The following is an 88,698-nucleotide window of genomic DNA, read 5'->3' as shown; positions in this document are numbered from 1 at the left end:
CGCCAAAAAGGCCGCCTGGGGCCTGAAGTACACCCGCTCGATCTCCGATCCGAAGTTCGAAACCGGCACCGTCGACACCGACAAAGAGCTGCTGCGCAACCTGGTCGCCTACTACTGCGTGCTGGAAGGCATCTTCTTCTACTGCGGCTTCACCCAGATCCTGTCCATGGGTCGCCGCAACAAAATGACCGGCGTGGCCGAGCAGTTCCAGTACATCCTGCGCGATGAGTCGATGCACCTGAACTTCGGTATCGACGTGATCAACCAGATCAAAATCGAAAACCCGCACTTGTGGGATGCCGAGATGAAAGAAGAAGCGACCCAGATGATCCTGCAAGGTACGCAGCTGGAGATCGAATATGCGCGGGATACCATGCCTCGTGGGGTGTTGGGCATGAATGCGGCGATGATGGAGGATTACCTCAAGTTCATCGCTAACCGTCGCCTGTCGCAGATCGGCTTGAAGGAAGAGTACCCAGGCACGACTAACCCGTTCCCGTGGATGAGCGAGATCATGGACTTGAAGAAAGAGAAGAACTTCTTCGAGACCCGTGTGATCGAGTATCAGACCGGCGGCGCGCTGAGCTGGGATTGATCCGGACTAAGCACTAAAGGAAGCCCTGGCATGTTCAGGGCTTTTTTTTCGTCGGTAAAAAAGGAATTTGCTATTTCTTGAAGTCCATCACGTCAAGCACCTAGCCCAGAAGGGTTCGGATCGCATCACCAATGCTGTAGCCTTGTGCCCGATTGCCATCAGCGTTGTCATCGGTCGAGTGGTCGGGAGGCTTTTAGCGAAAGGCTTTACGCCAAGATCGGAGGACTGGCACGGGAGTAGGCTCCTGTTGTCGTAGCTGATGCATGCTTAATACTATTAGATAGGACCTAGGCCAACCCGTGTACCCAGACATGCTCGAAGCCGAACCTAAGGCCTGAGTACTCTCTGCCTCCGACAAGCCCACACTCTCTTTTTTCGTTCAAAACCAGCGCCTGACCTCCCACTTCACCGGAAGTGCAAATCCGTGAGCCAATATGCCGAAAAAGGCAATCCACTCGATGATGGGATATTGAATAATAAAATCAGTCCTAATCCCAAAAAAAGGAAACTCGCCATACTTAATCACCTCAATATAGGACACGACAAAAAAACCGTTAAATATCACACATAAAAATAACTTCAAGGTATTAAGACCTTCCCCCGAAAGCCTAGCCCTTAAGGCATACGCACCGACCACACCAAAAACCACAAAAACAAGAGCATAGAACACAATCAATCTACCACCCCCTGATACACCTGCTTCCCTGTCTCATAATCAATATAAACCTCAACACCTAATGGAAACATCCCCATTCTTTTGTAAGCCCTCTCCTTATCTGACCTTATATATCTGAACAAACGCCAAGCATCCGGTTTCAATACAAGCCTACGTAGACTATAAAAAGACATAATCATATCCGTGCCACCATAGGCTAAATCACCTCCACTTTCGCCATACCCGAGGGACTGTGCTGCGCCGCGATATCCAGTTCTGACCGGTCCAACTGTATCGGAATGCCCCTCAAGCATATTCCTACCATTTTCTGTTATTAGCGCCGTGCGCCATAATCGGGATGCCCGCCAGCAAACACAGCGTACCGACTGAGGCGTAGCAAATTCCTGCCCCCGTCGCAAACTGAAGTGCGCCTGCGATAACCCCGATGCCTTTCCTCCCCACCTCCAGGGATTGGTTTAGGAGGCTTTCTTGTTCGTGCTTTATTTCTTTCAATCCCTGATCAACAGTTTTTCTGCCGTCCTCAACTTCCCTAACAATACTCCGAGCGTAATAAGCCACCTCACGATTGAATTGCAGCCGAACAATCCCATCATTAATATTCCGAGCACTTATCGTACAAGCCTGGTTAGTCAGATACGCCGCAGCCTGACTAACCACCCAAAGGTCTTGAAAGGTAGGCTTCCGTTCTTCATTTATGTTCACCGGCCTGTCTCCCAAGTACTGAAGCCACTTGTTCCCGCCTGATGATGAGTCCAGATTACTTCACGATATTTAAGCGCAACATGCTCTTGTGCCTCTGCATCAATATGCAAAACAGAATGCGGTACGTCGACAGTGAGGTCGGTGATGATGCAGCCTCGAATATCGACGCTGTAGTATTTTTCATGCCAGCCCGATTGGGCGATCCGATAAAAATTGATGACGCAGTTGAGCTCTTCCCTGTTGGAGAGCGCTACCGCCAGCAAGGGTGACGATTTATCGATATTTTTGGTAATGGCAATCGGCCCATGACTCGACGCCCTGACGTTGCCCCTGTTGGCCATATTATGGTGGAAGGACAGCACCATTATCTCTCGCAGTGCCCCTCCTGCCACTTGTTGCCGATAGAGTCTTGAGTCGAACACTTTGCAGAAATCAGACCTTGGGATTCGCCGCTGATGGTCATGTAGCCGTGGTTTGCCATAGGGTTAACGCCTTGTTGTTTTTGGCATTTACCATACGAAAAAATAGCAAATAGGAAATATCGGAAAGTTCGCTTTAAGTGGTGCGAGTGGTATGTAGGAAATTTAACCCACACTCCAATCAGTCGGCCAAAACACTTGTAAGACCTAACTGCACTCGCTCTCGAATGAGCGTGCCGGAACCTCGGAAGCCCCACTCCTGGCTCAGGGGTAGTAAACTCGTATCGCCATAAACGCATGGACCGTCGCACGCACACAAAAGAGCGCAGAGGCTGACCCGCAGCGACCAGGCTGAACCGTCAACCTGAACCCCGGCAGGCAAGCGCCAGTCACAACGCTATGAAACCGCCCTACCTGATAAGGACCACCCGTGAACCCAGACATGCTCGAAGCCGGCCCCGCAGACGCCAAAGTACTTTCCGTCTTTGACTTCGACGGCACCCTCACCCACCACGACAGTTTCGTGCCCTTCCTCAAGTTTGCCTTTGGCCCCGGTGAGTTTTATGGCCGGATGGTCAAGCTGGCGGTGCCGGGGCTGCGGTTTTTGGTGCGGCAGATCAGCCGGGATGAGCTGAAGGCGCAGTTGATTCGCACCTTTATGACCGGGGTGGAGAAGGCTTGGGTTGAGCAGCAAGCGCAGGAATATTGCCAGGCGCGCTGGAGCAAGCTGATGCGCCCGAGCGGTTTGCAGTCGGTGGCGGATGAGGTGAAGTCCGGGGCGGTGGTGACGCTGTGTTCGGCGTCGCCGGCGTTGGTGTTGCAGCCGTTTGCCGACCGGCTTGGCATCCGCTTGATCGGCACTGAGCTTGAGGTGGTGGATGGGGTGCTGACCGGCAAGCTCACTGGGAATAATTGCCGTTGTGAGAATAAGGTGCTGCGGCTTGAGGCGGTGTATGGCGACCTGGGGGAGTATCGGCTCAGGGCCTGGGGCGATACGCGCGGGGATCGAGAGTTGCTGGCTGCGGCGCAGGATGCGCATTTTCGGCATTTTCATGCGAAGAAGAAAAAGCGAGCTCGGTTGCAGCGGTGATGCGGGGGTGAGGTTGGCGGGGAGACCGAGGCGATCCCATCGCAGCCTCGCTCGGGCTCGACAGCTCCCACATTTGATCTGCGTAGCTCGGGAGAGCTATGTCGTAGCTTTGAGGTCCACGCTCAAGGCTGTGGCGAAGGCTTTGACCATCGGGCTCCGTGGCGCGTTGTGGCGCAGGATCAGGTTGAACGCGGTGCTTAAATGAACCTGCTCTGGGCACAGTGCGCGCAGGCGCCCTTCCCTTACCAGTGGCGTGGCGTAGTGTTCTGGCAGGAAGCCCAGGAAGCGGCCGGTCAGGATCAGGATGGCGACGGCTTCCACTTGTGAGGCCGAGGCGGACTGGCTGTCGTGGTTGACGAAGTTGGCCTTGTCGCGATGGATCGCATACCGATGGTTCACCACTTCGTATTGGCGAAGCGCATCGGGGGTGATGTCGCTCGCAGTGAACAAGGGATGCCCTACGGCGCAGTAGGCGTGGGCCTTTTCTTCGTAGAGCGGGAAGTAGTCGAATTCTTCACGGCGTTGGTACACCGGGACGATGCCGGCGACCAGGCGCCCCTCCACTACTCCACGCTCAACTTCGTCCAATTGCGAGGCATGTAGGCGCAATCTTATTTTTGGCGATTGGCGATGTAAGTTGCCCAGGGCGGTAATCAGCGGGGAGTTAACGTCGGAGACGGTGTTATCGATAACGCCCACACTCAGGTCGCCGATCAGTTCGTTTTGCGCCGAACTAAGTTTGTCGCGAAAACTGTCCACTGAGGTAAATAACTCGATGGATGCTTGATACACCAACTTGCCTTCTTCGGTCAGCCCGAACCCTTCGCGGCCCCGTGTGCACAGGCGCATGCCGATGCGAATCTTCAGGTCGGAGATCTGTTTGCTGATGGCCGCCAGGCCCACGTTCAGCTCGTTTTGCGCAGCACTGAAGCCGCCGGCTTCGACCACGGCCATAAATACCCGCAGCAATTTGAAGTCCAGCCCACTCAGTTGCAGCGGTGCTCGTGTGCCGGGTTTTGGCGGCAGGTTTCCAGAAGTGGAAAGTGGGGTTTCCATAATGCGCGTTGACCTCGAGTGCCATATTCAACAGGCTTGAACCCAATCCTTGAACATAGCCAGGCGGCGATAATGAACATAAACATCCGCCCTTGGCAACCTTGAATACGGCGCGTCAGATGCCGGTTCTACACCGATAAACGTCTGTTGAAACTGCCTCCGACTCTTCTAAAAACAAGCGTGAGGAATACCCATGTCCCAGCCCACCGACCGCTTTTGGGGCGCTCGTTTCAAGACCGGTCCGTCTGCGGCGTTGGCCGCGTTGTCGCGTTGCCCTGAGCGCTATTTTCGCCTGACGCCCTACGACCTGGCCGGCTCCTGCGCCCATGCCCGTGAGTTGCAGCGCGCTGGGTTGCTGGATGAGTCGGAGACTTTGCGTACCCTCGAGGCCCTGGACCGCATCGGTGAGGATTTTGCCGCCGGGCGCCTGCATCCCACCCTGGATGACGAGGACGTACACACCTTTATCGAACGCGTATTGACCGAGCGCCTGGGCGCCCTGGGCGGCAAGTTGCGTGCCGGACGCTCGCGCAATGACCAGACGGCCAATGATCTGCGCCTGTTCCTGCGCGACCATGCGCGCACCATCGCCAACGAGGTGCTGGGTTTGCAGCAGGCGCTGGTTGAGCAGGCCGAGCAACATGTGCAGAGCATCTGCCCGGGCTTCACCCATTTGCAGCAGGCGCAACCCATTGTGTTTGCCCATCACTTGCTGGCCCACGCGCAGTCGATGCTGCGCGATGTGCAGCGCCTGGTGGATTGGGATGCGCGTACGGCCCTGTCGCCGTTGGGCGCGGCCGCCATGGCAGGTTCGGCGATAGCGCGTCAGCCAGAGCACTCGGCCAGGGAAATGGGTTACACCGGGCCATGCGAAAACTCCATAGACGCCGTCGCCAGCCGTGACCATGTGGCGGAGTTCCTGTTTGTGGCCGGCATGCTCGGGGTGAATATTTCGCGGCTGTCGGAGGAGTTTTGCCTGTGGTCGTCGCGCCAGTTTCGCTGGGTAGTGCTGGACGATGCCTACGCCACCGGCAGTTCGATCATGCCGCAGAAAAAGAACCCGGACATTGCCGAATTGGCGCGGGGCAAGGCCGGGCGTTTGATCGGCAACCTGACCGGGCTGATGTCGACGCTCAAGTCGTTGCCGCTGTCGTACAACCGCGATTTGAGTGAAGACAAGCACTGCGTGTTGGATAGCGTGGACACCTTGCTGCTGGTATTGCCGGCGATGGCCGGCATGGTGGCGACCATGAAGGTGCAGGTAGAGGAGTTGCGGCGCCAGGCGCCAATGGGCTTTACCTTGGCGACTGAGGTGGCGGACTGGCTGGCCACCCGTGGTGTGCCGTTCAAGGAGGCCCACGAGATTACTGGCGCGCTGGTGCAGGCCTGTGAGCAGCATGAGATTGAGTTGTGGCAAGCCTCACCGGCGATGTTGGCCGAGGTGGATGGGCGACTCACCCCGGACGTGCGCGACTGCCTGACCCTGGAGGCGGCGATTGCGGCGCGTAGTGGGTGGGGTGGGACGGCGCCGGAGCGGGTGAAGGAGCAGATTGGACGGTTGAAGATGGCGTTGGCGGCTCAGCAAAAGTGGACTGAAAGTTATCAAGGATTTCGGATTTAAGCCGGTGACGATCGTTCCCACGCACTGCGTGGGAATGCATCCCGTGACGCTCCGCGTCGTCACGTTACGCGCCAACGGCGGGACGCGGAGCGTCCGAGGCGGCGTTCCCACGCGGAGCGTGGGAACGATCACGCATCAAGAATAAATTTTGGAGTAGCAGCATGAACCAAACCCCGGCCGAGCGCTTGGAAGCCGAGCGCAAGTTGTCCGAAAACCAGTTCGATATCACCCAGTACGAGCACGTGCCGCGGCGCTATTACGGGCGGATGTTTTTTGCCACCCTGATCGTGATTGTGTTGGCGGCGCTGTTGCGCGCGTTTGCCAATGGCCAGATCGAATGGTCCTACATTGGCCAGTTCCTTACGTCGCAAGCCATCCTCTGGGGCCTGGTGAACACCATCGTCATGTCGATCCTGGCGATGGCATTGGGCGTAGTGATCGGAGTGATCACGGCGATCATGCGCATGTCGGCCAACCCGATCCTGCGTTACGTGGCCATCACCTATACCTGGTTGTTTCGCGGTACACCGCTGATTTTGCAGCTGCTGCTGTGGTTCAACCTGGCGTTGATCTTCCCGGTGATCACGATTCCGGGCCTGTTCAGCATCGACACCGTGGACCTGATGACGCCATTCGTGGCCGCCCTGCTCGGCTTGAGCATCAACCAGGGCGCCTACACCGCTGAAGTGGTGCGTGCCGGCTTGCTGTCGGTGGACACCGGCCAATACGAGGCGGCCAAGTCCATCGGCATGCCGAGCCTGCAGGCGCTGCGCAGGATCATTCTGCCGCAGGCGATGCGCGTGATCATCCCGCCCGTAGGCAACGAGTTCATCAGCATGGTGAAAATGACCAGCCTGGCCAGTGTGATCCAGTACTCGGAACTGCTGCACAACGCGCAAAACATCTACTACGCCAACGCCCGGGTGATGGAGCTGCTGATTGTGGCGGGCATCTGGTACCTGGCGGTGGTGACTGTTCTTTCATTTGGTCAAAGCCGCCTCGAGCGTCGTTTTGCCCGCGGCGCCGGCAAGCGTTCGTAAGCCTGGGTTGAGGAGATTTGCCCCATGAGAAGCATCGTCAAGGCTGTCAACCTGAACAAGTATTACGACCAGTATCACGCCTTGCGTGACATCAATATCGAGGTCGAGCAAGGCGAAGTAATGTGCATCATCGGCCCGTCCGGCTCGGGCAAAAGTACCCTGCTGCGTTGCGTCAATCAGTTGGAAAAGATCGACAAGGGCGGCCTGTGGGTCGATGGCGAATTGGTTGGTTATCGAGTGGTCGGCAACAAGCTGCACGAGATGAACGAAGCGCAGATCGCCCGCCAGCGCCTGGCCACCGGCATGGTGTTCCAGCGGTTCAATTTGTTCCCACACATGACTGTGTTGCAAAACATCATCGAAGGCCCGTGCCAGGTGCTCAAGCGCTCGCCCAAGGAAGCCATCGAAGATGCGCTGGAACTGCTGGCCCGCGTTGGCCTGGCGGACAAGCGCAATGCCTACCCGGTGGAATTGTCCGGCGGCCAGCAACAACGTGTGGCAATTGCCCGGGCCTTGGCGATGCGCCCCAAGTTGATGCTGTTTGACGAACCCACCTCAGCCCTCGACCCGGAGCTGGTAGGCGAAGTGCTGTCGGTGATGCGCGATTTGGCCACCACCGGCATGACCATGATCGTGGTCACCCATGAATTGGGCTTCGCTCGCGAAGTGTCCAACCGCATGGTGTTTATGGACGCCGGCCAGATTGTGGAAGCCGGCAGCCCGGAAGACATTTTAATAAGCCCACAAAACCCGCGTACCCAAAGCTTTATTTCTGCCGTTCGCACTTAACTAAAAAACTAACGAGAACGCCCCCATGAAGAAGATATTTATCCCTACCTTGCTTGCAGGCCTGATGGCCTCCTCGTGTGTATTCGCGGCCTTGCCGCAAGCCATCAAGGACAAGGGTGAGATCAGCGCGGCCATCGTGCCGAACTACCCGCCGATGGACTTCAAGGACCCGGCCACCAACAAACTCACCGGTTTCGATTTCGACCTGGGCAACGCCCTGGCCGAGCGACTGGGCGTGAAGATCAAATGGCAGGAAACCGGCTTCGAACAGATGCTCAGCGGCCTGACCACCAAGCGCGTGGACATCGTGCTGTCGGGCATGACCGATACCGCCGAGCGCCAGAAAGCCGTGACCTTCATCGACTACTTCACCAGCGGCCCGCAGCTCTACACTTTAGCCAAGCGCGAAGAGATCAAGGAATTGACCGACCTGTGCGGTAAAAAAGTCGGCACCAGCCGCCGCACCACCTGGCCGTCTGAAATTACCGCCTGGAGCAAGGCAAACTGCGAAGCGGCGGGTAAGCCGGCAATCGTGGTGATCGGCACCGAAGGCTCGGCAGATGCCCGGGCGCAGTTGCAGCAGAACCGCCTGGATGCGGCGATGCAGGGCAGCGAGACCATTCCTTATTTGATGTCGCTGGACAAAGGCAAGTACAAGCCGGTGGGCCTGGCGATTTCCAAGCAATTCACCGGGCTTGGGATTGAGAAGAGCAATACCGAGTTGGTCACGGCGATCAGTGAGGCATTGCAGGGCATGATTGATGACGGGACTTACGGCAAGATCTTGAAAAAGTGGGATCTGGAACAAGGTGCGGTAAAAAAAATCACCATCAACTCTGGCCAATAACGCCATCGAATGTGGGAGCTGGCTTGCCTGCGATAACGGTGGGTCAGCTAAAACAATGTTGGCTGTTACTCCGCTATCGCAGGCAAGCCAGCTCCCACACTCAATCTGCGTTCGCTGGTGATCTGAGTCGTGTAGGTAAGAATCACAAGGAGCCCACCCCACCGTGGCCACCTACTCCCTGGTAATCCGTCGCCTGATGATCTGCTCGGTGACCATCGTGGTCAGCCGTGCCATGACCAGCCCGTTGCTGGCCCTCTGGCTGAGCACACGCCTGGGCCTCAACCAGCAGGACATCGGCCTGCTGATGGGGGTCGCCGTGTTCATCGCCACGCTCCTGGGTTTGTACGGCGGCTACATCATCGACCGTCTGGAAAAGCGCAAGCTGTTGATCCTGGCCATGCTCTCCAGCTCCATCGGTTTTTTGTTGCTGACCTTTGCCAGCAACCTCTACCTCACCACGCTGACCCTTGTTGTGACTGAAGCCGCGTCGGCGCTGTTCCTGATCGGCTCCAAGGCGATCATCAGCGAAAACCTGCCGGTGGGTGAGCGCGCCAAGGTGTTTTCCCTGCGCTACACCCTGACCAATGTCGGCTATGCCACGGGCCCGATGTTGGGCGTAGTGATTGCCGGCCAATTGCCGTGGGCACCGTTTTTGATCGCCAGCGCCATTGCCTTTGGCAGCTTGTTCCTGATGATCGGCATTGCGCCGACCCAGCGCGACGACAGTCATAAGCCTCAGAGTTTCCTCAGCACCCTGCGCATCTTGCGCAGCGACCGCACGCTGATCCTCTTCACCAGCGGCAGCCTGTTGAGCACCATCGTCCATGGGCGCTACACCCTTTATCTGTCGCAGTTTTTGCTGGTGGCCTACACACCCGACCAGGCACTGAAAATTCTGTCTGCGGTGCTCGCCTGCAACGCCATCACCGTGATTTTGATGCAGTACCAAATCGGCCGATTTCTCAAGCGCGAGCAACTGCGCCATTGGATCGTGCTGGGCACCCTGCTGTTTATTGCCGGGTTGGTCGGCTTCAGCCAGGCGCACAGTCTGCTGACCTGGTGCCTGGCAATGTTCGTGTTCACCCTGGGCGAGATGATCATCTACCCCTCGGAGTTTCTGTTTATCGACACCATCGCGCCGGATGCACTACGCGGCAGTTATTACGGCGCACAGAACCTGGCCGCGTTTGGCGGGGCCATGAGCCCGGTGATTTGTGGCTATCTGCTGATCAATGCGGCGCCCACCAGCATGTTCTTTGCCCTGGCCGCACTCACGGCCATGGGTGGCACCCTGTGTTTCTTGAGCGGGCGACGCGTGGCAGGTTCTTGCTGATATTTACGCAAGATCCGGCTATTAATAGCCAAACCTCTGACGGACCCGAGCCCCATGAAATTCGACACGGCCTACAGCCTGAGTCTCGACGACAAGCTGTCAATCTACGACGTGCGAGATCTGAATTTCGATGAAACTACCGCCTTCGATTCCGACAAAGACAGCTTCCTGTGCCCCAACGACGCCTGCCGTGCGGCGTTCGATAGCGCCAATGCGTTGAGTACCTTCAACGCCAAGAACGTCAACTACCAGCGCACGCCGCACTTCAAGAACAAACCCGGCACGCGGCATATCGACGGCTGCCGCTATGCCGGCAGCCATAAACCTGCGACGGGTGAAAATGACGACGAGCGTGAGGAAAATTTCCCATCGGAATTTGTGCTGACGCGGCGACTGTACGAGCTTAGAACGCCGGTAGTCGGCACCGCTGGGAGCGTCCTGCAGGAGCCGACGAAAGTGCCCGCAAACCGCGCTACCACCTCTTCTGGCAGCAATGACTCGATCCCGGACAAAACCAGCGTATTCGCACACCCGGTGGAGTGCTACGTGTCCAACATCGATGACAAGGACAAGCTCAAGGCCATGCCCTTGAAGATCGGTGAGCACACGGCGACCTACTGGGCATTCTTCAAGAAGATCGAATACCTGCAAGACAACCAGGGTTTGATTTACTGGGGCAAGATCAAGACCATCAAGGACTACACCAGCAGCTTTCGCATCGACTTCGAAAAGAAGGTGTGGCTCGACAAGAAGCCCTATTCGGTAAATGTCTACCTGAGCAAAAAGCTTATCGAAAACTACCGCAAGCGCACGGCATTCCTGGAACAGATCAAGGCGGCGGCCAGCAGCGAACGGCCGCTGTATTGCTTTTTCTACGGGGTCACGCCGCAGCTTGTGCAGGTGCCCAGCCAGAAAAAACCCGAGCAGACGTTCGGGGTATTCAGCGCCAGGATCGAAAACCTGGATCACCTGATTATTCGCGAGGCGCCGGGGCTGGAATCATAAGGGGTTGCAACGCCAATGGATGAGCGGTAGAAACAACTGTACAAAAACACAGTATAGTTGCGCCTCCCCTGTCGAACCTGGAGAAACCCCATGTCCTCTCTGGCAATGAGTTCTTTCGTAGAACAACAGATCGTCTTGCATCAATTCACCACCAAACACTGCGCGCAGGCGCGCGTGATGCTGGGCTGGAGCCGCGAAGAGCTGGCTCGCCAGGCTGGCGTGGCGGTGCAAGCAATTGAGAAACTGGAAGGCCACGGCGACGTGGACGATGAAACTCGTTTGATCCTGGCGTTTCGCCTGGAGGCCGAAGGGCTGGTATTTTTCCCGGGGTTCGCGCCGGGGTGGGGGATGAGTGCGCGGCGGTTTGATACCGCCGCAGCGCAACCTTCTGCGCAAGGCCTCATTTCCCGGTTGATGGGTTCAACCACCGCAACCATTGACTCACAAACGCCTCAACCCAATGGTGCGTAGAGCCCAGGTGTTTCTCCGGGCGCTTCAATAGTTTCAAATGCACCCGTGGCGGTCGATTGAACCCTGGCACAACCTCTGCGAGGCAGCCGTCTGCAGAGGCTGATTCAAACTCAAGTGTCAGTAGTCTCAACCACGTCCTCTGTACTGGCAGGTGTCGGTGTGAAGGGAGCACCTGGGAGAAAAGCCGGTTTTTGAATGGCCTGTGAGGCTTGTTCATAACCATAGGCGACTGACAGCAAGGTCGCTTCACTGTTGGCGGAGCCATACACGTAAAGTGCCGTGGGCATGCCATCTTCATCCATGCCTGACGGAACGGATATGCCTGGGTACCCGGCCGCAGCGCTGAAAAAATAATTGTGGGACTGGAAGTTCGACACCATGGCGTCGAGCTTGTGCTCCTTCATGGGGTCATCAATGGTGTTCTGAAATATAGGAAGAATGGCTTTCCACAGCGCATCGCGATCTTCCTGGTTGGTCTGCACCCCATTGATCATTTCCAGCAGTTTCTGGTCAGGCTCACCAGGTTTCTGGGTGCGGTTGATAAAAGCAATCAGCTCAGAGAGTGATTTGACCGGCAAACCTTCTCGCCCAGCCAGGTAGCCTTCCAGCGCTTGCTTGACCTCCGAGAAAAGCGCGTTGTTATAATCGACATAGGTTTGTTCGGGGACGCCAGCATCCAACCGCGCCATCGGCACCAGAATCGCCCCTTGGGCCTTCATCACGTCGAGCGCCGCCTCATAATGCTTGCGGTCTGCTCGCTTGGCCGGGTCCTTGGCCTCCTCAGCGGACAACTCGGGTAAAGGGGTATAGCCAATTCGCTTGTCCTTCAAGGCGTCGGACTGCAGGCCCTTGGTGTAGGCAGTGGTCTCGGTCATTGCGTTAAGCGCTTCGGCCGCATCACAGATATTGCGGGTAAAAGTCCCCACCGCGTCCATGCGAGTGCTGGTCATGACGCCTTCGGTACTGACCAGGCCCGTCGTTGTTTTCAGGCCAAACACACCGTTGTAGGCGGCGGGGCTGATGATCGATCCGTTGGTTTCCAACCCCAGTGCCACAGGCACATGCCCTTGGGCGACCGCCACTGCCGAACCTGAACTCGACCCAGCCACCGGCCCTCCGAGTCGATGAGGGTTCAGCGTCTGGCCACCTCGGGAGCTCCAGCCATCCACAGGTAATAGTGACCGAAAGTTGGACAGCTCACTCATATTGGTTTTCCCCACAATCACCACCCCGTGCTTCAACAAATTGTCGACAACCTTGGCGGTTTTAGTGGCCGGCGCGCCCACCAAGGCCTTCGAACCTGCACTGGTCTGCATGCGGTCGTTGGTTTCGAAGACATCCTTCAGCGCTATCGGCACGCCATGCAAGTGCTTGAGTACGCGGCCATTGGCACGTTCCTGGTCGCGGGCCTTCGCCTCCCTCATAGCATCCGGGTTGGTTTCCAAAAACGCATTGCCGCCCTGTAGCCCACGATCAATATTGGCAATCTGCTTGAGCGAGTCCCTCAACAGTGACTCTGAGGTAACGCCGCCACCTTGGCCCATCTCCAATGACATCTGGCAGGCACTCTTGAAACCTTGCACAGGGTTTGCAAGTTCCTGAAGCAGGCCTGTCGCCCATCCACTTACCGAAACTGGTCCGATCATGAAATTCCCCTCTGTCTAACTGGATGTGAGCGTTATCGGTCGATAACACCGCACCAGTCTAAGAGCCGACACCCCATCACTATTTCGGGCGAATCCTGCTGCTGCGTCCTACTCTTCCCAGCCCGACGTAGTCTTCAATAACGTCTATGGCCGTAGCTGGCGGTAAGCGCGTACCAGTGCCGCCAAACGATCACCTGCCCAGCGTGCACCGTAAAACCAGACTCTGGAGCCATCCTCCAGGGTTTCACACACCGTGGGGTACCCGCTTTTCGAGGCGTTATGAAAGGCGGCTTCTGGATCCTCCGACACCAAGGCATCCAGGCGAAGGCCTGCCACCCGCTCATCGATTTCACGACAGGCCTGCTGATTGTCGCCGCTGCGCTGCATGTCCACCGCTACCCATTGGACACCGGCCCTGCGCAGGGTGTCGAAGACTCGGTGCAAGGCCTCACTGTGTTCGACCCGTTCAACGTGATTGCCCTGCACATAGCGCTCGACATACCCGACCCGATAGCCCGTCAACGCCCGCGTGGCGGTGAACGTGGTGTTATTCAACACGAGCGGTACCTCTACCATCACCGGTTCGGTAGGGTCCTCGCCGCTGAGGGCGACAAGTGATAGCGCGGGGTCACGCACCGGCCGTAGATGGGGCGCCAGGGCGTTATACCCTGGGATGAGCATGGCGCCCGCAGCCTGTTCGGTGCCAAAGACAATAGAGGTGGGTGCAGCATGGGGGGGTGAAGCGGGTACGTCGGCGGCGTTCATTGGCGGGGGTAGCGGTTGGGCTGGGGCACAAGGCACCCCTATTTTCCAAAGCTTCTTACAGTGGCTGTCCATCGAAACATCCTCCCGGAAATAAAATTTCCGCGGGATCATCGCACTCTCATTTGGCCTTTGTCGCAGAGCAGAAATTCGCTGAAAAACTCTTTTCCAAGCGGGCCATCGGCTCAGCTTGCTGCGTGTTCGTTGACCGGTTGAGGCTCCACTTCCAGCCACCAGGCTTGCCCGCGCTCAGGCTGGTTCAAGCGAAAAGCCTGACCCATCGCCGGAGTGGTGATCGAGATATTGCGCTCCCAGGCCAGGGCCATGATGCGGTCGAAGGGCTCATGCCAGGCGTGGAAGGCCAGATCGAAGGTGCCGTTGTGAATCGGCAGAAGCCAGCGCCCTTTCAGATCGATATGCGCCTGCAGCGTTTGCTCCGGCTGCATGTGCACATGGGGCCAATCGACATTGTAAGCGCCGGTTTCCATCAGGGTCAGGTCGAACGGCCCGTACTGCTCGCCGATGCGTTTGAAACCGTCGAAATAGCCAGTATCACCACTGAAAAATATACGTCGCGTAGCGTCGATCATTACCCATGAGCACCACAGGGTCTGGTTGCCATCAAACAGGCCGCGCCCTGAAAAGTGCTGGGCCGGCGTGCAGACAAAACGAACGCCATCGACTTCGATGCCCTGCCACCACTCCAGCTGGCGCACTTTGCTGGCGTCTACGCCCCATTTGACCAGCGTGTCACCCACGCCCAGGGGCGCCAGGAAGTAGCGGGTCTTTTCGGCCAATTGGACCACCGCTTTACGGTCGAGATGGTCGTAATGATTATGGGAAAGGATCACCGCTTCCAGCGCTGGCAGCTCATCAAGACTGATGGGCGGCTGATGAAAACGCTTGGGGCCGGCCCAACTGAACGGCGAGGCGCGTTCGGCAAACACAGGGTCGGTGACCCAGAATTTACCACGCAGTTTCAGCAGCACGGTTGAATGGCCGAGGCGATACACGCTGTGATCAGGGGCGGCCAATAACTGCTCGCGGGTCAGTGGCTGTACCGGAATCTGCCCCACCGGCCGTGTCGTGCGCGGCTTGTTGAATAGCATGTTCCAGAAAATGCGCAGGGTCTTGCCCAAGCCACCGTGCTGCACCGGAGTGTCGTTGCTGAAGTGCCCCAGGCCCTGCTCGGCAGGCTTGGGCGCCGAGGGCGCCGGGTCGAGACGGGTTGAAATAGTGGCCATGACGATGTGACTCCGGCGGTCCGCTCAAGTATTACACTGCACAGTGTAGTTTCTAGATTGCAACAAAATCCGGAGCAAGTAAACTGCCCGGTGTAATTTCATTGTTGAGTCGAATGCCTTCCATGACTGCCCCCAAACGCCTCACCGAGCGTAAACGCGAAGCCATCGTGGCTGCGGCGATTGCCGAATTTCGCGAGAACGGCTTCGAGGTCACCAGCATGGACAAAATCGCCGCAACTGCTGGCGTTTCCAAGCGCACGGTGTACAACCATTTCCCCAGCAAGGAAGAACTGTTCGCCGAGATCCTCCACCAACTATGGGCCAGCAGCGTTGCCCAGCTGGACGTGATCTATACGAGCGACCGTCCGCTGCGCGACCAACTGCGCACGTTGCTGGAAGCGAAAATGCAGATGATGTCGGACGCCAACTTCCTCGACCTGGCACGCGTAGCCATTGCTGCCACCATTCATTCGCCGGAACGCGCTCAAGACATGGTCAACCGCCTCAGCGCACGAGAAGAAGGCTTTACCCAATGGGTGCGCGCCGCCCAGGAAGACGGCCGCCTCACCTGCACCGACCCGGGGTTCGCCGCCCACCAGATCCAAAGCCTGCTCAAGGCCTTTGCATTCTGGCCGCAGATTACCCTCGGCCAGCCCACCCTCGACCCCGCCGCCCAGGCAGGTGTTATCGAATCAGCCATCGACCTGTTCCTGGCCGGCTACGAAGTCAGCACTCCGCCCTCATACTAAGGCGCGTTATTGCAGAGCGTTTTGGCGTATTCCGCCCGTTGCGTGGCCGCCCATCCGGCCTGAGTTGTCTGATGACACCTCGTCTGAAACTTCATTCGCCGGCTTGCCGCAATAGCATAATGCCGCCATTGGTCGCCTGGTCAAAATAGTCCTGCCTGACGGGCGAACTTCCAGGTCGGTTGATCACTCTGACACCGTTGTTCTACCCCCCTCTGTCAGCATCAGGAAGCTGGCAATGAGCAAGTCAACCGTAAGGCCAGGGGCCCTACGGGGTCAGGCGCAAATACATGGACCCCGCATACGCTTGCATGCCCGAGCCCTCCACCATGCTATTCAACGCTCACAAGAAAACCATCAGTACCCTGCAACACAGCCTCGCCCAACAGACCAGCCTGCTGGACGCCATCGAACGCTCCATGGCCGTGATCGAATTCGACCTGCAAGGCACCGTGCTGCGCGCCAATGACAACTTCATCAAGACCATGGGCTACCGCGCCGAACAGATCCTGGGCCAGCCCCATCGGATGTTCTGTACCCCGGCGTTCGCCCGCAGCGCGGACTACAACCAGCTGTGGACGCACCTGCGAAACGGCCAATTCCAGTCGGGCACCTTTGAACGAGTAGGCGCCAACGGCGCCTCGGTGTGGCTGGAAGCCAGCTATAACCCGGTACGGGATGAGGCGGGGAATGTGATCAAAGTGGTGAAATACGCCATGGACGTCACCCCGCGTCTGCAAGCCGAAAGCGAAGCCAACGCCAAGCTCGAAGCCATCGACCGCGCCATGGCGATGATCGAGTTCAACCTCGACGGCACCATCATCACCGCAAACGACAATTTCCTGCAGCGCATGGGCTACAGCCTGGCGCAGATCCAGGGCAAGCATCACCGCCTGTTTTGCACACCCGAGCTGGCCAACAGTGCGGCCTACAGCGAGTTCTGGAAGCGCTTGAACCAGGGCGAGCTGTTCAATGGCCAGTTCGAGCGGGTGGACAAACACGGCCAGGTCGTGTGGCTGGAAGCCAACTACAACCCGGTGTACGACGCCAGCGGGCGCCTGTGCAAAGTGGTGAAGTTCGCCTCGGATGTCACCGCCCGCGTGCTACAGCATGCCGCTGACGCACAGAGCGCCGCCCAGGCTTACCACCTGTCGTTGAACACCCAGGAGATGGCGGAAAAAGGCGCCGAGGTGATTCAGAAAACCGCCAGCGGCATGCGCGAAATTGCCGTGGATATCGACACCTCTTCGCAACTGATCGCCAAACTCGGCGAACGCTCGCAACAGATCACCGCCATCGTCAATACCATTCGCGGCATCGCCGACCAGACCAATCTGCTCGCCCTCAACGCCGCCATTGAAGCCGCCCGCGCCGGCGAGCAGGGCCGTGGCTTTGCCGTGGTGGCCGATGAAGTGCGGCAACTGGCGGCGCGTACCAGCGGCTCCACCGCCGAAATCTCCGGCATGATCGCCATGATCCAGGACGAAACCCGCCAAGCCATCGACAGCATGGACGCCACCCGCGACCGCGCCGCCCAGGGTGTGGAACTGGCCAACCAGGCCGGCACGGTGATCCTGCAGATTCGCGAAGGCACCGGCGAAGCAGTACAAGCGGTAAGTGCGTTTGCCAATGAGCGGGGCAATCGCTGAGCCATTGGCGCTGGCTGTCTGCAGGTTAACTTCGCAGCCAGCGCACATGCCGCCCCAGTTCATCAAATAGCGTCACCACCGAGCGTAACGCCCGGCAATCAGGCCGCGTCAACAACCACAGCGCCGTATCGTGCCCTGCCAGCGCAGGGCCCAGCGGTTGCAGGCCATCGCCCATCAGAAACTCCGGCAGCGCCGCCACGCCCAACCCCGCGCGCACTAATTCGGTCACCGACTGCATGCTGTTGCACCGATAACGGGGACGCACGCCCGGCAAATGCTCACGGCGCCAGATGACGGTGGGGTGATCGGGTAAAAAATCGTCCGGCGCGATCCAGGCCAGGTCGGCCCACTCATGGTCTGGGTGCAGGCGCGCATAGTCGGCACTGGCACACACCTGGTAGGTCACCGCACCCAGGCAACGTCCGACAAGATGCGCTGGCGGCGTCTTGGTCAGGCGCAGGGCGATATCCGCATCGCGGCGGCTGAGGTTGGCGAAGTCATTGGAGGTGCTCAGTTCCAGGGTCAACGCCGGGTAGGCCGGCATGAACTGCGCGAGGGCCGGCAACAGCAAGCCTTGCAACACCGAGTCGGTGCAGGTCAGGCGCACGGTACCGCTGATCACTTCACCGCCCTGCTCCACGCCAATACGCGCCGCCTCCAGCGCCTGTTCGGCACGCTCGGCCTGTTGGGCCAGGTTGCTCGCCAGGCTGGTGGGCAAATAACCGGCACGGCTTTTTTCAAACAGGGTCTGGCCCAGCGCCGCCTCCAGCCGCCGCACCGCACGGAATACCGTGGACACATCGACCCGCAGCAGCGCCGCCGCCCGCGCCAGGGTACCGCCGCGCACCAGGGCCAGGATCAATGACAGGTCGGCGTAGTCGATTTGATAGTGCGTGACTGCATTGAACATATGGGCAAACGCCAATATTGATTGCGTGAGCGCCAATCTATAGTGGGTATCACCCCACCACAAGTCATGGACGTACATGATGCCAACCCCCGCGCTGCACCTTGCCCTGATCGGTGACTACAACCCCGATGTGACCGCCCACCAAGCCATTCCCATGGCCCTGCAACAGGCCGCCGACGCTCTGGGCCTAAACGTCCAAGTGCAATGGCTGGCCACCGACGCCCTCACCTCCACTTCTGCCCTGAGCGACTTCGACGGTTTCTGGTGCGTGCCCGGCAGCCCCTATCGCGATGTCGACGGCGCCTTACGGGCGATACGTTTTGCCCGCGAACAAGGTCGCCCTTTCCTCGGTACCTGCGGCGGTTTTCAACATGCCGTGCTGGAATATGCGCGCCATGTGCTCGGCTGGGCCGATGCCCAGCACGGCGAATTAATGCCGGATGCTGAACGCGCTGTCATCACGCCGCTGAACTGCTCCCTGGTGGAGGTGAGCGACACCGTGCGCCTGGCCCCGTACACACGCATTGCCCAGGCCTACGGCAGCCTGGACATCCACGAGGGTTACCGGTGCCGCTACGGCATCAACCCCACCTTTGCCGACGCCCTGCTGGACGCCAACCTGATTCCCACCGGCCACGATTCGGCGGGCGATCTGCGCGCGGTGGAACTGCTCGACCACCCGTTCTTCGTCGCCACCCTGTTCCAGCCCGAACGCGCCGCACTCAAGGGCATCACGCCGCCGCTGGCGATTGCGCTGCTCGAGGCCTGCCAGGAGGTATCGGTATGATCGCCAAGACACCCGCCCCACCTTATTACGCGGTAATTTTCAGCTCGCTGCGCACCGGCGCCGACCTGGGTTATGGCGAGGCCGCCACACGCATGCTGGAACTGGCCAGGCAACAACCGGGGTTCCTTGGGGTGGAATCGGCGCGGGAGGATGGACTGGGGATCACCGTGTCCTACTGGGCCAGTGAGGCGGCGATACTGGCCTGGAAACAGCAGGCCGAGCATCGGCAGGTGCGCGAGCAAGGGCGGGCCACCTGGTATGAGGCGTTTCACACACGGGTATGCAAGGTAGAGCGGGCCTACACCTTCTCCACTTGAATCACCGAACCCGGTGGGAGCTGGCTTGCCGGCGATGCAGACACCTCGGTGATGCAGTGAAACCGCAGTGATACTATCGCAGGCAAGCCAGCTCCCACATTTGCTCGTCATCGTTAGCAATCGCGGACGCTCAGCTCACCAAACTACGCAACGCGCTGATCTGCGGGATCTCTACCCGGCGCATATACACACGCAGCGGCTCGGTGATGTTGATGCGTTCGTCGATATTCTGGTCGAGCAACAACTGCAGGCGCGCTCGGCACAGGGTCATGGTGTGGTCGGCGGCCGGCAGCCAGACGAACTCGGCCGTGGGGATGATGCCGTCATCGGCCACGTCCATGCCGAATGAGTCTTCGCTGAATCGTACGATGTACTGGCCGGTCTTGCGGTTGAGGCCGACAAATCCCTGGAGTTGGTCGGCGGCCTGGCAGATAAGCTCGGAAGTGATGCGCATGGTAAACCTCACTGAAAAGTCCCACAGGGACTGGAAAGATGGTTTACACGCGTGGCAGAAAATACCGCCCTCTGGCGGGGCAGCTACCCGTAAGAATACTGCAACACCCTGCAAAAAAGTCGACAAAATTGGCCGGTGCGCACGTTAATGTCGGTTTGGTGATAGCGCCGTTCGCAATCAATTGTTAAAAAGGACACCTTCTCAAAGTTACCTCCACGAAAGGACTTCGCATATGCCTGTCACGTTTTCCAAAAGCGCCTTGCTGCTGGCGTTGATGCTCGGCCTTGGCCAGGCACAGGCTGCCGAGCCGGTCAGCCCGGCCGAATTGGCGACAAACGAAGGCATTCCCTACCCTGCCGTGATCGCTCACCGTGGTGCTTCCTACGATGCGCCTGAATCCACCGCCGCTGCCTACAAGGTTGCACGCGACCTGGGTGCCGACTACCTGGAACTGGACTTGCAACGCAGCAAGGACGGCGTACTGTTCGCCCTGCACGACAACAACCTGCAGCGCACCACCGACGTCGCCACCAAGTTCCCCGAGCGCAAAGACGCGCCTGCCAACGAATTCACCTGGAAAGAACTGCAAACCCTCGACGCCGGCAGCTGGTTCAACGCCGCCTACCCGGACCGCGCGCGCCCTGGTTTCGTTGGCCTGAAAATCCTGAGCCTGGACGACATCATCAAGATCGCCGAAGGCAACCCCTCGCACAAACCCGGCCTGTACATCGAGACCAAGGAGCCCAAGCAGTTCCCCGGTATCGAAGCCGACCTGAAAAACAAGCTGCTCGACAAAGGCTGGCTGAGCTCCGCCGGCTCCAAGCTGGGCAAGAGCAACACCGGTGTCGGCCAAGGCAAGGGCCGCGTGGTGCTGCAAACCTTCGAAACCGCCAGCCTTAAAGAGCTGCAGAAGGAAATGCCCAACACCCCGAAAATCCTGCTGTTGTGGGTAGGTGAAGGCAGCATCGAGCCCAAATCCAAAGTGACCTTCGCCGAGTCTGGCGAAGCCACCAAGGCCGCCTACTACGCCAAGCAAGAGCCCAAAGACGCCGCCGAATTCGAAAAGTGGGTCGATGAGGCCAAAAGCCTCGGCGCCATCGGAACCGGCCCGTCGGCTGAGCTGACCGACCACGGCGACCAGAGCTACACCGACCTGGTGAAGCCGGAAATGAACAAGCTGACCCACGACAAGGGCCTGCTAGTGCATGTGTATACCGTGGATGAGCCGGTGGACTTCGAGAAGGTCATGAAGGCCGGCGTCGATGGCATCTTTACCAACCGCGCCGCCGAGCTGTTGAAGTTCTACAAGCGCTGGCCGTCGTCCAGCGTGCAAGACCTGCTCAACGACCATAAGTACTAAAAGCGTTGGTGTCAGTGAGCCATTAAGGCTGAGTTAAGTTGCGCTGGTTAATCTGGCGCCACTTAAACAGCTCAACCTAAGAAGGACATACACCATGAAAACCTTGACCGCCCTGTTCGCCGCTACTGCCCTGACCTTGACCGCCGGCCTGGCCCAGGCTGATGTTCGTCCAGACCAGATTCCCAGCCTGCTCAAGACCGGTGAAGTGATGGCGTTCGAAAAGCTCAACGCCGCCGCCGTCGCCCAACATGCCGGCGCTACCATCAACGATACCGAGTTGGATCACGAAGCTGGCAAGCTGGTCTACGAAGTGGACCTGACCGACACCACCGGCAAGAAATGGGATGTGAAGCTCGACGCCAAGACCGGTGCCGTGCTGGAAAACAAGCAAGACACCTGAGTTGAACCTTGAAAAAACGCGCCACCTTCGGGTGGCGCGTTTTTTTATGCGCGCCTCAAACCGTCACATAACCGTCATACCACCTTGCAATGATTCGCTCAGGAACCTGTGAAACGTCCTACAGGCCCTTTCTCTGCGAGTCGCCATGAACCACAGCATCGACCACGGCCATCAAGATTCCGATCTGTTTGGCCTGCTTTACGGTTTTCGTTTTCGCCCCGGCGAGAAAGGCCAACAAATTGATTCCGCCACCGCCCTCGCCACCTTACAGCAACCGCCAGACCCGGACGAATTCCTGTGGCTGCACCTGAACCTGGCGCACGCCGCCTGCGAGCGCTGGATGCAGGCGCATCTGTCATTGCCAGAAGAGTTTTTTGAAGCCTTGCATGAAGGCTCACGCTCCACGCGCATCGAGCATGTGGACTCGGCCTTATTGGCCGTGGTCAACGATGTGGTGTTCAACTTCAGCAGCATGGTGTCGTCGGATATTTCCACGCTGTGGGTGTGCGCGCGCAGCCGCTTGCTGGTGAGCGCACGCCTGCAGCCGTTGCACTCGGTGGATAAATTGCGCTCGTCGGTGAAGGCCGGCGAACACTTTCGCTCCCCCTTGGAGCTGTTGGTGCACCTGCTGCGCGACCAGGGCGAAGTGCTGACGCAGATCGTGCGCAAGACCAGCATCAGCGTTGACCAAATCGAGGATCAGCTGTTGTCTTCGCGCCTGTCCACCAACCGTGCCGAACTGGGCGCCGCCCGCCGCGTGCTGGTGCGCCTGCAACGCCTGCTGGCTTTGGAGCCGGGCTCGCTGCTACGCCTGCTCAATCGCCCGCCGCAATGGCTGCAAAAGGAAGACGTGAAGGAATTGCGCAAATCCACCGAGGAGTTTGCGCTGATCATCAACGACCTGACCGCCCTGGGCGAACGCATCAAACTGTTGCAGGAAGAGATTGCCGCCAACCTCAATGAACAGAGCAACCGCACATTGTTTACCCTCACGGTGGTGACGGTGCTGGCGCTGCCGATCAACATCATTGCCGGTTTTTTTGGCATGAATGTGGGTGGGGTGCCCCTGTCCCAAGACCCGGAAGGCTTCTGGATACTGGTGGCCTTGGTCGCAACCTTCACCCTGATCGCTGGGCGGTGGGCATTCCGCAAATTCTCAAATTGAAATAAGCCCAAAGGTGGGAACTGGCTTGCCTGCGATTGCGGTGTATCAGCCAAGACAATGCAAGCAGACCCACCGCTATCGCAGGCAAGCCAGCTTCCACAGGGGTTAAGCGTATGTTCAGTGATTGAAGAGTCCCGTCATCGCTCTGAGCCGCTTCTTGTACAACCGCCGCGCCTCCAAAGCCTCCTCCAGACTCACCGCCACAAACCCCGCTCGCTGGTTGGGCTGCATTTGCCCGATCAAGTCCAGGTCGGCGCTGATCACCGTGCCAATCATCGCGTAGCCACCGCCCGACACCGCATCGCGGTGCAGCACAATCGGCTCCAGCCCCGCCGGTACTTGAATCGAGCCAATCGGGTAGCAACTGTCCACGATGTTGGAAGGATCGGAGCCGGCGCCAAACGGCTGTTCCCGCGGCTGGAAGCTCAACGCGCTGCCGCCCTTGAAGCGATAGCCAATGCGATCGGCCTCGGAGCCGACCGTCCACGGCTCGGCAAAAAAGCTGCTTTTGGCCTCCAAGCTCAAGCGTTCGTAATACAGCCCCGGCACCACCCGCAACGTCACATCGCCGCCGACCGAACGCCGCAACGCCATCGGCAAGCTGTTGCCCGCACGCCCGGTACCGCTGGCGCTACCGATCGGCAATTGATCGCCCTCCTGCAAGCGTCGGCCATTAAACCCGCCGAGGGCGCCGAGGGTGTAGGTGGAGCGGCTGCCGAGCACCAACGGCACGTCGATACCGCCGGCGACGGCGAGGTAGGTGCGTGCGCCGGCCTTGGGAAACTCGAACCGCAGCACCTGCCCGGCGCGTACGGCAAAGGCGGTGTCCTGATGCACCACTTCACCGTCCAGGCGCGGCGACATCAAGGCGCCGCTCAAGGCCACCAGCGCGTCCTGCTGGAACTCCAGCGCCGGCCCGATCAGCGTGCATTCCAGGCCCGCCGCGCCCACGGGATTGCCCACCAGGTGGTTGGCCGCACTCAACGCGTATTGGTCCAGCGCCCCCGATGGTGGGATGCCTAAATGGTAATAACCTTCGCGGCCCAGGTCCTGCACGGAGGTGGCGAGGCCGGGTTTGAGGACCTTGATCATGCCAGCGCCTCCTGCAGGGTTTTCGGATAGCCGATGGGGTCGGCGAGAAAGGCATCCAGGGAAAACTCCACCGGGCGAATGCGCAAGTCGAAACGCCCGGCGTCCACCTCGGCGACCGCCAGGTCATATGCCTCGCGGTCCATCGGCTTGAACTGCACGATATCGCCAGGGCGGAAGAACACCATGTGCTCCTTGAGGTACGCCAACTGCTGCGCCGGGTCGTAGATCGGTGCCGGGGTAACGCCGAACATCTGATAACCGCCCGCCCCTCGCACTGAGTAGATACAGCCAAAGCAACCGCCATGGCCCAGGGTCAGTTTCGGTGTGTCGGTGCGTGGCCGCAGGTATTTGGGCACCTGCAATTGCCGCTCGCGTTCGACCATCTGGAACATGAACGGCAAGCCCGCGACAAAGCCGACCATCGACACAAACCACGGCGCGCCACTGTGGGCGGCGATGAACGCGTCCACGTCGGCCAGGCCATTGATGCGTGCCGCGTATTCCAGGTCTGTGCCGCTGGGGTCTTGGTGGCGGTCACGAAAACGCATCAGGGTTTCGTGGGTCCAGGGGTCGTTATAGAGCACCGGGATTTCGATGATGCGCGTGCGCAAGGTGCGTTCGGCCACGGCCTGGGCTTCGGCGCTTTGCACGGCGTCGAGCAGCGCGTGAGGGGCGATGCGGTCAGGGTCGAAGCGAATCTGGAAGGATGCATTGGCCAGGCACACATCCAGTACGCCTTCCAGTGCCAGGCGCTCCACGGCGCGGGTCACCGCCATGCCCTTGAAAAAAGCCTCCAGGGACATGCTGTCGCTGACCTCGGCAAACAGATGTTCATCACCGCCGAAGCTATAGCGGATGGGGGACGTTTCAGCCATGTCTGTTCCTCTTGGAATCTTTGTAGAAAGGCAGGCAAAAAAGTAAGGGTTGGATCTTATCGGGGTGTTCTGACGTCGATACCCGCCTGGTCCAAGGCTTCACGGGTAGCCTCCACCAGATCCAGGGCGCCAGGGGTGTCGCTGTGCAGGCAGATGGAATCGAATTCGATCGCAAGGTCTTCGCCTTCGACGGTACGTACCAGGCCGGCCTGACACGCACGCAAGACCCGGGCGGCCACTGTGGCTGGGGCCAGCGCCCGCACATTGCGGGTAAACACGATGGAGCCGCTCAGGTCGTATTCACGGTCGGCATAGAACTCGCGCACCACCGGCTGCCCCAGTTCCTTGGCGATGCGCCAGATCACTGAGTTGGGCATGCAGTACAGCATCAGCGTGGGCTCAATGATTTGCAGGTTCTGCACCAACAGCCGGGCGGCCTCTTCATCACGGGCCAGGTGCATGTAAAGCGCGCCGTGAGGCTTGATATGTTGCAGGGTCACGCCTTGGGCACGAGCCATTTCACGCAGGGCACCGAGCTGGTAGAGCATGTCGTCCACCAGTTCCTGGGCCGGTGCGTTGATATGCCGGCGACCGAAACCCACCAGGTCACGAAAGCCTGGGTGCGCGCCGATGGCCACACCCAGTTGCTTGGCGCGCTCGACGGTGCGGCGCATGGTGCCCGGATCGCCAGCGTGAAAGCCGGTGGCGATATTGGCCGAGCTGATATAGCCCATCAGCTCTGCGTCGACGCCGTCGCCGATGGTCCAGGGGCCAAAGCTTTCGCCCATGTCTGAATTGAAATCCACTGCCTGCATCAGGGTCGCTCCGCCAAAGGTGATGCCCGCAAAGTAGGCCGGGGCTTGACCCCTTGGGAAGATCTATTATCAGATGGCCCATCTTCTGAAAATCAGATAGCTTTTTATCCTCGACCCCAGATCGTTCCCACGCTCTGCGTGGGAATGCAGCCATGGACGCTTTGCGTCCGCACTTGAGACCGGGACGCGGAGCGCCACAAGAGGTATTCCCACGCAGAGCATGGGAACGATCAATAAGCAGAGTGCGATATGTCTTTAACCTTGCGCCAGGTTCGCTACTTCGTCGCCACCGCCGAGATCGGCCAGATATCCCAGGCGGCGATTCACTTGAATATTTCCCAATCGGCGGTGACCACGGCGATCAAGGAGCTGGAAGCCATGCTCGGCGTGCAGTTGTTCGTGCGCTCGGCCCAAGGCATGAACCTCACCGACGCCGGGCGGCATTTTCTCAACCGTGCCTATGTGATTGTGCGCAGCGTGGAGGACGCCCTCAACAGCCCGTTGCCGGACTACCGCGCCAGCGGCGTGCTGCGGGTGGCGGCCAGTTACACCGTGCTGGGTTATTTCCTGCCGCACCATTTACAGCGCATGGAGCATTGGCATCCGGACGTAACCATCGAGGTGTTCGAACAGGAGCGCCAGGCCATCGAACAGGGCCTGCTCGACGGCCAGTTCGACATGGCCGTGGTGCTGACCGCCAACCTTACCCACGCGGATATCGTCTCGGAAATTCTGTTCAACTCCGAGCGCCGCTTGTGGCTGCCCAGCCATCACCCGTTGTGCGAACGCGGAGCCGTGAGCCTGGCCGACGTGGCCCAGGAACCCTACATTTTGCTCACCGTCGACGAAGCCGAACACAGCGCCATGCGCTACTGGGAACAGGCCGGGCAAACGCCCAAGGTGCGGCTGCGCACCAGCTCAGTGGAGGCGGTGCGCAGCATGGTTGCCAACGGCAGCGGCGTGGCGATCCTGTCAGACCTGGTGCACCGGCCCTGGTCCCTGGAAGGCAAACGCATCGAAACCCTGACCGTGACCGACCCGGTCACACCCATGAGCGTCGGCCTGGCCTGGCACCGCGAGCGCGCGTTTACCCCAGCGATGCAAGCGTTCCGGGATTACTTCCACGACGCGTTTCTGGCGCCCCAGCAGTTGTCGGCACGCCGTTAAAGATGAGCTTGCAGGGTGGCGGTCAACCAGTCCATGAACAGCCGCACTCGCAACGGCAGATGCCGCTGGCCGGCGTACAGCAACGACACATCCAAGGGCGGCGCTTGGTAGTCGGGCAGCACCGCCACCAACTCGCCGCTGGCCAATAAGTCGCGTATCCCGAGCTGCGGCACCTGGGTGATGCCAAACCCGCCCAGGCACGCCGATTGATAGGCGTCGGTGCTGTTGACCGTCACCCGGCCTGCCATCGGCAGCCGCTGCACCTTGTTGCCCACCATGTATTCGAACCCGGCCGAGCGTGCGCCCAGCGGCCGCACATAATGCACCAACTGGTGATGCGCCAGGTCTGCCAGGGTTTCGGGCACGCCATACCGTTGCAGGTACGCCGCGCTCGCGCAGTTGACCATCGGCATGCTGCACACCCGCCGCGCTACCACGGTTTGATCGGGCTGGGCGCCGACGCGCACCACGCAATCAAAACCTTCGGCGATCAGGTCCACCTGGCGGTCCGAACCGCTGATCTCCATGTCGATCAGAGGATGGCGCGCCATGAAGGTGGGCAGGTTCGGCAAGATCACGCTGCGTGCCATGACGTTAGGCATGTCTACTCGAATGCGCCCGGCCAGTTGGGTCTCATCCTGGCGAAACAGGCCCTCGAGCTCTTCCATATGCGCCAGCAGGTCCTTGCTGCGTTCATACAACACACGGCCATCCTGGGTCGCCTGCACCTTGCGCGTGGTGCGTTGCAACAGTCGCGCACCGAGCAGCTCTTCCAGGGCCTGCACATGCTCGGACACGGTGGAGCGCGGCAGGCCGAGGCTTTCACCGGCCTGGGTGAAACTCGACAATTCGGTCACCCGTACGAAGGTGCGCAGCAGCTCTAGCTTGTTCATGGATTGTTCGCCTTATCCGGCCAGTGATTCCGCTATAGCACTGTTTATCACGTTATAGGCGGACAAATACACTCACTCCCACTGACCCCCACTGAGGACTGCACCATGACCCGTAAAATCGCACTCATCACCGGCGCCAGTCGTGGCCTGGGCAAAAGCGCCGCCCTGCACCTGGCTGCGCAAGGCATCGACATCATCGGCACTTACCACAGCGCAGCGGCCGAAGCCCAAGCCGTGGTTGCCCAGGTAGAGGCCTTGGGCGGTCGCGCCGCCATGCTGCAATTGGACGTCAGCCAGAGCGCAACCTTCGATGCATTCGTTGGGCAGATCGGCACCCTGCTCAAGGATGTGTTCGCCCAGGAACATTTCAACTTCCTGATCAACAACGCCGGGGTTGGCACCTACGCAAGCTTTGCCGAAACCACCGAAGCCCAGTTCGACCAGTTGGTGGCGATCCATGTGAAGGCACCGTTTTTCCTCACGCAAAAACTGCTGCCGCTGATCAGCGATGGCGGGCGCATTATCAATGTCTCCAGCGGCCTGGCGCGCTTCAGCCTGCCGGGTTATGCCGCTTACGCGTCCATGAAAGGCGCGGTGGAAGTCTTGTCGCGCTACCAGGCTAAAGAGCTGGGCCCACGGGGTATTACCGTGAACACCCTGGCACCGGGCGCGATTGCCACTGACTTCGGCGGCGGCGCGGTACGCGATAACACCGATGTGAATGCGATGGTTGCCAATAACACCGCCCTGGGCCGCGCTGGCTTGCCGGACGATATTGGCGGGGCGATTTCGACCTTGCTGGCCGATGGCAGTCATTGGATCACCGGCCAGCGGATCGAGGCATCGGGCGGGATGTTCCTATGAGCGACGCACGCCTACGGGGTAACTGGGGTTTTACCGGCGAATTTCTCACGCAGCACGTCATAACCCCAGTGGTACACGTAGGTGTACGGCAGGAAGAACAGCAACACGCCAATGTCGAGGATGAAGGCTTCCAGCAGGCTGATCTTCATCAAGGCGGCAATCAACGGCACTGCCAAGAGAATCAGGCCGCCTTCAAACAACAGCGCGTGCAGCACACGGGTCCAACCACCGTTGGCCAGTTGCAGGCGGGTTTTAAGGCGGTCGAACAGGCTGTTGAACACCACGTTCCAGCTCAGTGCCAACAGGCTGATGCCCAGGGTCACTGCGCCCATTTCCAGCGCCGGCCGGCCGGTGATCCACACCAACAGCGGCGTGCAAATCAATAAGGCCAGCCCTTCGAAACCAAGGGCTTGAAACACGCGTTCAGTAAAGGATTTGGTAGGGGTCATGACCCGGCTCCGTGAGTGACGATGGTTGCCATGATCAGGCTTTGTATCGATACTTCATAACCAATAACCATCGATCAAGGCGATAGTCATGGCCTCCCATGAAGTGCTTCAGGCGTTTGTCCAGGCTGCCACCCAAGGCTCGTTTTCCGCGGCGGCGCGCAAGCTGGGCAAAAGCCAGTCCACCGTGAGCGCGGCAGTGGCCAGCCTTGAGATTGACCTGAACGTGTTGCTGTTTGACCGCAGCAGCCGCAAGCCGACCCTCACGCCGGCGGGGCAAGTGTTGCTGCAAAGGGCTGAGCAAGTGCTGGAAGCCAGTAGCCGCCTGGAGCTGGCAGCCAGTCAGTTATCGCAAGGCCTGGAGCCGAAGTTGAGTCTCGCCATGTCCGATACTTACCAATCCGATCGATTCGAGGTCGCCCTCACGGCCTTCGAGCAACGCTACCCGGACCTTGAGCTGGAATGCCTGATCGCGGAATGCGAAGACTTGATCGCACTGGTGCAAAGTGGCCGGGCGCAGATCGCGTTTATCGAGAAACAAGAAGCCTACCCGCCGGACCTTTCCTTCTCCACGGTGGAGGAGCGCACGGAGATCGCGCTGTTTGTCTCGCCTGGACACCCATTGGCGACCCTGGACAAGGTTCACCCGCACACCTTGCAACAACACCGGGAGTTGCGTTTGGCGAGCATCATCAGCCCCAATGAAAACCGCGGCACGCAGCGAGTATGGTCGGCGCCGAGTTACCTGATGCTGATGGAGATGGCACAGCTGGGGTTTGGCTGGGCACCGATTCCACGCTGGCTGGTGGAGCGCTTTGGCGGCAACCAGTTGGTTGAACTCAAGGTGCGCAGTTGGCCGCGTTCGGTGGCGGTGGATGCGCTGTGGTCCCGGCACCAGCCGCCGGGGCCTGCGGGGAGCTGGTTGCTGGGCAAGATGCTGGAATGAGCCTGTAGGAGCGAGCTTGCTCGCGAAGAACGTCAACGATAACGCGTGCTTCCTGAAGAAACGTGGCGTCTGTGAGTTTTTCGCGAGCAAGCTCGCTCCTACATTTGGATCGTCACTGCCTGGAGGAATTGAGTTCGGCGAGACGCCGCGTGATGAAGCGTTTTTCTGGCGCCTGTTGCGTCAGCGACAGCGCTTTTTCGTACGCGCTGCGGGCTTCGTCAAACCGCCCCAACTGCCGGCAAAACTCCCCACGCGCCGAATGCGCCAAGTGGTAGTCCTGCAACTCACCGCGCTGCAAAAGATTGTCTACCAGCACCAACCCCGCCAACGGCCCCTGCTCCATCGCCACCGCTACCGCACGGTTCAACTCGATCACCGGCGACGGCACAGACCTGAGCAATACATCGTAGAGCCCGACAATCTGCCGCCAATCGGTTTCCCCTGCGCTGGGCGCCTCGGCGTGCACGGCGGCAATCGCAGCCTGCAAGCAATACGGCCCAAAGCGCGGGGTAATCAGCGCCTGCTCCACCAATGCGCAGCCTTCAGCGATCAAGGCCCTGTCCCAAAGCGTACGATCCTGAGCGTCCAACAGCACCAGTTCGCCGCTGGCAGAAGTGCGGGCAGGCCGACGCGACTCGTGCAGCAACATTAACGCCAGCAAGCCCATGACTTCCGGCTCGGGCAGCAACTCCAGCAGCAAACGCCCCAGGCGAATGGCCTCCAAGGTCAGGTCCTCACGGGTGAGGTCGGCACCCGCTGAGGCCGAATAGCCCTCGTTGAACACCAGGTAAATCACCCGCAGCACACTGTCCAATCGTTCGGGCAATTCGGCGCGGGACGGCACTTGATAGGGAATTCTCGCCTCACGGATCTTGCCCTTGGCGCGCACGATGCGTTGGGCAATGGTGGTGGGCGTGGCTAGAAAAGCGTGAGCGATGGCCTCGGTGCTCAGGTCGCAGATCTCGCGCAAGGTCAGCGCAACCTGGGCATCGGCTGCCAACGCTGGGTGGCAGCAAGTGAACATCAGGCGCAGGCGGTCGTCTTCCACGTCTTCATCAGTCCAAGGCGCGGCCTCCAACGCCTCGGCCTGCTCTTCCAATAACGGGGTAAAACGCGACTGCCGACGCAGGCGGTCGATGGCTTTGAAGCGACCGGTGGACACCAGCCACGCCCGTGGATTATCCGGCACGCCATCCTCGGGCCAGCGCTGCAGGGCGACGAAAAATGCTTCGTGCAGCGCCTCCTCGGCCAAGTCGAAATCACCCAGCACACGAATCAACGTCGCGAGCACGCGGCGTGATTCGCGGCGGTAAATAGCGTCGATCTGCTGGGTCAATCGACCATGTCCTCGGTCACCAACTTCACCAGGCGGTCCAGGCTCTGGCCCCAGCCGTCATGAAAGCCCATGGCTTCGTGGGCCTGCTTGTCCTCGGCACTCCAGTGCATGGCGCGGGCGGTATAGAGCGTCTTTTCGCCGACCTCCTCAAAGGTGACTTCGGCGCTCATGAACGGCTTGCCCGAAGGCACCCAACCCGGCATGAACGCGTCGGTAAACACCAGGCGGTTGGGCGCATCGATTTCCAGGAACACGCCCTGGGTCGGGAACTCGCTGCCATCGGGCGCACGCATCAAGGTGCGGAACAAGCCGCCGACCCACAGGTTCATCTCGCATTCAGGGGTGGTCATGCCGTGGGGGCCCCACCATTGTTGCAGCAGGGTTGGCTCAGTCCAGGCGCGAAACACCCGGCGGCGCGGCGCATCGATCAAGCGGCTGATGGACAGTTCAAATTGGGCGGGTTGAGTGTTCACGGGAAACCTCCTCACGTCTTTTGATTATTGTGTTGAGAGATTCAATTGGCGCACGGGGCGCACTTCCACACTGCCGACCCGGGCCGCCGGAATGCCGCCAGCCACCTGGAGCGCTTCATTGAGGTCCTTGGCGTCGATCAGGTAGAACCCGGCGAGCTGCTCCTTGGTTTCGGCAAACGGCCCGTCGGTGATCGACAGCTTGCCGTTGCGCATGCGCACGGTGGTGGCGGTGGTCACCGACTCCAGCGGCTCGGCGGCCAGCATGCGCCCGCTGGCCTGGACGGCCTCGGCGTAGGCCAGACATTCCGAGTCATGGGGGCTGTCGGGCGAAGTGTGCAACACCTGTTCATCGCTGTAGATCAGGCACAGGTATTTCATGGCGTTCTCCGTTTTCGGACTACTGACTATAGTTCGCGGTGCTCAAGGTTTCAGGTCGAACAACGCCGTGCCGCTTTGCATATCAAACGGCGCCGACCAGTGCTCGTGCACCACCTTCCATTGACCATCGATGCGCTGGTAGCCGGCGGTGACACGCATCCAGCAAGCCTTCACCTCACCGTCCGGCCCGGCACCGCCGCAGTGGGCCAGCCAGTGGGCAAATGCGCTGTCTGGCGCTTCGACGACATGCAATTCATGAAACTCGAAGATGCCGGGGCCGGGGCAGTGCTCCATGCACGCCTCCCAATGCGCGCGGTAGGCCGCCTTGCCCTTGAATTGCAGAGCGGTTACGGCGTCGAACGAGACGATATCGTCGGCGTAAAAGCTGACAATCTGGTCGATATCGCGACTGACAACGGCGTGTTTCCATTGCTCGATCAGGCTCTTGATTGCAGTGCTCATGGCGATGACTCCTTGGGGTGGAAAATCACGGAAGACACCCTTAGTCGAATGGCCCCGAGGGAAATCGACATCCCCCTGAAAAATAATTTCCTGTGGCTCAAACCCGATAAACTGCCACTTCTCTTGCAGCCGTTCGGATAGTCCCATGCCAACCCGCCTCGTTGCTTACGAGGCGCTGAACGCTGTGCAACAACAGCAAGTCGGCGCCATCGAAGTTCACCCTGAACAACTGCCGTTTTGCGGTGATATGTATTGCGCCCTCAATACCCTGCTGGCCAACCCGAGCCCTGGGGTCAAGGGCTTCGCGCTGTTGGTCGACGACCTTCCCGTGGCGTTCCTGCTGCTCAAGCGACCACCGTGCCTGCCTCATTGGGCCGATGAACACAGCGCCACACTCCACGCGCTACAGGTAGACCGGCATCAGCAGGGGCGTGGATACGGCAAGATGTGTTTGCAGGCGTTGCCCGCCGTGGCGCGCGAGGCCTGGCCGCAGATCAAGGGGTTGGAGTTGTCGGTGGATGCCCACAACCTGGCGGCAATGGGGTTGTATCTGGGGGCGGGATGGGTGGATCGCGGTGAGGCGTACAAGGGTCGTGTAGGGTATGAGCGTCGGTTGAGTTTCAGGTTTAATCCATAGCGGCAATGTCACGTAAACATGACTTTTAAGCGTGCATGTCGTGTTTACGTGACATCGGGTGCAGTGTCAGCCCCGCTCCCCGATCGGCAGCCAGATTTCCACCGTCCCCGTGCCCTTCCTGGCATCGAAGTCCGCGCTATAGCGCTCGAAATCCGCGCCCATGACCTTGTAGCCCGAGTGCGGCAGCCATTCGAACATGATGCGCTCGTAGGTTTGCTCAAGCGCCTGCACCGGCCCGTAGTGGGGGAACACGGCATAGTTGAGTGGCGGAATTTCGATCACCTCGAAATTGCTCGGCACGTCCTTCTTGGCCGGGACTTCAACACCTGCCAGGTAATCGAATTCGCCGTGATGCGGGTTATGGCACACCCCGTAGGTCACACCGCCGACGCGCTTCTTGATGTCCTTGATACAGGTATCGAACAACTCCCACAGCCGTGGGATATCGCCAACGGTGGCCTTCGAATATCGCCCTTGTACCCCGGCGATCACCAGGGCCTTACCGGCTTCCAGGCGTGACTCCAACGGTTTTTTTGTCTGCTGATCCATACGAACAGTCTCCTTCTTATGAGGGAACAAACCCGCATCGAGTATAGGGGCATATCCGCGTTGTACTCCATGTAGAAAAATTTCCTACGCATCTGGACAACTGGCCATCATCGCCCTTATTGTCTGCCCCGCAGGCCACCGCAGTGGCCGACGTCGCTCGGACGGTTCCGGGCGCTTACGTACCTCGAGGCAACAATGGCAGACCAAGGTTCGCCGCGCCGCTTTGCGCGCATAGATCGACTCCCCCCGTATGTTTTCAATATCACTGCCGAGCTGAAGATGGCTGCGCGTCGGCGCGGCGAAGACATCATCGACTTGAGCATGGGTAATCCTGACGGCGCCACGCCTCCTCATATCGTGGAGAAAATGGTCACCGTCGCCCAGCGTGAAGACACCCACGGCTACTCCACCTCCAAAGGCATTCCGCGCTTGCGCCGGGCGATTTCGCGTTGGTACAAGGACCGTTACGCGGTGGAAATCGACCCGGAGTCCGAAGCTATCGTGACCATCGGTTCCAAGGAAGGCCTGGCGCACTTGATGCTGGCCACCCTGGACCAGGGCGATACCGTGCTGGTGCCCAACCCCAGCTACCCGATTCATATCTACGGCGCAGTGATTGCCGGCGCCCAGGTACGTTCGGTGCCGCTGATACCGGGCGTGGATTTCTTCGCAGAGCTGGAACGCGCGATTCGCGGCTCGATCCCCAAGCCGAAGATGATGATCCTCGGCTTCCCGTCCAACCCAACCGCGCAGTGTGTGGAACTGGACTTCTTCGAACGGGTGATCGCCCTGGCCAAGCAGTACGACGTGCTGGTGGTGCACGACCTGGCCTACGCCGACATCGTCTACGACGGCTGGAAAGCCCCCTCGATCATGCAAGTGCCCGGCGCCAAGGACATTGCGGTGGAGTTTTTCACCCTGTCCAAGAGCTACAACATGGCCGGTTGGCGCATCGGCTTCATGGTGGGCAACCCTGAACTGGTCAACGCCCTGGCACGCATCAAGAGCTACCACGACTACGGCACCTTCACCCCGCTGCAAGTGGCGGCGATTGCGGCGCTGGAAGGCGACCAACAGTGCGTGAAGGACATCGCCGAGCAGTACCGCCAGCGTCGCAATGTGCTGGTCAAGGGCCTGCATGAACTGGGCTGGATGGTGGAGAATCCGAAGGCGTCGATGTACGTCTGGGCCAAGATTCCCGAGCAGTACGCGGCCATGGGCTCGCTGGAGTTTGCCAAGAAACTGCTATTGGAAGCGAAGGTGTGTGTGTCGCCGGGGATCGGCTTTGGTGAGTATGGCGACGATCATGTGCGCTTTGCGCTGATCGAAAACCAGGACCGGATTCGCCAGGCCGTGCGTGGGATTCGCGGGATGTTCAGGGCGGATGCCTTGGTCAGCAAAGCCTGACCTGATCTACCTGAAGAAACCCAATCAATGTGGGAGCTGGCTTGCCTGCGATGGCAGTGTTGGATTCACTACCGCTATCGCAGGCAAGCCAGCTCCCACATTTGATCAGTTCCCACTCTTGCTTTGGGGTGTGGCTTACACCACCAACGACAGCAACATGATGAAGATCAGCGCCACGATCGACAGAATGGTCTCCATCGCCGTCCAGGTCTTGAACGTCTCGGCCACGGTCATGTTGAAGTACTGCTTGACCAGCCAGAACCCCGCATCGTTGACGTGAGACAGGATCAACGAACCCGCGCCCGTCGCCAGTACCAGCAACTCGCGGTTGACGCCAGGGATCATCCCCACCACTGGCACCACAATGCCCGCGCCGGTAATGGTCGCGACCGTCGCTGAACCGGTGGCAATCCGAATCACCGCCGCCACCAGCCACGCCAGCAGGATCGGGTTGATCTGCGCGTTCACCGCCATATGGCCGATCACGTCGCCCACGCCGCTGGTCACCAGCATCTGCTTGAAGCCACCACCGGCACCGATGATCAGGATGATCGCGGCGGTTGGCGCAAGGCTGGCGTCGAGCAGCTTGAGGATCTGCTTGGAGTGGATGCCCTGACGATGGCCAAAGGTGTACAGCGATAACAGCAAAGCCAGCAACAGTGCGGTGATCGGGTGGCCGATCATGTCCATCCAGTTGCGTACCACGTTGCCTTCGGCGAACGCGATGTCGGCAAAGGTTTTGAGCAGCATCAGGAACACCGGCAGCAGCACGGTGACCAGGGTGATGCTGAAGCTTGGCAGCGACTTGTTATCGGTTTCGCGGGCCAGTTGGTCCACCAGTTCCTGGGACGGGTTGCCCGGGATGTACTTGGCGATGAACGTACCGAAGATCGGGCCGGCGATGATGGCGGTCGGCAGTGCGACGATCAGGCCGTACAGGATGGTCTTGCCGATATCGGCACCGAACACGCCGATGGCCAGCAGCGGGCCCGGGTGCGGTGGCACCAGGCCGTGCACCGCCGAGAGGCCAGCGAGCAGCGGGATACCGATCTTGATCAACGACACGCCGGTACGCCGGGCGACGATAAACACCAGCGGGATCAGCAAAACAAAGCCGATTTCGAAGAACAGCGGGATGCCCACCAGGAACGCGGCGAACATCATGGCCCACTGGACCTTCTCTTTGCCGAAGGCGCGGATCAGGGTCTGGGCGATCTGATCGGCACCGCCGGACTCGGCCATCATCTTGCCGAGCATCGTGCCCAGCGCGAGGATGATGCCGACAAAGCCGAGCACCCCGCCGAAACCGTCCTGGAACGCCTTGATGATCTTGTCCACGGGCATGCCCGAGGTCAGGCCGAGGAAACCGGCCGCGATGATCAGTGCAATGAATGGGTGCACCTTGAACTTGGTGATCAGTACGATCAACCCGATGATAGTGACTACTGCATCTAGCAGCAGGTAAGACTCGTGGGACATGCCAAACATGGGGGGTCTCTCCTGTTTGTTGTTGTTATTAAAGCGGGTGTTGAACTTCCTGCCGGGGATAGCGCTATCTTTTCCGGCAAAAAATTAATGAGTAGGTTCAAAGCCGTGCTTGCGCCACCAAGTATGGGTCTGCGCGGCCAGTTCCTCGACGCTGTCTTCACTGGCGTTCAAGGCCAGGGTCAGCGGCTCGCCCTTGGGCGATTCAAGTGTGGCGAACTGGCTGTCGATCAGGCTCGCCGGCATGAAATGGCCGGGGCGGTGAGACACGCGGTCAGCGGCGACTTCACGGGTCAGCTCCAGGAAGACAAAACCCAGGCCCGGCGCAGCTTCGCGCAGGTGGTCACGGTATTTTTTCTTCAGGGCCGAACAGGTCAGTACAGGATGCTCGCCCGCTTTCAACGCGCGACGCAGTTCATCGCACAGGATATCGAGCCAGCCGGCGCGGTCGTCGTCGTTGAGGGGGTGGCCGGCGCTCATCTTTTCGATGTTCGCGGCAGGGTGAAAGCTGTCGCCTTCAATGGCAGTGGCGCCGTTAAGGGCGCACAGGGCTTGGCTGACGCTGGACTTGCCACAGCCGGAAACACCCATGATGACCAGGGCGGTAACAGGTTGACTCATGAAACACCTCAGGACGCAGATAGCGCTACCTTTGCATAGCGTAAGGCTAGTGCAAAAACAGGCTTTTCCCGCGCCGACTTGTCATTTTTATGGAGTGACGCGTGCATCCGTTCCAACAGATTGACTTCAAGAGCTGGACAGGATCAGGCAACCCTTTATCCAAGAATTTGCAGCTCTTTGGAGACAGCGCTACCTTAGTGCCTCGATTTTTGTTTGGCAAGCCGCCTGATGACCTCCAAGAACGATAAAAATACCCGCACGACGGGCCGCCCTACCCTCAATGAAGTTGCGCGCCTGGCCGGCGTCAGCCCGATCACCGCCTCCCGTGCCCTGCGCGGCATCAGCACCGTGGCCACCGAACTGGTGGAAAAAGTGCAACAGGCCGCCGCCGAACTGAGCTACGTGGTCAACCCCGCCGCCCGCGCCCTGGCCTCGGCGCAGAGCCATTCGGTGGTGGTGCTGGTGCCGTCACTGTCCAACCTGCTGTTTATCGAAACCCTCGAAGCTATCCATCAGGTACTGCGGCCCAAGGGCTTTGAAGTACTGATCGGCAACTCCCATTATTCGCGCGATGAAGAAGAAGACCTGCTGCGCAACTACATGGCCTACCAGCCACGGGGTTTGTTGCTGACCGGTTTTGACCGCACCGAAAGCGCGCGACGAATGGTCGAGGCCAGCAATGTGCCCTGTGTGTACATGATGGATCTGGACCCCAATGCCGGGGTGAACTGTGTGGGCTTCTCGCAACTGGCCGCCGGCGAGACCGCGGCGGCGCACTTGCTGTCCCGGGGGCGCAAGCGCCTGGCCTATATCGGCGCACAACTGGACCAACGCACCTTGCTGCGTGGCGAAGGCTTTCGCCGCGCCTTGCAACAGGCCGGCATGTACGATCCGGCGCTGGAGCTGCTGACGCCACGCCCGTCCTCCGTGGGCCTGGGAGGCGAACTGTTTTTGCAACTGCTGGCCGCCCACCCGGATGTGGACGCGATCTTCTTCGGCAACGACGACCTGGCCCAGGGCGCCCTGCTCGAAGCCCTGCGCCATGGCATCAAGGTGCCTGAACGTGTGGCGGTGCTGGGCTTCAACGACCTACCCGCCTCGTCATTCATGGTGCCGCGCCTGAGCAGCATCAGCACGCCACGGGAAGCCATCGGGCGTCGGGCAGCAGAGCATCTGCTGACGATCATGGCGGGCAACAAGGTGGCCAAGCCAGTGGTGGATATGGGGTTTGAGTTGCAGGTGCGCGAGAGCACCTGAGCGTCGAGCCGAACGCAATCAATGTGAGAGCTGGCCATGTAGTGTCCACAGAATCAGCGCCTGGCACAGATCCCCTGTGGGAGCGGGCTTGCTCGCGAAGGCGGTGGGTCAGTCAACGCATCTTCAACTGAACCAACGCTTTCGCAGGCAAGCCAGCTCCCACATTTTCGGCCGTGCCCGCTTCACACCCTCGCCGCCGTGCCCGGCCCCTGCTAGATTGGTCACTCTCTTAGATGCCAGGGAAGCACCATGGGCCATTCACTGAAAATCTTGGGTCGTACCTCTTCAATCAACGTGCGAAAAGTACTGTGGACCTGCCAGGAGTTGGGCATCGACTACGTGCGCGAAGACTGGGGCATCGGTTTCAAGCCTACCCAATCCCCCGATTTCCTCGCCTTGAACCCCAACGCCCAGGTGCCAGTGCTGATCGACGACCATGGCGTGCTGTGGGAGTCCAATACCATCTGCCGCTACCTTGTCGGCCTCTACCAGCGCCATGACTTGCTACCCGTTGAGCCCGCCTTGCGTGCACGGGTCGAACAGTGGATGGACTGGCAAGCCACCGAACTCAACCCTTCGTGGGGCTATGCGTTCCACGCACTGGTGCGTCAAAACCCGGACTATCAGGACCCGCAACGCATCCAGGCGGGTGTGCAGGCCTGGAATGACAAGATGGCCTTGCTAGAACAACAGTTGACCAAGACCGGCGCCTACGTGGCCGGCGAAGAGTTCACCCTCGCTGACATCTTGATAGGCCTTTCGGTACATCGGTGGCAGATGACACCCATGGAGCGGCCACCCTACCCCGCCATCGCGGCGTATTACCAACGCCTCAGCCAGCACGCCGGCTTCAAGACGTTCGCGCTCGACGGCCACAATTAGAGAAGCAGTTGTGCACGTTAAGCCCCAAGCCCAATAGCGGTTTGGCTTAAAGCTCGAAGCTTCCAACTCGCCCAACTGAAGGTTATTCATGCCCCCACTCGCCGCCTGCGTCTCAGACCCCACCCGCGCCGCCCACATCAGCGCCCGCATCGACCGCCTGCCCGCCGTCGCCACTATTTGGCGCCTGGTGGCGTTGCTCTCCATCGGCGGTTTTTTCGAGCTGTATGACCTGTTCCAAACCGCCTATATCAGCCCTGGCCTGATCAGCGACGGGATTTTTCATACCGGCAGCGAAGGTGTTTTCGGTTTCTCGGACCAAGCCGCTTTCGCCTCGGCCACGTTCCTCGGCCTGTTCCTCGGCGCCAGCCTGCTCAGCCCCATCGCTGACCGCTTCGGGCGACGCGCGATTTTCACCTTTGCGTTGGTCTGGTACACGGTGGCCACGGTGTTGATGGGCATTCAAACCTCGGCCTTGGGCATCATCTGCATGCGCTTTCTGGTGGGCATTGGCCTTGGCATCGAACTGGTGACCATCGACGCCTACCTCTCGGAACTGGTGCCCAAACGTATGCGCAGTTCGGCGTTTGCCTTTGCGTTTTTTATCCAGTTTCTGTCCGTACCGGCCGTGGCGTTGATGTCGTGGTGGCTGGTGCCACAGGCGCCGTTCGGTATCGCCGGGTGGCGCTGGGTGGTGTTGAGCAGTGCAGTGTTTGCATTGTTTATCTGGCAACTGCGCAAGCGCCTGCCGGAGTCACCGCGCTGGCTTGCACAAAAGGGACGCTTCGAAGAGGCCGACACGATCCTGAAAAACCTGGAGGCACGCTGCCGAAAGGACCAAGGCAAGCCGCTGGACGAACCGGAACCCGAAGCGATCAGCGTGCAGGGCACTGGCCGTTTCGCCGATATCTGGCAGCCGCCCTACCGTCGCCGCGCCTTGATGCTGATCGTGTTTCATGTATTCCAGGCCATCGGTTTCTTCGGCTTTGGCAACTGGCTGCCGGCCTTGCTCTCGGGCCAGGGTGTCAGCGTGACCCACAGCCTGCTCTACGCCTTCATCATCACCCTCGCCTACCCGCTGGGCCCGCTGTTGTTCGTCAAGGTGGCCAACCGCTTTGAGAACAAATGGCAGATCGTCGGCTCAGCCATGGGTGCGGTGATCTTCGGCAGCCTGTTTGCCCTGCAAACCACAGCGTTAGGGCTGATTTTCTGCGGGGTGATGATCACCTTCTGCAATGCGTGGCTGAGCTTCAGTTATCACTCGTACCAGAGCGAATTGTTCCCCACCAATATCCGTGCGCGAGCGGTCGGGTTCTGCTATTCGTTCAGCCGTTTATCCACGGTGTTCAGCAGCCTATTGATCGGTTTTATCCTCGAACACCTGGGCACGCCGGGCGTGTTGGCGTTTATTGCCAGCAGCATGTTGATCGTGATGATTACCATCAGTTGGTTTGGGCCGCGCACGCGCAACCTGGCCCTGGAGAACATCGCTCACTGACGGCAACGGTTGGCCGCACAAGGAGAAGGCTTGCCGCGTCGACGACGCCAGCCCCAGTAAACACTGGGGTCTGGCAACCGGCACAGTATTTGCTCCAGCTGTCGCACCGTCTGTTTTCATAGGTGAACGATCATGCTGGTTAACAACACTCAAGCGGCGTCGAACGTGCAACAGATCACGCGACCCGACATGGACCCCGCCAACGCCGCCGCCAGTGCGCTGTACAGCGGCGCCCTGCAGGCTGCGCAACACAGCGTGACAGTGCCCGCCGCGCAGAGGGAATTGGACAAGGCCAGCGATCGCATCGACGAAGCCTTCGCCAAGACCCGCGTGCAGTTACAGGCCACAACTAATGGGGCACGTACCGAGTTCACCGAATACATGAGCAAGACCCCAGCCGAACGTATTCGTGAACAGTTACTCAAGGAACAAGGGCTGACCGAAGAACAAGTGCAGGCGATGCCCCAGGACAAACAAGACGCCATCGCCAAACAAGTGGCCGAGCGCTTGAAAGAGCAGCAACAGCAGCAGGTGGCGGCGAAGGCTACTGCTTCGCCAGCCCAGACACTTAAAGAAACCTTGGCCGCGATCTAAACAGGTGCGAGCTGGCTTGCCTGCGATGCAAACAACTCGGTGGATCTGCAGGACCGAGGTGATGCTATCGCAGGCAAGCCTGCTCCCACATAGAGCGGCGGCTGCGCTATTGCAATTGCAGCGTCGAATTGAACTGACTGATCGCATCTACCACATGCCGTGACCCTTCCTGGATCTCCAGGATCACCTGCCCCGCCTCGTTCGCCAACTCCACGCCCAGGCCCGTACGGCTCAAGCTCGACTGCATGCTCGACACGGCGCTCAACGACAGGTCATGGTTCTTGCGCACCACGTCCACGATCTCAACGGTGGCCTGGCTGGTGCGAGCGGCAAGGCTGCGCACTTCATCGGCGACCACCGCGAACCCACGCCCGTGCTCGCCCGCACGCGCGGCTTCAATCGCCGCATTCAGGGCCAGCATGTTGGTTTGTTCGGCAATGCTGCGGATGGTTTGCACGATGGCGCCGATGATGTCCGACTGTTTGCTCACCGCATCGATGCTCTGCGCCGCCTGGTTAAGGTCGTGGGACATGGCTTCAATGATCTGCACCGTTTGCTGCACTACCTGCGAGCCCTTGCGGGCGCAGGCATCGTTCTGTACCGAAGTGGCGTGGGCCGAGTCGGCGGCCGTGCGCAGGGTGCTGACTTGCTCGGTGATATCGCTGGCGAACTTCACCACTTTGTACAAGCGCCCATGGGTGTCGAAAATGGGGTTGTAAGAGGCTTCCAGAAACAGGGTCTTGCCGTATTTGTTTTTACGTTCGAAGCGGTGGGAGTGAAATTCACCGCGATTGAGTGAAACCCAGAACGCTTTATACGCCGGGGACTCGACTTCGCTGCGGTGGCAAAACATGCTGTGATGCTGGCCGATGATTTCTTCGCGCGTGTACTGCACCGTGCGCAGGAAGTTGTCGTTGGCATTGAGGATCTGGCCCTGGGGAGTGAATTCGATTACCGCCATGGAACGGCTGATGGCGTCGATCAGACTTTGGTTTTCGTGTTCGTGATGGACCCGTGCGGAAATATCCGCCGCCACCTTGATCACACTGCGTACCTGATGGTCGCTGTCCAGCACCGGCAAATAGCTGGCTTCCAGCCACACTTGCTCACCGCGCTTGTTAAGGCGCATGAAGGTGCCGCTGAGCGCCTCGCCTCGCGCCAGATCGCGCCACAACTGGTGGTAGGCATCGGTGTGGGTATACACCTCCTCGCAAAACAGGCGGTGATGTTTGCCACGGATCTCCTCGACGCTGTAGCCCATGGTTTGGCAAAAGCGTTCGTTGGCATTCAGGATCACTCCCGTGCGGTCGAACTCGATCATCGCCATGGAGCGACTGATGGCGGCAAGCTTGGCGTTGGCTTCGGTGAGGGCACAGGAAAAACGCTGGATTTCTTGCAGGTCGGATTTGTGCTGGCGGTTGAACATGGTCAGATCACCCTAGATTCCCGGCGCCTGGAGGGCGCATTCCATTCATACGTTGGATATTTCTGGTACACCTGCATGGGGAAATAACCATTGGAAACGCTTTATCGGCCAAGCGTCGTTAACGGTTCTGGGTGAGCATAGACAGGCCTTGGCACTCTGCAAGGCCACTAATCCGCCAGCATTGCTGCTCAGGGATGATCAAGGGGCTTGAAGACAGCCTGCTGCACATCGACTTTTTTCGGGATCAGGCCGTTGGCAAAAAACAGGTCGGCGGTGCGTTGCTGGTTGGCAATGTCGATGGCCGCCAAGGGGCGGATCGGCTCGGGCGAGCGATGTTCGAAGTAGCTTTTGACCACCGCCGGTTGCAGGCCCAGGGTGCCGGCCATCAGCGTGATGCTCGCGTCAGGCTCATCAAGCGACAGCCGCTGCGCCTTGCCAAGCGTCTGGATAATCGTGGCAATGGCCTCTGGGTGCTGCTTGGCAAACGGGTGGTTGACCACGAAGAAACTGCCCGCAGGGTTCAACCCTTGCCCGTCCCGCAGCACGCGTGCCGAGCCGTCGATCACGGCGGCCGAGTAGTACGGGTCCCACACTACCCATGCGTCCACCTTGCCTTGTTCGAACGCGGCGCGGCCGTCGGAAGGCGACAGGTACACCACGTTCACATCCTTCCACTGCAACCCGGCGTGCAGCAGGCTTTTGAGGAACAGGTTGTGTGCACTGGAGCCCTTGAGCAATGCCACGCGCTTGCCCTTGAGTTCGGCCACGTTCTGCACGGTACTGGCCTTGGGCACCAGCACTGCTTCGGCCTTGCCCTCGTTGGGCTCGACGGCAAAATACTGCAAGTCGATCCCGGCTGCCTGGGCGAAGATCGGCGGGATATCGCCAATATTGCCGATGTCCAGGCTGCCGGCGTTGAGCGCTTCGATCAGCGGCGGGCCACCGAGAAATTCGGTCCACTGCACCTGGGTGCCCGGCAGTGCGGCTTCGAAGAGCTTGTGCTCACGGGCGAGCACCATGCTGACCGAGCTTTTCTGGTAGCCGATGCGCAGCGTGGAAGGTTCGGCCGCCGAGGTGGGTTGCGCCAGTACTGCCAATGCCAGCAGCGAACTGCCCAGCAGGTGTCTGATTGCTTTCATAAGTTGCCTCTTGGTGGTTCGATCAGATTCAAAGTGAGCACAGGAAGTGTGGGAGCTGGCTTGCCTGCGATGGCGGCCTGACATGGCCAGAGGTGTTGGCTGGCTCACCGCTATCGCAGGCAAGCCAGCTCCCACATTTGATCGGGGTGGGATTCAAGTCCGGTAACAGCGCGGGCCACGTAGTCACTGACCGAGCGCTGGGAAATCCCCAGTTCGGCAGCGATCTGGGGGTACGTCAGGCCGTTGACGCGGGACAACAGGAACGTCGTCTTGACCTTGGCCGGCAAGCGGTCGAGCGAGAGATCGATGGCTTGGAGGGCTTCGAGTACCTGCGCCCGCTCCTCGGCGCAGGCTGCATCGTCATCCAGCACAGCGAGGTAGGCACGCTCCAGGTCACGCCGGCGCCACACCTGGTACACCAGGCGCTGGGCAATGGTGGTGAGCAATGCGCGGGGCTGTCGTATCGGCGCTACCTGAGGTGCACTCAAGAGCTGGACAAACGCGTCGACCGCGATGTCTTCGGCGTGGGCACGGGAGTTGAGGTAGCGGTGCAAGCGGCTGCACAGCCAAGGGTAATGAATGCGAAACAATGAGCCCACGTAGTCGCTGTGAGCACTATCGGCGCCGGACATAGTGGCTCCTTCTGAGTAGGTTGCGCGGTATGTCCGGTGTTCCGGTGAAGCAATCCTAGCAAGGCTTCTTATGCTTTAATAATATTTAAAACGCATTTTTATATAACCTTATTGAAGTACCGAATAGCCGATGCTGGCGGCTTTGTGCTGGTAATCCAGCACCACCTGGTAGTCATCTTCGCTGGCAGGAACCACAGCTCGCACACCGAGGGTTTGCGCCACCTGCGGCAGGTCCTGCAACGCCAGGTTCATCGCCTCACGAACCTGCGCTACCTGCGCATCGCTCAAGCCCAGCGCACCTATGTAAGGCAAAGTCGGGCTCGGCGCGCTGCGGGTGATGACGCGCAGGCCCGCGACCTCTTCGGGGGCGAATCGGGCGAGGTAGTCGTAGGTGACGCTGTCGATGGCGGCGAGGTCGGCGTGGCCTTCACGCAGCCAGCGCAAGCTCTCACGGTGGGCACCGCTGATGCCGACGCTGGCGAAGAAACGCCCGTCGCGCTGCAACGGCGCCAGGCAGTCACGCAGCAGGTTCATGCCGCTGTTGGAGTCGTGGCCGTTGATCACGCCGCGGCTCTGGTAGAACTGCGCCAGGCGGGTACGCGGGTTGTCAGCGCGGGTCAACAGCAGGCTGCAATGTTCGCCGTGGCTGCTATGGGCCAACTCGTAACGGGGGCGCCCAATAATGCGCACCTGGCCGCGCAGTTGGGTCATCAGCGGGTAGCCGCAGGTTTGGCTGACGAGCAATTGCGGCGCCAGCCACAGGCCGCGCAAATCGAGGTGGTCGGCATCAAGACGATGCAGCTTCAAGCGCTCAAGGATGCGCGCCAGCCAGTATTGATTGGCCTGCTGGATGGGCTCAGGCGCAACGTACATGCGCAGGTCGGCGTAGTGCTCACTCATGGTCGCATCTCAGGCAAACGGGTGCCGGGGACTGTCGATGGCCTTGAGGCCGTGACGGCTGATCAACTGGCCGTAGCCATGCACCAGGAAACCACCGCTGCGCGCCAGCCACTGCTCGCGCCGGGCACGGTACACCCTGGGCAGCAGGTACCACGGCAACTTTGGCAGATCGTGGTGCACCAGGTGCAGATTGTTGTTGAGAAACAGCCAGGCCCAGGGCCAGGATGCTTCGTTGAGCACTGTGCGCTGTTCCGGCCGAGGATGGGGGCGGTGCTCATAGTAGGAACGGATCGAGGCCAGGGACAAGGCTGGCACGCTGACCAGCAGCAGGTAGTGCCACACCGCAAGCGCGCTGTAGTAGGCGATGAAACTCAGCATCAGCACAGTGACGGCGCCGTGGGCCAGCCACATCGGCCATACCTGGGGCAGGCGTTGAAACTCGTGACGTGCCAACCGGCCAATCGCCAACGGCGCAGCCAGCAGGAAGCGGCCAAGCACGGTCTTGGTCAGCCAATGCACGCCACGTTCGAACAGTGAGCTGTTGTTCCATTGCTGCTGATTGAGGTAGCGGCTTTCCGGGTCGATGCCCGGCAGGGTCAGGTCATGGTCGTTATGGTGCAACAGGTGGCTGTCGCGGTACAGCGTGTAGGGATACCACACCGCGAAAGGGGCATAGCCGAGGAGTTTATTCAGCCATAACGAACGGGTCGGGTGGCCGTGGAGCAATTCGTGCTGCACCGATAGCCACAGGGTCAGCAGCGGAATCAGCAGCAACATGCTCAGCCACACGCCCAGCCACCGGCTGCCAAGGATCACCGCAAACCAGCCGGCATACACGCCGATCAACAGCAGCCAGGTCGGCCACTCGGTTCTTGCCACAAAGGTCGTCGCCAGGGCTTCGATTTCCCGGCGGTGGGTCGGATCAAGGTAATTGGCCATCGGCAGCTCAGAGCAGGTGTTTCCTGCTCTGTGCAATGAGGCGGGAAAATCTTGCAGATCGTTTGGTTCTAAGCGTGTAACTCAGTGACCGAACAGGCCTGCTTCGGATTTTTTGGTCTTCTTGTCCGCGCGTTTTTCATCCGCGGTCTTTGCCGGTTTTTTCTTCGCGGCTTTCTTTGAATCCATACCTTTGGCCATGATGCATGCTCCACTAACAGGGGATGTAGCACTGGGTATACCACCTATTGCCCGGCAGAAGGCGCTTATAATCCCCTGCCCTGGATAACGCTTGTCTGAACCCATGCCCCCATTGCACATCGAACCGCTGGCCGAGCCTCTATGGCCACTGCTGAACAAGTTTTATCGCAACCACAATTCGTCGATGAAGGCGCTCAAGGGCGGCCGTTTGTGGGTAGTGCGAGATGGCGAGATCGTGGCCGGCTTGTGCTTGAGCCCGGTGGTGGGTGGGCAGTGGCTGACGGGGGTGTTTGTGGCGCCGACTTATCGTGGCCAGCAGCTGGCGGCGCGACTGATTGGCGAGGCCGTGGCAGGTTGTGAGGGGACGGTCTGGTTGCTGTGCCATCCGGACCTGGAAGGGTTGTATCAGGGCATGGGGTTCAGCCAGGACACGGTTTTGCCGCAATCGCTGAGTGAGCGGCTGGTGCGTTACAAGCGCAATAAACCGATGATTGCGATGGGGCTCAATGCCCCAGTCCTGAATAAACACTGATCCAATGTGGGAGCTGGCTTGCCTGCGATAGCGGTGTATCAGCTACAAATAAGGTAGCTGGCCCACCGCTATCGCAGGCAAGCCAGCTCCCACAGTTGAACTGTGAGTGTGTCAGAAGGGCTATTCGTCAGCCGCTGGGTCCAGCTCCGGGAACATCACTTCAATAAACCCGAATTTGCTGAAGTCGGTAATCCGCGACGGGTACAGCCGGCCGATCAAATGGTCGCACTCATGCTGCACCACCCGCGCATGGAAGCCGTCGGCAAAACGTACGATCGGCTCGCCTTTGGGGTCGAACCCTTCGTAGCGGATCTGCTGGTAACGGTTCACGGCGCCGCGCAGGCCGGGCACTGACAGGCAACCTTCATAGCCCTCTTCCTGCACCGGGCTGAGCGGTGTGATCAGGGGGTTGATCAAGATGGTCTGCGGCACAGGCGGCGCGTCCGGGTAGCGCTCGCTGGCCTCGAAACCGAAGATCACCAGTTGCAGGTCCACGCCAATCTGCGGCGCCGCCAGGCCTACGCCGCCCACGTGCTCCATGGTCTGGAACATATCGTCGATCAGTTGCCACAACTCCGGGCTGTCGAACATTTCCGGCGGCACCGGCGGGGCGATACGCAGCAGGCGCTCGTCGCCCATTTTCAGGATTTCACGGATCATTGTTCAGGCTCGGTCATGGGCTTGGAGTGGTCCCGGCCTAAGCCTGAGACGTGTTGTTTTTCATCGGTGTGGCCCGGCTCGCCTATTTCCTTCTCACCGGGGTCCTTGCCCTCGGCAGACATATGCTCGATCACAGCGTTCATCTCCGCGCCCAGCAGCAGTACGGCGGCAGAGATGTAGAAATACAGGAGCAAGACAATGATCGCACCGATACTGCCATACATGGCGTTGTAGTCCGCGAAGGTCTTGACGTAGTAGCCAAAGCCCAGGGAGGCGACGATCCATACCACCACCGCCAAGACGGAGCCGGGGGTGATAAAGCGAAATTCCTGCTCGACGTCCGGCATCACGTAGTACATGAGGGCCACGGCGAACATCAGCAAGATCACAATCAGCGGCCAGCGCAGGATGGTCCACAGCGTGACCACGAATTCCTGCATGCCGATCTGCCCGGCCAGCCACTCCATGACTTGCGGGCCCAGCACCATCAGCGCGGCGGCCGCCAGCAGCATGCCGGCGATACCCACGGTGTAGAAAATCGACAGCGGGAAACGCTTCCAGATCGGCCGACCTTCAACCACATCGTAGGCAGCGTTCATGGCGCTCATCATCAGGCGCACGCCCGCAGAGGCCGTCCACAGGGCGATAACGATACCCACCGAGAGCAAGCCGCCCTTGGACTGCTGCAACTGATCGATCACCGGGTTGACCTGTTCCAGCGCCTGGGGTGGCAACACCAGCTCCGATTGCAGGCGCAGCCAACTGAAGAAGTCGGGCAAATGCAGGAAGCCGATCAGGGCAATGAGGAACAGCAGGAACGGAAACAAAGAGAACAGCATCTGGTAGGCCAGTGCCGAGGCGTAGGTAGGCATCTCGTCATCGACGAATTCCTTGATGGTGCGTACCAGCACCTTGTGCAGCTTGAGACCATCGAGTACTGGAAAAAGCATAGCGTCTCCTTTCGCCGCAAAAGAGGTTGAGTTCGTGGGCGACTCAGGGGCCGTTTTCTACATCAAAGTAGCCCATTTGGCGACTTTGAAACAATTTCGAAAGTTTAGTTGCAGCACCGGATACAAAAACGGCCATCCGTGGATGGCCGTCGGGCTGCTGGAGTCTGCCAGCCAGGACGTGTTACTCAGTGGCTTTTTTCACTGCGTCCTTGGTCTTGCCCACTGCTTGCTGAGCTTCGCCTTTTTTCTCTTGGATCACGCCTTCAGCACGCAGCTTGTCATTGTCTGTGACTTTACCGACGCCTTGCTTGATGTTACCGACAGCTTCGTTCGCCAAGCCCTTTACCTTATCGGAAGTGCTGCTCATGGTATTACTCCTGATAACAATCAAATGGTTTTTGGTCACTACGTAGCGGTTGACCTGAAGCGCAACGGCAGAGTTTCAATTATTTTTGCGCAAGCATTTCATCGAAAGCGGCAGGTTTGGCTTTATGTTTTGCAGCCAACCCACGAGAATGCCCGGCACATTCAGGCTGCAACGCTGAATAACAGATCCCGTAGGAAGGTTATGAAACTCAATAAAGCACAGGCCATTGCCCGTAGAAACCAGGAACTGGGCGGTGCCGTACTCGGCGTCAACAACTGCCACTTCACCGACCTGGACCGCAAACGCAACATCTGGTGGTTCGACCTGCCGGTGGGGCGTATTGCTGTAGGCCAGTACGAGTGGATCCACCTGTTGATGCACAACGCCGACACCGACCAGTTGCTGCACCTGAAAGTGCCGACCGTGTTCCTGCGTGAAAAACTCGAAGGGCTGGTGGTACGCAATGCGGGCAAGCGCAAGCCGGAGATTACCCTGGAGCTAAGCGCGGATAAGGACTCGTTCTTGAAGGACGTACGCCCCGCCGGTGCGGGTGTGAGCTTCGCGCAGTTCGCGTTGTAAGCCCGGTAACCCTGTGGGAGCGGGCTTGCCCGCGATGGCAGTGAGTCAGGCGATACAGCAGTGGCTGCTGTAGCGCTATCGCAGGCAAGCCAGCTCCCACAGGGGGTAAGTGCTTCGCCAGCGCCCTCATAAAAAACCCCGCATCGGCGGGGTTTTTTATGGGTTACTTTTTAAGACCGAGTTTCTTCAGTTCTTCATCACGCAATTCACGCCGCAGGATCTTGCCCACGTTGGTGGTCGGCAGCGCATCACGGAACTCGACGGCCTTGGGCACCTTGTAGCCGGTGACGTTGGCGCGCATGTGCTCCATCACCTGGTCCTTGGTCAGGGTAGCCCCTGGCTTGACCACGATGAACAACTTGATGTGCTCGCCGGATTTTTCATCCGGTACGCCGATAGCCGCACACTGCAGCACACCCGGCAGGCCCGCCAGCACATCTTCCAGCTCATTGGGGTAGACGTTGAAGCCGGAGACCAGAATCATGTCCTTCTTGCGGTCGACGATACGCATGTAGCCGTCTGGCTGGATGATCGCGATGTCGCCGGTCTTCAGCCAGCCCTCGCTGTCGAGCATCTCGTCGGTGGCGTCCTGGCGCTGCCAGTAGCCCTTCATCACTTGCGGACCTTTCACACACAGCTCGCCAGTTTCGCCCAGTGCAAGCTCGGTACCGTCGTCGGCGATGACTTTACACGCGGTGGAAGGCACCGGAATGCCGATGGTGCCGATCTGGATGTGCTGGATCGGGTTGACCGTGGCCACCGGGCTGGTTTCGGTCATGCCGTAGCCTTCGCAGATCGCGCAGCCGGTCACGGCCTTCCAACGCTCCGCCGCCGCCAGCTGCAACGCCATGCCGCCCGATAGGGTGACCTTCAGCGCAGAGAAGTCCAGCTTGCGGAAACCTTCGTTGTTGCACAGTGCCACGAACAGGGTGTTGAGGCCGACGAAGCCGCTGAACTTCCACTTCGACAGTTCCTTGACCATCGCCGGCAGGTCACGCGGGTTGCTGATCAGGATGTTGTGGTTGCCGATCAGCATCATCGCCATGCAATGAAAGGTGAAGGCATAGATGTGGTAGAGCGGTAGCGGCGTGATCAGGATCTCGCAGCCTTCATTGAGGTTGGAGCCCATCAGCGCCTTGCATTGCAGCATGTTGGCGACGAGGTTGCGGTGGGTCAGCATCGCGCCCTTGGCCACGCCGGTGGTACCGCCGGTGTATTGCAACACGGCCACATCGCCGCTGGCCGGGCTGGCATCGTTGACCGGCTGGCCATGGCCCTTGGCGAGTACGTCGTTGAACTTGATGGCCTGGGGCAGATGATAGGCCGGGACCATTTTCTTTACGTATTTGATCACGCTGTTGATCAGCACGCGCTTGAACGGCGAGAGCAGGTCGGCAACTTCGGTGACGATCACGTGCTTGACGGCGGTCTTGGGCACGACTTTTTCAGCCAGGTGCGCCATGTTGGCCAGGCAAACCAGGGCCTTGGCCCCCGAATCATTGAATTGGTGTTCCATCTCCCGCGCGGTGTACAGCGGGTTGGTGTTGACCACGATCAGGCCGGCGCGGATCGCACCGAATACAGCGACGGGGTATTGCAGAACGTTGGGCAGTTGCACGGCGATTCGATCGCCAGGCTTCAAATCGGTATGCTGTTGCAGATACGCGGCGAATGCGCCGGACAATTCGTACAGTTCACCGTAGGTGATTGTCTTGCCCAGGTTGCTGAAAGCCGGTTTGTTGGCGAAGCGCTGGCAGGACTGCTTCAGTACCGCCTGAATATTCGGATACTCGTCTGGATTGATCTGTGCAGCAATCCCGGCGGGGTACTTATCCTTCCAAAAGTCTTCATTCATGGAAGCCCACTCCTCAGCGACGCGAATTCATCATCGCATTTGATGCGATTATTATTGGTGTATGTTTTTAGGTGAGTCTGGCGCTTTCAAGCAGGCCTAGAAGTCACAAAGCGCGCCGAGAGTAGCAGCTTTGCCAAGGGCCGCCTAGAGCCAAAAGAGGCCCCTACAGTCATAAACATGACTCAAGAATATCCAATGGTCACTTTTAGAGCAAAAATTCTATAACACCAGGAATGGCTCTAGAACAGGCTCTCAAGGGCGAAAAATACAGTGTGGGAGCTGGCTTGCCTGCGATAGCGGTGGATCAGCCAATTCAACAGGCGACTGAAACACTGCTATCGCGGGCAAACCAGCTCCCACATTTTTGTACCCTATTTCAATTCAAGCGATGTCGCGCAGCTCCCGGCGCAGAATTTTCCCCACCGGGGTCATCGGCAACGACTCTCTCAACACAATATGCTTGGGCACCTTGTACCCCGTGAAGTTGGCCTTGCAGTACGCCTTCAGTTCCTCGAGGCTCACCCCCTGGGCCCGTGCCACCACGAACAGCTTCACCGCCTCCCCCGTGCGCTCGTCCGGCACGCCGATCACGGCGCAGTTGGCCACGGCCGGGTGGGCCATGATCACGTCTTCGATTTCGTTGGGGTACACGTTGAAACCCGAGACGATGATCAAATCCTTCTTGCGATCCACAATACTGATGTAGCCATCGGTGTCGATCACCGCAATGTCACCGGTCTTCAACCAGCCATCGGCGTCCAGGGTTTCGGCGGTGGCGGCCGGTTGCTGCCAGTAACCCTTCATCACTTGTGGGCCCTGGATGCACAGCTCGCCGCGCTCGCCCAACGGCAGTTCTTGCCCCAGGTCATCCACGACCTTCATCGCCGTACCCGGCACCGGGATGCCCACGGTACCCAGGCGCGACAGGCCGCCGTAGGGGTTGGTACTGGCCACTGGCGAGGTTTCGGTGAGGCCGTAGCCTTCGCCGATGGCGCAGCCGGTCACCGCTTTCCAGCGTTCCGCCGTGGCCTTGACCAGGGCGGTGCCGCCGGAGTTGGTAATCTTCAGGTGGGAGAAATCCAGGGTCTTGAAATCCGGGTGGTCCATCAGCGCCACAAACAGTGTGTTGAGCCCCAACAGGCCGGAGAACTGCCACTGTTTGAGCTCCTTGATAAACCCGCCGATGTCCCGTGGGTTGGTGATCAGCACGTTGTGGTTACCGGAGACCATCATGCACATGCAATTGGCCGTGAATGCGTAGATGTGGTACAGCGGCAGCGGTGCAATCATCACCTCCTGCCCTTCCTTGATCAGCGGATGGCCGTCGTCGCCCAGTTGCGACATGCACGCCCGCACTTGCTGCATGTTCGCCACCAGGTTGCCGTGAGTGAGCATCGCGCCCTTGGCCAGCCCAGTGGTGCCGCCGGTGTATTGCAGCACGGCGACGTCGTCCAGGGTCACCGGATGGCGCGTCACTCCAAGGCCCGCGCCCATGCGCAGGGCGCGCTTGAACGAAACCGCCCGCGGCAGGTGGTAGGCCGGGACCATCTTCTTGACTTTGTCGACCACGGTGTTGACCAGCCAGCCTTTGGCGGCGGGCATGAAATCGCCCATCCTGGCTTCGATCAGGTAGTCGATCTCCGTGTCGGTGCATACCTCCTGCACACGTGAACCGAACAGGTTGAGGTAGACCAGCGCCCGCACACCGGCATCCTTGAACTGATGGCGCATCTCGCGCGGCGTATAAAGCGGGTTGGTGTTGACCACGATCAGCCCGGCGCGCAGTGCGCCGAACACCGCAACCGGGTAATGCAGCACGTTGGGCAGCTGCACCGCGATGCGCTCGCCGGGCTTGAGGTCGGTGTGCTGCTGCAGGTAACCGGCAAACGCCGCACTCTGGCGCTCAAGCTCGGCGTAGGTGAGGGTAATGCCCATGCTGCTGAATGCCGGACGGTCGGCAAAGGTCTTGCAGGAACGCTCGAAGACCTCGATCACCGACTTGTAGGTGCTGAGGTCGATGGCATTGGGGACTCCCGCCGCGCGTTTGTCATTCCAGAAATCAGGTTGCATTATTCTTGTCCTCTTTACCTGAGTGTGTCCGGCCGCTGCCATGCAGATGTGCAGCAATAAGAAGCGGAGCTTTGGGGAAGTTAGCAGCTATGGCCAAACAGGCAAGACGCTGAACTGTGTCATTGATTGTATGAATCTTGTACCTAAGGCGTAGGCAGATACCCCCGCCCCACGCCGGATGAGCTATACAATGCAACCACCCTGAGCAAAGGAAGCCGCCATGAACCACAGCACCTTCTGGCTGACCGCGAACGACCACACCCGTCTGTACGTCAACCAATGGATGCCCGACGGCCCGCCCAGGGCCGTGGTGATGATTTCCCATGGCATGGCCGAGCACGGCGGTCGCTATGCGCGCCTGGCGCAAGCGTTGTGTGGCGCAGGGTATGGCGTATATGCGCTGGACCAGCGTGGGCATGGCCGTACCGCCGAGGCCGGCACCGTTGGGCTATATGCTGAAACGGATGGCTGGAACAAAGTCGTGGGCGATCTGGCCAGCCTTAATCAGCACATCGGCCAACAGCATCCCGGGCTGCCGATCATCTTGCTGGGCCACAGCATGGGCAGCTATATCTCCCAGGCATACTTGCTGCATCACAGCGCCAGCTTGCATGGCGCAATACTCAGCGGCTCGAATTTCCAGCCGGTGGCCCTCTACCGTGCAGCGCAAATCATTGCGCGCATCGAACGTGCACGCCAAGGCATGCGAGGGCGCAGTGCGTTGATCGACTTCTTGTCGTTCGGCTCATTCAACAAAGCCTTCAAACCCAATCGCACCGCGTTTGACTGGCTCAGCCGCGACCCGGTTGAAGTGGACAACTACATCAACGACCCACTCTGTGGCTTTCGTTGCACCAATCAACTGTGGATCGACCTGTTGGGCGGCTTGCAGCAGATCAGCAAAGTCTCCAACCTGGCGCAGATTGATCCCGGCCTGCCGATCCTGGTGATGGGCGGCGATCGTGATCCGGTGAGTGAAGGCAAGCGTCTCAAGCACCTGGCCCACGCCCTGCGTGAGGCCGGTTGCCAAGACGTGCAATTGACGCTTTACCCGCAGGCGCGCCATGAAGTATTCAACGAAACCAACCGTGATGAAGTCACCGCCGACCTGCTGACCTGGCTCGACCAGGCGCTGGCGTTGCGCAGGCCCACCCGCTGCGAATAGTTTTTGCTTTAAAATCAGCCGATTAATTACCGTTAAGCCACAGGATGCACGTTGAGATGACCCAGGTAACCAACACCCCGTACGAAGCGCTTGAAGTGGGCCAGACTGCCAGCTTCAGCAAAACCGTCGAAGAGCGCGATATCCAGCTGTTCGCCGCCATGTCGGGTGACCACAACCCGGTGCACCTGGACGCTGAATACGCCAAGGCGACCATGTTCAAGGAGCGGATTGCCCACGGCATGTTCAGCGGCGCGCTGATCAGCGCGGCAGTGGCCTGCGAGCTGCCTGGGCCGGGCACGATCTATATCGGCCAGCAAATGACCTTCCAGAAACCGGTGAAGATCGGCGACACCCTGACCGTGCGCTTGGAAATCCTCGAGAAACTGCCGAAGTTTCGCGTGCGCATTGCCACTCGGGTGTTCAACCAGCGTGATGAGTTGGTAGTCGATGGCGAGGCGGAGATTCTGGCGCCGCGCAAACAGCAAGTCGTGACCCTGACCGAGCTGCCGCCAATCAGCATCGGCTGATCTACATTCCAGCCTTTGCATAAAAAAATGTGGGAGCGGGCTCGCCCGCGAATGCGGTGTATCAGCCAATACAACAGTGACTGATCCACCGCTTTCGCGAGCAAGCCCGCTCCCACACTAGGTCCAGCGTAGGTCTTACCTCAGGTCTTACGACTGAGCGCGAGCCTGGTTACGCAGGGCTTTTACCTGGTCGTGGTTGCGCTGTACACCGTGGTACTGACGCTCAACCAAGTCACGAATGCCCACCAGGTTGTGCTTGTTGATCTTCTCGATCGCTTCCTTGTAAGCCTTCAGTGCGTGGTCTTCACCGCGCTCGGCTTCGTTCAATACGGCCTCTTCGTCCTTGCCGGTGACCATCGACTTCACGTCGACCCAGCCACGGTGCAGGGCGCCGGCAACACTACCGGACTTCTCTGGATCGCCGCCCAGGGCACGCACAGCAGTTTTCAGTTCTTCGGCAGCGGTACCGCAATCAACAGCACGCTTGGCAAACAATGCCTTGAGTTCCGGATGCTTGATGTCTTCAGCGCATTCCTTGAAACCCTTTTGGCCGTCGATGCTGGTCTCGATCAGGTCGTTCAGTACGGAGATCGATTCTTTGTTGATATCAGTCATTTTTCAATTCCTTGTACGGGTTAGAAGGTTGCCTTGGTTATTGCAGCGCCCGTGCCAGGTTTATAAAAATTATTTTTATGTTTATTTTCAATAAGTTACGAATTATTGAACCATCTGTATGTTGGTTATTTGCATGATCTGTCATTTGGCCTTCATGCAGAATGCCTGTATTTTCGAAAGCCTGGCCTCAACCCTACGACGCTCATGAATCCCGAAAAACTCGAACTGCTGATCACCCGCCAAATGCCCTTTGGCAAATACAAAGGCCGGATCATTGCCGACCTGCCTGGGCCCTACCTGAATTGGTTCGCCCGTGAAGGTTTCCCCCACGGGGAACTGGGCGGTTTGCTGGCCTTGATGCAGGAAATCGACCACAACGGCCTGTCCGAATTGCTTGAACCACTGCGCGCCAAACATGGCAGACCCGCCCCCCGCCACTAAGAGACTCACCATGCCAAGGAATGCCGATAACGACCCGCACTGGCAGGCCATCGCCCAACGCTATGAATACGAGCCCGGTCCGATCAACCTGGAAAACGGCTACTTCGGGCGCATGAGCCGGGCGGTGCAGGCCCAGTACCTTGAGCACATCAGCTTTATCAACCGCAGCAACTCTGTGCATGTGCGCCAGCGTTTTGAGCAGGGCGAAAACAACGAGATACGCCGCCAGTTGGCCGGGTTGATTGATGTCGACCCCGAATCGGTCGCTTTCACCCGTAACGCCACCGAAGCCTTGCAGTCGCTGATCCGTAACTACAACCGCCTGCAACCGGGCGACCAGGTGCTGATCAGCGACCTGGAGTACGACACGGTCAAAGGCGCCATGCGCTGGCTGACAGCGATTCGCGGCGTGGAAGTGATAGAGGTGGCCCACACCCACCCGGCCAGTTTCGACAGCCTGGTGCAGACTTATCACGATGCGTTTGTGCAGTACCCGCGTCTGAAATTAATGGCCTTGACCCATGTGACCCACCGTACGGGCCTGGTCATGCCGGTTGCGGACATTGCCAAGGCCGCGCGCGAACGTGCAATCGACGTGATCCTCGACGGCGCGCACGCCTTGGGCCAGATCGACTTCAACCTGGCCGAACTGGGCATTCAGTTCGCAGGCTTCAACCTGCACAAATGGATCGGCGCGCCGCTGACCCTGGGCTTTTTGTATATCGCACCAGAGCGCCTGGCCGATATCGACCCGGATATGGGCGAGTTTCACTACCCAGCCACCGATGTGCGAGCGCGTACGTCCTACAGCACGCCGAACTTTCCGGCGCTGATGACATTGCCCCTGGTATTTGAAGAGCATCGACAGTTGGGTGGCGCGGCGGCCAAGGGCGCACGCGTCAATTACCTGCGCAACCTGTGGGTAAACCAGGTACGGCCGTTGCCGGGAATTGAAGTGCTGACCTCGGATGACCCGCGACTGTATTGCGGGATCACAGCCTTCAAGTTCATCGGGCGTAATCAGCAGACGATGGCGGACAGGTTGCTCAAGGAGCACGGCCTGTTCACCACTACGCGCACGGGGGCAGCGTTTGGCACCTGTATCCGGGTGACGCCGGGGCTGGTGACGTCGGCGGCGGACATCAATGCGCTAGTCCATGCGATCACCAAACTAAACACCGTTTAAAACTGTGGGAGCTGGCTTGCCTGCGATAACGGTGTATCAGCCAAAGATGGGCTAACTGATAAATGGCTATCGCAGGCAAGCCAGCCCCCACCTTCAGAGCGGCGATGTGCTTGAGGTTTTTTTACAGGCAAAAAAAAGCGGCACACCGACCAAGTGCGCCGCAAAAATGCCGTTAAGCACAGCAACAACGATTCGATAAATCAGTTCAGTCCAGCAGCGCCAGCGCCTGGGCAGTGACTTCCTGGATACGCGCCCAGTCGCCGTTCTTGACCCACTCCGGATCCAGCATCCAACTGCCGCCCACGCACATCACGTTTTTCAACGCCATGTAGCTCTTGATGTTGGCCGGGCCAACACCGCCAGTCGGGCAGAATTTGACTTCGCCGAACGGGCCGCCGAGAGCCTTGATGGCAGCAACACCACCGCTGACTTCAGCCGGGAACAGCTTGAAGCGGCGATAACCCAGGCCGTAGCCTTCCATGATGCCGGAGGCATTGCTGATGCCCGGCAGCAGCGGGATCGGGCTGTGCACCGAGGCTTCCAGCAAGTCACGGGTGATGCCGGGGGTGACGATAAATTGCGAGCCTGCCACTTCTGCCGCTTCGAGCATGTGACGATCGAGCACGGTACCGGCACCAGTGCACAGTTCAGGACGTTGCTCGCGCAAGACCTGAATGGCCTTGAGGCCGAACTCGGAACGCAGGGTCACCTCCAGCGCGGTCAAACCGCCAGCGGCCAGGGCGTCGGCCAGCGGCAGGATGTCCTGCTCGCGGGCGATGGTGATCACCGGCAGGATCCGCGCCTTGGCGCAGAGGCTGTCGATCAAGGCAACTTTATCCGCCATGGACACGGTCGGTTGAGGGCTTTTCATAGCGGCTGATCCTTGGCTCATGGGCACCAGTAAATCTCTAGAGTAGGTTGCAAAAACGCGCGAATCGGCATGGCAGCAACATCGTCGCTGGCCAGGGCGGCGCTCAAGGTAGTCAATTTCGAACTGCCGGAAATCGACAGCACGGTGTAGCTGGCCGTGGCCAGCAGCGCACGACTCATGGTCAGGCGCTGGTGCGGCACAGTGGGCGCCAGCATCGGCCAGCAACGGCGGGTACCGTCGGCCTTCAGCGCTTCGCTCAGGTTAGGGCTGTTGGGGAACAGCGATGCGGTGTGGCCGTCATCGCCCATGCCCAGCACCAGCACATCAATGGCTGGCAACTCGCCCAGCAGGCGATCGGCCTGCTCGGCAGCGTCTTCAAGATTGGCAGCGGGGCTGTACAGGCTCAAGAACTTCGCCTTGGCCGCCGGACCTTGCAGCAAGTGTTGCTTCAACAGGCCAGCATTGCTGTCGGCGTGTTCGACCGGCACCCAGCGCTCATCGGCCAGGGTGATGGTGACCTTGGACCAGTCCAGGCCCTGCTTGGCCAGGTTCTGGAAAAACGCCACGGGGCTGCGGCCACCGGACACCACCAACGTCGCCTCGCCACGGGCACTGATGGCCGAGCGCAGTTGCTCAGCCACGTCATTGGCCAGGCCATCGGCCAGCAGCGCAGGCGTACGGTACTCATGGGCAGTGACGCCCTGAGGCAGTTTCAATTCAGATATCGCCATACCACGACCTCCCATCCCGCGTGATCAGTGCAATGGAGCTCATCGGCCCCCAGGACCCCGCCGCATACGGCTTGGGCGCATCACCGGATTTTTTCCACCCGGCGATCAACTGGTCACACCACTTCCACGCGGCTTCGATTTCATCTTTGCGAACAAACAGGTTCTGATTGCCGCGCATCACTTCCAGCAACAATCGCTCGTAGGCATCGGGGATGCGTGCGCTGCGATAGGTGTCGGAAAAATTCAATTGCAGTGGTCCGCTGCGCAGTTGCATGCCTTTGTCCAGGCCCTGCTCCTTGGTCATCACACGCAGGGAAATACCTTCGTCCGGCTGCAGGCGGATGATCAGCTTGTTGCTGATTTGCAGGCGCTGCTCCGGGGCGAAGATGTAGTGGGACGGTTCCTTGAAGTGAATGACGATCTGCGACAGTTTTTGCGGCATACGCTTGCCGGTACGCAGGTAGAACGGCACGCCGGCCCAGCGCCAGTTACGGATATCGGCACGCAGGGCAACGAACGTCTCGGTGTCGCTCTGGGTATTGGAGTTGTCTTCTTCCAGGTAACCCGGCACGGCTTTACCAGCGCTGTAGCCGGCGATGTACTGGCCACGGACTACCTGAGTGGTCAGGCCCTCGGGGCTGATCGGCGCCAGGGCCTTGAGCACCTTGACCTTCTCGTCGCGGATGCTGTCGGCGGACAGGTCGGCAGGCGGGTCCATGGCAATCAGGCAAAGCAGTTGCAACAAGTGATTCTGGATCATGTCGCGCAGCTGGCCAGCCTTGTCGAAGTAACCCCAACGGCCTTCGATGCCAACCTGCTCGGCCACGGTGATTTCCACGTGGGAGATGTAGTTCTGATTCCACTGGGTTTCGAACAGGCTGTTGGCGAAACGCAGGGCGATCAGGTTCTGTACCGTCTCTTTGCCCAGGTAGTGGTCGATGCGATAGGTGCGGTTTTCCGGAAAGAACTGCGCCACGGCGTCGTTGACCTTGCGCGACGACTCCAGGTCCGAACCGATGGGTTTTTCCAGCACTACGCGGGTATTTTCCGCCAGGCCGACCTTGGACAGGTTTTCGCAGATCGCGCCGTATACCGCCGCCGGGGTAGCGAAGTAGGCAATCAGGCGTTGCTCGCTGCCGGCTTTTTCGGCCAGGGCGACGTAGTCGTCGGCCTTCATGAAGTCGACATGCACATAAGCCAGGCGTGCGAGGAAACGCTGGGCCACGGCTTCGTCGAGCTCTTTGCCGACGTATTTACGCAATTCTTTTTCGATATGGGCCAGGTGTTGCTGCTCGGAGCCGGCTTCACGGGCCAGGGCCAGGATGCGTGTGTCGTCGTGCAGCAACCCGGCGCCATCGAGTTGATAAAGGGCAGGAAATAACTTGCGCAGCGCCAGATCACCCAAGGCGCCAAACAGGGCAAAGGTGCAGGGTTCCACGGTTATCGAAGGCATGATGTTTGTTCTTTTATCAAGTTAAGCTACAAATACCTTTTTTCAAGGCATCACTCAAGGAAAAATGTAGTAATAACCACAACATTTTCCCGAAATACGCATTGCGAGTGGTGGTGTTCAGCTACCCTCAGTAGGATAGGCCACCGCGAAAAGCCACTCATCGATTGGTTACCGCCTTTTTATTTGCATCGTCGCCCGAAGGAAAGACTGAATGGACCGCGTGCGAAATCTTCTGGAACAGATCCGGAACCGCCTCGAAGAATTGAACAAGGCCGAGCGCAAAGTCGCTGAAGTGATCCTGCTCAACCCGCAGCAGGCCACACGCTTCTCGATCGCCGCCCTCGCCCAGGCCGCCTCGGTCAGTGAACCGACGGTCAACCGCTTCTGCCGTTCATTCGGTGTCAGCGGTTACCCTGAACTCAAATTGCAGTTGGCGCAAAGCCTGGCCAGTGGCGCCGCGTATGTCAGCCGCGCCGTGGAGGCCGATGATAACCCCGAGGCCTACACCCAGAAGATCTTTGGCAGCGCCATTGCCTCTTTGGACAGTGCGTGCCAGGCCCTGGACCCGGCGCTGATCAGCAAGGCCGTGGACTTGTTGATCCAGGCGCGGCAAATCCACTTCTTTGGCCTCGGCGCTTCGGCCCCCGTCGCCATGGACGCGTTGCACAAGTTCTTCCGCTTCAACCTGGCGGTGACCGCCCATGCCGACGTGCTGATGCAACGCATGATCGCCTCGGTGGCGCACACCGGTGAGTTGTTCGTGATCATTTCCTACACCGGCCGTACCCGCGAGCTGGTGGAAGTGGCGCGTATCGCTCGGGAAAACGGTGCGTCAGTGCTGGGCGTGACCGCCGAAAACTCGCCGCTGGCCAAGGCCAGTACGGTGAGCCTGAACATCCCGTTGCCGGAAGACACGGATATCTACATGCCGATGACTTCTCGGATTATCCAATTGACGGTATTGGACGTATTGGCAACGGGTATGACCCTGCGTCGCGGAGTGGATTTCCAGCCGCATTTGCGCAAGATCAAAGAGAGCTTGAATGACAGCCGATATCCGGTGGGGGATGAATTCAACTAAATCCGTGTCAACTGATCGTTCCCACGCTCCGCGTGGGAATGCCTCACTGGACGCTCTGCGTCTGCCTTTAGCGTCGTGACGCGGAGCGTCATAGGCTGCATTCCCACGCGGAGCGTGGGAACGATCATGAATTCAACTAGCAGGCAGCTCTTCCAGCAGTACCTGCGATAGCGCCATCAGCCACACCGCTAAACCCCTGCCCTGGCCTGTAAACTCAAGTGGGCCCTCTCCCCCGGCGCCAGGCTCGCCGCCGCCATCGCCGCCTCTACGCACACAAACCCCGACGCTTCGTTAAAGCTCACGCCCAACAGCGGCCGGCTCCCCGGGTGCCACACCACCGTGTCGGCGCTGTCGCCGGTGTCGATGCACAGTTCACGCTGCCAGGCGTGGTCCTTGAGCTGCAATTCGCCCTCATGCTGGAACACCCGCTGGCATCCGCCATCGACCCGCAATTCACCTTCCTGCTGGCAAACCTGGCGATTGAGCTGGTCGTAACCTTGTGCTCCTTCGAGCCCAGACAGCGCTACCTCATCGACGTGACCAATACGCCAGTAAGCGTGCAATGCATGACTCAACTGGCACGGCAGCTCGTCGTGATGCTCGGTGCTCAGGCGCAGTTCCAGGGTGTCACCCAGGTGCGCGTGCAAGTCCACCTGCCAGTCGCACAGTTGCAATTGCCAGAGCAGGCGCACGCCGTCGTCATCGGTGCTGCTGTCGAGCAGTTTCCAGTCGATCAAGCGGGCCCATCCGTGGGACGGCCAGGCATTTTCGCTGGGGTGGCGGCCATACCACGGCCAGCACACCGGTACGCCACCACGGATAGCCCCGACTTGCGGCCATTTGGCGGCACACCACAGCCACGGCTTCTGGCCCGTAGGTTGAAAGTGCAGCAATTGCGCGCCCTGGCGACTGAACACCGCCTGGCACAGGGGGTGGTCGATCACCAACACATCGCGCATCTGAAAGCGCTCCCAGGCGAACACCGGACGCTCGCGCAGGGATTTGAAAAAGCGTTGCAGCGGTTGCTCGTGCATGTGCCCAGGTCCCGAATATCACAGTGCCACGCAAAAAAAAGCGGATAGCCATGGCTACCCGCAAATGCGCACAGAGAGAGGAGCTTATCGCAACAGCGTTAGAACGTAGACTGAATTTTCAGGCCCGCTACCAGCGCGTTGTCGACTTTATCCACGCCGCCAGGCTGGACAACGTACTGCAGGTTCGGACGCACAGTCAGCCAGTTGGTGACGTGGAAACCGTAGTTGAGTTCGACGTTGTATTCAGTCTCACGAATCGGCGTGTACAGCGGATTGTCGTAGTCGCTCACACCATTGGCGGCGTTGAGCAATTGAGAGTTCTTCTTCACGTCATCGTTGACATGCAGGCGAGCGACGCCAATGCCGACGTCATCTTTTGGACGCGCGTCGAATGGGCCTTTGTACACGAGCATCAACGACTGGTAGTTGTCGACCAGGTTGGTTTCCTTGTCATGGAAGGTCGCGTTGGCTGCAATGTTCAGGCCACGGGAAGCGTCGCCGTTATGGGTGGTGAGTTGCTGTTGCGCAACGAACCAGTAGCCTTTCTTGCTGCTGCGGGTACGGAAGTCGGCGCCGCTGAGGACCGCATCGTTACCGTTGACGTCTTCACGTACATCCGGAGCATCGGCCGCACTTTTATAGAAGCCCACACGGTATTCGCCCGGCAGGTTATTAACCTTCGGCGACCAGACCAATTCCACCGGAATCACGGTGCCCTTGGTACCACTGCCGCTGAGTTTGAAGCCGTTGCCGTGCTCCAACTGCGACGGGTTCTGGTTGTAGGCACCGATTTGCGCATACAGCTCAGGCGTAATGTTGTATTTCACGCGGATAGCGGCCTGGGCGACCGGCCAGTTGTACCAGGTATTGACGTAGTTACCGACCTGCGAGCCGCAGAACGACAGGTTCTGGAAGTCGCAAGGGAAGGTGTTGAAGTCTTCGCCTTCACCGAAGTAACCGAGCTTCACGTCCAGCTTGTTGTCGAACATCTGGTGCTGAATCCAGAACTGGGTCAGACGCACCATGTGGCCACGGCCATACACTTCTTGCGAGGAACTCAAGGTGCCGGCACGCGGGTCGCCAATGCGGTCATTGGAGATGTTCTGGCCATTACGGTTGGTCAACTGGATCTTGGCCTGGGTGTTATCCCAGCCCCAAAGTTTTTGCAGGTCCAGTGCCACGCCCAGACCGAACTGGTCGGAGTAACGACCGGTCTTGTCGTCGTTGTAGCCGCCGTGGGCGTTGTAGCCCATCTCGCCCACGTAGTCGGCCTTGATGTCGATACCTTGCTCGATCAGCTTGGTACGCTCACCGCCCCAATCGCCGGTCATCCACTTGGAATCAGCGCTGAATGCATCGGCCGCCATCGCATTGGCGGACAATACAAGGGCTGCTGCCGCTGACAGTTGGCAGATCAGCCGGGTGTTGTTGTGTTGCTTTTTCATCCCTACATCCTCGTCTTTATTGTTATTAAACTGTTTTTATCTAACGCGGGTTACATTTTTTAATTAAAACAATCACTTATCTTGCTTAACGGCCCTTGAACTGGGTCACATTGTCGGCATGCCCCTGTGCCGGCAATGAAGCCACTGCGCCCAACCGCTCACCGGTCTTGGCGTCAAACAGCAATACCTTGGCCGGGTCGAACTGCAAGGTCAGGGTCTCGCCCACTTGCGGTGCCACGTCCGGCGCCAAACGGCAGCAGACCTTGGTGTCATTGAGCTGCACAAACACCAGGGTGTCCGGGCCGGTAGGCTCGGTCACCTGCACTTCGGCGCGAATGCTCGACGAGCCGTTGCCCTCGCCCGCTGCCAGCACGATCTGCTCCGGGCGCAGGCCCAGGATCACATCGCGGTCTTCCAAACCGGCGTCATTCACGCCCAGCGGCAACTCGCAACGGGCCTGGCCGCTGTCGAGCAGCGCGACCAGACCACCGTTCTGGCGTTTTAGACGCATGGGAACGAAGTTCATCGGTGGTGAACCGATAAAGCTTGCCACAAACAGGTTGGCAGGGTCGTTGTAAATTTCCTTCGGGGTGCCGAATTGCTGAATGATGCCGTCCTTCATCACCGCCACTTTGTCGCCCAGGGTCATCGCTTCGATCTGGTCGTGGGTCACGTAGACGGTGGTGGTTTTCAGACGCTGGTGCATCAGCTTCATTTCGGTACGCATCTCGACCCGCAGCTTGGCGTCGAGGTTGGACAGCGGTTCGTCGAACAGGTAGATCTTCGGCCGACGCGCCAGGGCACGGCCCATGGCCACGCGCTGTTGCTGGCCACCGGACAACTGGCCCGGCTTGCGGTTGAGCAGGTGTTCGATCTGCAGCAACTTGGCCACGCGCGCCACTTCGGCGTCGATGTCGGCTTGCGGCATCTTGCGGATCTTGAGGCCGAACTCGATGTTCTCGCGCACGCTCATGGTCGGGTACAGCGCGTAGGACTGGAACACCATGGCGATGTCACGGTCCTTGGGGCTCATGCCGCTCACGTCTTGATCACCGATCATGATCGCGCCGCCGGTGATGGTCTCAAGGCCGGCGATGCAGTTCATCAGCGTGGATTTACCACAGCCCGACGGGCCGACCAGGATGAGGAACTCGCCTTCCTTGATCGACAGTTCGATGTTCTTCAAGGTGTCGGGCAGGCCGGCGCCATAGGTCTTGTTTACATTGCGAAGTTCAAGCGTAGCCATGATTACCCCTTGACCGCGCCGGCCGTGAGGCCGCGCACGAAATACTTGCCTGCTATCACATAGACCAGCAGGGTCGGCAGCCCGGCGATCATCGCCGCCGCCATATCCACGTTATATTCCTTGGCCCCGGTACTGGTGTTGACCAGGTTGTTCAGCGCCACCGTGATGGGCTGGGAGTCGCCACTGGAGAACACCACACCGAACAGGAAGTCGTTCCAGATCTGGGTGAACTGCCAGATCAGGCAGACCATGATGATCGGCGTCGACATCGGCAGGATGATCCGGCGGAAGATGGTGAAAAAACCCGCTCCGTCCAGGCGTGCTGCCTTGATCAGCGCATCCGGGATGCTCACGTAGTAGTTACGGAAGAACAGCGTGGTGAACGCCAGGCCGTAGACCACGTGGATAAACACCAGGCCGGTGGTGGTGCTGGCCAGGCCCATCTTGCCGAGGGTGAACGACGCGGGCAGCAGCACAGTCTGGAACGGCAGGAAGCAGCCGAACAGCAGCAGGCCGAAGAACAGCTGCGAACCCCGGAAGCGCCAGAACGACAGCACGTAGCCGTTCAAGGCGCCAATGGCGGTAGAGATGAGCACAGCAGGAACGGTGATCTTGATCGAGTTCCAGAAGTAGCCATCCACGGTGGCCCAGGCCTTGACCCAGCCGATACCGCTGACCACGGTGGGCCAGCTCAGCAGGTTACCGGTGCTGATGTCTTCCGGGGTCTTGAAGCTGGTGAGCAGCATCACCACCAACGGCACCAGGTACAGCAGAACCGCCAGGATCAGCACCGCGTAGATCGCGATGCGGCTCAGGCTGATGGCAGGTTTGGCGGCGAGACTAGTCATTGCGCTTGGTCCTCAGCTCGGAATACAGGTACGGCACAATGATCGCGAGGATCGCACCGAGCATCAGGATCGCACTGGCCGAACCCATGCCCATCTGGCCGCGACTGAAGGTGAACGAGTACATGAACATAGCCGGCAGGTCGGACGAGTAGCCCGGGCCGCCTGCGGTCATTGCCGCCACCAGGTCGAAGCTCTTGATCGCAATGTGCGCCAGGATCATCACCGCACTGAAGAACACCGGGCGCAGGCTCGGCAGCACCACGCTCCAGTAGATACGCGGCAGGCTTGCGCCATCGATCTGCGCAGCGCGGATGATCGACTGATCAACACCGCGCAGGCCGGCGAGGAACATCGCCATGATAAAGCCCGAGGCTTGCCACACAGCGGCGATCACCAGGCAGTAGACCACGCGGTCCGGGTCGATCAGCCAGTCGAGACGGAAGCCTTCCCAGCCCCAGTCCCGCAGGAGTTTGTCCAGGCCCATGCCCGGGTTGAGCAGCCATTTCCAGGCGGTACCGGTGACGATCATGGAGAGCGCCATCGGGTACAGGTAAATGGTGCGGATAAAGCCTTCGCGGCGGATTTTCTGGTCGAGGAAAATCGCCAGCAGCACACCGATCACCAGGGTGATGCCGATGAACATGCCGCCGAACACGGCCAGGTTCTTGCTCGCCACCCACCAGCGGTCGTTATCGAACAGCCGCTGATACTGCGCCAGGCCCGCCCATTTGTAGCTGGGCAGGAAGGTCGAGGTGGTGAACGACAGCACGAACGTCCACAGGATGTAGCCATAAAAGCCCACCAGCACGATGAACATGCTCGGCGCCAGCACCAGTTTAGGGAGCCAGCGCTGCAGCACATCGAATGGCGAGGCCTTGCTGAACACAGCAACAGAACTCATGGGAAAATCCAGTACAGGGAAAAAGGACTACAGCCTGCAGGAACCCGCTTTTGTGGCGAGGGAGCTTGCTCCCTCGCCACAGCAAGCCGGGTTCCTACATAGGGTGTTACTTGGCCGACTTGATCGCCGCGCCAAGCTTCTTGGCCGTGTCGGCCGGGTCGGCTTTCGGGTCGTTGATGAAGTTGGTCACGACATCAAAGAACGCACCTTGCACCGCCAGGGTGGTGGCCATGTTGTGCGCCATGCTTGGCTGCAGGCCGCCAGTCTTGGCGTCGGCCAGGAAGTCCTTGGCGGCGGTCTGGGCGCAGGAATCAAAGCCGTAGGATTCCATCTTGGTCAGCATGTCGTTACGCACAGGGATCGAGCCCTTGTTGATGCTGAACACCTTCTGGAAGTTTTCACCCAGCACTACTTTGGCGATGTCCTGCTGACCCGCAGCAGTGCCTTTGTCTTTCTGCTTGAACACCGCCAGGGAGTCGATGTTGTAGGTGAAGGCTTTATCAGTGCCCGGGAAAGCAACGCACTCATAATCCTTGCCGGCGACTTTCTTGGCGGCGGTCCATTCAGACTTGGCCCAGTCGCCCATGATCTGCATGCCGGCCTTGCCGTTGATGACCTTGCCAGCTTCCAGGTTCCAGTCCTGGCCCTTGCCGTCGACGTCCATGTAGGTCGCGACTTTCTTCAGCTCGGTGAGGGCCTTGACCATTTCCGGGCCGGTCAATGCGCCGTTATCCAGGTCGACCAGCGCTTTCTTGTAGCCATCAGCGCCCATTACCGAAAGCACCACCGCTTCGAACACGGTGCTGTCCTGCCAAGGCTGGCCGCCGTGGGCGAGCGCAATGAAGCCTGCAGCCTTGAGCTTGTCGCCCGCTGCGTAGAATTCTTCGAGGGTGGTTGGGTTCTTGGTGATGCCGGCTTTCTTGAAGACTTCCGGGTTGATCCACAGCCAGTTCACGCGATGGATATTCACCGGCACGGCCACGTAGTCACCGTCGTATTTCACGGTGTCGGAGACTTTCTTGTCGAGCAGCGAATCCCATTTTTCTTCTTTGGCGACGTCTTTGAGCACGTCGGTGTCGAGCAGGCCAGTAGAGGCCCATTCCTGGATATCGGGGCCTTTGATCTGGGCAACGCCTGGCGGGTTGCCAGCGACCGCACGGCTTTTCAGCACGGTCATGGCGGTGGCGCCACCGCCGCCTGCCACTGCACCGTCTTTCCAGGTGAAGCCGTCTTTCTCAACTTGGGCCTTCAGGACATCCACAGCCGCTTTTTCACCGCCGGAGGTCCACCAATGCACCACTTCCACCGTACCTTTGGAGTCGGCGGCAAATGCACTGAGGGGGAACAACGAGGCAATGGAAATAGCGACGGCGAGGCGATTAATCGCGTTCATCTGAGTACCTTTTCTTGTTGTTATGCATGCAAGTCTAGAGCTTGCGCTGCACGGAGTTTAAACATGGATTTTCGGGGCGCAGGTAACAAAGGGACGTACAAATGTCACCACCTGGTGACATAGCATCCGCTGCCCAATGCACTGGCCAGGCTGGGTGCCAAGGGCAGTGCAGGCAGCACGACCGCTTGCCAGGCATGGTACAGGTCAGGTTTGCCGCCCCAGATTTTACTGCTGGGTTGGTTGTGCGGGCTGAGTTCGTGGTGCCAACTGCCCTGGAGCCGGTCGATGAAGTGGGTTTCGCAAAACTCCCAGAAGCGTCGGTACCAGGTTTCGTAATGCAGCTCGCCGGTACGTTTGAGCAGCGCCTGAGCAGCGGCGCTGGCTTCAGCATGGGTCCAGTGCAGGCGCTCGCGTACCACCGGGCGCTGGTTCCAATCCAGAGTGTAGACAAGGCCCGGCGCACCATCCACCGCCCAGGCGTACTCGCAGGCACTGGCAAACAGGCCTTTGGCGTCGCTCACCAGCCAGTCCGGCGTGGCTAGCTTGGCCTTGAGGCGCGCAGCTTCAAGGTGCAGCAACAACCGCGCCCATTCGAAACCATGGCCGGGGGTGATGCCGTAGGGGCGAAAGCCATCGGCGGGGTTGTCTTGGTTGTAACCGAGCAACGGCTTCCAGTGCGCATCGAAATGTTCGATGACCATGAATTGATTGCCAGCGGCATGGGTGTGGATCACCCGTTCGACGATGCGCAGCGCACGGTCCAGCCAACGTGTATCACCACTGACATCGGCCAATGCCAGGAAAGCTTCGGTGGCGTGCATGTTGCTGTTGGCGCCACGATAGGCTTCGACGCCGCTCCAGTCCCGGGCAAAGGATTCAAGCATGACGCCCTCCTCTTCGCTCCAGAAGAACTGGTCGATGATATGGACGGCGTCGTTCATTAATGTGCGCGCACCCGGCGCGCCGGCCACCACGGCAGAGCTGGCGGCGAGGGCCACGAAGGCGTGCAGATAGGCGGCCTTGCCGGTGTTGCCATCAGCCGCCTGGGGCGCGGCGAACCAGCCACCGTGCTCACTGTCACGCAGCGGGCCGCTGAGCGCTGCCACACCGTGCGCCACCAGTTCGGCATAACCCGGCAACCCAATGGCATGGGCCATGGCAAAGCTGTGGGTCATGCGCGCGGTGTTCATGGTTTCGGCGCGAGCATTGGCCGGCAACTGGCCTTTATCGTCGAGGTTGCCGAACCCGTCCGGCAGGCGCGATGCCTTGGCGAACGCCAACAGGCGCTGGCCTTCCGCGGCGAGCCAAGCGTGATGGGCAGGTGCATTCAGCCAACTGCTGGCAGGCAGTGGGTGGGTGGTCATGGGTGGCCCTTATTGTTTTTTTGGGATGACCGGAGTCTAAACAAGGGCACGGCAGGGGCAAGTAACGAAGGGGAAAAGAAATGTCACCGAGTGGTGACAATCAACACCTTAATGTAGGAGCGAGCTTGCTCGCGAAAAGCTCACAAGCGCCGCGTTTATTCCAGGGAACCTGCGTGATCGTTAACGTTTTTCGCGAGCAAGCTCGCTCCTACAGAGGATGATTTTGAGTTCATTGACCCAGTGGGGTGACCGCAGCAGGCGCATTGAGACGCTGATTCAAGTTCTGCACCTGGCTCTGCAAGGTGGTGATATTGCGCGTGGTCTGGATGCGGAACACGTCGAATTCCTTGTTGGTCGGCGCGTCGATATTGGCCGGCTGGTTTTCCTGGGCGCTCTTGAGCACCAGCACGTCCTGCTCGAGGCGGGCGATGGCCGCGCTTGGGTTGCCTTGTTTCTTCAAGGCCGCCACATCGTTGGCCAGGCCCTTGCTCTCGGCCTGTGCTGCCGTGAGGCTGGCGACCGCGTCAGTGAGGGCCTGCACCTGGCCTTGCAGTTTGGTATTGGCCGCTGCCAGCTCGGTGTTGCTGGCGCTCATCTGGGCCAGGCGGCTGTCCAGTTCGGTGGTTTGACCGGCGACGCCCAACTGTTGCTTGCCCTGCTCCTGCAACTGGGCTTCCAGTTGCTTGATCTGCAGCTTCAAGGCTTCGCTGCCGTTGTTCACATTCGCTTCGCTGGCCACGACCTTGCCGGAAATCGCCTGTAGCCGTCCTGCCGCTTCCTCGCTGATGCGGGCAAAGCTTTCCTGGGTGGCAACCAACTGCTGGCCCATCAGGGAAATCTGCTGGAAGCTCCACCAGGCCAGGCCCGCAAAGGCGATCAACAGCGCACCGACCAGTGCCCACAACGGGCCAGTGCTGGCGCTCTTGACCTTGACCACGGGCGTCGTTCGCGAACGCACCGACGTCGCGGGGGTCGGCACGAAATCATCGTCATCCCCAAGGTCGGCCCGCAGGCTGGGAACGTTGTCGAAGTCGTCTTTAGCATCGTTACGCATGAATCTACCCTGAATCAATGAGATGGCTGGCTGTAAAGCCGAGCGGCAGGAGTATAAACCGCACTCCCGGCGCATGGATCGACTCGGAACCTGGAATGGGGTTCCCGAAGTGTTGCTGCTTATGAGGTTATTGGCGGCCCGGGTCCTGGGCTTTCCACCAACTGCAGAACTCGTCGAGCGCGGCCCACAGGCTGAACTTGGGCTCGTAGTCGAGATAATGCCTGGCGCGACTGATGTCGAGGGTGAAGTTTTTATTCATCACTTGCATGCCCAGACGCGATAACGCCGGTTCCGGCCGCCCCGGCCACATCGCGCAGAATGCCTCGTTCAACGCCGCCACGCTGTAGGACAAACCGTAGGATCGATAGCGGGTCACTTGGGGCAGCTCCATCTGCCGCATCACGTAGTTCACCACATCCCAGATCGGCACCGGTGCGCCATTGCTGATGTTGTAGGCTTTGCCCAGGGCCGAGCCGGTGGCGAGCAAACTGCTGAGCAGCGCCTCGTTGAGGTTGTGCACGCTGGTGAAGTCGACTTTGTTCAAACCGTCGCCGACGATCGCCAGACGGTTCTTGCGCTGCATTTTCAGCAAGCGCGGGAAGATACTCATATCGCCGGCCCCGGTGACAAAGCGTGGGCGCAGGGCTATCACTTGCAGGCCGAACTCCTGGGCGCCGAACACCTTCTGCTCGGCCAGGTACTTGGTAGCGGCATAGGGATGCTTGAAACGCTTGGGCACTTGCTCTTCGGTGAGCCCAAGGTGATCGCGACCGTCAAAATAGATCGACGGCGACGACAGGTGCACCAGGCGCCCCACGCGCTGTTTCAGGCAGGCTTCGACGACGTTTTCGGTGACCAATACGTTGTTCTGGTGGAAGTCCTGGTACTTGCCCCACAGCCCGACGGCGCCGGCGCAATGCACCACGGCTTCGACATCGCGGCACAGGTCGCGCACAAGGTCGGCATCATTCAAATCACCCTGGATGAACTCGGCACCGCGCCGCACCAGGTGTTCCACACCCTCGGCGCGCCGCCCGTTGACCCGCACGTCCAGGCCCTGCTCAAGGGCGAAGCGCGCAAAGCGCCCGCCAATGAAGCCGCTTGCGCCGGTGACCAGAATTTTCATGTCGTACTCCGTGTTCTTTCATTTTTCATCGCTCTTGCCTTGACGCGCGCCATCACTCCAACGGCACCAACCAATGACCACACACATCGGCCAGATGGTCGGTCAACAAGCCCAACAGTTGCCCGCCACTGCGCCAATGATGCCAGTACAGCGGCACATCGATGGGCTTATCTGGCAATAACTCGACCAATACACCGGTTTCCAACTGGTCGCGCACCTGCAATTCAGGCACCAGGCCCCACCCCAAGCCGGCTTCCGTCAGGCGGATAAAACCTTCGGATGACGGGCATAGATGGTGTTCGAAACCACCGTCCACGCCAAGGGACGCCAGGTAGCGGTGCTGCAGGAAATCATCCGGGCCGAACACCAGCGCAGGCGTGCGCGCCAATTGGTCGGCCCGCACGCCTCCAGGAAAATGCCGCGCCAGAAAGGCCGGGCTGGCCAGCGCCCGATAACGCATGGCGCCCAGCAACAGGCTGCGAGCACCGGCCACAGGACGCTCGCTGGCACAAATGCAGGCCGCCACTTCACCGGCGCGCATGCGCTTGAGGCCCACGGTCTGGTCTTCGACCACCAGGTCCAGCAACACGTGCTGTTCGGCGCAGAAGTCGCTGACTGCCTCGGCCCACCAAGTGGCGAGGCTGTCGGCATTCAGGGCAATGCGCAGGCGCTCAGGCGTGCCCTCCTCGTCCAGGGCCGGCACCTGGCTTTGCAGGTCACGCTCCAGCAAACGCACCTGCTGCACATGGTTGAGCAGGCGCCGACCGATATCGGTGGGCGTTGGCGGCGAGGCCCGTATCAACACCGGCTGGCCGACGCGCGCCTCCAATAGCTTGATGCGTTGGGAGATGGCTGATTGCGACAGCCCCAACACCTGGGCACCGCGCTCAAAGCCGGCTTGTTCCACCACCGCCGCCAAGGCGGAAAGCAATTTATAGTCGAACATCAGTTTCTCTAATGAGCGATCAGCAATATTGGTTTTTCTTATACAGCCCCGACCCGCACCATAGCCAGCATCGTTTGAGCATCAACAAGGATCTCCTTCTATGTGGCAAAGCTATATGAACGGTTTGCTGGTGGCCCTCGGGTTGATCATGGCAATCGGCAGCCAAAATGCATTCGTACTCGCGCAGAGCCTGCGCCGCGAACACCACTTACCCGTGGCGGCGTTGTGTGTGATCTGCGACGCACTGCTAGTGGCCGCTGGGGTATTCGGGCTGGCCACCGTGCTGGCGCAGAGCCCGATACTGCTGGCGGTGGCACGCTGGGGCGGGGCAGCGTTCTTGCTCTGGTACGGCGCATGCGCGCTACGCAGGGCCTGCTCGAAACAGAGCCTGGACCAAAGCGACAGCCTCAAGACACGCTCAATGCGCGCCGTGCTGCTGAGCGCTTTGGCGGTCACCTTGCTCAACCCCCATGTCTACCTGGACACCGTCCTGCTGATCGGCTCCCTGGGCGCGCAACAAACCGAACCCGGTGCCTACGTAGCCGGTGCAGCCAGTGCATCGTTCCTGTGGTTCGCCACCCTGGCGCTGGGTGCGGCATGGTTGGCACCCTGGCTGGCACGCCCGGCCACCTGGCGCCTGCTGGACCTGCTGGTGGCCGCGATGATGTTCTCGGTGGCCTATCAACTGATCAGCGCCTGAGCAATATTCCAAAACGCTCTGGAACCTCTATCCCACACAGTTGTTGCGTGGTTATGCCGCACCCCCGGTGCTATGATCGGCCCCCTGCGCCGCAAAGAGTACAAACTCCCCGGCGCATGTTTGGCCGCCCGTGATCGGCCTTGCGCTCACCGCAACTGACCTGATTAGGAGAATCATCATGGCTTTCGAATTGCCGCCGCTGCCCTACGCACACGATGCCCTGCAGCCGCACATCTCCAAGGAAACCTTGGAATACCACCACGACAAGCACCACAACACCTATGTCGTGAACCTGAACAACCTGGTGCCTGGCACCGAGTTCGAAGGCAAGACCCTGGAAGAGATCGTCAAGTCTTCCTCGGGTGGCATCTTCAACAACGCCGCTCAGGTCTGGAACCACACTTTCTACTGGAACTGCCTGGCGCCGAACGCCGGCGGCCAACCAACCGGCGCACTGGCTGAAGCCATCAACGCTGCGTTCGGTTCGTTCGACAAGTTCAAGGAAGAGTTCACCAAGACTTCGGTCGGCACCTTCGGTTCCGGTTGGGGCTGGCTGGTGAAAAAAGCTGACGGTTCCCTGGCCCTGGCCAGCACTATCGGCGCCGGCAACCCGCTGACCAACGGCGACACCCCGCTGCTGACCTGCGACGTCTGGGAACACGCCTACTACATCGACTACCGCAACGTGCGTCCAAAGTATGTAGAAGCGTTCTGGAACCTGGTCAACTGGAAGTTCGTGGCTGAGCAGTTCGAAGGCAAGACCTTCACTGCCTAAGCGACGCTTGCAGTAAAAAGAGCCCGGCGATTGCCGGGCTTTTTCATGGGCGCCCTGATTGCCATGCCAGAAATCCCGGAACCCAACGGTAACTATTCACCACACAAACGCCAGGAGGAATAAACCTCCTGAATCAATGTGGAGAATGACAATGGATCCTATTTCAACGGCCGCGGGTGCAGTGCCAATGTTATCCGGTCTTCTTGAGAAGGGAATGGACCTGGCGAAAAGCGCACTGGACTTGACGGGCAAACTCGTAGACATAGCGGGTGAACAGTCAAAGGTCGGAGGGGAAGAGCAACAGCCAGAGGGTAAGATCAATTTTTGAGAGCGTCGCCAAACAGAGGGCGGATCTGTTCCGCCTTCTTCTTCTCTGCCCGACGTCCAGCCCACGCCCGGCCCTTTGCCCACGCCTCAAACGTCCTGACATAAGCGGGTATCCCTCCACGTTTATCCAGCCCCCCTCAATTAATCTCAAGCCCGAATGTCCCTTTGACTGCCATCACCAGATTGCCAATACTCATGGCATATTGACGGCCACCCGCATGAGACAAGGAATGCCCCTTTGAAGCTGGAACTCAAGAACAGCTTGTCGGTGAAGTTGCTACGGGTTGTGCTGCTGTCGGCATTGATCGTGGGTGTGGCGCTGAGCGTGGCGCAGATCGTTTTTGATGCCTACAAAACGCGCCAGGCCGTGGCGGGCGATGCCCAGCGCATCCTCGACATGTTTCGCGACCCCTCGACCCAGGCCGTGTACAGCCTGGATCGCGAGATGGGCATGCAGGTGATCGAAGGTCTGTTCCAGGACGACGCTGTGCGCATGGCTTCCATCGGGCACCCCAACGAGACCATGCTGGCGGAAAAAAGCCGTCCTTTACAGCAGTCGCCCAGCCGCTGGTTGACCGACCTGATTCTTGGCCAGGAACGCTCCTTTACTACTGCGTTGGTGGGCAAGGGCCCCTACAGCGAATATTACGGCGACCTGAGCATCACCCTCGACACCGCCACCTATGGTCGAAGTTTTCTGGTCAGCTCGGTCATCATTTTTATCTCGGGCGTATTGCGCGCCCTGGTCATGGGGCTGGTGCTGTACCTGGTGTATCACTGGATGCTCACCAAACCGCTGTCGCGGATGATCGAGCACCTGACCTCGATCAACCCGGACCGCCCCAGCGAGCACAAGATCCCTCAGCTCAAGGGCCACGAACGCAACGAACTGGGGCAGTGGATAAACACCGCCAACCAATTGCTCGAATCCATCGAGCGCAATACCCACCTGCGCCACGAGGCCGAATCGAGCCTGTTGCGCATGGCCCAATACGACTTCCTGACCGGCCTGCCGAACCGCCAGAAGTTGCAGGCGCAACTGGACAAAATCCTCACGGACGCCGGCCGCCGGCAACGCCGTGTCGCGGTGTTGTGCGTGGGGCTGGATGATTTCAAGAGCGTCAACGAGCAATTCACCTACCAGGCCGGCGACAAACTCTTGTTGGCGCTGGCTGATCGCTTGCGCGCCCATAGTGGCCACCTGGGCACGCTCGCCCGCCTGGGCGGCGACCAGTTCGCCCTGGTGCAAGCCGATATCGACCAGCCCTACGAAGCCGCCGAACTGGCGCAAAGCATCCTTGATGACCTGGAAGCAGAGTTCGCCCTTGAGCATGACCTGATCCGCCTGCGCGCCACTATCGGCATCACGCTGTTCCCGGAAGATGGCGACAGCACCGAGAAGTTGCTCCAGAAAGCCGAGCAGACCATGACCCTGGCCAAGAGCCGCTCGCGCAACCGCTATCAGTTTTATATCGCCAGCGTCGACAGCGAAATGCGCCGGCGTCGTGAACTGGAGAAAGACTTGCGAGACGCCTTGGGCCGCGAGCAGTTTCACTTGGTGTACCAACCACAAATCAGCTATCTCGACCATCACGTGGTCGGTGTGGAAGCGCTGCTGCGTTGGCAACACCCGGAACATGGGCTGGTACCGCCGGACTTGTTCATTCCGTTGGCGGAACAGAACGGCACCATCATTCCCATCGGCGAATGGGTGCTGGACCAGGCGTGTCGGCAACTGCGCGAATGGCATGACCAGGGTTTCACCGCGCTGCGCATGGCCGTCAACCTGTCCACCGTGCAACTGCACCACACCGAGTTGCCGCGGGTGGTCAACAACCTGATGCAGATCTATCGCCTGCCGCCCCGCAGCCTGGAGCTGGAAGTGACCGAGACCGGCCTGATGGAAGACATCAGCACCGCCGCCCAGCACCTGCTGAGCCTGCGTCGCTCCGGCGCGCTGATCGCCATTGATGACTTCGGCACCGGCTACTCATCCTTGAGTTACCTCAAGAGCCTGCCCCTGGACAAGATCAAAATCGACAAGAGCTTCGTCCAGGACCTGCAGGACGACGACGATGACGCCACCATCGTGCGCGCCATTATCCAATTGGGCAAAAGCCTGGGCATGCAGGTGATTGCCGAAGGCGTGGAGACTGCCGAACAGGAGGCCTACATCATCTCCGAGGGGTGCCATGAGGGGCAGGGTTATCACTACAGCAAACCGCTGCAGGCCCGGGAGTTGACGGCTTATCTGAAGCAGTCCGAGCGCAATAACGCCGTGAGACTTTGAATTTACACTTCGATACTCAATATTTCCCGCGTATAAGCCTTTACACAAAATGCAAATCTTTCGCATTATGTCGCAGCGTTTGCGCTCCCCGCGCGCCCTTTCAACAACCGAAGCAGGATGTTCGCCATGATTCGTATGCCCCTGGCCACCGCCAGTCTGCTGGCCATTGCCATTTCTCTCGCCGGTTGCGGCGAAGGTAAAGACAAGGCCGCCGCGCCCCAGGCACCCGCTGCCGCCAGCACTACCGCACCGGCGGCTGCCCCGGCTGGCCAGGTCGACGAAGCGGCCGCCAAGGCCGTGGTCGCGCACTACGCAGACATGGTGTTTGCGGTGTACAGCGATGCCGAATCCACCGCAAAAACCCTGCAGACCGCAATCGATACCTTCCTCGTCAACCCGAACGACGAAACCCTGAAAGCGGCCCGTACCGCGTGGATCGCCGCACGCGTACCCTACCTGCAGAGCGAAGTATTCCGCTTCGGCAACACCATCATCGACGACTGGGAAGGCCAGGTGAACGCCTGGCCCCTGGACGAAGGCCTGATCGACTACGTCGACAAGTCCTACGAGCACGCGCTGGGCAACCCAGGTGCGAACGCCAATATCATCGCCAATAACGAGATCCAGGTCGGCGAAGACAAGGTTGACGTCAAGGAGATCACTCCGGAAAAACTCGCCAGCCTCAATGAACTGGGCGGTTCCGAAGCGAACGTCGCCACCGGCTACCACGCCATCGAATTCCTGCTGTGGGGCCAGGACCTCAACGGCACCGGCCCAGGCGCGGGCAACCGCCCGGCATCGGACTACATGACCGGTGACGGTGCAACCGGCGGCCACAACGAGCGTCGCCGCACTTACCTGCGCGCTGTCACCCAACTGCTGGTCAGCGACCTGCAGGAAATGGTCGGCAACTGGAAGCCCAACGTCGAAGACAACTACCGCGCCACTCTGGAGTCGGAACCTGCGACCGATGGCCTGCGTAAAATGCTGTTCGGCATGGGCAGCCTGTCTCTGGGCGAACTCGCCGGGGAGCGCATGAAAGTGTCCCTGGAAGCCAACTCGCCAGAAGACGAGCAAGACTGCTTCAGCGACAACACCCATAACTCGCACTTCTACGACGCCAAGGGCATCCGTAACGTTTACTTGGGCGAATACACCCGTGTTGACGGTACCAAGCTGACCGGCGCCAGCCTGTCGTCCCTGGTGGCCAAGGCCGACCCGGCAGCAGATGCAGCCCTCAAGGCTGACCTGGCCGCCACCGAAGCGAAGATCCAGGTGATGGTTGACCACGCCAACAACGGCGAGCACTACGACCAGTTGATCGCCGCCGACAATGAAAAGGGCAACCAGATCGTGCGTGACTCGATTGCCGCCCTGGTCAAGCAGACCGGCTCGATCGAGGCTGCTGCCGGCAAGCTGGGCATCAGCGACCTGAACCCGGACAGCGCTGATCACGAGTTCTGATCAAGCGCAGTTGAAAGAGGCGACCTGCGGGTCGCCTTTTTCATGCGCGCAATAACTGCCGCCGTTATACCTGTGGGAGCTGGCTTGCCTGCGATGGCGGTGCTTCAGTCGACTGATCTGTAACTGACACACCGCCATCGCAGGCAAGCCAGCTCCCACATTGGATTGCGGGGCGTCAGGTGGATATCCGCCGGCTGGCAGGCCAGCTCCCACAGGGGTTCTCCATCAACCGGCAGCCCTTGGTTTACAAGACCTGCACCGCAGGTAGAATGGCGCCTCTGCCCAATCACCCGAGCGAACTTCATGGCGTTGCCGACCCTGCGCATCATCGGTTTCATCATCGGCATCTTCCTGATCACCCTTGCGGTCGCCATGGTGATCCCGATGGCGACCCTGGTGATCTTCGAACGCACCAGCGACCTGCCCTCGTTCCTGTGGGCCAGCCTGATTACCTTTATCGCCGGCCTGGCGCTGGTCATCCCTGGTCGCCCAGAGCACGTGCACCTGCGCCCCAGGGACATGTACCTGCTGACGGTCAGTAGTTGGGTGGTGGTGTGCATCTTCGCGGCCCTGCCCTTTTTGCTGACCCAGCACATCAGCTACACCGACTCGTTCTTCGAAAGCATGTCCGGCATCACCGCCACAGGCTCCACCGTGTTGAGCGGGCTGGACAGCATGTCGCCGGGCATCTTGATGTGGCGTTCGCTGCTGCACTGGCTCGGCGGTATCGGCTTTATCGGCATGGCGGTGGCGATCCTGCCGCTGCTGCGCATTGGTGGCATGCGCCTGTTCCAGACCGAATCCTCGGACCGCTCGGAAAAGGTCATGCCTCGTTCACACATGGTGGCGCGCCTGATCGTGGCGGCGTATGTGGGCATCACTATCTTCGGCAGCCTGGCCTTCTGGTGGGCCGGAATGGGCGTGTTCGATGCGATCAACCATGCGATGTCGGCGATTTCCACGGGCGGGTTTTCCACCTCGGACGAGTCCCTGGCCCATTGGAAACAACCGGCGGTGCACTGGGTCGCGGTGGTGGTGATGATCCTGGGCAGCTTGCCGTTCGCCCTGTACGTTGCCACTTTACGTGGTAACCGTCGGGCGCTGATCAAGGACCAGCAGGTGCAAGGCTTGCTCGGCCTGTTGCTGGTGACCTGGCTGGTACTCGGCACCTGGTACTGGTGGACCACCAACCTGCATTGGCTCGATGCCTTGCGCCATGTGGCGCTGAACGTGACGTCTGTGGTGACCACCACCGGCTTTGCACTGGGGGACTACAGCTTGTGGGGCAACTTCTCACTGATGCTGTTTTTCTACCTGGGCTTTATCGGCGGCTGCTCGGGCTCCACCGCGGGCGGTATCAAAATCTTCCGTTTCCAGGTGGCCTACATCCTGCTCAAGGCCAACTTGAATCAGTTGATCCATCCGCGCGCGGTGATCAAGCAGAAGTACAACGGCCATCGCCTCGATGAAGAGATTGTGCGGTCGATCCTGACTTTTTCGTTTTTCTTCGCCATCACCATCTGCATGATCGCCCTGGCCCTGTCGCTGCTAGGCGTGGACTGGATGACCGCGTTGACCGGCGCCGCCAGTACCGTTTCCGGCGTGGGCCCCGGCCTGGGCGAAACCATCGGCCCGGCCGGCAACTTCGCCACCCTGCCGGATGCCGCCAAGTGGATCCTGTCCCTGGGCATGTTGTTGGGGCGCCTGGAGATCATCACCGTGTTTGTGTTGTGCATTCCGGCGTTCTGGCGTCACTGACCGACGACGTTTGCTGCAAGCGCGCCCGGTATTCACCGGGCGTGGCATCGAACCAGCGGCGAAACGCGCGGAAAAAGTTGCTCGGGTCGGCAAACCCCAGCAGGTAAGCGATTTCCAGCAAGGTCATGCTGGGTTGTGCCAGGTACTGCTCGGCCAGTTCGCGCCGGGTGTCATCAAGCAAGGCCTGGAAGCTGGTGCCCTCCTCCTGCAGCCGCCGCTGCAAGGTGCGCTGGGACAGGTGCAACGTCTGGGCCACGGCTTCGCGCTTGGGCTCGCCCTGAGGCAACAGGCGGCACAGCACCTGACGCGCCTTGTGGGTCACGCGGCTTTCGGAAAAACGCGCCAGGTATTCACCGGCAAAGCGATCATGCAACAGCGCCATGGCTTCGTTGGCCGTGGGCAGCGGCGCCTCCATGTCAGCCTGCTCGAAAATCAGCGCGTCATAGGGTGCATTGAATTGCAAAGGCGCATGAAAGGCCTGTTGGTAGGGCGCCAGGTCCGCCGGCTGCTCGCCTTGCAGCAGCACTTTGCGGGGCTGCAGGGTGCGCCCGGTGAGCCAGCCGCACAGGGCCAGGGCGCTGGCCAGCGAGGCTTCGGCGCTTTGACGGGTCGGCGGCAGGTGATCGCCATGCACCGTCAGAATCAACGCATAGCCTTCGGGTAACAGTCGAAAACTCAAATCAGCGCTTTCGGCGATGATGCGCTGGTAGCGCACCAATCGCATAAAACCTTCGGCCAGGGTGTTGCTGGACATCAACGCATAACCGGCAACGTGAAACGAGGCCGGGCGCACCACCTTGCCCATGTTCAGGCCAATCGCCGGGTTACCCGACACCTCTACCGCGCGTTGCCACAGGCGGGTCATGGCGTCTTGCGGGAAGCGCGCATCGGGGTCACTGAGGGCGGCGTAGTCCAGGCCCAGTTGCTTGAACAAGGCACGGCAATCCAGGCCATCCATTTCCAGCGCCTTGACGATGCCCATCGCCCAGCTTGCAGAAGTTGTTCGTTCGCTCATGGCGTCTTCTTGTTGAAAGCAGGCTCAAACGGCAGCCAGGAAGCCAAGGATACTAAAGTGGCATCTATTGTCACTGGCTGTTAGCACTGATCACTCTAGACTCAAATAAGCTCCCCGCCGCGCACCCGTTGGCGGCACAGCAACCAGAGGGCCGGTGACCGTGGAAAACATCAAGAAATTCAACAGTTTTGCCGAGTTCTACCCGTACTACCTGAGCGAACATGGCAACAGCACCTGCCGACGCCTGCACTTTATCGGCACCACCCTGGTAATAGGCATTCTGGCGTACGCCATCGGCAGAGGCTCATTGGTTCTGCTGCTGGCGTTGCCCCTGGCAGGCTACAGCTTTGCCTGGATTGGCCACTTCTTCTTCGAAAAGAACCGCCCCGCCACCTTTCAGCACCCGTTCTACAGCTTGCTGGGGGATTTTGTGATGTACCGCGACATGATCCTGGGCAAGGTGCCGTTCTAGGGGTGTGACCTCATGTCACTTGCGCCTGAACCATTAAAAATTGTGCATCTGTGGAGATAAAAGTCTTTTTGTCATTTACGGTGCTGTATCCTGCCAAGGCTTTTTGAGAGCGCGGAATCACCTGCGATTGAAAAAACAGACCTTGCGAGGAGCGACCACGATGCACGAGATACCTAATCTCCCCTTCCCAAGCCTGCACCCAACTGAGCAGCCAACACCGCAGCAGGCCAGCGACAAGCAGCCTGAGGCCAAAGAAGCAAAACCAGTCGAGCGCGAAAGCCGAGACTGACGCCGTACCAGACCGTGTGGAAAGCGCGCCTTTGAGCGCTTTCCACACTGCCTGAATTATCCGAGACCTTCACTATGACCACTTCCCCTTCCGACACGCCGGACGCCGCTGTACTCGACGCTGCCTTGCAGATGGTCGAAGTCTGGAACCGCCTCAGTGCCGACAAGCAAGCAGCACTGCTCAAGCGCTTCGGCACCCAGGAAAACGCCCTGGCGGCCCTGGTGACCACCCAATTGCTGGCCCCCGCCCAAGCTTGATCTGCCTTAGATCTGACGTTTTACATTTTTGCCGCCCTGCCCGGCTTGCGCACCGGTATCATTAGCAGCCTATCTTTACCTGCTGCGACAGTGGATCTCTCCCATGCCAGATACCCAGCGCCCCATGACGGTCACGCTGCAAGTCGTTTCCATCGTGCTGTTTACCTTCATCGGCTACTTGAATATCGGCATCCCCCTGGCCGTACTACCGGGCTATGTCCATAGCCAGTTGGGCTATGGCGCCGTCATCGCCGGGCTGGTGATCAGCGTGCAATACCTGGCAACCCTGCTGAGCCGCCCCTATGCCGGTAAGATCATCGACAATCTGGGCAGCAAGCGCGCCGTGCTGATCGGCTTGGTGGGCTGCGGTTTGAGTGGCGTGTTCATGTTGTTTGCGGCGTGGTTTTCCAGCCTGCCGGCTCTGAGCCTCGGCTGCCTGCTGGTCGGGCGGCTGGTGCTGGGCAGCGCTGAAAGCCTGGTGGGTTCGGGCGCGATTGGCTGGGGCATTGGCCGTGTCGGCGCGGCGAACACGGCCAAGGTTATTTCCTGGAACGGCATTGCCAGCTACGGCGCGCTGGCGGTGGGTGCGCCGTTGGGGGTGCTGCTGGTCAGCCATTTTGGGCTGTGGAGCATGGGCGTCAGCATCATTCTGTTGGCCGTGCTGGGTGTGCTGTTGGCCTGGAAAAAACAAGCGGCGCCGATTGTGCCCGGCGTACGTTTGCCGTTCATGAACGTGCTGGGCCGCGTGCTGCCCCATGGTTGCGCGCTAGCGCTGGGCTCCATCGGCTTTGGCACCATCGCCACCTTTATCACGTTGTATTACAGCACCCAGCACTGGGATAACGCGGTGTGGGCCTTGAGCCTGTTCGGTGCCAGTTTTATCGGCGCACGCTTGCTGTTTGGCAATTTGATCAACCGCATTGGCGGTTTTCGCGTCGCAATCGCCTGCCTGTCAGTGGAAGTACTGGGCCTGCTGTTGCTGTGGCTGGCGCCGGATGCCCAACTGGCGTTGGCGGGTGCGGCGTTGAGCGGTTTCGGCTTTTCCCTGGTGTTCCCGGCGCTGGGGGTAGAGGCGGTCAACCTGGTGCCGGCCTCCAGCCGAGGTTCGGCGGTGGGCGCCTATTCGCTGTTTATCGACTTGTCCCTGGGCATCACCGGGCCGCTGGCGGGCGCCGTGGCGGCAGGTTTTGGCTTTGCCTCAATCTTCCTGTTCGCGGCCCTCGCAGCTTTCGCCGGTTTGCTGCTGAGCTTCTACCTGTACCGCCAGGCGCCTAAGGCCCGCGAAACACGCGACGCCTAGAAGTCGACCTTGCCGCGCCCGGCCTTGATGCTGCCGCGCTTGGTCTTGGACTCCAGGCGGCGTTTCTTCGAACCCAGGGTGGGCTTGGTCGGACGACGCTTTTTCTCGACCTTGGTGGCGCTCTGGATCAACTCCACCAGGCGCTCCAGCGCATCGGCACGGTTCTGCTCCTGGGTGCGATATTGCTGGGCCTTGAGCACCAGCACGCCTTCGCTGGTGATCCGGCTGTCACGCAGCGCCAGCAGGCGCTCCTTGTAAAACTCCGGCAACGACGAGGCCGGAATATCAAACCGCAGGTGCACCGCACTCGACACCTTATTGACGTTCTGCCCACCGGCACCCTGGGCACGAATGGCGGTCAGCTCGATCTCGGCGTCGGGCAGGTGCACATTGTTGGAAATTTCCAGCATCAATCAAAACCTTAGGCAACGGACAAGCCCAACTCGGACAACAATATCGACGCCTGGGCTTTGGAAATCACGGCGCCTTTGAACAGTTTGGCATCATTGAGGCGAAAACCGCTCAAATCTGCACCGCGCAAGTCGGCACCCGCAAAATTAGCGCCGTTGATGCGGGCATGTGCGAGGCTGCAGTCGACCAGTTCAGCCTTGCGAAAGTCCGTATCCGACAAGTCGCTGTCGGAAAAATCCAGATTCTTGAGCACACTTCGAGCAAACGACAACCCGGATAAAAAGGCACTGTTGAGCAGGGTTTCGCTGAAGCTCAGCCCCAGTGACGCGCAATGGGTGAAATTGGCGCCCGTCAGCTTGCACTGGGTAAAAGTCGCCTGGGACAGTTTGCTGCGCTGCCAACGAGTGTTGTTCAGATCGCAACTGTGGAATTGCGCCTCGAGCAGGTTGGCCGCTTCGAAAATGGCGAGGCTGGCTCGGCAGTTTTTCCACTGAGTCCCTTCCAGTCGAGAACCGAGAAACGAGGTCTGGACCAGTGTGCAGCGCTCGAACACCCAGTTGTCCAGTGCCATGCGCGACAGGTCGACGCCACTTAAATCTACTCCGATCAAGCGCAAAGGGCCGCTGTGCCGGTCTATCAAGTCTTCCAGCTCATCGCGCTGCAAGGCGCTATCGGCGACGTCGGTGTATTGCATCGGGGCCTCCGGGCATGCGGAAAAAAGAGGGGGCGATTCTAACCTGCCATACCCACAAAAAACCCGGCAGGGCGCCGGGTTTTCTGCAAGGGGAAAAGTCCTACTCCAGAACCGGACCCGTTGCGCCAATAGCCGGCCGCGCCGTGCGCTTGTTCTTGATCCAGTAACACACTGCCATGAACGCTACCCACACCGGGATCGCATATACCGACACCTGAATCCCCGGCATCATCAGCATGATCACCAGGATAAACACCACGAACGCCAGGCAGATGTAGTTTCCATACGGATACCACAACGCCTTGAACAGCGGCACCTGGCCGGTGCGGTTCATGTGCTGGCGGAACTTGACGTGGGAGAAACTGATCATCGCCCAGTTGATCACCAACGTGGCCACCACCAGCGACATCAGCAGTTCCAGCGCGTCATGGGGCATCAGGTAGTTCATCAGCACCGCCACCAGGGTGATCGCCGCCGAGGCCAGGATCGAACGCACCGGCACGCCGCGCTTGTCGATCTTCGCCAGGGCCCTGGGCGCGTCGCCCTGCTCGGCCATGCCCAAGAGCATGCGGCTGTTGCAGTAGGTACCGCTGTTGTACACCGACAGCGCAGCGGTCAGCACCACGAAGTTGAGGATATGCGCGGCGGTGTTACTGCCCAGCATCGAGAACACCTGCACGAACGGGCTACCGCTGTAGGCATCGCCGGAGGCGTTGAGGGTCGCCAGCAGGCTGTCCCACGGTGTGAGCGACAGCAGTACTACCAGGGCACCGATGTAGAAAATCAGGATGCGGTAGATCACCTGATTGATCGCCTTGGGGATCACGGTACGTGGCTGGTCGGCTTCGGCAGCGGTAAAGCCGAGCATTTCCAGGCCGCCGAAGGAGAACATGATGATCGCCATGGCCATCACCAAGCCGCCGACGCCATGGGGGAAGAAACCACCATGCTCCCACAGGTTGCTGACCGAGGCCTGCGGGCCGCCGCTGCCGCTGACCAGCAGGTAGCTGCCCAAGGCAATCATGCCGACGATCGCCACCACCTTGATGATGGCGAACCAGAACTCGGCTTCACCGAAGACTTTGACGTTGGCCAGGTTGATCACGTTGATCAGCACGAAGAAGGCCGCCGCAGAGACCCAGGTCGGAATCTCCGGCCACCAGTAATGCACGTACTTGCCGACGGCCGTCAGCTCCGACATACCCACCAGAATGTACAGAATCCAGCAGTTCCAGCCCGACAGAAAACCGGCGAAACCGCCCCAGTACTTGTGGGCAAAATGGCTGAAGGAGCCGGCGACGGGCTCCTCGACGATCATTTCGCCAAGCTGGCGCATGATCATGAAGGCGATAAAGCCGCAAATGGCATAGCCCAGGATCATCGACGGGCCGGCGGATTTGAGCACCCCGGCCGAGCCCAGGAACAGGCCGGTGCCGATGGCGCCACCGAGGGCGATCAACTGGATATGCCGATTTTTCAGGCCGCGTTTCAGCTCGCCTGAAGAGGAATGGGGTCCACTCATGAAAAGGGTCTCACGCAAGGTTTGAAGAGTTGAATGCAGGTTGCTGCCTTGAATTACCGACTCAAGCAGCGCCGCTCAAACCCCAGCGCAGGCACCAGGAGTACAGCGTCTTTCTAATGGTCATGCGTCACCTGTTTGTTTTTATCTGTGACGAAATCGAACCCGTCCGGCTCGTGGCCAGGCGGAGTGATCAGGGGGATCAAACCCTGAGGTCTTGGCCTTTTGCGTGGGTACGCAAGGGGGGTCACAGTAAAACGCGGCGCATTGTACACCGCTCGACAGCTTCGGCACGCACCGGGAAAGTGCACAGGCAATTCTGTCAGCTAATGCTTACATCGGAGCGCCCCCCAACAACGGCAGGGCAGTTGCGTAAATCTATCGTTACACCACGGAAATCCTGCGTTACAGCCAGACTTTGGCAGCCCTCAACGGAATTCTGTCGGAAGGCCACGTCTGAAGAATCGCTTCAGCCAATTCACTGTTTTGCCTGAATAAAAAAATCCGCCAAAAAACAGAAGAAAAAATCCAAATGAAACCGTGTCAATAAATTTTTTGCATTTCGAAACACTCTCTTCTAGGTTCTTTCCACTTGCCCGCGAAGCCCGTGGGTGAGCCGTTCTCAATCAACGTCCTCTAGGAGATACACCATGCAAGCACTGGAAAACGACCTGGAAACCGAACTGCAACTCGACGATTGGTTTGAAGCGCCGACCCATGAGGCCGCCGTTGAAATGATGCAAGCCGATGCCGTTGTGCCTTTTGGCACCGCGATGTGGCCTTTCTAATAACCGGCAGGCATCCGGCAGGCGCTGTGCACGGCGCCTGCCCCCTTACCCAAGGCACCGAAGGACACCCGTCATGGACAAGGCCCGCGCCGTCGAACACTTTCTCTACTACCTTGCTCACCACCCGGCCCTCAACGGCCTGAACCGCCCCACCGTGTTGCTGGGCCATACCGAGCGCTATGACGCCATCGCCCAGGCGATCACCCACGGCAGCGCCGCCCGCTTCAACTTCCAACTGCAACGCCTGGACCTGGCGCCCAGCGACACCCTGGCAAAGGCCATTCAAACCTGTGATCTGTACCTGTTTCTCTACGATTCCTCCACGCTGCCCAACCCACGCGCCGAAGGCCCTGACTTTATCCGCGCCCTGCAAGGCGTGATGGCCGAGCACTGGAAGAAATCCCTGCTGTTCAAGGATTACGGCGACTATTTTTACGACACCTTCAGCGTCGAGCCCCAACGCATCGCCGACCTCAACGCCACACTGATCCGGCGCATGGCCCAGGCCAACGTGCTGAGTTTTACCGACAAACACGGTTCGCGCCTGGAAGCGCCGATGAGCAGCATCAAGAAGTGGACCAATATCAACGGCGTCGGCAACCACGACCTGGCGCCCGGCGAAATCGCCACCCACAGCGAAGCCATCAACGGCCAGGTGCGGTTTGTCGGCACCTTCCTCAGTACCATCCCCTTTGCACGCAAATACGGCGTGCTGCAATCGCCGCTGGAGTTATGGATCGAGAACTCCACCGTTTGCAGCGTGGCCAGCGAAGTGCCGGGGCTGGCAGATGACTTCAACAAGTACCTGAATGCCAACCCGTCCAACCGTCGCGTGGAGGAGTTGGGGATTGGCACCAATGAAGGGGTCAAGGACCTGTATGCGCGCAATGCCGGGTTTGAAGAGCGTCACTGCGGGCTGCACCTGGGCTTGGGTGGCGGGCAGAAAGGCAGTCATCACCTGGACCTGATCTTTGCCAGTGGGGTATTGGCGCTGGATGACAAGCCGGTGTTTGATGGCGCCTTTGCCTTTTAAAAGACCGTCAGACGTGTAGAGATCCCTGTGGGAGCCGGGCTTGCCCTAATGCCAGTCAGTTAAGAGCTAGAGCAGACAACCAGTGACTTGTGGCGAGGGAGCTTGCTCCCGCTGGACTGCGTAGCAGTCCCATTTTTGGGGCCGCTTCGCGCCCCAGCGGGAGCAAGCTCCCTC

At 59.6% G+C, this 88,698-nt stretch carries 88 protein-coding genes and 5 pseudogenes; 43 read left to right on the top strand and 50 right to left on the bottom strand.

From position 1 onward, the window contains the following. The coding region (locus tag APH41_RS07790; RefSeq protein WP_156359035.1) for a ribonucleotide-diphosphate reductase subunit beta at nt 1-595 on the top strand (595 nt) is incomplete at its 5' end. Nucleotides 596-662: 67 nt separating this feature from the next. Further along, nucleotides 663-835: pseudogene (locus APH41_RS27965) on the top strand (HNH endonuclease); the annotation flags it as partial. A gap of 139 nt (nt 836-974) precedes the next feature. Here the strand turns inward: APH41_RS27965 and APH41_RS07785 are convergent. From APH41_RS07785 to APH41_RS07775, 3 genes and pseudogenes are all read right to left on the bottom strand, one after another. Further along, nucleotides 975-1,271, bottom strand: a complete 297-nt coding sequence (locus tag APH41_RS07785; protein WP_054918287.1) for a hypothetical protein — start codon at nt 1,269-1,271, stop codon at nt 975-977. Beyond that, nucleotides 1,268-1,973: pseudogene (locus APH41_RS07780) on the bottom strand (DUF4225 domain-containing protein). Before APH41_RS07780 ends, APH41_RS07785 begins: the two are co-directional and overlap by 4 nt. After that, nucleotides 1,970-2,454: pseudogene (locus tag APH41_RS07775) on the bottom strand (Hcp family type VI secretion system effector). The pseudogenes APH41_RS07780 and APH41_RS07775 overlap by 4 nt, the downstream one beginning before the upstream one ends. Nucleotides 2,455-2,834: 380 nt before the next feature. Here APH41_RS07775 and APH41_RS07770 point away from each other — a divergent pair. Then, the gene (locus APH41_RS07770; protein ID WP_054918285.1) at nt 2,835-3,482 is read left to right on the top strand and encodes an HAD-IB family hydrolase; all 648 of its coding nucleotides are present in this window, start codon (nt 2,835-2,837) and stop codon (nt 3,480-3,482) included. Between the two features lie 96 nt (nt 3,483-3,578). Here APH41_RS07770 and APH41_RS07765 read toward each other — a convergent pair whose 3' ends face one another. Next, complete coding sequence (locus APH41_RS07765) at nt 3,579-4,538, bottom strand: LysR family transcriptional regulator (protein ID WP_054918282.1); 960 nt, start codon at nt 4,536-4,538, stop codon at nt 3,579-3,581. Nucleotides 4,539-4,731: 193 nt separating this feature from the next. Between APH41_RS07765 and argH the strand changes: the two genes are divergently transcribed. The 7 genes from argH (at nt 4,732) to APH41_RS07730 (ending at nt 11,644) form a co-directional block, all read left to right on the top strand. After that, nucleotides 4,732-6,159 (top strand): argininosuccinate lyase, encoded by a 1,428-nt coding sequence (gene argH / locus APH41_RS07760; RefSeq protein ID WP_054918281.1) that lies wholly within the window; start codon nt 4,732-4,734, stop codon nt 6,157-6,159. Between the two features lie 161 nt (nt 6,160-6,320). Beyond that, nucleotides 6,321-7,199 (top strand): amino acid ABC transporter permease, encoded by an 879-nt coding sequence (locus APH41_RS07755; RefSeq protein WP_034128480.1) that lies wholly within the window; start codon nt 6,321-6,323, stop codon nt 7,197-7,199. A 24-nt stretch (nt 7,200-7,223) separates the two neighbouring features. Then, nucleotides 7,224-7,988: an amino acid ABC transporter ATP-binding protein gene (locus APH41_RS07750; RefSeq protein ID WP_003193648.1), complete on the top strand. Its 765-nt coding sequence runs from the start codon at nt 7,224-7,226 to the stop codon at nt 7,986-7,988. 25 nt (nt 7,989-8,013) lie between these two features. Continuing rightward, nucleotides 8,014-8,835, top strand: coding sequence for an ABC transporter substrate-binding protein (locus APH41_RS07745; protein ID WP_054918280.1), 822 nt, complete (start codon nt 8,014-8,016; stop codon nt 8,833-8,835). Nucleotides 8,836-8,998: 163 nt separating this feature from the next. After that, the gene (locus APH41_RS07740; protein ID WP_054896734.1) at nt 8,999-10,168 is read left to right on the top strand and encodes an MFS transporter; all 1,170 of its coding nucleotides are present in this window, start codon (nt 8,999-9,001) and stop codon (nt 10,166-10,168) included. Nucleotides 10,169-10,222: 54 nt separating this feature from the next. Then, nucleotides 10,223-11,173: a hypothetical protein gene (locus tag APH41_RS07735; protein WP_054896733.1), complete on the top strand. Its 951-nt coding sequence runs from the start codon at nt 10,223-10,225 to the stop codon at nt 11,171-11,173. A gap of 90 nt (nt 11,174-11,263) precedes the next feature. After that, a complete protein-coding gene (locus tag APH41_RS07730) occupies nt 11,264-11,644 on the top strand; it encodes a helix-turn-helix transcriptional regulator (protein ID WP_054896732.1) in 381 nt (126 codons plus the stop codon). 110 nt (nt 11,645-11,754) lie between these two features. Here the strand turns inward: APH41_RS07730 and APH41_RS07725 are convergent, their stop codons facing one another. From APH41_RS07725 to APH41_RS07715, 3 genes are all read right to left on the bottom strand, one after another. After that, nucleotides 11,755-13,290 (bottom strand): amidase family protein, encoded by a 1,536-nt coding sequence (locus APH41_RS07725; protein WP_229999917.1) that lies wholly within the window; start codon nt 13,288-13,290, stop codon nt 11,755-11,757. A 144-nt stretch (nt 13,291-13,434) separates the two neighbouring features. Further along, entirely contained in the window at nt 13,435-13,971 is a 537-nt protein-coding gene (locus APH41_RS07720; RefSeq protein ID WP_233098120.1) for a hypothetical protein, read from the bottom strand. 266 nt (nt 13,972-14,237) lie between these two features. After that, entirely contained in the window at nt 14,238-15,296 is a 1,059-nt protein-coding gene (locus APH41_RS07715) for an MBL fold metallo-hydrolase (protein WP_054896731.1), read from the bottom strand. 122 nt (nt 15,297-15,418) lie between these two features. Here APH41_RS07715 and APH41_RS07710 point away from each other — a divergent pair, with 122 nt between their 5' ends. Beyond that, nucleotides 15,419-16,045, top strand: a complete 627-nt coding sequence (locus APH41_RS07710) for a TetR/AcrR family transcriptional regulator (protein ID WP_034128571.1) — start codon at nt 15,419-15,421, stop codon at nt 16,043-16,045. A gap of 326 nt (nt 16,046-16,371) precedes the next feature. Next, the gene (locus tag APH41_RS07705) at nt 16,372-17,691 is read left to right on the top strand and encodes a PAS domain-containing methyl-accepting chemotaxis protein (RefSeq protein ID WP_054918288.1); all 1,320 of its coding nucleotides are present in this window, start codon (nt 16,372-16,374) and stop codon (nt 17,689-17,691) included. A gap of 25 nt (nt 17,692-17,716) precedes the next feature. On the opposite strand, the gene APH41_RS07700 is transcribed toward APH41_RS07705, so the two are convergent. Continuing rightward, nucleotides 17,717-18,601: a LysR family transcriptional regulator gene (locus tag APH41_RS07700; protein ID WP_054896730.1), complete on the bottom strand. Its 885-nt coding sequence runs from the start codon at nt 18,599-18,601 to the stop codon at nt 17,717-17,719. Between the two features lie 79 nt (nt 18,602-18,680). Between APH41_RS07700 and APH41_RS07695 the strand changes: the two genes are divergently transcribed. Together APH41_RS07695 and APH41_RS07690 are read left to right on the top strand one after the other, a co-directional pair. Then, nucleotides 18,681-19,388 (top strand): CTP synthase, encoded by a 708-nt coding sequence (locus tag APH41_RS07695; protein ID WP_054918279.1) that lies wholly within the window; start codon nt 18,681-18,683, stop codon nt 19,386-19,388. Then, on the top strand, nt 19,385-19,705 hold the full coding sequence (locus APH41_RS07690) for an antibiotic biosynthesis monooxygenase (protein ID WP_054918277.1): 321 nt from the start codon (nt 19,385-19,387) through the stop codon (nt 19,703-19,705). Before APH41_RS07695 ends, APH41_RS07690 begins: the two co-directional genes overlap by 4 nt. A gap of 130 nt (nt 19,706-19,835) precedes the next feature. On the opposite strand, the gene APH41_RS07685 is transcribed toward APH41_RS07690, so the two are convergent. Continuing rightward, a complete protein-coding gene (locus tag APH41_RS07685) occupies nt 19,836-20,159 on the bottom strand; it encodes a DUF2025 family protein (protein ID WP_014719621.1) in 324 nt (107 codons plus the stop codon). Between the two features lie 232 nt (nt 20,160-20,391). On the opposite strand from APH41_RS07685, the gene APH41_RS07680 reads away from it, so the two are divergent. From APH41_RS07680 to APH41_RS07670, 3 genes are all read left to right on the top strand, one after another. Further along, nucleotides 20,392-21,519, top strand: coding sequence for a glycerophosphodiester phosphodiesterase (locus APH41_RS07680; RefSeq protein ID WP_034128488.1), 1,128 nt, complete (start codon nt 20,392-20,394; stop codon nt 21,517-21,519). A 94-nt stretch (nt 21,520-21,613) separates the two neighbouring features. Then, the gene (locus APH41_RS07675; RefSeq protein ID WP_034128489.1) at nt 21,614-21,919 is read left to right on the top strand and encodes a PepSY domain-containing protein; all 306 of its coding nucleotides are present in this window, start codon (nt 21,614-21,616) and stop codon (nt 21,917-21,919) included. A 145-nt stretch (nt 21,920-22,064) separates the two neighbouring features. After that, nucleotides 22,065-23,084: a transporter gene (locus APH41_RS07670; protein ID WP_034128490.1), complete on the top strand. Its 1,020-nt coding sequence runs from the start codon at nt 22,065-22,067 to the stop codon at nt 23,082-23,084. A gap of 117 nt (nt 23,085-23,201) precedes the next feature. Here APH41_RS07670 and APH41_RS07665 read toward each other — a convergent pair whose 3' ends face one another. From APH41_RS07665 to APH41_RS07655, 3 genes are read right to left on the bottom strand one after another with little or no spacing between them, the layout of a single operon-like run. Further along, nucleotides 23,202-24,176 carry a biotin-dependent carboxyltransferase family protein gene (locus tag APH41_RS07665; protein ID WP_054918276.1) on the bottom strand — a complete coding sequence of 325 codons (975 nt, stop codon included), beginning with the start codon at nt 24,174-24,176 and terminating at the stop codon, nt 23,202-23,204. Next, the gene (locus APH41_RS07660) at nt 24,173-25,051 is read right to left on the bottom strand and encodes an allophanate hydrolase subunit 1 (protein WP_054896726.1); all 879 of its coding nucleotides are present in this window, start codon (nt 25,049-25,051) and stop codon (nt 24,173-24,175) included. The genes APH41_RS07665 and APH41_RS07660 overlap by 4 nt, the downstream gene beginning before the upstream one ends. A gap of 56 nt (nt 25,052-25,107) precedes the next feature. Then, nucleotides 25,108-25,866: a 5-oxoprolinase subunit PxpA gene (locus tag APH41_RS07655; protein ID WP_054896725.1), complete on the bottom strand. Its 759-nt coding sequence runs from the start codon at nt 25,864-25,866 to the stop codon at nt 25,108-25,110. Nucleotides 25,867-26,115: 249 nt separating this feature from the next. Between APH41_RS07655 and APH41_RS07650 the strand changes: the two genes are divergently transcribed. Continuing rightward, nucleotides 26,116-27,033, top strand: coding sequence for a LysR family transcriptional regulator (locus tag APH41_RS07650; RefSeq protein ID WP_014719628.1), 918 nt, complete (start codon nt 26,116-26,118; stop codon nt 27,031-27,033). On the opposite strand, the gene APH41_RS07645 is transcribed toward APH41_RS07650, so the two are convergent. Next, nucleotides 27,030-27,926, bottom strand: coding sequence for a LysR family transcriptional regulator (locus APH41_RS07645; protein WP_054918273.1), 897 nt, complete (start codon nt 27,924-27,926; stop codon nt 27,030-27,032). The two genes, APH41_RS07650 and APH41_RS07645, sit on opposite strands and share 4 nt — an antisense overlap. Before the next feature lie 105 nt (nt 27,927-28,031). Between APH41_RS07645 and APH41_RS07640 the strand changes: the two genes are divergently transcribed. Continuing rightward, entirely contained in the window at nt 28,032-28,790 is a 759-nt protein-coding gene (locus APH41_RS07640) for an SDR family NAD(P)-dependent oxidoreductase (RefSeq protein ID WP_054896722.1), read from the top strand. A gap of 11 nt (nt 28,791-28,801) precedes the next feature. On the opposite strand, the gene APH41_RS07635 is transcribed toward APH41_RS07640, so the two are convergent. After that, nucleotides 28,802-29,239, bottom strand: a complete 438-nt coding sequence (locus APH41_RS07635) for a multidrug/biocide efflux PACE transporter (RefSeq protein ID WP_054896721.1) — start codon at nt 29,237-29,239, stop codon at nt 28,802-28,804. An 88-nt stretch (nt 29,240-29,327) separates the two neighbouring features. Here APH41_RS07635 and APH41_RS07630 point away from each other — a divergent pair, with 88 nt between their 5' ends. Further along, nucleotides 29,328-30,182, top strand: coding sequence for a LysR family transcriptional regulator (locus APH41_RS07630; RefSeq protein ID WP_054918271.1), 855 nt, complete (start codon nt 29,328-29,330; stop codon nt 30,180-30,182). A gap of 112 nt (nt 30,183-30,294) precedes the next feature. On the opposite strand, the gene APH41_RS07625 is transcribed toward APH41_RS07630, so the two are convergent. From APH41_RS07625 to APH41_RS07610, 4 genes are read right to left on the bottom strand one after another with little or no spacing between them, the layout of a single operon-like run. Then, nucleotides 30,295-31,518, bottom strand: coding sequence for an RNA polymerase sigma factor (locus tag APH41_RS07625; protein WP_054918267.1), 1,224 nt, complete (start codon nt 31,516-31,518; stop codon nt 30,295-30,297). Next, nucleotides 31,515-31,991 carry an SRPBCC family protein gene (locus APH41_RS07620; protein ID WP_034128500.1) on the bottom strand — a complete coding sequence of 159 codons (477 nt, stop codon included), beginning with the start codon at nt 31,989-31,991 and terminating at the stop codon, nt 31,515-31,517. The genes APH41_RS07625 and APH41_RS07620 overlap by 4 nt, the downstream gene beginning before the upstream one ends. Nucleotides 31,992-32,015: 24 nt before the next feature. Then, a complete protein-coding gene (locus tag APH41_RS07615) occupies nt 32,016-32,369 on the bottom strand; it encodes a YciI family protein (RefSeq protein WP_034128501.1) in 354 nt (117 codons plus the stop codon). A 42-nt stretch (nt 32,370-32,411) separates the two neighbouring features. Then, nucleotides 32,412-32,831: a nuclear transport factor 2 family protein gene (locus APH41_RS07610; RefSeq protein WP_054918266.1), complete on the bottom strand. Its 420-nt coding sequence runs from the start codon at nt 32,829-32,831 to the stop codon at nt 32,412-32,414. A gap of 145 nt (nt 32,832-32,976) precedes the next feature. Here APH41_RS07610 and APH41_RS07605 point away from each other — a divergent pair, with 145 nt between their 5' ends. After that, nucleotides 32,977-33,468, top strand: coding sequence for an N-acetyltransferase (locus tag APH41_RS07605; RefSeq protein WP_014719637.1), 492 nt, complete (start codon nt 32,977-32,979; stop codon nt 33,466-33,468). Between the two features lie 66 nt (nt 33,469-33,534). Here APH41_RS07605 and APH41_RS07600 read toward each other — a convergent pair whose 3' ends face one another. Continuing rightward, nucleotides 33,535-34,017, bottom strand: a complete 483-nt coding sequence (locus APH41_RS07600; protein ID WP_034128503.1) for a GyrI-like domain-containing protein — start codon at nt 34,015-34,017, stop codon at nt 33,535-33,537. 195 nt (nt 34,018-34,212) lie between these two features. Here APH41_RS07600 and alaC point away from each other — a divergent pair, with 195 nt between their 5' ends. Beyond that, a complete protein-coding gene (gene alaC, locus APH41_RS07595) occupies nt 34,213-35,424 on the top strand; it encodes an alanine transaminase (RefSeq protein WP_054918265.1) in 1,212 nt (403 codons plus the stop codon). Nucleotides 35,425-35,559: 135 nt separating this feature from the next. On the opposite strand, the gene APH41_RS07590 is transcribed toward alaC, so the two are convergent. Further along, nucleotides 35,560-36,912 (bottom strand): GntP family permease, encoded by a 1,353-nt coding sequence (locus tag APH41_RS07590; RefSeq protein WP_014719640.1) that lies wholly within the window; start codon nt 36,910-36,912, stop codon nt 35,560-35,562. 84 nt (nt 36,913-36,996) lie between these two features. Then, the gene (locus APH41_RS07585) at nt 36,997-37,530 is read right to left on the bottom strand and encodes a gluconokinase (protein WP_034128504.1); all 534 of its coding nucleotides are present in this window, start codon (nt 37,528-37,530) and stop codon (nt 36,997-36,999) included. A 225-nt stretch (nt 37,531-37,755) separates the two neighbouring features. Between APH41_RS07585 and APH41_RS07580 the strand changes: the two genes are divergently transcribed. The 4 genes from APH41_RS07580 (at nt 37,756) to APH41_RS07565 (ending at nt 41,758) form a co-directional block, all read left to right on the top strand. After that, complete coding sequence (locus APH41_RS07580; RefSeq protein ID WP_161793224.1) at nt 37,756-38,787, top strand: LacI family DNA-binding transcriptional regulator; 1,032 nt, start codon at nt 37,756-37,758, stop codon at nt 38,785-38,787. Between the two features lie 249 nt (nt 38,788-39,036). Further along, nucleotides 39,037-39,669 (top strand): glutathione S-transferase family protein, encoded by a 633-nt coding sequence (locus APH41_RS07575; RefSeq protein WP_034128505.1) that lies wholly within the window; start codon nt 39,037-39,039, stop codon nt 39,667-39,669. Between the two features lie 88 nt (nt 39,670-39,757). Then, on the top strand, nt 39,758-41,164 hold the full coding sequence (locus APH41_RS07570; RefSeq protein ID WP_054918258.1) for an MFS transporter: 1,407 nt from the start codon (nt 39,758-39,760) through the stop codon (nt 41,162-41,164). 132 nt (nt 41,165-41,296) lie between these two features. Continuing rightward, a complete protein-coding gene (locus APH41_RS07565; protein WP_054896713.1) occupies nt 41,297-41,758 on the top strand; it encodes a hypothetical protein in 462 nt (153 codons plus the stop codon). Between the two features lie 106 nt (nt 41,759-41,864). On the opposite strand, the pseudogene APH41_RS29610 reads toward APH41_RS07565, so the two are convergent. From APH41_RS29610 to APH41_RS07540, 6 genes and pseudogenes are all read right to left on the bottom strand, one after another. After that, nucleotides 41,865-42,260, bottom strand: a pseudogene (locus tag APH41_RS29610) (methyl-accepting chemotaxis protein); the annotation flags it as partial. A 150-nt stretch (nt 42,261-42,410) separates the two neighbouring features. After that, nucleotides 42,411-43,184 (bottom strand): annotated as a pseudogene (locus APH41_RS29605) (PAS domain-containing protein); the annotation flags it as partial. A 188-nt stretch (nt 43,185-43,372) separates the two neighbouring features. After that, nucleotides 43,373-44,323: an aliphatic sulfonate ABC transporter substrate-binding protein gene (locus APH41_RS07555; RefSeq protein ID WP_054918256.1), complete on the bottom strand. Its 951-nt coding sequence runs from the start codon at nt 44,321-44,323 to the stop codon at nt 43,373-43,375. Nucleotides 44,324-44,433: 110 nt separating this feature from the next. Next, the gene (locus APH41_RS07550) at nt 44,434-44,955 is read right to left on the bottom strand and encodes a sigma-70 family RNA polymerase sigma factor (protein WP_054918255.1); all 522 of its coding nucleotides are present in this window, start codon (nt 44,953-44,955) and stop codon (nt 44,434-44,436) included. A 108-nt stretch (nt 44,956-45,063) separates the two neighbouring features. Next, nucleotides 45,064-45,855, bottom strand: a complete 792-nt coding sequence (locus tag APH41_RS07545) for a phosphate/phosphite/phosphonate ABC transporter substrate-binding protein (protein WP_054918250.1) — start codon at nt 45,853-45,855, stop codon at nt 45,064-45,066. A gap of 9 nt (nt 45,856-45,864) precedes the next feature. Next, nucleotides 45,865-46,794, bottom strand: a complete 930-nt coding sequence (locus APH41_RS07540) for a fatty acid desaturase (RefSeq protein WP_054918248.1) — start codon at nt 46,792-46,794, stop codon at nt 45,865-45,867. A 301-nt stretch (nt 46,795-47,095) separates the two neighbouring features. On the opposite strand from APH41_RS07540, the gene APH41_RS07535 reads away from it, so the two are divergent. Next, a complete protein-coding gene (locus tag APH41_RS07535) occupies nt 47,096-47,524 on the top strand; it encodes a GNAT family N-acetyltransferase (RefSeq protein ID WP_054918246.1) in 429 nt (142 codons plus the stop codon). Nucleotides 47,525-47,644: 120 nt separating this feature from the next. Here APH41_RS07535 and def read toward each other — a convergent pair whose 3' ends face one another. The 3 genes from def to APH41_RS07520 all read right to left on the bottom strand — a co-directional run bounded on the left by def (nt 47,645) and on the right by APH41_RS07520 (nt 49,501). Beyond that, entirely contained in the window at nt 47,645-48,184 is a 540-nt protein-coding gene (gene def, locus APH41_RS07530; RefSeq protein WP_054918243.1) for a peptide deformylase, read from the bottom strand. Beyond that, complete coding sequence (locus tag APH41_RS07525) at nt 48,181-49,134, bottom strand: YihY/virulence factor BrkB family protein (protein ID WP_032895581.1); 954 nt, start codon at nt 49,132-49,134, stop codon at nt 48,181-48,183. Before APH41_RS07525 ends, def begins: the two co-directional genes overlap by 4 nt. Nucleotides 49,135-49,315: 181 nt before the next feature. Next, a complete protein-coding gene (locus APH41_RS07520) occupies nt 49,316-49,501 on the bottom strand; it encodes a CsbD family protein (protein ID WP_003193737.1) in 186 nt (61 codons plus the stop codon). A 201-nt stretch (nt 49,502-49,702) separates the two neighbouring features. Here APH41_RS07520 and APH41_RS07515 point away from each other — a divergent pair, with 201 nt between their 5' ends. Continuing rightward, nucleotides 49,703-50,080: a hypothetical protein gene (locus APH41_RS07515; protein WP_003193739.1), complete on the top strand. Its 378-nt coding sequence runs from the start codon at nt 49,703-49,705 to the stop codon at nt 50,078-50,080. 163 nt (nt 50,081-50,243) lie between these two features. On the opposite strand, the gene fadD1 is transcribed toward APH41_RS07515, so the two are convergent. Together fadD1 and fadD2 are read right to left on the bottom strand one after the other, a co-directional pair. Then, nucleotides 50,244-51,935: a long-chain-fatty-acid--CoA ligase FadD1 gene (fadD1, locus tag APH41_RS07510; RefSeq protein WP_032895580.1), complete on the bottom strand. Its 1,692-nt coding sequence runs from the start codon at nt 51,933-51,935 to the stop codon at nt 50,244-50,246. Between the two features lie 381 nt (nt 51,936-52,316). Next, nucleotides 52,317-54,005, bottom strand: a complete 1,689-nt coding sequence (gene fadD2 / locus APH41_RS07505; RefSeq protein WP_054918241.1) for a long-chain-fatty-acid--CoA ligase FadD2 — start codon at nt 54,003-54,005, stop codon at nt 52,317-52,319. Nucleotides 54,006-54,225: 220 nt separating this feature from the next. Here fadD2 and APH41_RS07500 point away from each other — a divergent pair, with 220 nt between their 5' ends. Together APH41_RS07500 and APH41_RS07495 are read left to right on the top strand one after the other, a co-directional pair. After that, the gene (locus tag APH41_RS07500; RefSeq protein WP_054918239.1) at nt 54,226-55,170 is read left to right on the top strand and encodes an alpha/beta hydrolase; all 945 of its coding nucleotides are present in this window, start codon (nt 54,226-54,228) and stop codon (nt 55,168-55,170) included. A 56-nt stretch (nt 55,171-55,226) separates the two neighbouring features. Then, complete coding sequence (locus APH41_RS07495; protein WP_003193747.1) at nt 55,227-55,697, top strand: MaoC family dehydratase; 471 nt, start codon at nt 55,227-55,229, stop codon at nt 55,695-55,697. A gap of 147 nt (nt 55,698-55,844) precedes the next feature. Here the strand turns inward: APH41_RS07495 and APH41_RS07490 are convergent, their stop codons facing one another. Then, on the bottom strand, nt 55,845-56,312 hold the full coding sequence (locus APH41_RS07490; RefSeq protein ID WP_034128518.1) for a PA2169 family four-helix-bundle protein: 468 nt from the start codon (nt 56,310-56,312) through the stop codon (nt 55,845-55,847). A 204-nt stretch (nt 56,313-56,516) separates the two neighbouring features. Between APH41_RS07490 and APH41_RS07485 the strand changes: the two genes are divergently transcribed. Beyond that, nucleotides 56,517-56,753, top strand: a complete 237-nt coding sequence (locus APH41_RS07485; protein ID WP_003193750.1) for a DUF3820 family protein — start codon at nt 56,517-56,519, stop codon at nt 56,751-56,753. 10 nt (nt 56,754-56,763) lie between these two features. Then, on the top strand, nt 56,764-57,939 hold the full coding sequence (locus tag APH41_RS07480) for an aminotransferase class V-fold PLP-dependent enzyme (protein WP_054918238.1): 1,176 nt from the start codon (nt 56,764-56,766) through the stop codon (nt 57,937-57,939). A 205-nt stretch (nt 57,940-58,144) separates the two neighbouring features. Here the strand turns inward: APH41_RS07480 and APH41_RS07475 are convergent, their stop codons facing one another. The 3 genes from APH41_RS07475 to zwf are packed head-to-tail and all read right to left on the bottom strand — an operon-like array spanning nt 58,145 to nt 60,994. After that, on the bottom strand, nt 58,145-58,810 hold the full coding sequence (locus tag APH41_RS07475) for a bifunctional 4-hydroxy-2-oxoglutarate aldolase/2-dehydro-3-deoxy-phosphogluconate aldolase (RefSeq protein WP_026067364.1): 666 nt from the start codon (nt 58,808-58,810) through the stop codon (nt 58,145-58,147). A gap of 17 nt (nt 58,811-58,827) precedes the next feature. After that, on the bottom strand, nt 58,828-59,541 hold the full coding sequence (gene pgl / locus APH41_RS07470; protein ID WP_034128520.1) for a 6-phosphogluconolactonase: 714 nt from the start codon (nt 59,539-59,541) through the stop codon (nt 58,828-58,830). After that, nucleotides 59,528-60,994 (bottom strand): glucose-6-phosphate dehydrogenase, encoded by a 1,467-nt coding sequence (zwf, locus tag APH41_RS07465; RefSeq protein WP_034128521.1) that lies wholly within the window; start codon nt 60,992-60,994, stop codon nt 59,528-59,530. The genes pgl and zwf overlap by 14 nt, the downstream gene beginning before the upstream one ends. A gap of 220 nt (nt 60,995-61,214) precedes the next feature. Between zwf and APH41_RS07460 the strand changes: the two genes are divergently transcribed. Further along, entirely contained in the window at nt 61,215-62,075 is an 861-nt protein-coding gene (locus APH41_RS07460) for a MurR/RpiR family transcriptional regulator (protein WP_169856377.1), read from the top strand. A 188-nt stretch (nt 62,076-62,263) separates the two neighbouring features. On the opposite strand, the gene APH41_RS07455 is transcribed toward APH41_RS07460, so the two are convergent. From APH41_RS07455 to APH41_RS07410, 10 genes are all read right to left on the bottom strand, one after another. Next, entirely contained in the window at nt 62,264-63,109 is an 846-nt protein-coding gene (locus APH41_RS07455; RefSeq protein ID WP_054918237.1) for a D-hexose-6-phosphate mutarotase, read from the bottom strand. 98 nt (nt 63,110-63,207) lie between these two features. Beyond that, complete coding sequence (locus APH41_RS07450) at nt 63,208-64,554, bottom strand: carbohydrate porin (protein WP_054918236.1); 1,347 nt, start codon at nt 64,552-64,554, stop codon at nt 63,208-63,210. A gap of 85 nt (nt 64,555-64,639) precedes the next feature. Continuing rightward, a complete protein-coding gene (locus tag APH41_RS07445; protein WP_054918234.1) occupies nt 64,640-65,800 on the bottom strand; it encodes an ABC transporter ATP-binding protein in 1,161 nt (386 codons plus the stop codon). Between the two features lie 2 nt (nt 65,801-65,802). Beyond that, the gene (locus APH41_RS07440; RefSeq protein ID WP_003193763.1) at nt 65,803-66,648 is read right to left on the bottom strand and encodes a carbohydrate ABC transporter permease; all 846 of its coding nucleotides are present in this window, start codon (nt 66,646-66,648) and stop codon (nt 65,803-65,805) included. Next, a complete protein-coding gene (locus APH41_RS07435) occupies nt 66,641-67,549 on the bottom strand; it encodes a carbohydrate ABC transporter permease (RefSeq protein WP_003193765.1) in 909 nt (302 codons plus the stop codon). Before APH41_RS07435 ends, APH41_RS07440 begins: the two co-directional genes overlap by 8 nt. Nucleotides 67,550-67,655: 106 nt before the next feature. Then, nucleotides 67,656-68,942: an ABC transporter substrate-binding protein gene (locus tag APH41_RS07430; protein WP_003193767.1), complete on the bottom strand. Its 1,287-nt coding sequence runs from the start codon at nt 68,940-68,942 to the stop codon at nt 67,656-67,658. A gap of 104 nt (nt 68,943-69,046) precedes the next feature. Next, nucleotides 69,047-70,306, bottom strand: a complete 1,260-nt coding sequence (locus APH41_RS07425; RefSeq protein ID WP_054918228.1) for an AGE family epimerase/isomerase — start codon at nt 70,304-70,306, stop codon at nt 69,047-69,049. A gap of 229 nt (nt 70,307-70,535) precedes the next feature. Then, nucleotides 70,536-71,360 carry a hypothetical protein gene (locus APH41_RS07420; RefSeq protein WP_054918227.1) on the bottom strand — a complete coding sequence of 275 codons (825 nt, stop codon included), beginning with the start codon at nt 71,358-71,360 and terminating at the stop codon, nt 70,536-70,538. A gap of 127 nt (nt 71,361-71,487) precedes the next feature. After that, on the bottom strand, nt 71,488-72,486 hold the full coding sequence (locus APH41_RS07415; protein WP_054918226.1) for an NAD(P)-dependent oxidoreductase: 999 nt from the start codon (nt 72,484-72,486) through the stop codon (nt 71,488-71,490). A gap of 52 nt (nt 72,487-72,538) precedes the next feature. Further along, on the bottom strand, nt 72,539-73,432 hold the full coding sequence (locus APH41_RS07410) for a LysR family transcriptional regulator ArgP (protein WP_054918225.1): 894 nt from the start codon (nt 73,430-73,432) through the stop codon (nt 72,539-72,541). Between the two features lie 100 nt (nt 73,433-73,532). On the opposite strand from APH41_RS07410, the gene APH41_RS07405 reads away from it, so the two are divergent. The 5 genes from APH41_RS07405 (at nt 73,533) to APH41_RS07380 (ending at nt 80,746) form a co-directional block, all read left to right on the top strand. Further along, entirely contained in the window at nt 73,533-74,132 is a 600-nt protein-coding gene (locus APH41_RS07405) for a LysE/ArgO family amino acid transporter (protein ID WP_054918224.1), read from the top strand. A gap of 178 nt (nt 74,133-74,310) precedes the next feature. Further along, a complete protein-coding gene (locus APH41_RS07400; RefSeq protein WP_003175739.1) occupies nt 74,311-74,907 on the top strand; it encodes a superoxide dismutase in 597 nt (198 codons plus the stop codon). A gap of 565 nt (nt 74,908-75,472) precedes the next feature. Then, nucleotides 75,473-77,524 (top strand): bifunctional diguanylate cyclase/phosphodiesterase, encoded by a 2,052-nt coding sequence (locus APH41_RS07390; protein ID WP_054918219.1) that lies wholly within the window; start codon nt 75,473-75,475, stop codon nt 77,522-77,524. 126 nt (nt 77,525-77,650) lie between these two features. Further along, nucleotides 77,651-78,988 (top strand): imelysin family protein, encoded by a 1,338-nt coding sequence (locus APH41_RS07385; RefSeq protein ID WP_054918215.1) that lies wholly within the window; start codon nt 77,651-77,653, stop codon nt 78,986-78,988. Between the two features lie 303 nt (nt 78,989-79,291). Next, a complete protein-coding gene (locus tag APH41_RS07380) occupies nt 79,292-80,746 on the top strand; it encodes a TrkH family potassium uptake protein (protein WP_003193780.1) in 1,455 nt (484 codons plus the stop codon). On the opposite strand, the gene APH41_RS07375 is transcribed toward APH41_RS07380, so the two are convergent. Further along, on the bottom strand, nt 80,703-81,761 hold the full coding sequence (locus tag APH41_RS07375; RefSeq protein ID WP_054896696.1) for an AraC family transcriptional regulator: 1,059 nt from the start codon (nt 81,759-81,761) through the stop codon (nt 80,703-80,705). The two genes, APH41_RS07380 and APH41_RS07375, sit on opposite strands and share 44 nt — an antisense overlap. A 160-nt stretch (nt 81,762-81,921) precedes the next feature. Between APH41_RS07375 and APH41_RS07370 the strand changes: the two genes are divergently transcribed. The 3 genes from APH41_RS07370 to APH41_RS07360 all read left to right on the top strand — a co-directional run bounded on the left by APH41_RS07370 (nt 81,922) and on the right by APH41_RS07360 (nt 84,079). Beyond that, the gene (locus tag APH41_RS07370) at nt 81,922-82,233 is read left to right on the top strand and encodes a DUF962 domain-containing protein (RefSeq protein ID WP_034128574.1); all 312 of its coding nucleotides are present in this window, start codon (nt 81,922-81,924) and stop codon (nt 82,231-82,233) included. Between the two features lie 363 nt (nt 82,234-82,596). Next, on the top strand, nt 82,597-82,779 hold the full coding sequence (locus APH41_RS07365; RefSeq protein ID WP_054918213.1) for a hypothetical protein: 183 nt from the start codon (nt 82,597-82,599) through the stop codon (nt 82,777-82,779). 103 nt (nt 82,780-82,882) lie between these two features. Beyond that, entirely contained in the window at nt 82,883-84,079 is a 1,197-nt protein-coding gene (locus tag APH41_RS07360; protein WP_054896694.1) for an MFS transporter, read from the top strand. On the opposite strand, the gene arfB is transcribed toward APH41_RS07360, so the two are convergent. From arfB to APH41_RS07345, 3 genes are all read right to left on the bottom strand, one after another. Further along, on the bottom strand, nt 84,076-84,489 hold the full coding sequence (gene arfB / locus APH41_RS07355; protein ID WP_034128536.1) for an alternative ribosome rescue aminoacyl-tRNA hydrolase ArfB: 414 nt from the start codon (nt 84,487-84,489) through the stop codon (nt 84,076-84,078). The two genes, APH41_RS07360 and arfB, sit on opposite strands and share 4 nt — an antisense overlap. An 11-nt stretch (nt 84,490-84,500) precedes the next feature. Then, nucleotides 84,501-85,184 carry a pentapeptide repeat-containing protein gene (locus APH41_RS07350; protein WP_054918208.1) on the bottom strand — a complete coding sequence of 228 codons (684 nt, stop codon included), beginning with the start codon at nt 85,182-85,184 and terminating at the stop codon, nt 84,501-84,503. Nucleotides 85,185-85,284: 100 nt separating this feature from the next. Next, nucleotides 85,285-86,706: an amino acid permease gene (locus tag APH41_RS07345; RefSeq protein WP_034128538.1), complete on the bottom strand. Its 1,422-nt coding sequence runs from the start codon at nt 86,704-86,706 to the stop codon at nt 85,285-85,287. A gap of 647 nt (nt 86,707-87,353) precedes the next feature. Between APH41_RS07345 and APH41_RS29020 the strand changes: the two genes are divergently transcribed. Together APH41_RS29020 and APH41_RS07335 are read left to right on the top strand one after the other, a co-directional pair. After that, nucleotides 87,354-87,491: a hypothetical protein gene (locus tag APH41_RS29020; RefSeq protein WP_003175756.1), complete on the top strand. Its 138-nt coding sequence runs from the start codon at nt 87,354-87,356 to the stop codon at nt 87,489-87,491. Between the two features lie 73 nt (nt 87,492-87,564). After that, on the top strand, nt 87,565-88,524 hold the full coding sequence (locus tag APH41_RS07335; protein WP_054896691.1) for a hypothetical protein: 960 nt from the start codon (nt 87,565-87,567) through the stop codon (nt 88,522-88,524). Nucleotides 88,525-88,698: the final 174 nt, after the last annotated feature.

It is taken from the genome of Pseudomonas sp. NBRC 111138 (assembly GCF_001320835.1).
Taxonomy (GTDB): Bacteria; Pseudomonadota; Gammaproteobacteria; order Pseudomonadales; family Pseudomonadaceae; genus Aquipseudomonas; species Aquipseudomonas paracarnis.
This window is presented reverse-complemented; position numbering and strand designations above follow the sequence as displayed.

Excerpts from the sequence above, each read along its gene's own strand:
- APH41_RS07770 (WP_054918285.1), top strand. The coding sequence starts at position 2,835 with ATGCTCGAAGCCGGCCCCGCAGACGCCAAAGTACTTTCCGTCTTTGAC.
- APH41_RS07765 (WP_054918282.1), bottom strand. The coding sequence starts at position 4,538 with ATGGAAACCCCACTTTCCACTTCTGGAAACCTGCCGCCAAAACCCGGC.
- argH (WP_054918281.1), top strand. The coding sequence starts at position 4,732 with ATGTCCCAGCCCACCGACCGCTTTTGGGGCGCTCGTTTCAAGACCGGT.
- APH41_RS07755 (WP_034128480.1), top strand. The coding sequence starts at position 6,321 with ATGAACCAAACCCCGGCCGAGCGCTTGGAAGCCGAGCGCAAGTTGTCC.
- APH41_RS07750 (WP_003193648.1), top strand. The coding sequence starts at position 7,224 with ATGAGAAGCATCGTCAAGGCTGTCAACCTGAACAAGTATTACGACCAG.
- APH41_RS07745 (WP_054918280.1), top strand. The coding sequence starts at position 8,014 with ATGAAGAAGATATTTATCCCTACCTTGCTTGCAGGCCTGATGGCCTCC.
- APH41_RS07735 (WP_054896733.1), top strand. The coding sequence starts at position 10,223 with ATGAAATTCGACACGGCCTACAGCCTGAGTCTCGACGACAAGCTGTCA.
- APH41_RS07730 (WP_054896732.1), top strand. The coding sequence starts at position 11,264 with ATGTCCTCTCTGGCAATGAGTTCTTTCGTAGAACAACAGATCGTCTTG.
- APH41_RS07725 (WP_229999917.1), bottom strand. The coding sequence starts at position 13,290 with ATGATCGGACCAGTTTCGGTAAGTGGATGGGCGACAGGCCTGCTTCAG.
- APH41_RS07720 (WP_233098120.1), bottom strand. The coding sequence starts at position 13,971 with ATGCTCATCCCAGGGTATAACGCCCTGGCGCCCCATCTACGGCCGGTG.
- APH41_RS07715 (WP_054896731.1), bottom strand. The coding sequence starts at position 15,296 with ATGGCCACTATTTCAACCCGTCTCGACCCGGCGCCCTCGGCGCCCAAG.
- APH41_RS07710 (WP_034128571.1), top strand. The coding sequence starts at position 15,419 with ATGACTGCCCCCAAACGCCTCACCGAGCGTAAACGCGAAGCCATCGTG.
- APH41_RS07705 (WP_054918288.1), top strand. The coding sequence starts at position 16,372 with ATGCTATTCAACGCTCACAAGAAAACCATCAGTACCCTGCAACACAGC.
- APH41_RS07700 (WP_054896730.1), bottom strand. The coding sequence starts at position 18,601 with ATGTTCAATGCAGTCACGCACTATCAAATCGACTACGCCGACCTGTCA.
- APH41_RS07695 (WP_054918279.1), top strand. The coding sequence starts at position 18,681 with ATGCCAACCCCCGCGCTGCACCTTGCCCTGATCGGTGACTACAACCCC.
- APH41_RS07690 (WP_054918277.1), top strand. The coding sequence starts at position 19,385 with ATGATCGCCAAGACACCCGCCCCACCTTATTACGCGGTAATTTTCAGC.
- APH41_RS07685 (WP_014719621.1), bottom strand. The coding sequence starts at position 20,159 with ATGCGCATCACTTCCGAGCTTATCTGCCAGGCCGCCGACCAACTCCAG.
- APH41_RS07680 (WP_034128488.1), top strand. The coding sequence starts at position 20,392 with ATGCCTGTCACGTTTTCCAAAAGCGCCTTGCTGCTGGCGTTGATGCTC.
- APH41_RS07675 (WP_034128489.1), top strand. The coding sequence starts at position 21,614 with ATGAAAACCTTGACCGCCCTGTTCGCCGCTACTGCCCTGACCTTGACC.
- APH41_RS07670 (WP_034128490.1), top strand. The coding sequence starts at position 22,065 with ATGAACCACAGCATCGACCACGGCCATCAAGATTCCGATCTGTTTGGC.
- APH41_RS07665 (WP_054918276.1), bottom strand. The coding sequence starts at position 24,176 with ATGATCAAGGTCCTCAAACCCGGCCTCGCCACCTCCGTGCAGGACCTG.
- APH41_RS07660 (WP_054896726.1), bottom strand. The coding sequence starts at position 25,051 with ATGGCTGAAACGTCCCCCATCCGCTATAGCTTCGGCGGTGATGAACAT.
- APH41_RS07655 (WP_054896725.1), bottom strand. The coding sequence starts at position 25,866 with ATGCAGGCAGTGGATTTCAATTCAGACATGGGCGAAAGCTTTGGCCCC.
- APH41_RS07650 (WP_014719628.1), top strand. The coding sequence starts at position 26,116 with ATGTCTTTAACCTTGCGCCAGGTTCGCTACTTCGTCGCCACCGCCGAG.
- APH41_RS07645 (WP_054918273.1), bottom strand. The coding sequence starts at position 27,926 with ATGAACAAGCTAGAGCTGCTGCGCACCTTCGTACGGGTGACCGAATTG.
- APH41_RS07640 (WP_054896722.1), top strand. The coding sequence starts at position 28,032 with ATGACCCGTAAAATCGCACTCATCACCGGCGCCAGTCGTGGCCTGGGC.
- APH41_RS07635 (WP_054896721.1), bottom strand. The coding sequence starts at position 29,239 with ATGACCCCTACCAAATCCTTTACTGAACGCGTGTTTCAAGCCCTTGGT.
- APH41_RS07630 (WP_054918271.1), top strand. The coding sequence starts at position 29,328 with ATGGCCTCCCATGAAGTGCTTCAGGCGTTTGTCCAGGCTGCCACCCAA.
- APH41_RS07615 (WP_034128501.1), bottom strand. The coding sequence starts at position 32,369 with ATGAAATACCTGTGCCTGATCTACAGCGATGAACAGGTGTTGCACACT.
- APH41_RS07610 (WP_054918266.1), bottom strand. The coding sequence starts at position 32,831 with ATGAGCACTGCAATCAAGAGCCTGATCGAGCAATGGAAACACGCCGTT.
- APH41_RS07605 (WP_014719637.1), top strand. The coding sequence starts at position 32,977 with ATGCCAACCCGCCTCGTTGCTTACGAGGCGCTGAACGCTGTGCAACAA.
- APH41_RS07600 (WP_034128503.1), bottom strand. The coding sequence starts at position 34,017 with ATGGATCAGCAGACAAAAAAACCGTTGGAGTCACGCCTGGAAGCCGGT.
- alaC (WP_054918265.1), top strand. The coding sequence starts at position 34,213 with ATGGCAGACCAAGGTTCGCCGCGCCGCTTTGCGCGCATAGATCGACTC.
- APH41_RS07590 (WP_014719640.1), bottom strand. The coding sequence starts at position 36,912 with ATGTTTGGCATGTCCCACGAGTCTTACCTGCTGCTAGATGCAGTAGTC.
- APH41_RS07585 (WP_034128504.1), bottom strand. The coding sequence starts at position 37,530 with ATGAGTCAACCTGTTACCGCCCTGGTCATCATGGGTGTTTCCGGCTGT.
- APH41_RS07575 (WP_034128505.1), top strand. The coding sequence starts at position 39,037 with ATGGGCCATTCACTGAAAATCTTGGGTCGTACCTCTTCAATCAACGTG.
- APH41_RS07570 (WP_054918258.1), top strand. The coding sequence starts at position 39,758 with ATGCCCCCACTCGCCGCCTGCGTCTCAGACCCCACCCGCGCCGCCCAC.
- APH41_RS07565 (WP_054896713.1), top strand. The coding sequence starts at position 41,297 with ATGCTGGTTAACAACACTCAAGCGGCGTCGAACGTGCAACAGATCACG.
- APH41_RS07555 (WP_054918256.1), bottom strand. The coding sequence starts at position 44,323 with ATGAAAGCAATCAGACACCTGCTGGGCAGTTCGCTGCTGGCATTGGCA.
- APH41_RS07550 (WP_054918255.1), bottom strand. The coding sequence starts at position 44,955 with ATGTCCGGCGCCGATAGTGCTCACAGCGACTACGTGGGCTCATTGTTT.
- APH41_RS07545 (WP_054918250.1), bottom strand. The coding sequence starts at position 45,855 with ATGAGTGAGCACTACGCCGACCTGCGCATGTACGTTGCGCCTGAGCCC.
- APH41_RS07540 (WP_054918248.1), bottom strand. The coding sequence starts at position 46,794 with ATGGCCAATTACCTTGATCCGACCCACCGCCGGGAAATCGAAGCCCTG.
- APH41_RS07535 (WP_054918246.1), top strand. The coding sequence starts at position 47,096 with ATGCCCCCATTGCACATCGAACCGCTGGCCGAGCCTCTATGGCCACTG.
- def (WP_054918243.1), bottom strand. The coding sequence starts at position 48,184 with ATGATCCGTGAAATCCTGAAAATGGGCGACGAGCGCCTGCTGCGTATC.
- APH41_RS07525 (WP_032895581.1), bottom strand. The coding sequence starts at position 49,134 with ATGCTTTTTCCAGTACTCGATGGTCTCAAGCTGCACAAGGTGCTGGTA.
- APH41_RS07520 (WP_003193737.1), bottom strand. The coding sequence starts at position 49,501 with ATGAGCAGCACTTCCGATAAGGTAAAGGGCTTGGCGAACGAAGCTGTC.
- APH41_RS07515 (WP_003193739.1), top strand. The coding sequence starts at position 49,703 with ATGAAACTCAATAAAGCACAGGCCATTGCCCGTAGAAACCAGGAACTG.
- fadD1 (WP_032895580.1), bottom strand. The coding sequence starts at position 51,935 with ATGAATGAAGACTTTTGGAAGGATAAGTACCCCGCCGGGATTGCTGCA.
- fadD2 (WP_054918241.1), bottom strand. The coding sequence starts at position 54,005 with ATGCAACCTGATTTCTGGAATGACAAACGCGCGGCGGGAGTCCCCAAT.
- APH41_RS07500 (WP_054918239.1), top strand. The coding sequence starts at position 54,226 with ATGAACCACAGCACCTTCTGGCTGACCGCGAACGACCACACCCGTCTG.
- APH41_RS07495 (WP_003193747.1), top strand. The coding sequence starts at position 55,227 with ATGACCCAGGTAACCAACACCCCGTACGAAGCGCTTGAAGTGGGCCAG.
- APH41_RS07490 (WP_034128518.1), bottom strand. The coding sequence starts at position 56,312 with ATGACTGATATCAACAAAGAATCGATCTCCGTACTGAACGACCTGATC.
- APH41_RS07485 (WP_003193750.1), top strand. The coding sequence starts at position 56,517 with ATGAATCCCGAAAAACTCGAACTGCTGATCACCCGCCAAATGCCCTTT.
- APH41_RS07480 (WP_054918238.1), top strand. The coding sequence starts at position 56,764 with ATGCCAAGGAATGCCGATAACGACCCGCACTGGCAGGCCATCGCCCAA.
- APH41_RS07475 (WP_026067364.1), bottom strand. The coding sequence starts at position 58,810 with ATGAAAAGCCCTCAACCGACCGTGTCCATGGCGGATAAAGTTGCCTTG.
- pgl (WP_034128520.1), bottom strand. The coding sequence starts at position 59,541 with ATGGCGATATCTGAATTGAAACTGCCTCAGGGCGTCACTGCCCATGAG.
- zwf (WP_034128521.1), bottom strand. The coding sequence starts at position 60,994 with ATGCCTTCGATAACCGTGGAACCCTGCACCTTTGCCCTGTTTGGCGCC.
- APH41_RS07455 (WP_054918237.1), bottom strand. The coding sequence starts at position 63,109 with ATGCACGAGCAACCGCTGCAACGCTTTTTCAAATCCCTGCGCGAGCGT.
- APH41_RS07450 (WP_054918236.1), bottom strand. The coding sequence starts at position 64,554 with ATGAAAAAGCAACACAACAACACCCGGCTGATCTGCCAACTGTCAGCG.
- APH41_RS07445 (WP_054918234.1), bottom strand. The coding sequence starts at position 65,800 with ATGGCTACGCTTGAACTTCGCAATGTAAACAAGACCTATGGCGCCGGC.
- APH41_RS07440 (WP_003193763.1), bottom strand. The coding sequence starts at position 66,648 with ATGACTAGTCTCGCCGCCAAACCTGCCATCAGCCTGAGCCGCATCGCG.
- APH41_RS07435 (WP_003193765.1), bottom strand. The coding sequence starts at position 67,549 with ATGAGTTCTGTTGCTGTGTTCAGCAAGGCCTCGCCATTCGATGTGCTG.
- APH41_RS07430 (WP_003193767.1), bottom strand. The coding sequence starts at position 68,942 with ATGAACGCGATTAATCGCCTCGCCGTCGCTATTTCCATTGCCTCGTTG.
- APH41_RS07425 (WP_054918228.1), bottom strand. The coding sequence starts at position 70,306 with ATGACCACCCACCCACTGCCTGCCAGCAGTTGGCTGAATGCACCTGCC.
- APH41_RS07420 (WP_054918227.1), bottom strand. The coding sequence starts at position 71,360 with ATGCGTAACGATGCTAAAGACGACTTCGACAACGTTCCCAGCCTGCGG.
- APH41_RS07415 (WP_054918226.1), bottom strand. The coding sequence starts at position 72,486 with ATGAAAATTCTGGTCACCGGCGCAAGCGGCTTCATTGGCGGGCGCTTT.
- APH41_RS07410 (WP_054918225.1), bottom strand. The coding sequence starts at position 73,432 with ATGTTCGACTATAAATTGCTTTCCGCCTTGGCGGCGGTGGTGGAACAA.
- APH41_RS07405 (WP_054918224.1), top strand. The coding sequence starts at position 73,533 with ATGTGGCAAAGCTATATGAACGGTTTGCTGGTGGCCCTCGGGTTGATC.
- APH41_RS07400 (WP_003175739.1), top strand. The coding sequence starts at position 74,311 with ATGGCTTTCGAATTGCCGCCGCTGCCCTACGCACACGATGCCCTGCAG.
- APH41_RS07385 (WP_054918215.1), top strand. The coding sequence starts at position 77,651 with ATGATTCGTATGCCCCTGGCCACCGCCAGTCTGCTGGCCATTGCCATT.
- APH41_RS07380 (WP_003193780.1), top strand. The coding sequence starts at position 79,292 with ATGGCGTTGCCGACCCTGCGCATCATCGGTTTCATCATCGGCATCTTC.
- APH41_RS07375 (WP_054896696.1), bottom strand. The coding sequence starts at position 81,761 with ATGAGCGAACGAACAACTTCTGCAAGCTGGGCGATGGGCATCGTCAAG.
- APH41_RS07365 (WP_054918213.1), top strand. The coding sequence starts at position 82,597 with ATGACCACTTCCCCTTCCGACACGCCGGACGCCGCTGTACTCGACGCT.
- APH41_RS07360 (WP_054896694.1), top strand. The coding sequence starts at position 82,883 with ATGCCAGATACCCAGCGCCCCATGACGGTCACGCTGCAAGTCGTTTCC.
- arfB (WP_034128536.1), bottom strand. The coding sequence starts at position 84,489 with ATGCTGGAAATTTCCAACAATGTGCACCTGCCCGACGCCGAGATCGAG.
- APH41_RS07350 (WP_054918208.1), bottom strand. The coding sequence starts at position 85,184 with ATGCAATACACCGACGTCGCCGATAGCGCCTTGCAGCGCGATGAGCTG.
- APH41_RS07345 (WP_034128538.1), bottom strand. The coding sequence starts at position 86,706 with ATGAGTGGACCCCATTCCTCTTCAGGCGAGCTGAAACGCGGCCTGAAA.
- APH41_RS29020 (WP_003175756.1), top strand. The coding sequence starts at position 87,354 with ATGCAAGCACTGGAAAACGACCTGGAAACCGAACTGCAACTCGACGAT.
- APH41_RS07335 (WP_054896691.1), top strand. The coding sequence starts at position 87,565 with ATGGACAAGGCCCGCGCCGTCGAACACTTTCTCTACTACCTTGCTCAC.